Origin of the sequence: Ruminococcus sp. NATIVEDY161 (assembly GCF_045819895.1) — a bacterium.
Lineage (GTDB): Bacteria > Bacillota > Clostridia > Oscillospirales > Acutalibacteraceae > Ruminococcoides.
The window spans coordinates 576,462-691,804 of record NZ_CP162392.1 but is presented as its reverse complement, the minus strand read 5'-3'; the positions used below and the strand labels follow the sequence as shown (position 1 = coordinate 691,804).

The 115,343-nt window shown below is 47.1% G+C and carries 117 protein-coding genes and 1 pseudogene (2 of these 118 cut by a window edge); 92 read left to right on the top strand and 26 right to left on the bottom strand.

Translation table 11 applies throughout. The features are described 5' to 3' along the window. The 3 genes from AB1I50_RS03340 to AB1I50_RS03330 form a co-directional block, all read left to right on the top strand. Window positions 1–1,882, top strand: the 3' portion of a protein-coding gene (locus AB1I50_RS03340) for an ABC transporter permease (RefSeq protein ID WP_407724799.1). It extends 509 nt beyond the left edge of the window; only the last 1,882 of its 2,391 coding nucleotides appear in the window; its start codon lies off the left edge, out of view; the stop codon is at window positions 1,880–1,882. A 269-nt stretch (window positions 1,883–2,151) separates the two neighbouring features. Next, window positions 2,152–3,378 (top strand): nucleotidyltransferase family protein, encoded by a 1,227-nt coding sequence (locus AB1I50_RS03335; RefSeq protein ID WP_407724797.1) that lies wholly within the window; start codon window positions 2,152–2,154, stop codon window positions 3,376–3,378. Window positions 3,379–3,388: 10 nt separating this feature from the next. Then, window positions 3,389–3,913, top strand: a complete 525-nt coding sequence (locus AB1I50_RS03330) for a VanZ family protein (protein WP_407724795.1) — start codon at window positions 3,389–3,391, stop codon at window positions 3,911–3,913. A gap of 47 nt (window positions 3,914–3,960) precedes the next feature. Here the strand turns inward: AB1I50_RS03330 and AB1I50_RS03325 are convergent, their stop codons facing one another. From AB1I50_RS03325 to AB1I50_RS03310, 4 genes are read right to left on the bottom strand one after another with little or no spacing between them, the layout of a single operon-like run. After that, window positions 3,961–4,140 (bottom strand): FeoB-associated Cys-rich membrane protein, encoded by a 180-nt coding sequence (locus AB1I50_RS03325; RefSeq protein ID WP_407724794.1) that lies wholly within the window; start codon window positions 4,138–4,140, stop codon window positions 3,961–3,963. 26 nt (window positions 4,141–4,166) lie between these two features. Then, a complete protein-coding gene (feoB, locus tag AB1I50_RS03320) occupies window positions 4,167–6,644 on the bottom strand; it encodes a ferrous iron transport protein B (RefSeq protein ID WP_407724793.1) in 2,478 nt (825 codons plus the stop codon). A 55-nt stretch (window positions 6,645–6,699) separates the two neighbouring features. Further along, a complete protein-coding gene (locus AB1I50_RS03315) occupies window positions 6,700–6,921 on the bottom strand; it encodes a FeoA family protein (protein ID WP_407724792.1) in 222 nt (73 codons plus the stop codon). Between the two features lie 25 nt (window positions 6,922–6,946). Next, on the bottom strand, window positions 6,947–7,159 hold the full coding sequence (locus tag AB1I50_RS03310) for a FeoA family protein (RefSeq protein WP_407724790.1): 213 nt from the start codon (window positions 7,157–7,159) through the stop codon (window positions 6,947–6,949). A 195-nt stretch (window positions 7,160–7,354) separates the two neighbouring features. Between AB1I50_RS03310 and AB1I50_RS03305 the strand changes: the two genes are divergently transcribed. After that, complete coding sequence (locus AB1I50_RS03305; protein WP_407724788.1) at window positions 7,355–8,536, top strand: DUF2705 family protein; 1,182 nt, start codon at window positions 7,355–7,357, stop codon at window positions 8,534–8,536. A 79-nt stretch (window positions 8,537–8,615) separates the two neighbouring features. On the opposite strand, the gene AB1I50_RS03300 is transcribed toward AB1I50_RS03305, so the two are convergent. Continuing rightward, window positions 8,616–8,798 carry a hypothetical protein gene (locus tag AB1I50_RS03300; RefSeq protein ID WP_407724786.1) on the bottom strand — a complete coding sequence of 61 codons (183 nt, stop codon included), beginning with the start codon at window positions 8,796–8,798 and terminating at the stop codon, window positions 8,616–8,618. A 222-nt stretch (window positions 8,799–9,020) separates the two neighbouring features. Between AB1I50_RS03300 and AB1I50_RS03295 the strand changes: the two genes are divergently transcribed. The 18 genes from AB1I50_RS03295 to AB1I50_RS03210 all read left to right on the top strand — a co-directional run bounded on the left by AB1I50_RS03295 (window position 9,021) and on the right by AB1I50_RS03210 (window position 26,922). Beyond that, the gene (locus AB1I50_RS03295; protein WP_407724784.1) at window positions 9,021–10,106 is read left to right on the top strand and encodes a hypothetical protein; all 1,086 of its coding nucleotides are present in this window, start codon (window positions 9,021–9,023) and stop codon (window positions 10,104–10,106) included. Window positions 10,107–10,276: 170 nt separating this feature from the next. Further along, window positions 10,277–10,747, top strand: coding sequence for a DUF4358 domain-containing protein (locus tag AB1I50_RS03290; RefSeq protein WP_407724783.1), 471 nt, complete (start codon window positions 10,277–10,279; stop codon window positions 10,745–10,747). Between the two features lie 47 nt (window positions 10,748–10,794). After that, entirely contained in the window at window positions 10,795–11,997 is a 1,203-nt protein-coding gene (locus AB1I50_RS03285) for a DHHW family protein (RefSeq protein WP_407724782.1), read from the top strand. A 115-nt stretch (window positions 11,998–12,112) separates the two neighbouring features. Further along, window positions 12,113–12,967, top strand: a complete 855-nt coding sequence (locus AB1I50_RS03280) for a tRNA lysidine(34) synthetase (protein ID WP_407724781.1) — start codon at window positions 12,113–12,115, stop codon at window positions 12,965–12,967. Further along, complete coding sequence (locus tag AB1I50_RS03275) at window positions 12,960–13,673, top strand: tRNA threonylcarbamoyladenosine dehydratase (RefSeq protein ID WP_407724780.1); 714 nt, start codon at window positions 12,960–12,962, stop codon at window positions 13,671–13,673. The genes AB1I50_RS03280 and AB1I50_RS03275 overlap by 8 nt, the downstream gene beginning before the upstream one ends. A gap of 124 nt (window positions 13,674–13,797) precedes the next feature. Then, window positions 13,798–15,063 carry an EF-P 5-aminopentanol modification-associated protein YfmF gene (gene yfmF / locus AB1I50_RS03270; RefSeq protein WP_407724779.1) on the top strand — a complete coding sequence of 422 codons (1,266 nt, stop codon included), beginning with the start codon at window positions 13,798–13,800 and terminating at the stop codon, window positions 15,061–15,063. 11 nt (window positions 15,064–15,074) lie between these two features. Continuing rightward, window positions 15,075–16,352 (top strand): EF-P 5-aminopentanol modification-associated protein YfmH, encoded by a 1,278-nt coding sequence (yfmH, locus tag AB1I50_RS03265; protein ID WP_407724778.1) that lies wholly within the window; start codon window positions 15,075–15,077, stop codon window positions 16,350–16,352. Window position 16,353: 1 nt separating this feature from the next. Continuing rightward, window positions 16,354–17,229 (top strand): prolipoprotein diacylglyceryl transferase, encoded by an 876-nt coding sequence (gene lgt, locus AB1I50_RS03260; protein WP_407724777.1) that lies wholly within the window; start codon window positions 16,354–16,356, stop codon window positions 17,227–17,229. Next, a complete protein-coding gene (folD, locus tag AB1I50_RS03255; RefSeq protein WP_407724776.1) occupies window positions 17,171–18,025 on the top strand; it encodes a bifunctional methylenetetrahydrofolate dehydrogenase/methenyltetrahydrofolate cyclohydrolase FolD in 855 nt (284 codons plus the stop codon). The genes lgt and folD overlap by 59 nt, the downstream gene beginning before the upstream one ends. Before the next feature lie 250 nt (window positions 18,026–18,275). Then, window positions 18,276–18,584, top strand: coding sequence for a 50S ribosomal protein L21 (rplU, locus tag AB1I50_RS03250; protein ID WP_407724775.1), 309 nt, complete (start codon window positions 18,276–18,278; stop codon window positions 18,582–18,584). Further along, window positions 18,584–18,901 carry a ribosomal-processing cysteine protease Prp gene (locus AB1I50_RS03245; protein WP_407724774.1) on the top strand — a complete coding sequence of 106 codons (318 nt, stop codon included), beginning with the start codon at window positions 18,584–18,586 and terminating at the stop codon, window positions 18,899–18,901. Before rplU ends, AB1I50_RS03245 begins: the two co-directional genes overlap by 1 nt. A 4-nt stretch (window positions 18,902–18,905) precedes the next feature. Further along, a complete protein-coding gene (gene rpmA / locus AB1I50_RS03240) occupies window positions 18,906–19,190 on the top strand; it encodes a 50S ribosomal protein L27 (protein WP_407724773.1) in 285 nt (94 codons plus the stop codon). A 249-nt stretch (window positions 19,191–19,439) separates the two neighbouring features. Then, entirely contained in the window at window positions 19,440–20,711 is a 1,272-nt protein-coding gene (gene obgE, locus AB1I50_RS03235; protein ID WP_407724772.1) for a GTPase ObgE, read from the top strand. A 262-nt stretch (window positions 20,712–20,973) separates the two neighbouring features. Further along, window positions 20,974–21,372 (top strand): Mini-ribonuclease 3, encoded by a 399-nt coding sequence (locus AB1I50_RS03230; RefSeq protein ID WP_407724771.1) that lies wholly within the window; start codon window positions 20,974–20,976, stop codon window positions 21,370–21,372. Window positions 21,373–21,376: 4 nt separating this feature from the next. Then, a complete protein-coding gene (locus AB1I50_RS03225) occupies window positions 21,377–22,252 on the top strand; it encodes a YitT family protein (protein ID WP_407724770.1) in 876 nt (291 codons plus the stop codon). Window positions 22,253–22,355: 103 nt separating this feature from the next. Further along, window positions 22,356–24,362: an alpha-amylase family glycosyl hydrolase gene (locus AB1I50_RS03220; RefSeq protein ID WP_407724769.1), complete on the top strand. Its 2,007-nt coding sequence runs from the start codon at window positions 22,356–22,358 to the stop codon at window positions 24,360–24,362. Window positions 24,363–24,549: 187 nt separating this feature from the next. Next, a complete protein-coding gene (locus tag AB1I50_RS03215) occupies window positions 24,550–25,368 on the top strand; it encodes an enhanced serine sensitivity protein SseB (RefSeq protein ID WP_407724768.1) in 819 nt (272 codons plus the stop codon). A 507-nt stretch (window positions 25,369–25,875) separates the two neighbouring features. Further along, window positions 25,876–26,922 carry a tyrosine-type recombinase/integrase gene (locus tag AB1I50_RS03210; protein WP_407724767.1) on the top strand — a complete coding sequence of 349 codons (1,047 nt, stop codon included), beginning with the start codon at window positions 25,876–25,878 and terminating at the stop codon, window positions 26,920–26,922. Between the two features lie 10 nt (window positions 26,923–26,932). Here the strand turns inward: AB1I50_RS03210 and AB1I50_RS03205 are convergent, their stop codons facing one another. Further along, complete coding sequence (locus AB1I50_RS03205) at window positions 26,933–28,420, bottom strand: IS5 family transposase (RefSeq protein WP_407723075.1); 1,488 nt, start codon at window positions 28,418–28,420, stop codon at window positions 26,933–26,935. A gap of 127 nt (window positions 28,421–28,547) precedes the next feature. Here AB1I50_RS03205 and AB1I50_RS03200 point away from each other — a divergent pair, with 127 nt between their 5' ends. Then, on the top strand, window positions 28,548–28,727 hold the full coding sequence (locus AB1I50_RS03200; RefSeq protein WP_407724766.1) for a tyrosine-type recombinase/integrase: 180 nt from the start codon (window positions 28,548–28,550) through the stop codon (window positions 28,725–28,727). A 64-nt stretch (window positions 28,728–28,791) separates the two neighbouring features. Here AB1I50_RS03200 and AB1I50_RS03195 read toward each other — a convergent pair whose 3' ends face one another. Then, window positions 28,792–29,922: a helix-turn-helix transcriptional regulator gene (locus AB1I50_RS03195; protein ID WP_407724765.1), complete on the bottom strand. Its 1,131-nt coding sequence runs from the start codon at window positions 29,920–29,922 to the stop codon at window positions 28,792–28,794. A gap of 392 nt (window positions 29,923–30,314) precedes the next feature. On the opposite strand from AB1I50_RS03195, the gene AB1I50_RS03190 reads away from it, so the two are divergent. Continuing rightward, on the top strand, window positions 30,315–30,686 hold the full coding sequence (locus AB1I50_RS03190; RefSeq protein WP_407724764.1) for a hypothetical protein: 372 nt from the start codon (window positions 30,315–30,317) through the stop codon (window positions 30,684–30,686). Between the two features lie 40 nt (window positions 30,687–30,726). Here AB1I50_RS03190 and AB1I50_RS03185 read toward each other — a convergent pair whose 3' ends face one another. After that, a complete protein-coding gene (locus AB1I50_RS03185; RefSeq protein ID WP_407724763.1) occupies window positions 30,727–31,314 on the bottom strand; it encodes a recombinase family protein in 588 nt (195 codons plus the stop codon). Between the two features lie 57 nt (window positions 31,315–31,371). Continuing rightward, on the bottom strand, window positions 31,372–31,650 hold the full coding sequence (locus AB1I50_RS03180) for a hypothetical protein (protein ID WP_407724762.1): 279 nt from the start codon (window positions 31,648–31,650) through the stop codon (window positions 31,372–31,374). A 263-nt stretch (window positions 31,651–31,913) separates the two neighbouring features. Between AB1I50_RS03180 and AB1I50_RS03175 the strand changes: the two genes are divergently transcribed. After that, complete coding sequence (locus AB1I50_RS03175) at window positions 31,914–32,144, top strand: helix-turn-helix domain-containing protein (protein ID WP_407724761.1); 231 nt, start codon at window positions 31,914–31,916, stop codon at window positions 32,142–32,144. A 593-nt stretch (window positions 32,145–32,737) separates the two neighbouring features. On the opposite strand, the gene AB1I50_RS03170 is transcribed toward AB1I50_RS03175, so the two are convergent. The 6 genes from AB1I50_RS03170 to AB1I50_RS03145 form a co-directional block, all read right to left on the bottom strand. Further along, the gene (locus tag AB1I50_RS03170) at window positions 32,738–32,908 is read right to left on the bottom strand and encodes an HNH endonuclease (RefSeq protein ID WP_407724760.1); all 171 of its coding nucleotides are present in this window, start codon (window positions 32,906–32,908) and stop codon (window positions 32,738–32,740) included. Between the two features lie 27 nt (window positions 32,909–32,935). Then, entirely contained in the window at window positions 32,936–33,127 is a 192-nt protein-coding gene (locus AB1I50_RS03165) for an NUMOD4 domain-containing protein (RefSeq protein WP_407724759.1), read from the bottom strand. 190 nt (window positions 33,128–33,317) lie between these two features. After that, entirely contained in the window at window positions 33,318–33,896 is a 579-nt protein-coding gene (locus AB1I50_RS03160) for a winged helix DNA-binding protein (protein ID WP_407724758.1), read from the bottom strand. Beyond that, window positions 33,865–34,047: a hypothetical protein gene (locus tag AB1I50_RS03155; RefSeq protein WP_407724757.1), complete on the bottom strand. Its 183-nt coding sequence runs from the start codon at window positions 34,045–34,047 to the stop codon at window positions 33,865–33,867. Before AB1I50_RS03155 ends, AB1I50_RS03160 begins: the two co-directional genes overlap by 32 nt. A gap of 20 nt (window positions 34,048–34,067) precedes the next feature. Beyond that, a complete protein-coding gene (locus AB1I50_RS03150; protein ID WP_407724756.1) occupies window positions 34,068–34,442 on the bottom strand; it encodes a hypothetical protein in 375 nt (124 codons plus the stop codon). 35 nt (window positions 34,443–34,477) lie between these two features. After that, window positions 34,478–34,654, bottom strand: a complete 177-nt coding sequence (locus AB1I50_RS03145; protein WP_407724755.1) for a hypothetical protein — start codon at window positions 34,652–34,654, stop codon at window positions 34,478–34,480. A 150-nt stretch (window positions 34,655–34,804) separates the two neighbouring features. On the opposite strand from AB1I50_RS03145, the gene AB1I50_RS03140 reads away from it, so the two are divergent. Then, window positions 34,805–36,292 carry an IS5 family transposase gene (locus AB1I50_RS03140; protein WP_407723075.1) on the top strand — a complete coding sequence of 496 codons (1,488 nt, stop codon included), beginning with the start codon at window positions 34,805–34,807 and terminating at the stop codon, window positions 36,290–36,292. A 680-nt stretch (window positions 36,293–36,972) separates the two neighbouring features. On the opposite strand, the gene AB1I50_RS03135 is transcribed toward AB1I50_RS03140, so the two are convergent. Continuing rightward, window positions 36,973–37,524 carry an NADH peroxidase gene (locus AB1I50_RS03135; protein WP_407725314.1) on the bottom strand — a complete coding sequence of 184 codons (552 nt, stop codon included), beginning with the start codon at window positions 37,522–37,524 and terminating at the stop codon, window positions 36,973–36,975. A gap of 162 nt (window positions 37,525–37,686) precedes the next feature. On the opposite strand from AB1I50_RS03135, the gene AB1I50_RS03130 reads away from it, so the two are divergent. The 7 genes from AB1I50_RS03130 (at window position 37,687) to AB1I50_RS03100 (ending at window position 45,014) form a co-directional block, all read left to right on the top strand. Further along, complete coding sequence (locus AB1I50_RS03130; protein ID WP_407724754.1) at window positions 37,687–38,232, top strand: N-acetylmuramoyl-L-alanine amidase family protein; 546 nt, start codon at window positions 37,687–37,689, stop codon at window positions 38,230–38,232. A 64-nt stretch (window positions 38,233–38,296) separates the two neighbouring features. Then, window positions 38,297–38,959, top strand: coding sequence for a lactate utilization protein (locus AB1I50_RS03125; protein ID WP_407724753.1), 663 nt, complete (start codon window positions 38,297–38,299; stop codon window positions 38,957–38,959). A gap of 249 nt (window positions 38,960–39,208) precedes the next feature. Beyond that, window positions 39,209–40,528, top strand: coding sequence for an RsmB/NOP family class I SAM-dependent RNA methyltransferase (locus AB1I50_RS03120; protein WP_407724752.1), 1,320 nt, complete (start codon window positions 39,209–39,211; stop codon window positions 40,526–40,528). Continuing rightward, on the top strand, window positions 40,525–41,376 hold the full coding sequence (gene rsmA / locus AB1I50_RS03115; protein WP_407724751.1) for a 16S rRNA (adenine(1518)-N(6)/adenine(1519)-N(6))-dimethyltransferase RsmA: 852 nt from the start codon (window positions 40,525–40,527) through the stop codon (window positions 41,374–41,376). Before AB1I50_RS03120 ends, rsmA begins: the two co-directional genes overlap by 4 nt. Before the next feature lies 1 nt (window position 41,377). Continuing rightward, window positions 41,378–41,620: a hypothetical protein gene (locus AB1I50_RS03110; RefSeq protein ID WP_407724750.1), complete on the top strand. Its 243-nt coding sequence runs from the start codon at window positions 41,378–41,380 to the stop codon at window positions 41,618–41,620. 179 nt (window positions 41,621–41,799) lie between these two features. Further along, window positions 41,800–44,415 carry a cation-translocating P-type ATPase gene (locus tag AB1I50_RS03105; protein ID WP_407724749.1) on the top strand — a complete coding sequence of 872 codons (2,616 nt, stop codon included), beginning with the start codon at window positions 41,800–41,802 and terminating at the stop codon, window positions 44,413–44,415. Window positions 44,416–44,477: 62 nt separating this feature from the next. Next, window positions 44,478–45,014 (top strand): inorganic diphosphatase, encoded by a 537-nt coding sequence (locus AB1I50_RS03100; RefSeq protein ID WP_407724748.1) that lies wholly within the window; start codon window positions 44,478–44,480, stop codon window positions 45,012–45,014. Between the two features lie 127 nt (window positions 45,015–45,141). Here AB1I50_RS03100 and AB1I50_RS03095 read toward each other — a convergent pair whose 3' ends face one another. Further along, window positions 45,142–45,348, bottom strand: coding sequence for a hypothetical protein (locus tag AB1I50_RS03095; RefSeq protein WP_407724747.1), 207 nt, complete (start codon window positions 45,346–45,348; stop codon window positions 45,142–45,144). A 78-nt stretch (window positions 45,349–45,426) separates the two neighbouring features. Between AB1I50_RS03095 and pgeF the strand changes: the two genes are divergently transcribed. Beyond that, on the top strand, window positions 45,427–46,263 hold the full coding sequence (pgeF, locus tag AB1I50_RS03090; RefSeq protein WP_407724746.1) for a peptidoglycan editing factor PgeF: 837 nt from the start codon (window positions 45,427–45,429) through the stop codon (window positions 46,261–46,263). A gap of 45 nt (window positions 46,264–46,308) precedes the next feature. Here pgeF and AB1I50_RS03085 read toward each other — a convergent pair whose 3' ends face one another. Beyond that, complete coding sequence (locus tag AB1I50_RS03085; RefSeq protein ID WP_407724745.1) at window positions 46,309–47,250, bottom strand: RluA family pseudouridine synthase; 942 nt, start codon at window positions 47,248–47,250, stop codon at window positions 46,309–46,311. Between the two features lie 70 nt (window positions 47,251–47,320). On the opposite strand from AB1I50_RS03085, the gene AB1I50_RS03080 reads away from it, so the two are divergent. The 16 genes from AB1I50_RS03080 (at window position 47,321) to secF (ending at window position 62,497) form a co-directional block, all read left to right on the top strand. Beyond that, window positions 47,321–47,482, top strand: coding sequence for a hypothetical protein (locus tag AB1I50_RS03080; protein ID WP_407725352.1), 162 nt, complete (start codon window positions 47,321–47,323; stop codon window positions 47,480–47,482). Beyond that, window positions 47,419–47,565, top strand: a complete 147-nt coding sequence (spoVM, locus tag AB1I50_RS03075) for a stage V sporulation protein SpoVM (protein ID WP_407725313.1) — start codon at window positions 47,419–47,421, stop codon at window positions 47,563–47,565. Before AB1I50_RS03080 ends, spoVM begins: the two co-directional genes overlap by 64 nt. A gap of 227 nt (window positions 47,566–47,792) precedes the next feature. After that, on the top strand, window positions 47,793–48,023 hold the full coding sequence (locus AB1I50_RS03070) for a hypothetical protein (RefSeq protein ID WP_407724744.1): 231 nt from the start codon (window positions 47,793–47,795) through the stop codon (window positions 48,021–48,023). Window positions 48,024–48,062: 39 nt separating this feature from the next. Beyond that, the gene (locus AB1I50_RS03065) at window positions 48,063–49,520 is read left to right on the top strand and encodes a dockerin type I repeat-containing protein (protein ID WP_407724743.1); all 1,458 of its coding nucleotides are present in this window, start codon (window positions 48,063–48,065) and stop codon (window positions 49,518–49,520) included. 277 nt (window positions 49,521–49,797) lie between these two features. Next, complete coding sequence (locus tag AB1I50_RS03060) at window positions 49,798–50,277, top strand: RNA polymerase sigma factor (protein WP_407724742.1); 480 nt, start codon at window positions 49,798–49,800, stop codon at window positions 50,275–50,277. Window positions 50,278–50,279: 2 nt separating this feature from the next. Beyond that, window positions 50,280–51,116, top strand: coding sequence for a hypothetical protein (locus AB1I50_RS03055; protein ID WP_407724741.1), 837 nt, complete (start codon window positions 50,280–50,282; stop codon window positions 51,114–51,116). A gap of 7 nt (window positions 51,117–51,123) precedes the next feature. After that, the gene (locus tag AB1I50_RS03050; protein WP_407724740.1) at window positions 51,124–51,468 is read left to right on the top strand and encodes a hypothetical protein; all 345 of its coding nucleotides are present in this window, start codon (window positions 51,124–51,126) and stop codon (window positions 51,466–51,468) included. 86 nt (window positions 51,469–51,554) lie between these two features. Beyond that, window positions 51,555–53,084 (top strand): DUF3794 and LysM peptidoglycan-binding domain-containing protein, encoded by a 1,530-nt coding sequence (locus AB1I50_RS03045; protein WP_407724739.1) that lies wholly within the window; start codon window positions 51,555–51,557, stop codon window positions 53,082–53,084. Between the two features lie 11 nt (window positions 53,085–53,095). Next, entirely contained in the window at window positions 53,096–54,574 is a 1,479-nt protein-coding gene (spoIVA, locus tag AB1I50_RS03040; RefSeq protein WP_407724738.1) for a stage IV sporulation protein A, read from the top strand. A 155-nt stretch (window positions 54,575–54,729) separates the two neighbouring features. Continuing rightward, a complete protein-coding gene (locus tag AB1I50_RS03035) occupies window positions 54,730–55,167 on the top strand; it encodes an OadG family transporter subunit (protein WP_407724737.1) in 438 nt (145 codons plus the stop codon). A gap of 21 nt (window positions 55,168–55,188) precedes the next feature. Next, window positions 55,189–56,427 (top strand): sodium ion-translocating decarboxylase subunit beta, encoded by a 1,239-nt coding sequence (locus AB1I50_RS03030; RefSeq protein WP_407724736.1) that lies wholly within the window; start codon window positions 55,189–55,191, stop codon window positions 56,425–56,427. Window positions 56,428–56,594: 167 nt separating this feature from the next. Continuing rightward, entirely contained in the window at window positions 56,595–57,314 is a 720-nt protein-coding gene (locus AB1I50_RS03025; protein ID WP_407724735.1) for a YveK family protein, read from the top strand. Between the two features lie 15 nt (window positions 57,315–57,329). Further along, window positions 57,330–58,046 (top strand): CpsD/CapB family tyrosine-protein kinase, encoded by a 717-nt coding sequence (locus tag AB1I50_RS03020; RefSeq protein WP_407724734.1) that lies wholly within the window; start codon window positions 57,330–57,332, stop codon window positions 58,044–58,046. Window positions 58,047–58,215: 169 nt separating this feature from the next. After that, window positions 58,216–59,496, top strand: a complete 1,281-nt coding sequence (locus AB1I50_RS03015; RefSeq protein WP_407724733.1) for an aspartate aminotransferase type Ic — start codon at window positions 58,216–58,218, stop codon at window positions 59,494–59,496. A 603-nt stretch (window positions 59,497–60,099) separates the two neighbouring features. Continuing rightward, the gene (secD, locus tag AB1I50_RS03010; protein WP_407724732.1) at window positions 60,100–61,509 is read left to right on the top strand and encodes a protein translocase subunit SecD; all 1,410 of its coding nucleotides are present in this window, start codon (window positions 60,100–60,102) and stop codon (window positions 61,507–61,509) included. Next, window positions 61,499–62,497, top strand: a complete 999-nt coding sequence (gene secF / locus AB1I50_RS03005) for a protein translocase subunit SecF (protein ID WP_407724731.1) — start codon at window positions 61,499–61,501, stop codon at window positions 62,495–62,497. Before secD ends, secF begins: the two co-directional genes overlap by 11 nt. A 43-nt stretch (window positions 62,498–62,540) precedes the next feature. On the opposite strand, the gene AB1I50_RS03000 is transcribed toward secF, so the two are convergent. Together AB1I50_RS03000 and AB1I50_RS02995 are read right to left on the bottom strand one after the other, a co-directional pair. Next, complete coding sequence (locus AB1I50_RS03000) at window positions 62,541–62,921, bottom strand: DUF4363 family protein (protein WP_407724730.1); 381 nt, start codon at window positions 62,919–62,921, stop codon at window positions 62,541–62,543. Beyond that, window positions 62,918–63,592 (bottom strand): DUF421 domain-containing protein, encoded by a 675-nt coding sequence (locus AB1I50_RS02995; RefSeq protein WP_407724729.1) that lies wholly within the window; start codon window positions 63,590–63,592, stop codon window positions 62,918–62,920. The genes AB1I50_RS03000 and AB1I50_RS02995 overlap by 4 nt, the downstream gene beginning before the upstream one ends. Before the next feature lie 107 nt (window positions 63,593–63,699). Between AB1I50_RS02995 and AB1I50_RS02990 the strand changes: the two genes are divergently transcribed. From AB1I50_RS02990 to AB1I50_RS02820, 35 genes and pseudogenes are all read left to right on the top strand, one after another. Then, on the top strand, window positions 63,700–65,151 hold the full coding sequence (locus AB1I50_RS02990; RefSeq protein ID WP_407724728.1) for a spore germination protein: 1,452 nt from the start codon (window positions 63,700–63,702) through the stop codon (window positions 65,149–65,151). A 2-nt stretch (window positions 65,152–65,153) separates the two neighbouring features. After that, entirely contained in the window at window positions 65,154–66,236 is a 1,083-nt protein-coding gene (locus AB1I50_RS02985) for a GerAB/ArcD/ProY family transporter (protein WP_407724727.1), read from the top strand. After that, window positions 66,199–66,792 carry a Ger(x)C family spore germination protein gene (locus AB1I50_RS02980; protein WP_407724726.1) on the top strand — a complete coding sequence of 198 codons (594 nt, stop codon included), beginning with the start codon at window positions 66,199–66,201 and terminating at the stop codon, window positions 66,790–66,792. The genes AB1I50_RS02985 and AB1I50_RS02980 overlap by 38 nt, the downstream gene beginning before the upstream one ends. 91 nt (window positions 66,793–66,883) lie before the next feature. Beyond that, on the top strand, window positions 66,884–67,852 hold the full coding sequence (gene hprK / locus AB1I50_RS02975) for an HPr(Ser) kinase/phosphatase (RefSeq protein ID WP_407724725.1): 969 nt from the start codon (window positions 66,884–66,886) through the stop codon (window positions 67,850–67,852). A gap of 13 nt (window positions 67,853–67,865) precedes the next feature. After that, window positions 67,866–68,771, top strand: coding sequence for a UDP-N-acetylmuramate dehydrogenase (gene murB, locus AB1I50_RS02970; protein WP_407724724.1), 906 nt, complete (start codon window positions 67,866–67,868; stop codon window positions 68,769–68,771). 33 nt (window positions 68,772–68,804) lie between these two features. Beyond that, window positions 68,805–69,680 (top strand): annotated as a pseudogene (rapZ, locus tag AB1I50_RS02965) (RNase adapter RapZ). Between the two features lie 12 nt (window positions 69,681–69,692). Further along, a complete protein-coding gene (gene whiA, locus AB1I50_RS02960; RefSeq protein WP_407724723.1) occupies window positions 69,693–70,625 on the top strand; it encodes a DNA-binding protein WhiA in 933 nt (310 codons plus the stop codon). After that, window positions 70,618–70,878 (top strand): exodeoxyribonuclease VII small subunit, encoded by a 261-nt coding sequence (locus AB1I50_RS02955; RefSeq protein ID WP_407724722.1) that lies wholly within the window; start codon window positions 70,618–70,620, stop codon window positions 70,876–70,878. The genes whiA and AB1I50_RS02955 overlap by 8 nt, the downstream gene beginning before the upstream one ends. After that, the gene (locus AB1I50_RS02950) at window positions 70,868–71,743 is read left to right on the top strand and encodes a polyprenyl synthetase family protein (protein ID WP_407724721.1); all 876 of its coding nucleotides are present in this window, start codon (window positions 70,868–70,870) and stop codon (window positions 71,741–71,743) included. The genes AB1I50_RS02955 and AB1I50_RS02950 overlap by 11 nt, the downstream gene beginning before the upstream one ends. Before the next feature lie 29 nt (window positions 71,744–71,772). Then, the gene (gene dxs, locus AB1I50_RS02945; protein ID WP_407724720.1) at window positions 71,773–73,650 is read left to right on the top strand and encodes a 1-deoxy-D-xylulose-5-phosphate synthase; all 1,878 of its coding nucleotides are present in this window, start codon (window positions 71,773–71,775) and stop codon (window positions 73,648–73,650) included. Beyond that, window positions 73,634–74,437 (top strand): TlyA family RNA methyltransferase, encoded by an 804-nt coding sequence (locus AB1I50_RS02940; RefSeq protein ID WP_407724719.1) that lies wholly within the window; start codon window positions 73,634–73,636, stop codon window positions 74,435–74,437. Before dxs ends, AB1I50_RS02940 begins: the two co-directional genes overlap by 17 nt. A 9-nt stretch (window positions 74,438–74,446) precedes the next feature. Next, the gene (locus AB1I50_RS02935; RefSeq protein ID WP_407724718.1) at window positions 74,447–75,304 is read left to right on the top strand and encodes an NAD(+)/NADH kinase; all 858 of its coding nucleotides are present in this window, start codon (window positions 74,447–74,449) and stop codon (window positions 75,302–75,304) included. Next, entirely contained in the window at window positions 75,304–75,765 is a 462-nt protein-coding gene (argR, locus tag AB1I50_RS02930) for an arginine repressor (RefSeq protein WP_407724717.1), read from the top strand. The genes AB1I50_RS02935 and argR overlap by 1 nt, the downstream gene beginning before the upstream one ends. Before the next feature lies 1 nt (window position 75,766). Continuing rightward, window positions 75,767–77,434, top strand: coding sequence for a DNA repair protein RecN (recN, locus tag AB1I50_RS02925; protein WP_407724716.1), 1,668 nt, complete (start codon window positions 75,767–75,769; stop codon window positions 77,432–77,434). Between the two features lie 21 nt (window positions 77,435–77,455). Then, window positions 77,456–79,501, top strand: a complete 2,046-nt coding sequence (gene recJ / locus AB1I50_RS02920) for a single-stranded-DNA-specific exonuclease RecJ (protein WP_407724715.1) — start codon at window positions 77,456–77,458, stop codon at window positions 79,499–79,501. Next, on the top strand, window positions 79,498–81,693 hold the full coding sequence (locus AB1I50_RS02915; RefSeq protein WP_407724714.1) for a RelA/SpoT family protein: 2,196 nt from the start codon (window positions 79,498–79,500) through the stop codon (window positions 81,691–81,693). Before recJ ends, AB1I50_RS02915 begins: the two co-directional genes overlap by 4 nt. 1 nt (window position 81,694) lies before the next feature. Further along, a complete protein-coding gene (gene dtd / locus AB1I50_RS02910; protein ID WP_407724713.1) occupies window positions 81,695–82,147 on the top strand; it encodes a D-aminoacyl-tRNA deacylase in 453 nt (150 codons plus the stop codon). Next, window positions 82,144–82,770: an MBL fold metallo-hydrolase gene (locus AB1I50_RS02905; protein WP_407724712.1), complete on the top strand. Its 627-nt coding sequence runs from the start codon at window positions 82,144–82,146 to the stop codon at window positions 82,768–82,770. Before dtd ends, AB1I50_RS02905 begins: the two co-directional genes overlap by 4 nt. A 1-nt stretch (window position 82,771) precedes the next feature. Further along, a complete protein-coding gene (gene hemZ / locus AB1I50_RS02900) occupies window positions 82,772–84,220 on the top strand; it encodes a coproporphyrinogen dehydrogenase HemZ (RefSeq protein WP_407724711.1) in 1,449 nt (482 codons plus the stop codon). Between the two features lie 80 nt (window positions 84,221–84,300). Continuing rightward, window positions 84,301–84,819, top strand: coding sequence for a zinc-ribbon domain-containing protein (locus AB1I50_RS02895; protein ID WP_407724710.1), 519 nt, complete (start codon window positions 84,301–84,303; stop codon window positions 84,817–84,819). Between the two features lie 86 nt (window positions 84,820–84,905). Beyond that, window positions 84,906–86,717 (top strand): putative polysaccharide biosynthesis protein, encoded by a 1,812-nt coding sequence (locus tag AB1I50_RS02890; protein ID WP_407724709.1) that lies wholly within the window; start codon window positions 84,906–84,908, stop codon window positions 86,715–86,717. A 48-nt stretch (window positions 86,718–86,765) separates the two neighbouring features. Next, window positions 86,766–87,572: a nucleoside triphosphate pyrophosphohydrolase gene (gene mazG / locus AB1I50_RS02885; RefSeq protein WP_407724708.1), complete on the top strand. Its 807-nt coding sequence runs from the start codon at window positions 86,766–86,768 to the stop codon at window positions 87,570–87,572. Between the two features lies 1 nt (window position 87,573). Further along, window positions 87,574–87,849, top strand: coding sequence for an HU family DNA-binding protein (locus tag AB1I50_RS02880; RefSeq protein ID WP_407724707.1), 276 nt, complete (start codon window positions 87,574–87,576; stop codon window positions 87,847–87,849). Window positions 87,850–87,911: 62 nt separating this feature from the next. Next, the gene (locus AB1I50_RS02875) at window positions 87,912–88,154 is read left to right on the top strand and encodes an RNA-binding S4 domain-containing protein (RefSeq protein ID WP_407724706.1); all 243 of its coding nucleotides are present in this window, start codon (window positions 87,912–87,914) and stop codon (window positions 88,152–88,154) included. Between the two features lie 127 nt (window positions 88,155–88,281). After that, entirely contained in the window at window positions 88,282–88,551 is a 270-nt protein-coding gene (gene yabP, locus AB1I50_RS02870; RefSeq protein WP_407724705.1) for a sporulation protein YabP, read from the top strand. Between the two features lie 4 nt (window positions 88,552–88,555). Further along, window positions 88,556–89,068 carry a spore cortex biosynthesis protein YabQ gene (gene yabQ / locus AB1I50_RS02865; RefSeq protein WP_407724704.1) on the top strand — a complete coding sequence of 171 codons (513 nt, stop codon included), beginning with the start codon at window positions 88,556–88,558 and terminating at the stop codon, window positions 89,066–89,068. Next, the gene (locus AB1I50_RS02860) at window positions 89,025–89,414 is read left to right on the top strand and encodes an FtsB family cell division protein (RefSeq protein WP_407724703.1); all 390 of its coding nucleotides are present in this window, start codon (window positions 89,025–89,027) and stop codon (window positions 89,412–89,414) included. The genes yabQ and AB1I50_RS02860 overlap by 44 nt, the downstream gene beginning before the upstream one ends. A gap of 35 nt (window positions 89,415–89,449) precedes the next feature. Then, window positions 89,450–89,932, top strand: a complete 483-nt coding sequence (locus tag AB1I50_RS02855; protein WP_407724702.1) for a S1 RNA-binding domain-containing protein — start codon at window positions 89,450–89,452, stop codon at window positions 89,930–89,932. A 78-nt stretch (window positions 89,933–90,010) separates the two neighbouring features. Continuing rightward, window positions 90,011–90,547, top strand: coding sequence for a ribosome hibernation-promoting factor, HPF/YfiA family (gene hpf / locus AB1I50_RS02850; protein WP_407724701.1), 537 nt, complete (start codon window positions 90,011–90,013; stop codon window positions 90,545–90,547). 62 nt (window positions 90,548–90,609) lie between these two features. After that, window positions 90,610–91,725, top strand: coding sequence for a THUMP domain-containing class I SAM-dependent RNA methyltransferase (locus tag AB1I50_RS02845; RefSeq protein WP_407724700.1), 1,116 nt, complete (start codon window positions 90,610–90,612; stop codon window positions 91,723–91,725). Window positions 91,726–91,924: 199 nt separating this feature from the next. After that, the gene (locus AB1I50_RS02840) at window positions 91,925–93,430 is read left to right on the top strand and encodes an AMP-binding protein (RefSeq protein WP_407724699.1); all 1,506 of its coding nucleotides are present in this window, start codon (window positions 91,925–91,927) and stop codon (window positions 93,428–93,430) included. Window positions 93,431–93,452: 22 nt separating this feature from the next. Further along, window positions 93,453–93,680 (top strand): acyl carrier protein, encoded by a 228-nt coding sequence (locus AB1I50_RS02835; protein WP_407724698.1) that lies wholly within the window; start codon window positions 93,453–93,455, stop codon window positions 93,678–93,680. A gap of 1 nt (window position 93,681) precedes the next feature. Next, window positions 93,682–94,869, top strand: coding sequence for a type III PLP-dependent enzyme domain-containing protein (locus AB1I50_RS02830; protein ID WP_407724697.1), 1,188 nt, complete (start codon window positions 93,682–93,684; stop codon window positions 94,867–94,869). Window positions 94,870–94,919: 50 nt separating this feature from the next. After that, window positions 94,920–96,542: an MBOAT family O-acyltransferase gene (locus AB1I50_RS02825; protein WP_407724696.1), complete on the top strand. Its 1,623-nt coding sequence runs from the start codon at window positions 94,920–94,922 to the stop codon at window positions 96,540–96,542. A gap of 27 nt (window positions 96,543–96,569) precedes the next feature. Next, window positions 96,570–97,796 (top strand): hypothetical protein, encoded by a 1,227-nt coding sequence (locus tag AB1I50_RS02820; RefSeq protein WP_407724695.1) that lies wholly within the window; start codon window positions 96,570–96,572, stop codon window positions 97,794–97,796. A 48-nt stretch (window positions 97,797–97,844) separates the two neighbouring features. Here the strand turns inward: AB1I50_RS02820 and AB1I50_RS02815 are convergent, their stop codons facing one another. The 4 genes from AB1I50_RS02815 to AB1I50_RS02800 are packed head-to-tail and all read right to left on the bottom strand — an operon-like array spanning window position 97,845 to window position 103,852. Then, window positions 97,845–100,049, bottom strand: coding sequence for a ComEC/Rec2 family competence protein (locus tag AB1I50_RS02815; protein ID WP_407724694.1), 2,205 nt, complete (start codon window positions 100,047–100,049; stop codon window positions 97,845–97,847). Between the two features lie 10 nt (window positions 100,050–100,059). After that, the gene (locus AB1I50_RS02810) at window positions 100,060–100,695 is read right to left on the bottom strand and encodes a redox-sensing transcriptional repressor Rex (protein ID WP_407724693.1); all 636 of its coding nucleotides are present in this window, start codon (window positions 100,693–100,695) and stop codon (window positions 100,060–100,062) included. Window positions 100,696–100,712: 17 nt separating this feature from the next. After that, window positions 100,713–101,921 (bottom strand): NADP-dependent isocitrate dehydrogenase, encoded by a 1,209-nt coding sequence (locus tag AB1I50_RS02805; RefSeq protein WP_407724692.1) that lies wholly within the window; start codon window positions 101,919–101,921, stop codon window positions 100,713–100,715. Continuing rightward, the gene (locus tag AB1I50_RS02800) at window positions 101,921–103,852 is read right to left on the bottom strand and encodes an aconitate hydratase (RefSeq protein WP_407724691.1); all 1,932 of its coding nucleotides are present in this window, start codon (window positions 103,850–103,852) and stop codon (window positions 101,921–101,923) included. The genes AB1I50_RS02805 and AB1I50_RS02800 overlap by 1 nt, the downstream gene beginning before the upstream one ends. A 268-nt stretch (window positions 103,853–104,120) precedes the next feature. Here AB1I50_RS02800 and typA point away from each other — a divergent pair, with 268 nt between their 5' ends. The 4 genes from typA (at window position 104,121) to AB1I50_RS02780 (ending at window position 109,403) form a co-directional block, all read left to right on the top strand. After that, window positions 104,121–105,941 carry a translational GTPase TypA gene (gene typA / locus AB1I50_RS02795; protein WP_407724690.1) on the top strand — a complete coding sequence of 607 codons (1,821 nt, stop codon included), beginning with the start codon at window positions 104,121–104,123 and terminating at the stop codon, window positions 105,939–105,941. Then, complete coding sequence (locus AB1I50_RS02790; RefSeq protein ID WP_407724689.1) at window positions 105,938–106,822, top strand: 3'-5' exonuclease; 885 nt, start codon at window positions 105,938–105,940, stop codon at window positions 106,820–106,822. The genes typA and AB1I50_RS02790 overlap by 4 nt, the downstream gene beginning before the upstream one ends. 161 nt (window positions 106,823–106,983) lie before the next feature. Continuing rightward, entirely contained in the window at window positions 106,984–108,687 is a 1,704-nt protein-coding gene (locus AB1I50_RS02785; RefSeq protein WP_407724688.1) for a S1C family serine protease, read from the top strand. A gap of 158 nt (window positions 108,688–108,845) precedes the next feature. Continuing rightward, the gene (locus AB1I50_RS02780; RefSeq protein WP_407724687.1) at window positions 108,846–109,403 is read left to right on the top strand and encodes an HdeD family acid-resistance protein; all 558 of its coding nucleotides are present in this window, start codon (window positions 108,846–108,848) and stop codon (window positions 109,401–109,403) included. Between the two features lie 211 nt (window positions 109,404–109,614). Here the strand turns inward: AB1I50_RS02780 and rlmD are convergent, their stop codons facing one another. Continuing rightward, the gene (gene rlmD, locus AB1I50_RS02775; protein ID WP_407724686.1) at window positions 109,615–110,982 is read right to left on the bottom strand and encodes a 23S rRNA (uracil(1939)-C(5))-methyltransferase RlmD; all 1,368 of its coding nucleotides are present in this window, start codon (window positions 110,980–110,982) and stop codon (window positions 109,615–109,617) included. A 165-nt stretch (window positions 110,983–111,147) separates the two neighbouring features. Between rlmD and murC the strand changes: the two genes are divergently transcribed. Beyond that, window positions 111,148–112,533, top strand: coding sequence for a UDP-N-acetylmuramate--L-alanine ligase (gene murC, locus AB1I50_RS02770; protein ID WP_407724685.1), 1,386 nt, complete (start codon window positions 111,148–111,150; stop codon window positions 112,531–112,533). A 43-nt stretch (window positions 112,534–112,576) separates the two neighbouring features. Here the strand turns inward: murC and AB1I50_RS02765 are convergent, their stop codons facing one another. After that, complete coding sequence (locus AB1I50_RS02765; protein WP_407724684.1) at window positions 112,577–113,908, bottom strand: MATE family efflux transporter; 1,332 nt, start codon at window positions 113,906–113,908, stop codon at window positions 112,577–112,579. 175 nt (window positions 113,909–114,083) lie between these two features. Between AB1I50_RS02765 and AB1I50_RS02760 the strand changes: the two genes are divergently transcribed. Together AB1I50_RS02760 and AB1I50_RS02755 are read left to right on the top strand one after the other, a co-directional pair. Next, on the top strand, window positions 114,084–114,713 hold the full coding sequence (locus tag AB1I50_RS02760) for a class I SAM-dependent methyltransferase (RefSeq protein WP_407724683.1): 630 nt from the start codon (window positions 114,084–114,086) through the stop codon (window positions 114,711–114,713). A gap of 3 nt (window positions 114,714–114,716) precedes the next feature. Beyond that, window positions 114,717–115,343, top strand: partial view of an SDR family NAD(P)-dependent oxidoreductase gene (locus AB1I50_RS02755; RefSeq protein WP_407724682.1) — the 5' portion only. Its footprint extends 132 nt past the window's final position; the window shows 627 of its 759 coding nt (coding positions 1–627); it begins with the start codon at window positions 114,717–114,719; its stop codon lies off the right edge, out of view.

Sequence of the window (115,343 nt, the reverse complement as noted above, 5' to 3'; positions counted from 1 at the left end):
TTGCGTTGCCGATAAAAACCAGATGATGCCCGACTACAACACCTTCGGCTACGCCTATATCACGCCGAAAAAGCTTAAAAGCTTTGTCAGCGACAAGGCGAAAAGCTCTTTTAAGGACGAGCTGACAAAGTCGGGAGTTCCGTCTGAATTTGCCGACGACAGTCTTGTTAATATCTTTGTGACGGACGATACTTTGGAGAAGGCGGAAAACGCCGTGTTCGCACAGATTAATCTGATTTCGGATTTGGACAAGCAGAGCCTTGAAAGCGCGGTCAAGGACAAGCTCGGGCGGACGATTATGGTTACTCCCAAGGACGACCACGTTGTGTTCAAGGAATCTCAGGGCGAAGCCGAGGAAGGCAAGACAATGGGCTCGGTACTGCCCGTGCTCTTCCTCGCAATCGCGATACTCACGATGGTCACGACAATGCACCGCATAGCCACCAAGGAAAAGCTCCAAATCGGCACATTAAAGGCGCTTGGCTTTAAGAACCGCAGGATTTTGCTCCACTACACCTCTTATGGACTGTTTATCGGGCTGTTCGGCACGGCACTTGGAATAGCCCTCGGCTACGCCGTCTGCAAGCTGATAATGAGCGAAAACGGAACGATGGGCACTTTCTTTGATATGCCCGACTGGTCGGCAGTAATTCCGCCGTTTTGCTATCCCGTAATGGCAGGCACTATCGGCTTGCTCACGCTAATCAGCTACCTGTCGGTACGCAGTCAGCTAAAGGGCACGGCGGCTGACGCGCTCAGACCGTATTCGCCTAAGAAAATGCGCAAGGTTTTTCTCGAAAAATTCAGATTTTGGGATAAGCTTCGTTTCGGCACAAAGTGGAATATCCGTGATTTGAGCCGCCACAAAAGCCGTTCTGCGATGACCTTGTTCGGCATAGCAGGCTGTATGGTGCTTATGGTCGGCGGCTTGGGAATGCGCGACACAATGTCGGGCTTTCTCGACTTGCTTAACAACGATATTTCAAACTACACAACAAAGGTGAATTTAGTCGATAACGCCGACAAAAAGAAGGCTGTAAATTTAGCGAATGAGCTCGACGGCGACCGGGAGAGCTTAGAGGGCATAAGCCTTGACGGCGAGACAATCACTCTCGACGTCGTTCACAATCCGCACAATATGCTCAATGTGATTGACGAGGACAACAAGCGGATCAACCTCAGCGACGAGGGAGTTTACCTTTGTCTGAGGCTAAAGGACAAAGCCGAAATAGGCGATACAATCGAGTTTTCGCCATATGGCTCAAAGGATACCTACACCGCGAAGGTAATCGGCTACAACCGCGCTGTTATGACCGAAAGCGTCACGATGACAGATGCCTTAGCTGACAAGCTCGGTATTGACTATACCGTTTCGGCAATTTACACGGACGTTAATTCTGAGGATATTCCTTCCTCAGACCTTATCTCGGGCAAGCAGGACAAGGCTCAGCTTATGGATACCTTTGGCAGCTTTGTCGAGATTATGGACACAATGGTGATTGTCCTTGTAATCGCCGCGGTAATTCTCGGAGTTGTCGTGCTGTACAACCTCGGAATTATGAGCTACGTTGAACGCTCGCGCGAGCTTGCAACGCTAAAGGTGCTGGGGTTTAGAAACCGTGCGATTGCAAGGCTTCTGATTTCGCAGAATATTTGGCTGACGGTAATCGGAGTGATAATCGGTCTGCCGGCAGGCGTGGGTGTTCTCAACTGGCTTTTAACTGCGCTTGCAGGCGAGTATGAGATGAAGCTTATGCTCGGAGCTTTGACCTACAGCGTGTCAATTCTGTTGACCTTCGGCGTATCGCTGCTCGTGAGCCTTGCCGTGGCGCGTAAGAACAAAAAGATAGATATGGTTGAAGCGCTCAAAGGCGCTGACTGATAATAATTTACAATGGGCAGGCGTTAATACCTGCCCAATTTACTTGAAAAATCGGAGTTAATATGTTAATATGGTTAAGGCAACACCGCACAATTCAAGGCGCACGGCTTGCTTGAATATTATTCCGTCAGCTTGCCCAAAAAATCTCGGCAAGGCGTCAGCCTTACCTTGATTTATTTGTACAACCTGACGAAAAATCTTGCTGTGCAATCCGCACACCTGAATTATGCGGTATTGCCTTAAAACAAGATATGCAAACAAGAGGTAATATGACTGATATTCAAAAGCAGCTGCTGCAAATTTTGCGCTGTCAGCTGTTCGGCGGAGAACAGCCGGAGATTAATCCGAAATCATATCCGGCAATATTAAAAGAAGCTAAAGCTCAGACGGTTTTTACGACCGTCTTTTCGCTTTTGGGCAAGCAGATACTCGAAAATTCTCCCGAACTCTACCCGAAAAATCAGGAAGCCTTCTTTGCAAATATCACTGCCAATACAAATAACTTTATGCAGCACGGCGAGCTTCACGCGATTATGAGCGAAAACGGTATTCCGTACTGCGCAATCAAGGGTATTGCCTCGGCTTACTATTATCCCGAGGCGTCTCTGCGAGATATGGGCGACGTGGATTATCTTGTTGACGAAATTGACTTTTCACGCGCAAAGTCCGCGGTGATTAACGCAGGCTTTGAGTTCGACCACGGCGACGGCGACGACGATATCCACATGGCTTTTGCCAGAAAAGAGCCGTACGGAATTTGGGAGCAGCACCGCTCCGTAAACGGCGTTCCCGGCGGAGTGGCAGGTGTGCGGATAAAAAGAGAAATTAACAAAACAATAAGCACATCAAGGCTGATTACCCTCGACGGCGTTACCTGCCGTATTCCCGACGAATTCCGCCACGGGCTGATAATGCTGTTGCACGTGATTTCGCATATGACGAGCGAGGGTATAGGGCTGAGGCATTTGTGCGACTGGGCTGTGTTTGCGAACAGCTTTGAAAGCGCTGAGTTTTCGGCGGTTTTTGAGAGTAAGCTAAAGTCGTACGGAATGTGGAAATTCGCGCAAATTCTTACCCTGGTAAGCGAAAAATACCTCGGCATTTCGCGCAAGGAATGGGCGCATAGCGCAAATGTGACCGACGATTTGCTCGACGGTGTTATCGACGACATCATCAGCGGCGGTAACTTCGGCAAAAAGGATATGAACCGCTACCGCGAGATTAAGTACATCTCAAACCGCGGCGAGCGCACCGTCGACAACAAAGGCATTGTTTCACAGGCTTTTTCTACGCTTAACAAAAAGGTCTATGACGATTATAAATGGATAAGCCGCAAAAAGGTGTTTTTGCCGGTCGGCTGGGTTGCCGAGGGAGGCAAGTACGCCGCTTTGCTCCTCAGCGGAAAAAGGAAGAACAAGGATACGTCCGCTATGCTCAGGGAAGCCGGTAAGCGAAAGAGCATTTACGGTCAGATGGAGCTTTTTAAGACTAAATAAACCGGAGTGAATGATGTATATTTATCATTATTTTTACACTCAGCCGATGAATATGGTATATATAGAAACAGCCGTGATGTTCGTTGTCTGGGCGGTATTAATGCTAATATTGCCGAAAAAACCGCGGCGGATTTTTGCGATTACAGGCTTATGCCTGTCACTTTTGCTGATTTTGTCGCTGACAATTCTCAAAAGAAACAGCAACGGCTCTCATGATGTCAGCCTAATTCCGTTTGTATCGTTTACTTACGCGAAAACCCAGCCTGAGTTTTACCGCACAATGTATATGAATATTCTGCTTTTTGTTCCGCTCGGAATGAGTATGCCGTTTGCACTGCCGAAAAAGCTCAAGCTAAAGCCGTTAATAACAATCGGCACGGGATTTTTGCTGTCTGTGATTGTAGAAGCCTGCCAGTATATTTTTATTTTGGGCAGGTGCGAGACCGACGATGTGATAATGAACACAATAGGCGTTTCGGTAGGCGTGCTGTCGTACCTGATAGTCTATTTAATCAGAATAAGAAAAGAAAAATAAACCGCCGTCCCAAAAAGTTGGGAACGGCGGTTTTGTGATGGGATGGATTAATTTGTCTTGCTGTTTTTATGGCAGGAGCCGTGCATTGCGCAGTTGGCGCAGCCGCAGCCGCAGGACGGGGATTTGCCCTTCCTTTTGCTCCTGACAATCGAGAAAACGGCGGCTCCCACTACCAGTAAAAGTATAGCGACAACAATAATTGTACCGATATTTTCCGCAAACCACATATGCTTTGCTCCTTTCAAAACTAATCTTATTTAATCTTTACGTTCTTTGTAAGCTTGTTTGATTCCTTGTACGGCTTGAACAGCATAAAGAGCATAAATGCAATCAAAAGTATTGCGATAATCAGTCCGATTACATTCAGACTGCCCGTGAACGCGCCGCCGATTTGGTTAATCATAAAGGCGATTGCGTAGGCGAAAATGCACTGGTAAGCGATTGCGAAGAACGTCCATTTTGCTGAGTTCATCTCACGCTTAATTGCGCCCATTGCCGCAAAGCACGGTGCGCAGAGCAGGTTGAACACGAGGAACGAGAAGCCTGTAACGCCTGTGAATACCCTTGCAATCATAGCCCAGGTCGAGATTTCTCCGCCGCCGTAGAGCACGCCCATTGTGCCGACGATGTTCTCCTTGGCGATAAGACCTGTGATTGAAGCCACAGCCGCCTGCCAGTTGCCCCAGCCGAGCGGTGCGAAAAGCCATGCGATACCGTTACCGATTACAGCGAGAATACTGTTGCCGATTTCTTCCTCACCGAGCATTGTAAACGCGCCGTCAACAAAGCCGAAGCGGCTGAGGAACCAAAGAACGATTGTCGAGAGCAGGATGATTGTGCCTGCCTTTTTGATGAACGACCAGCCGCGCTCCCACATTGAACGCAGAACGTTGCCGAGTGTGGGGAGGTGGTAGGCAGGAAGCTCCATAACAAACGGAGCAGGCTCGCCTGAGAACGGCTTAGTCTTTTTAAGCATAATACCCGATACGATGATAGCCGCCATACCGATGAAGTAAGCCGAGGTCGATACCCACGGCGATCCGCCGAACAATGCGCCTGCCATCATAGCGATAAACGGAACCTTTGCTCCGCAGGGGATAAAGGTGGTTGTCATAATTGTCATACGGCGGTCGCGCTCATTTTCAATTGTACGCGAAGCCATAATACCGGGAATTCCGCAGCCCGTACCGATAAGAATCGGAATAAACGACTTGCCCGAAAGACCGAAACGGCGGAAAATTCTGTCGAGCACAAAGGCGATACGCGCCATATATCCGCACGCTTCCAAAAACGCGAGCAGGAAGAACAACACAAGCATTTGCGGTACAAATCCGAGAACCGCGCCTACGCCGGCGATGATACCGTCGAGTATAAGCGAACTCAGCCATTCGGGAGCCTTTGCGGCTTCAAGCCAGTTGCCGACTACTACCGGAATACCGGGAATCCATACGCCGAACTCGGCAGGATTGTCGGGCTTGCCTTCGTTCTTTTCAAACACCTTGGCGGCGTTCTTTACGTCCTCGCCCTTTGAGGTTTCCTTGGTGATTTCGAGGGTTTCCTCGTCCTCGACCTCGTAGGTGAATTCGTCGCTGTCCTTTACGCTTGCGGCGAAGCTGTTGACCGCTTTTACAGCGGCTTCGGGGCTGTATTCTTCGTTTTCAAAGTCGAGCGCCTTTAGCACAGCCTCGTTGCCTGCGGCTTCCGCTGAGCCTGTCAGAACGCCGATTGCCTCTGCGTGCTCCTCGTATTCGGAAGAGCCGATTGCGAACAGGTGGAAGCCGTCTCCGAATACGCCGTCGTTCATCCAGTCGGTCGCAAACTGTCCGACTGTAACCATCGAGATGTAGTAAACAAGGAACATCACGACGAGGAAAATCGGAAGTCCGAGCCAGCGGTTTGTAACAATCTTGTCGATTTTGTCCGAGGTGGACAGCTTGCCGCGGTTTTTCTTTGTGTAGCACGACTTGATTACCGTGGCTATGTATACGTAACGCTCGTTTGTGATGATTGACTCCGAATCGTCGTCAAGCTCCTTTTCGGCGGCTTTAATGTCGCCTTCAATGTGTGCAAACGTCTTTTCGTCGATGTTTAATTTGCTGATTACCTTTTCGTCGCGCTCAAAAACCTTGATTGCGTACCAGCGCTGCTGCTCCTCGGGCATATCGTGAACGCAGGCTTCCTCAATGTGGGCAAGCGCGTGTTCAACAACTCCCGAGAACGTGTGCTGGGGAACGGTCTTTGTATTGTTAGCGGCTTCAATTGCGGCGTTTGCGGCTTCGGTAATTCCTGTGCCCTTAAGCGCGGAAATCTCCACAACCTTGCAGCCGAGCTTTTCGGAGAGCTCCTTGATATCGATTTTATCGTCGTTCTTCCTGACAATATCCATCATATTTACCGCTACAACAACGGGAATTCCGAGCTCTGTAAGCTGGGTTGTCAGGTAAAGGTTTCTTTCAAGGTTTGTACCGTCGACGATATTCAGAATCGCGTCGGGATGTTCGTCAATAAGATAATTTCTCGCAACAACCTCCTCAAGCGTGTAGGGGGAGAGCGAGTAAATTCCCGGAAGGTCGGTGACGGTTACGTCGCTGTGCTTTTTGAGCTTGCCTTCCTTTTTTTCAACGGTAACGCCGGGCCAGTTGCCGACAAACTGGTTAGAGCCTGTTAAGGCGTTAAACAGCGTGGTTTTACCGCTGTTAGGGTTGCCCGCAAGGGCGATTGTTAAACTCATAGCTTTATTCCTTTCTGCGGTTAGGTTTAGCTAACCTTATGTTAAAAATAAATGGTTATTCAACCTCAATCATCTGAGCGTCGGCTTTTCTGAGCGAAAGCTCGTATCCGCGCACGGTGATTTCAATGGGATCTCCGAGCGGAGCAACCTTGCGAACGTAAACCTCTACGCCCTTGGTAATTCCCATATCCATAATTCTGCGCTTAACAGCGCCTTCGCCATGGAGCTTTTTTACGGTTACGGTTTCTCCGATGTTGACCTCTCTAAGAGTTTTCATTCTTTCCATCCTTTCTATTACAAAATCATACCATAATTTTTCTTGCCATTTCTTCGCTTATGGCAACTCTGGACTCCTTGACCTTCACAATAACATTGTTGCCGAGCGCGCTGATTACGGTAACATCGCCGCCGGCTACAAAGCCAAGGTTTTCAAGGTGTTTTTTCACTTCGGGACTGCCGCCGATTTTCTTGATTATATAAGTTTCGCCAACGTCCGCCATTGCCAGGGGGAACATTTTTACACCTCCGTTTTCAGGTTAGTTAAAGCTAACCAATCCTTATATCATTATAGTTATCATCGGCTAACTTGTCAAGAGGGAAATTGCAATTTTTACTCTTTAAATTTTGACGAATTTGCCTAAGGTGTTTTCTATTGACATAAATATGTCAGGGTGTTAAAATAGATATAATACCTTTGAAAGGATATTTCTATGAGAAATTTGAGGACAACATCTGAGGAGAAAAGGATTGCGCTGATCTGTAAAATTCTGACCTTCGCACTGTTTATCGGTTACGCAATCTTCTTTACAATTCTGTTTCACCGCCAATACTGGCTCGGCTCGCCGTATCAGTACAGTGCGGATTTGCACACGCATATCGCGTTTTCAAGACTCGGAAAAAATATGTACAGCCTGACCTATTACCTGCTCGGCTTTGCGGACAAGCTGGTTCACCGCGGCGGAGTAACCTGTATAATGCTGACGTCGTTTTTGCTGTTAGGTATAGTGGCTTCCAAGGTGCTTTTACAACACCTTATGCCAAAGGTTAACCGCTGGATTGTATGGGTTTTCGCGTTTTTGGCGAATATGTTCTTTACATTTAACCTCACCTACATTCCGCATATCGGCAGCCTTGACGTCAGGGGAATGCTCAACTTCAACGTTTACCACAACCCGACCTATATTATGATGAAGCCGTTCGCAATTTTTTCGGTTTGGTTCTTCTTGAGGCTGATGAACAAGTACACAGAGAAGGGAATAAAGGTTTCCGAGTGGTTCATTTTCTCGGGCTTAATGCTCCTTACAACGTTGTTTAAGCCGAACTTTATGATAGGCTTTTCGGTTTCAATGCTCTGCGTGTTGATTTTCGACTTCATCAGGCACAGGGGAAAAATCTTCCTGCGCTGTGTTGCCCTGGGAACAACGGTTTTCCCGAGCTTAGCGGTTATGCTATATCAGCAGATTACGCTGTTCGGAGCCGACACCGACTCGAAAATGCAAATCGGCTTTATGGTAGGCTTGCGTGCAATGGCGTATCACCCGGGCTTTAAGATTTTGCTTTCTATGGTCTTTCCGATTGTCATTCTCGCCTTTGTGTTCAAGGATTTGCTCAAGGACCGCAAATACACCTTCGGCTGGCTTCATATGATTATTAACCTCGGCATTACCTGCTTTGTATATGAAACAGGCCACCGCCTCAGCCACGGCAACTTTTTATGGTCGTCGTTCTTCGCAATCGGAATTCTTTTCATCGTATCGATCACAAAGTACGTGGAGATTGCAAGGGAAAGACGTATCGGCGCATTGGCGCTTTCGTCGGGAGTTCTCGGAGTTCACGTTTTCAGCTGGATGAACTACGTCGGCGTACTTATTCAGGGCGGACTGGGATATTGATTTTAGAAAAAGTTAAATAATATAAATTTGCCTGTTTTCAAGCGTTTGCTTGGAAGCAGGCGATTTTTTTGAATTGAGATTAATTCTTCATTGAATTAATCTCCATAACGAACTTCCACATATCCTTTTTATCCCTGATTGTGTTCGCCTTGTTGACAACCTCGGTCTTTTGGTCGTCGGTCATATTTCTGAAGCTTTCGGCTGACCTCGGCTGTTGGGCAAGCGCCATTGTAAAGCTTAAAGGCATATTGTAAATATACATAACCCACCTCGAAAAATAGTGCTATTATTAGTATGAGGCGGTGCGTATAAAATATGTATTGACATTCGTTTTGCGTGATGATAAAATTATAAATTGAGAGAATTTTGATATTTATAATTCTGTGAGGGAAATATAATGAACCATGCAAATCCTATAAAACAAAGGTCGAAGTACTCAAACACTTGCAGAGTGCTGACGATAATTTTCTTCGTGCTTCACTGTGTGATGTTTATCTTTCTGTTCCACCAGCAGTATTACCACGGAACTAACGGATTTATGTCCGATATGCTCATGCACATTGAGTTTTTCAAGACCGGCAAAAACCTATACAGTCTTACGTATGTATGCCTCGGTCTGCTCAATATGCTCCCAAATCCCGGCGACTGCATAGCGGTTTATCAGACGGCGCTTTTGCTGCTCGGAGTTTTTGCAACCAAAAAGCTTTTGCAGTTTTTAATGCCGCACAAGGACAAGTGGATTGTCTGGGTTTACGCCTGGATGTGCAATATGTTCTTCAAGATTATCATTCCGCTCATTCCGTTTGTCGGCACATTCCGCTACGAGGTTATCCTCAACTTTAACGTCTACCACAACCCAACCTATATCGCGATGAAGCCCTTTGCGATTTTGTCGGTTTACTACTTCCTGACGTTTATCAAGACCTACCACACCAAGCGTATCAGCGTTAAACAATGGCTGATTTTCACAGGGCTTATGCTCCTTACCACGGCGTTTAAGCCGAACTTTATCGTCGGCTTTTCACTCGCGGTACTATGTGTGCTGATAATTGATTTCTTCAGGCACAAAGGCAAAAATATCCTGAATTACATCATTGTCGGCACGGCGGTTTTGCCGAGTATCGGACTGACTTTGTTCCAGCAGAGCAAGGTTTTCGACGACTCCTCGCACCTGAGAATAGGCTTTATGACGGCGCTTAACGCGATGAACCAGTATTCGCTGATTACGATTTTCCTGTCTATGGTCTTTCCTCTCGCTATTTTGGCTTACTGCTTCAGGGACGTTGTAAAGGATAAGTTTTACGCCTTCGGAGTTTTGCAGATGGTCACAAACCTCGCGATTACCTTCTTTGTTTACGAGGACGGCTGGAGGCTTAACCACGGCAATTTCCTTTGGTCGTCGTACTTCGCGGTCGGAATTTTCTGCGCGGTTTCGATGTATAAGCACAACAAGCTCGTCGAAAAGAACAACAAGGGCGCGGTTATAATTACCTCGGCAATCCTCGGCGCTCACGTTATGGGATGGCTGAACTATGTGTTTGACCTGCTCAACGGAGGCAGACCGTTCTAAAACCCGAATAAAAGTGAAGCATATTCACAAAGGGTTCTCAAAATACAATACAATTTCCGAAAAATAAAAGTTTTATTATTTAAAATATAAAAATTTTGTCATTTATATATTATTATTGATTTTTCTGTGTTATAATGATATCGCAAAAAATATGTAAAGGGGATACCAATATGAAAAGAATTATTACAGCTACAATGGCAGCGATTATCCTTGTACTCGCTTTTGCGGGCTGCGGCGGAAGTTCTGTTGACCTCAAAAAGGTTATGACAGACGTTAACGCAAAGTACAGCGACGCTACAGGCGGACTCAAGGAGCTTAAAGAGGTTGCCGACCTCGATAAATACTACTCAATTGCCGAAAAGGACGTTAAGCAGTTCGCTGCCGAGATTAATCCCGACACCTCGTCCGCACCTGTTGAGATTGTACTTGTAGAGGCTGTTGACAAGACCGCTTCCGACAGCGTTAAAAAGGCGCTCGACGCAAGATACCAGTCAATTTACAGCACCTATTCTTCATACAGCGCAGACCAGGTTGAGCTTGTTAAAAAGTGCAAGGTTACCCAGAACGGCAACTTTGTAACACTGGTAGTTGCAAGCGACTACGACGGCATTATGGAGATTGTTAATAACGCGATTAAATAATCAAAAATAACGTGCTTGCACAATAATTTTATTTTAGGGTAAACACAGTGGATAAATACGATTTAGATAATTTTGATTACGACAGATACAAGCAAAGGGCGGTTCAGAGCAACCGTAACCGCAAAAACAGAAAGACTTACAGGAAAAGAACAAGGAACAGAATTATAATTGTTTCAGTCTTTATTCTTCTTGTAATTCTTGTTGTTGTGCTTATAACTTCGTGCACCAATATGCTCTGCGGCAGTAAGGACGACAAGGCTAAGGAAGCCGCGGCTATGCAGACTGCGACCGAAACTCAGGTTCCCACGACCGAGCCTGCGCGCGAGTTCACCTTTAACAAGCCTGCTATCAAGGATGACGGAAAGTCAACCGGTATGAACGACGGCGGATTGTATGTGTGGAACAAGCAGGCGTTTGAGCTGTTCTTCGGTACCGACGTTATGGCGCAGAGGTACGCCGAGCTTATGAATAAGGCGGCGGACGGTCTCGGAGCTTCGGTAAAGACCTATTCGCTTGTAGCTCCCAACCATACCGAGTTCGGACTTCCCGACAGGCTTAAAAACTCCGACGGCGGAGCAAATACCCAGCCCCAGGACGAGTATGTAAAGGCGGCTTACGACGCGATGAATAAAAACGTAATTCCCGTTAACGCTTACAACAAGCTCTCCGAGCACTGCAACGATTACGTTTATTTCAGCTCAGACCACCACTGGACGGGCTTGGGCGCTTATTACGCCTACACCGCGTTTGCCGAGCAGGCAAAGCTTCCGGTGCTCAATCTTTCAAGCTGTACCGAAACAAAAATCGAGGGCTTTAACGGCACTTTCTCAGGTATGGCTTCAACCGAGCTCAACAAGGATACCGTCTCTTACTGGAAACTGCCGTACGAGGTCAAGAATACAATCACTAACTCAAACGGCGAGGAGCTTGAGGTCGACAGCCCCTACTACGACGGCGCTGACGGCTACGGCGTATTTATCTACGGCGACAATCCGCTTGAAGTACTAAAAAGCAGCAGTCCCTCCGCCAACGGAGAAAAGATTGCTATTATCCACGAGAGCTACGGAAACGCGTTTGTTCCGTACCTAACCTACAATTTCAGCGAGGTTTACTCAATCGACTTCAGAAGCTGGAGCGGAAGCCTCAAAACCTTCTGCCAGCAAAAGGGAATTACAAATGTAATCTTCCTGAACGGAGTTATGAGCTCTGCAACTCAGGTTCAGCTCGACTCTATCGAGAGTATTCTTTAAGACAAAAGCCTTTTGACTATCCGGTCAGAAGGCTTTTTTAGTGATTTGCATTTAGTCCATTCCTTTTTTTAAGAAATTGTGCTATAATCATACCATCACCTAAACGGAGCTTAATATGAACGACGATTTAACCCTCTGCCAAAAAGCAGAGAGAAGCATTACAAAAAAATACCGCAAGCAGATTTGGAACAAGTTTATTATGGCGGTCAAGGAATACGAGCTGATTAAAGAGGGAGACAAAATTGCCGTCTGTATCTCGGGCGGAAAGGACTCTATGCTCCTTGCAAAGCTTATGCAGCTTTTGCTCAGGTACAGCGATTTTGACTTTGAGCTTGTTTACCTCGTAATGGATCCCGGCTACAGCGCCGAAAACCGCGCTCAAATTGAAAATAACGCAAGTCTGCTCGAAATCCCCGTGACGGTTTTTGAGACGGATATTTTCAGCGTTACGGATAAAGCCGACCGCTACCCCTGCTACCTCTGCGCAAAAATGCGCCGCGGTCATTTGTACAATAAGGCGAAGTCGCTCGGCTGTAATAAAATCGCGCTCGGGCACCACTTTTCCGACGTGATAGAAACCACAGTGATGGCTATGTTTTACGGCGCTCAGCTTCAGGCTATGCCGCCGAAGCTCCACAGTACAAACTTTGAGGGAATGGAGCTTATCCGCCCGATGTACTGCATACACGAGGATGATATAATTCGGTGGAAGAATTATAATGACCTAAAATTTTTGCAGTGCGCCTGCCGTATGACCGAGGGCTTGGACGGAACAGAGCACCTTTCAAGCGGAAAACGGCAGGAGGTAAAGGACTTGATTAAAAGCCTTAAAAAAGACAATCCGAATATCGAGAAAAATATTTTTAACAGCATACACCACCTGCATTTTGACACCTTCCCCGGGTACAAAACAAACGGCAAAATGCACAGCTTTTTGGAGCGTTACGACAGAAAGGAAAACAATGGATAACCGTTTTCAGAGAACAGAGCTTTTGCTCGGAGATAAAGCTATGGAAAAACTAAAATCCGCGCGAATTGCCGTGTTCGGCGTAGGCGGAGTCGGCGGTTACGCGGTTGAAGCGCTTGCGCGAAGCGGAGTAGGCGCTCTTGATTTGATAGACAGCGATAAGGTCGCGCTGTCGAACATCAACCGCCAAATTATCGCGACGTCCGACACCGTCGGAGAGTACAAGGTCGAGGTGGCAAAGTCGAGGGTTTTGAGCATAAATCCCGAATGTAAGGTCAATGTATATAAGATGTTCTACCTGCCCGAAACCGCTGACAGCTTTGATTTTACGCAGTACGATTATGTAATCGACGCGGTCGATACCGTCAAGGCGAAGCTAAGCCTGATTGAGAGCGCAAAGGCGGCAAATACGCCGATAATCTGCGCTATGGGCGCAGGAAATAAGCTCGACCCGACGATGTTCGAGGTCAGCGATATTTACAAAACCTCTGTTTGTCCGCTCGCGAGGGTAATGCGCACCGAATGCCGTAAGCGCGGAATAAAAAGCCTAAAGGTTGTCTATTCCAAGGAACCGCCCAAGCGCCCCGTCCGCCCTGTAGATCCCGATAACCCCAACCGCCGTGATACCCCTGCGTCGGTAGCCTTCGTCCCGTCGGTAGCAGGATTAATTATCGCAGGAGAGGTTGTTAAGGATTTTGTTGAGAGTTGAGAGTTTAGAGTTAAGAGTTTAATGAATATAGCCATAATAAGAATTTAATTCCGAAAAATATTTGTCTTTTAATATTTTGAAAAATGTGGTATACTAAACCATATATGTATTTGGAGATGATGTGATGAGCAATATTAACCGGCAATGCCTTGCCGAGAACGTCTATTTTAACAGCGTGCGCGACAGCCGCTTTAAGACTATGAAGCTTTCCGCGAATATTATCCTTCCGCTCAGCGCCGAGACCGCTTCGGCAAACGCGCTGCTTGCGGGCGTTTTGTCGCGTTCATGCAGGGAATATCCCGATTTTACCGTCCTCAGCAAAAAGCTGAGCGCCCTTTACGGTGCGGATTTGAATGTCAGCGTTGCAAAAAACGGCGACCGTCAGGTGATTTGCGTTTCAGCCTCGGGGCTTGACGACCGTTACGCGCTCGAAAACGAGAGCATTACTCAGGAGCTTTCAAGGCTTTTGTGCTCGGTTATTTTTGAGCCGAACGTTAAGGACGGCGCGTTTGTCGGCGGCGAGGTCGAGCAGGAGCGCAGACAGCTTTTGGAGGTTATCGACTCCGAGTTTAACGACAAGCGGATTTACGCGAATTCACAGCTTATTAAAAATATGTGCGCCGACGAGGTCTACGGAATTAAGCGCTACGGCACAGCCGAGCAGATTAACGCCGTAACCTCAAAATCGCTTTACAATACATGGCAAAACCTGCTCGAAACCGCAACCTTTGAGATTTTCTACGTTGGAGACAGCGAGCCCGATAAGGCGGCTGAGGTTTTCAAAAACGCCTTTGAAAAAATCAACCGTTCGCCCGTAGAGATAACAAATACCATTGTCCGCTCTGCGGATTCGGTCAAGCGCGTTTCAGAGGAAATGGAAGTTTCCCAGTCAAAGCTCGTTATGGGCTTTAGGACGGGTTCAGCCTCGGGAGACGACGACTGCACGGTGGTCAGCCTTATGTGCGCGGTTCTCGGCGGTACGGCGAGCTCAAAGCTTTTCTGCAACGTGCGCGAAAAGCAGAGCCTTTGCTACTACTGCTCCTCGCGCTACGACAGGCGCAAGGGCATTATGATTATCGACAGCGGCGTTGAGGGCGATAATGTCGAAAAAGCCGAGCAGGGAATTTTAAAAGAGATTGATGATATGAAAAACGGCGTAATCACCGATTTTGAAATTGACTCAGCGAAAATGGCGGTCATCAACGCCTTCTATACCTCAAACGACACCGTCGGCGGAATTGAGAACTGGTACAGCTCCCAGCTCTTTGAAAACGGCTTCAAGACGATCGAACAGCGCTCGGCTGAGATTAACGCCGTCACCAAGGACGAGATTATAGCGGCGGCTAACAAGCTGAGCTTAGATACAATTTACGTGTTAAAAAACAAGTGAGGGGTGAGCAGATGAATATTACAGAGATTAAATCCGAACGCGCTCACGACAGCTATTTTAAGCTAAAGCACAGCTCGGGACTTACAATTTACGTTTACCCCAAGGAGGGCTACCGCTCGGCATACGCCATTATCGGTACAAACTACGGCAGTGTTAACACCTGCTTTTCGGTTGACGGCGGAGAAAAAATCACCGTTCCCGACGGCATTGCGCACTACCTTGAGCACAAGCTTTTCGAGAGCGAGGAGGGCGACGCCTTCGCGCGTTACGCAAAAACAGGCGCTTCCGCAAACGCCTACACCAGCTTTGAAAAGACCTGCTATCTTTTCTCATGCACCGACAGGTTCGAAGAGAGCTTTGAGATTTTGCTCGACTTTGTTCAGGATCCGTACTTCACTGCGGAAACCGTGGCAAAGGAGCAGGGCATCATCGGTCAGGAAATCAAGATGTACGACGATTCTCCCGACTGGCGCGTGATGTTCAATATGCTTGAAAATATGTACCACAATCACCCGGTTAAAATTGACATCGCAGGTACGGTCGAGTCTATCGCGGAAATCACCGCCGAAAAGCTCTACGACTGCTACAACGCCTTTTATAATCTCAACAATATGGCTCTCTGCGTTGCAGGCAACGTGACCGTGGAGCAGGTGCTAAAAATCTGCGACAAAATGCTGAAGCCCTGCGAGGAGCATAAAATTACAAATTACTTTGAAGATGAACCGTCCGAGATTGTAAATCCCTACGTTGAGCAGAGCTTCCCTGTAATGGTGCCGCTGTTTAACCTCGGCTTTAAGGAGAGTCCTGAAAAAATTGACGAGAAAAAACTCGCTCAGACCGATATTTTGCTCTCAATGCTCGCGTCGCCCACGAGCAAGCTCTACAGAAAGCTTATGGACGAAAACCTGATTAACAGCTCCTTTACCTACGAGCTGTTCGAAGGTCCGGGCTATTGCTCGGTGATTTTCGGCGGAGAATCGCGCTCACCGAGACAGGCGGCTGAGATTATCAAGCAGTATATCGCGGACGTAAAGAAAAACGGACTCGAAAAAGAGGACTTTGAAATCGCCAAAAAATCCGTTTACGGCGACGTTATTTCCTCGCTCAACAACGTCGGCTCAATCGCGAATACCATTGAAGCCTACCACTTCAACGGCAACGAGCTTTTCAGCTATATCGACGCGGTTGCCGGGACGACCTTTGACGATATAACCGCAAGGCTTTCGGAAATGCTCGACGTTAACAACTGCACGCTGTCCGTTATCAAGCCCGAGGGCGCGGAGGTGTAATATGGATAATTTTCACGTAGTATTTCCGTACCTCGGCTGGCAGTTTGACATCAGCCGCGTGGCGTTTCAGATCGGAACCTTCAAAATATACTGGTACGGCGTAATCATTATGGTCGGCCTGTTTTTGGCGATTTTCTACGCCTACAAAAACGCCGCGAGGTACAACGTCAACTGGAACAAGCTCTTTAACTGCGTTTTGGTCGGCATTGTAACAGGCGTTATCGGCGCAAGGCTGTATTTCTGTGTTTTTCACTGGGAGGAGTACTTTGTTCCCGGCAAGTTTATTGATATTATTAAAATCAACGAGGGCGGCCTCGCCATCTACGGCGGAATAATCGGCGCTCTGCTCGGCGGCTTAATCGTCGCGAAAATCCAGAAGATGAAGATTATGCCCATTCTCGACGTCACGATGATATCGTTTTTAATCGGGCAGGGAATAGGCCGCTGGGGCAACTTTATGAACCAGGAGGCTTACGGCACTCCCACAGGTCTGCCGTGGGCGATGATGAGCGAGGGCACGAACAATATCGCGGTTCATCCGTGCTTTTTATACGAATCGCTCTGGTGTCTGCTCGGATTTTTCCTGCTCCACTTCTACGGAAAGTACCGCCAACGCTACGCAGGACAGATGTTTTATATGTACCTCGTGTGGTACGGCTTGGAGCGCACATTTGTTGAGGGCTTAAGGACGGACAGCCTGTATCTGCCTTTCCAAATCTTCGGAATGGACGTAAGAGTTTCACAGCTTTTGTCGGCAATTTTGGTAGTGGTCGGCTTAATCTGCTTAATTATTAATATTAAAAGGGAGGATCCTTTCTATGCAAATTATCGACGGAAAAAAGGTGTCGGCAAACGTAAAAGAAAGAGTAAGGCTTGAGTGCGAAAGGCTCGTTAAGGAGCACGGCGTAACACCCGGACTCGCGGTTGTAATCGTCGGTGACGATCCGGCTTCGCGCGTATACGTTAACAATAAAAAGAAAGCCTGTGAGCTTGTCGGCTTCAAAAGCGAGGAGTACGCGCTTCCTGCGGAAACCACTCAGGAAGAGCTTTTATCGCTCGTTGATACGCTCAACAATAAAGACGACATCAACGGGATTTTGGTTCAGTTACCCCTGCCGAAGCACCTCGACGACAAGTCGGTTATCGAGAGAATCAGCCCGAAAAAGGACGTTGACGCATTTCACGCCGTAAACGTCGGCAAAATTATGCTCGGCGAGTACGACTTTTTACCCTGCACACCGGCAGGAGTGATGGAAATGCTCCACCAGTACGAAATCCCCGTTGAGGGCAAACAGTGCGTGGTAATCGGAAGAAGCAACATTGTCGGCAAGCCGATGGGAATGCTGCTGCTCCACGAAAACGGCACGGTGACAATCTGCCACAGCAGGACAAAGAACCTCAAAGAGGTCTGCCAAAGAGCAGATATTCTTGTTGCCGCGGTTGGCAGAGCAAAGTTTGTCACAGCGGATATGGTAAAGGACGGCGCGGTTGTAATCGACGTGGGAATGAACCGCGACGAAAACGGCAAGCTCTGCGGCGACGTTGACTTTGAAAACGTCAAAGACAAGTGCTCATACATAACTCCCGTACCCGGCGGAGTAGGCCCGATGACAATCGCAACGCTGATGAAAAACACAATCAAGGCGTGCAAGATACAGAACGGTATTGAATAGAGTTTAGAGTTTAATGTTTAGAGTTTAGTGAATTTTAAGGATAACGCGAGTGTTAATTTAGGATTTGGTAAAGAACAAAATTAAACTCTTAACTCTAAAATCTAAACTCTAATAATAAACGCTTGACATTTAGCTTTGCTTATGTTATAGTATATAAGCCGCATATTGCGGGTTAGGGGGCAAGTGCGCTCTTAACCAAGTAACATAAGTTCACCCGCAGATAGCGAGCCCAATAAAAAGGATGGAGAATATGTACGCAGTTATTCAGACAGGCGGAAAGCAGTACAAGGTAACAAACGATGAAGTTATCTTTATTGAAAAGCTTGAAGCCGAAGCAAACGACACAGTAACCTTCGACGTTGTTGCACTCGGTACAGACGACGGCATCAAGGTTGGCACACCTCTCGTTGAGGGCGCTAAGGTTACAGCAGAAGTTATCAAGAACGGTAAAGGCAAGAAGATCAGAGTTGCTACCTACAAGCCTAAGAAGGGCGAGAAGAGAGTAAAAGGTCACAGACAGCCTTACACTAAGGTTAAGATTACATCAATCGAGGCGTAATGATTAACGCAATCTTTACGGTAAAGGGCGGTTATGTTCTCGGCTTTGAAATCAGCGGACATTCGGATTTTTCCGAACAAGGCTCCGACATTGTTTGTTCGGCAGTCTCATCCGCGGCTTATATGACCGCGAACACTATCACCGATGTTCAGCAGCTAAACGCTGAAATTACCGTGAACGACGGATTTATGAAGTTAAGTCTGTCAAAGCAGGACGCAAAAACCGCCGAGGTCATCCTGAACGGTTTTCTGCTCCACTTAAACGCTCTTAAAGAAGAGTACAAAGAATTTATTAAAGTAAAAATTTCGGAGGTGTAAGGTAATGCTTAAAATAAACATTCAGTTATTCGCTCATAAAAAAGGTATGGGTTCTACAAAGAACGGCCGTGACAGCGAGTCAAAGCGTCTCGGCGTTAAGCGTGCGGACGGACAGAAGGTTCTCGCAGGCAACATTCTCGTAAAGCAGAGAGGAACCCACATTCACCCCGGCAACAATGTCGGCAAGGGCTCTGACGATACATTATTCGCAAAGATTGACGGCGTTCTCAGATTTGAGCGCGTTGGCAAGGACAGAAAGCGCGCAAGCGTTTACCCTGTTGAGCAATAAGATTTTTTGAGGGTGGATATTTATCCGCCCTCTTTTTATAATGTAAAATTGATAATGGACAATTGATAATTTCGGTCGTGAATATAAGTTTGTATTGCCGAAACGTTTTGTGCCCGACTGAATTAATGTGGCGCGAATCTATCTTTTTCTAGCGCTCTGCACTACTTTAAATCGGGTACGGGCAGAGCCCGTCATTAATTATCCATTTTCCATTATCAATTATCAATTAACTACCCGGAGGGTATAGAAATGTTTGTAGATAAAGCCCATATAAAAATAAAAGCAGGTGACGGCGGCGACGGTGCCGTTGCGTTTCACCGTGAAAAATACGTTGCCGCAGGCGGTCCCGACGGCGGCGACGGCGGACGTGGCGGAAACATCGTCTTTGTAGCCGACACCAACCTGTCAACCCTCGCGGACTTTCGCTATAAGCGCAAATATATAGCCAAAAAAGGCGAAAACGGCAAGGGCGGACGCTGTCGCGGCAAAAACGCCGACGACTTGATTATCCGCGTGCCGATGGGTACGCTCATCAAAGAGGAGAGCTCAAACAGAATTCTCGCGGATATCTCCGACGACGAGCCCCATATCGTCGCGAAGGGCGGCAAGGGCGGCTGGGGAAATCCCCATTTTGCCACCCCCGTAAGGCAGGTTCCGAGGTTCGCAAAGCCCGGACTTCCCGGCGAGGAATTTGACGTTGTGCTTGAACTTAAATTGCTTGCCGATGTCGGACTTGTAGGCTTTCCGAATGTCGGCAAAAGCACGCTTATCTCGGTGGTTTCGCAGGCAAAGCCCGAAATTGCCAACTACCACTTCACCACCATCACACCCGTACTCGGCGTGGTATCAATGGGCGAGGGCTCGAGCTTTGTAATGGCTGATATCCCCGGACTAATCGAGGGCGCTTGGCAGGGAACAGGTCTCGGTCATCAGTTCCTCCGCCATATTGAGCGCTGCCGTATGCTCGTGCATATCGTAGATGTTTCGGGCAGTGAGGGCAGAGATCCTAAGGAGGACTTTGACGCGATTAATTCCGAGCTCGAAAAGTTCAATCCTGAGCTTGCCGAAAGACCGATGATTGTCGCAGGCAACAAGTGCGATATGGCTACCGACGAGCAGATTGAGGAGTTCAAGCAGTACGTGACGGAAAAGGGCTACGACTTTTTTCCGATTATGGCGGCTATCCGCTACGACGTCGACCCTCTGCTTAAAAAAATTCAGGAAATGCTCTCACAGCTTCCGCCGATTGCGCGGTATGAGGCAGAGCCTGCGCCTGTTTTGACCGTCGAGGACTTTGACGACCACAGCGTTACAATCAAGAATGTTAACGGAATTTACACTGTCGAAGCCGATTGGCTCTTGCAGGTTATGCGCGGAATCAACTTTGACGATTACGAGAGCTTAAATTACTTCCAAAGAGTCCTGACAAACGGCGGCGTAATCGAAGCGCTAAAGGAAAAAGGCTGTCAGGACGGCGACACCGTGTCGATTTACGACTTGGAATTTGAGTTTATCAGTTAAGAAATCATTTAAAGCCTCCCCCGTTACTTGTTACGGGAAATTCCCCTGTCAGGGGAAATGGGCGTAGCCCAAAAGGGTTGCCGTTTTCGCCAGAAAAAGGTGTCACGGCATTTTTGCCGTGACGGAGGGGGCAGACGTTGAGCTTTTGCCACGTTATGAATTGAAACGGAAAACTCGCGTTTAATCACACTAAGCCCCCTCAGTCGCTTCACGACAGCTCCCCCATAATAAATGATGGGGGAGCCTTTAAAAGGAGAATATTATGAACCAAACTACACATACTAAAGCAGACGGATATTCTCCGCTGACCCTTGCGTTTTTGGGCGACGGAGTTTACGATTTGCTCGTGCGCGAGGCGCTTGTGAACCGTGCCAACCGCCCGGCAGGCGAGCTCAACCGCCAAAAGGTGGCTATGGTAAATTGCAAGGCTCAGGCGCAGTTCAGCGAGCTTTTAATGCCGATGTTAAGTGAAAAGGAGCTTGCCGTGTATAAGCGCGGCCGTAACGCCGCTCCCAAATGCACGCCGAAAAACGGCTCGGTTGCCGATTATCACAGCGCGACCGGACTTGAATGCCTGTTCGGCTACCTCTATATCAACGGCGAAAAGGAGCGCATCGACGAGCTTTTTTCTGTCATTATACATACTACCGACAAGAAGTGATATAATGCACAGGCTCGACAGGCTTTTCAAAAACTCAATAACCGATTATATCATCATCGCCCTCGGCGCGTCGGTTTACGGCGCGTCAGTGGCGGTTTTTACTTCAAAAAACAACATCGCGCCCGGCGGACTTACAGGAATTGCCACAATGCTCAACTTCCTTTTCGGTCTGCCGATAGGCGCGATGATTTTTGTTATGAACATTCCGCTTTTTGTCTGGGCGTATTTTGACAACGGAAGGAATTTTCTGCTCAAAACCGTAATCGGTACTGCGCTTGTGTCGGTCTTTATCGACATTTTTCAAGCGGTTTTGCCGTACTACAGCGGCAGCGTAATGCTCGCCTCAATCTTCGGCGGAGCAGTCTCAGGCTTAGGTCTCGGGCTGATTTTCAGCAGGGGCGGCTCAACGGGCGGAACGGACATCATCGCGCTCAATATCAACAAACGCCTTCCGCACATCTCGACAGGCAGGCTGATTTTAATTGCCGACGCGGTTGTTTTGCTCCTTGCCGCCTTGGTTTACGGAAATATCGAGAGCGCTCTGTACGCAGGAATTACAATTTTCGTCAGCGTCAGGGTGATTGACGCCGTGACCTACGGCACATCGCGCGGAAACGGCAAGCTGATATTTATAATCTCGGACGAGTTTGAGCTGATAAGCCGTGAAATTCTTGACAAGCTCGGCAGGGGAGTGACCGTCCTCGACGGCTCAGGCGCGTACACGGGAAGTCAAAAGCGCGTTTTAATGTGCGCCGCACGTCCCAATCAGGTTGTAAAAATCACAAAGGGCGTTAAAATAATCGACAAAAACGCCTTTGTCGTGGTGACGACAGCCAATTCAATTATGGGTGAAGGTTTCTATAATTCTGAAAAAGAATAATAATTTCCTGTTCAAAAATTATAAAAAACTATTTTATTACGCCGCTATTTATGTTATAATAAATAAGATATAAAATAACTTAAAATGAAAGCGGTGATTTTAATTGCATAAAAGAATTATAGCTATTGCTTTATCGGGCTTAATGCTCAGCGGTTCAGTCGCGCTTGCAGGCTGTAACAACGCTCAAAACAGTGCTCAGTCAAAAGACAGCAGCGGCTTCAAAAACGCCGACAAGATTGAGGAAGGCGCGATTTTGCAGGCGTTCAGCTGGGACTTTAACACCATCAAAAAATCTCTGCCCGACATCGCGGCGGCAGGCTATACCTCGGTTCAGACCTCTCCGATTAACACTTGCTTAGAGGGCGACGACGGCGGAATGGAGCTTTACGGCGACGGCAAGTGGTACTACCACTACCAGCCCACCGACTTCAAAATCGGCAACTATCAGCTCGGTACGCGCGACGAGTTCAAGGCTCTTTGCGAGGAAGCCGACAAATACAACATTAAAATTCTTGTTGACGTTATCGCCAACCACACCACGCCAAAGCTTGATGCGATTTCTCCCGATTTAATCAAGGCGGGCGGCGGCAGCACCGACACCCTGTTCCACAAGGGCAGTGCCAACGATATCAAGAACTGGGGCGACAGGCTCGAGTGCACTACATACAAAATGGGCGGACTCCCCGACATCAACACCGAACGTCCGTCGTTCCAGGATTATTTCCTCGAATTTATCAACGACTGTATCGACTGCGGAGCGGACGGCTTCCGCTATGACACCGCAAAGCATATCGGACTTCCCGACGACCCCAAGGAGGACGACGGTTTTACAAACAACTTCTGGGAGCGAGTTACAAAGGACATTAAAAACGCCGATAAAATGTTCATCTACGGCGAGGTTCTTCAGGGCGATAAAGACCGCCTTACCGACTACATCAGCGCAATCGGCAGAACAACCTCAAGCTCCTACGGCGGAAAAATCCGCGGAGATTTAACGAGCAGTTTTGTGGATGTTTCAGGCGTTCAGGACTACTGGATAGGCGACGCTGAGCCCAAGGTTGTAACATGGGTTGAGTCGCACGACAACTACATTAATGATGGCACTTCAATGCAGCTCACAAACGACCAAATCGCTCTCGGCTGGGCGATTATCACCGCGCGCAAGGACGGCACTCCGCTGTTCTTTGCACGTCCGTATATGAGCAGCGCTGAAAACGAATGGGGAATGAACCGTATCGGCGCTCAGGGCGACGATATTTACAAGGACAACAGGGTAAAGGCTGTCAACTTCTTCCGCACCGCGATGATTGGCGAGGACGAGACTCTTGTTAACCCGAACGACGATTCATCTGCAATCATCATCGAGCGCGGCAAAAAGGGCGCGGTAATCGTAAACACCACAGGCGAGCTCAAAACAGATTTTGAGATTAACCTGCCCGACGGCACATACACCGACCGCGTGGACAACAAAACCGAGTACACCGTCAAGGGCGGCAAGCTCAGCAGTGAAAATGCAATTCCGGCAAATTCGGTAGTAGTACTCTACAACGACGGCTACACCGAGTACGCTCCGTGCGCGAACGTCGGCGTTGCGGACAATACTGTTTTTACGACCGACAAGACCTCGACCGAAATAACCTTGAAGCTCGAAAACGCCGAGACAGGTAAATATTCGGTAGACGGCGCCGAGGCAAAGGAATTCAAAAACGGCGACAAAATCACTGTCAATAAGCCCGAAAAAGGCAACGTTGCCAAAATTGAGCTGACAGCCGAAAACGAAAAGGGAACGCCCACCTACGAGCGTATCGAAATCACCTTCCGCGAGACCTATAAGGTGGCTAACGGCACAAAGATTTACTTTGAAAAGCCTGCCGAGTGGCGCGACGAAATTAACGTTTACGCCTACGACAAAAACGTTGTTGAGAACGCTCCGTGGCCGGGCAAGCCCATGACCAAGGAAGCCGACGGCAAATACAGCTACACCTTTGACAAGGATTGGGACAGTCCGCTGATTATCTTTAACGACGGCGAGCGAATCGACAGTGTTCAATATCCCGAGAGCAACGGACTTAAGGTTGAGCCTGATAAGGTATATAAAGTACAGTATTAAGGCAACACCGCACAATTCGCGGTGCACGCCTTGCTTGAATATTATTCCGCCAGACTGCCCAAAAAATCTCGGCAAGGCGTCAGCCTTACCTCAATTTATTTGAGCACTCTGACGAAAAATCTTAAATTGCAATCCGCACACCTGAATTGTGCGGTATTGCCCTAAGCACAAATCGGAGGAAAATAAAATGAGCGAATTACATAATATGAAGATGGAAAACAGCGAGGTACCTGCTGAGCAAATAAAAAACCCCGAGCTTCTCGAGGCGATTGAAAAAATGCAGGCGGACGGCAATCCCGAGAACATCAACGCGATGATTAACAAGGTTGTCAACGCAAAGTTTATCCTGCCTGCGATGATGAAGCAAATTCCGCAGGCTCGCACCGAAAACGGCAGAACCGTTATGAGCAACGCGACTCAGGTGCAGTTCAGACTTCTCGAGAACAACAAAAATGAGCGTTTCTTCGGAGCGTTTTCCGATACCGACGAGCTGTTTAAGTGGAACGGCAACGAAAAGGCGACAAAGGTTGTAACCGATTTTGACAGCCTTGCGGCTATGGTGATGGACCCCAAGGCGAACGTCCTCGGCTTTGTCATCAACCCCTTCGGCAAGAGCGTTACCTTCCCGAAAAATATGGTTAACTCAATCAAGCAGCAGCGCGACTATATGCGCCACGAGCAGAATATGCTCAAGGGCGGCGAGGTCAAGGTCGGTGAGCCCAAGGAGTACCCGATTGATTTGATGGCGGCGCTAATCAACCATTTTTCGACCGAGCCGAACGTAAACGCCGCTTACCTCAGACTTGTTGAGCAGGACGGCCAGCTCAGCTACTTTATCGTAGTTGATTTTTACGGCGATATGGAGCAGACATTCAAGGATATCTCCGACATCGCCCAGCCCTTTATCGACGAGCAGTTCCAGCTCTCGATGATGCCCTACTCAATGGAGTTTGCAAAGAACGCGGTCAAGGGAATTGAGCCGTTCTACAAAAAAGCGCAGGAGTAAATTAGAGTTAAGAGTTGAGAGTTGAGAGTTTAGAGTTTAATTAATTAACCGGAAACATTTGTTAGTAACCGTAGGGGCAAGGGCAAGCCTTGCCCCTACAATAAAACCAATAAGATACATCGTAGTGACAGCCCTTGCGGCTGTCTTTTTGCGTTTAAAAGTAAAAGGAGCAGGATTTCTCCTACTCCTTAAAAGCTCAGATTTTATGCGGCTTTTTACTTACCAAAATATCTCTTTAATAAGCCCTTAAAGCCTGCGCCGTGTCTTGCCTCGTCCTTAGCCATCTCGTACAAGTCGTTCGCTGCGCTCACTCCTTGTTGTAGGCTCGGAAACTAAAGAGATATTATCCTTTCTTTAGTGTTTATCTACATTATAAAGCCAAAAGAAAGCAAAGTCAATACGTCTTTTTAACATCTTTGGTACAATTCTGGTACAAGTCTTGTACATCTCAAAACATCTATTTAATAAGATTTGTACAGTTTTAGTACAAGAAAGTAGGTGCTAAAAATGGCAAAACTGAATGATGTGGGTGTAATCCAAAAGAGTAATGGGCTTTGGGAATATCGTTTTGTAATGGTTGTTGATGGCATTACTATCAATCGTAAAAAGTCCACTGACGCTTTCGGAAACAAGCTTAAAACAAAAAAGGACGCAATCAAAGCAAGAGAAGCCGCTATGACAGCGGCAAGGACAGAGCGACAGCGACAGCACAAGATTCTCAGAAGAACAGTCAAAGAGGTTTTCGAGGAATATCGGAAAGAGAGCTGCGCAGGCAAGGCGTACCAAACGCTTAAAAAACAGGATTCTCTTTGGAAAAACCATTTTTCCATAAAGTGGGGAAGTCGTTTTGTTGACGATATATCCGTAGCAGAAATAAACGATTATCTCTCCGAACTTTACTATGAACAGGAATATTCCTTCCGCTATGTAGAATCCTTTTTGAAAGTCTTTTATCTGATTTTCGGTCAAGCGTATTCGCGCAATTATCTTGATGTAGATACCTATAATAAGCTGTGCGTTAATAAGTCCACAAAAATACACATGCCAAATTTGCGTGTTGATGATGATACTGATATTATCACTTTCAGTCAGGTAGAGTTGGCGCTTTTGGATAAATATTTTGAGGGAACAAACGCCGAAACCGCTTATCTTCTCGGCAGATATTGCGGCTTGCGTATCAATGAAACCTTCGGCTTGAAATGGGCGAATGTCGATTTGGAGGCAGGAACGATTTATATTGACAGACAGCAGCAGTATCAAAACAGCCTTATAAAGCTGGTAAATCCGAAAACGCGCAATGCCAAAAGGACGATTTATCTTTGTGATAAGATTTTGGAGCACTTAAAAGCCAAAAGGCAAAAGGCACTGGAGGACGCTGAAAAGTTTGCCGCTGTAAGAGCGCAAAAACAGCGGTTTATTGAAGATTTGGATGGTTCTATGATTTCAAGCTGCGAATTGGTAAATTGTTTGCCTGACGGCACAATACAAACAGTCAATTCTTTCAAATATCCGTCGCGTGAAATCAAAAGCCGCTTGGGTATCAATTTTAAGTAGTCTCTGCTCATTAACCGCACGAAACGGATATGAGGTTATTTTTCAGCTTCAGCAGCATTGATATTACGTCGTACAGGAATCCCAAAAATCGGCGCAAAGAACCTCTTGCTAATTTTTCGAGGTTCAATACCAGTAGGGAAAGCGCAATGGAACAACGGGTCGTTGTATCGAGCTTCGTTCTGATGAGTCCCAAGCCGCAGCATCTCTTTGCGAGGCTGAAGCCTCGCTCGACTTCGATACGATCCGTGTTATCACTGTATGCAGTTTTGCGTTCCTCCGGCGTCGGTTCTTTTTTTGGACGCCCCAAAGCCGGACCGGATATACGGATACCCTTGCTCTTGCAGAAAGCTCTGTTGTTCCGATTGCGGTATATCTGATCGACCAGCACCCTTTCGGGATAGCGTCCGGTTCGCTTGCGGTATCTCTCTATTGCCGAGATGAGCACATCCGCTTCATTGTAAGCGTCAAAGGATAATCTCTCTAACCGTGCGAATCCGTTTTCATCAATGCTCATATCCAGCTTTGCACCGAATTCTACCGGAGCTTTTGCTTTGCCGCGCACGATGGGTCGGATATACGGCTGAGAAATACTGACGATGCGGTCTTTGACGCTGTGAACATTGTTGTCATACATGTACTTTTGCTGTTCATACAGCTCTTTGATGACCGTTAACCGCTTGGCTTGCTTTTCGGTAAGAACTACTCCGTTGGCTAATACAAACATATCGATATAGCCGAGGTCTCGACGAATATACTGAAGCTGCTGCTTGATCGCCTTGCGGATCTTTTTCTTGGTACGCTTTTTGCATTTCGCCAAATTCAGATAATCTTTTCTCGCGTTTTTGCGATACATCCTTGGCTTGTAAAAATTGTAGGTATAGCAGATATCGTCTATGATGGATTCAAGATTTTCTCTTGCCTCGTTCAGCAGATTGATGTCCTGCGGGTAAGAGATGTTCTGAGGAGCACAGGTAGCGTCAAGAATCAATGTGCCTTTGTTGTCTGCTTCGGATTTCTCATTCTCTTTGCTTTCAGCATCCTCGCCGCCATCGGAGTGACTGTTGTTATCCGAATCATCGTCTTCATTGTTTTCAGGCAGATTGAATTGGATCATCATTTCGTTGATGTCTTCAAGGATGTCATCTGTCAGACGTTTGCGAAACTCTACCAAAAGTGACGGCGCAAAAGGCGCTTCATAAGAATATCCCGGAAGTCCGATAAAGTATTGGTAGTAGGCATTCTCCTTGATTTGCTCGACAAGCTCACGGTCGGAATAATCATATTTCTTCTGGATCATCAGCGACCCGAGAGCTGTTTGTAAAGGTTTTGCCGGCATACCGGTCTCGCTCGGAAACAGCGCGGCATATTTTATCTCGATGTCGTACCACGGTATACTCGCAGCCTTCTTTACCCAGCGGTTCTCAGGATCCATCTGCATCCCTGCGGGCTGATTGAAATCTGTAAAACTCATTTGTTGATTTCTATGGAACTTATACATACTGTCCTCTAACTTAAGTGCAAGCTTTTTTATTGCTCTTGATTATTTTCTTGCACTTATTATAGCACATTTCGATGAAAAATGCACTGTTTATCGAGAATTTTACTGATTGCTTGTTTTGAAGGCAGTGACTAAGTATCATTATCTTAGGCATACTTACGGTACGCTTATGGCTGAACAGAACACGCCGACGCATTTGCTCTGTAATCAAATGGGGCATGGGAATATTCACATTACGCAGCTTTATTATTTAGCTGTGTCCGAAACTGGCGTAGATGTGCTAAAGCAAAATCTGAATAATCTTTAATTACCGCGACAGCGGCAAGCCAAAAGAACACAGCGGCAATTTGTTAAGGTTGCCGCTGCGTTATTTAATAGAGCTTTTTGATTTTTTCGATGTATTCTGTAAACTGTTCTTTAACTTTCAGTGGATCGATTATCTTTGCTTTGTTGCTAAAACCGCAAATCCATCCAAAAAACTGGTCGCTGATTTCAACATTAACCACAACATTAAAATGTTTATCGTCCGCTTTATAATACTTTACGCCGCTTGTGCCAAATCGGTCAATCACAGTGTCCAGAAGCGGATTGATAAAGCGAATTGTTATGCGCTCCTGCTTGCCGCTGTACATTGAAAAAACGCGCTGTGTGTATGATTTTATGTCAATTGCGCGAAAGGCTTCTGCGCCCTCTCTTGGCTGATTGGTAAAGCGTATATCTCGCATTCTGTCCACGCGATAGGTGCGGATTTTCTGTGATTTATCATCAAAAGCCAAAAGATAATAGTTGCCGTCATTCAGCAGCAGCGCATAAGGGCTGACAAAATACCTTGCGCCTTGTCTGCGCTCCGCTTGCTGCTTGATGTCGCTGATGGTATATTTCAGATATTTGAAGCTGATTTTTTCGGGATTGTGCTTCTCTCCGTCAATTATTCTGCTCATAGCGGCGTTGATGGTTGACACATTTCTAAAAGTGTATTCGTTATTGGTTTTTACTCTGTCGGTCAGAAGAACATCGTGCTTGATTTGCTTGGCTTGATGTTCGCTGACAAAACCACAAATCAAGTCAATAAGTGTGTCGGTTTCCCTTTGTGTCAGAAACTTTGAAGCATAAATGCTTTCAGCGGCAAGGCGGATTTCTTCAAGCTCAAAACGTCGTTCGCGCACATAATAGCCTTTCTTATTCGGATTGTAAATGATGTAGCGGCTTTCATCGCCGTATTGTTCCAATTCTTCAACTGCTTCTTCTATAAACAAATCTTTTTCTGCCATTAGCATTGTTATATTGATTTGCTCAATGTCGCTGTAAATGGAGCGCCGTTCAGCATAAATGCCGATTCCTTTAAGATATTGGATGATTTCAGAAACGCGAACAGCATGCGATTCATCTGATTTTTGTAAAAGATAACGCATGACAAGATATGGTTTCAGCTTTTGGTTATCTTTCTTTCCGCGACCTTCTTTAAGTATTACATTGCCGTTTTCGTCTGTTTTAAGTGCCATTAGTAAACGCTCCCCTCGCTTTTTTCATTATAGCATACCAAAAGACAGAAAAAAAGAGGGGATTTTTTGTATAAGGGATTGAAAAACAGATATTGCTATGATAAAATAATTATACCACACCTACTTCTTGAATATTGAATTACTATGACTTTTTTACCATAAGGCAAAGTCTGCGTTTTGCTATGTCAAAAACGCAGACGCTCCCTCTTGGTGGTCTTTGACTGTTGGTGAATAGTCAAGAAGTTTGTGTGGTAGCAAATGGGGCTATGCGTTTTGGGTGTGTAGTTCCGTTTGGGGCTACACATTTTTTATTTTAAAGGAGCATGAACAGAAGCAGAACAAATTTTTTAAATGAACTTTAGTTGTTTTGATTAAGAAAAGGAGATAATAATATGTTTAATAACCCTTCAAAAAAAATTAAAATTATTGCCATAATTTTATTTGTGATTAATGTTGTTTTATCTTTTATTATGGCGTTCTTGTTTGGAAAAGACCCAGAATGGTCATCATATCATTTTCATTTTGGGTTTTTCTTGTTAATACTACTTTTCAGTCTGTTTTTTGGATATGTGTTATCCCTACTTGTTTATGGATTCGGTCAATTAATTGAAAACACTGAGCCGAAAGATGTTTATAACACCGAAAATAATTCTCTTGAAAGCGAAGAAAGCGAGCCCTCTGATATTGAATGGAAATGTCCGAAATGCGGAAAAATTTATCATAAATATGTTGATGCTTGTAGTTGCGGTGAAAAAATGCCTTAAGAAAATGAAGTTTGAGCGTGGCATTTGTCATTCTCATTTTCTATCCCTCCAACAGCCCAATATACTTATAAACCGTTGTTCTGCTTAAAGCGCAAATTCTCGCCAGCTCTGACAAATTCATTTTGCCAGCCTTATATGCTGGGTAGTGTCGCAGGAAGGACGCTGGAATATCATCTGCGGTTATTTGCGGTCTGCCGATTTTACGCCCTTTTGCTCTGGCGTTTGCCATACCTGAACGCACTCTGTCGCGTATAATACGCAGTTCCAGTTCTGCGAATACGCCGCTGATTTGTATAAAAGCGTTTGTCATTGGGTCGATTTGTCCGCTTGAACAATCCACGCAAATACTGCCGACAATGGACAGCCGCAAGCACTTTTCTTTGACAGTATCAATGATGTCGCACAGTTGCTTGGTGCTTCTGGCAAGGCGTGAAACCTCCAGCGTGATGATGGTGTCGCCAGCCTTCGCTGTTTCCAACAGTGTAGATAACTGCTCTTTTATTGCGCTGTCGCCGTGCTCGTATTCAAGGAATATCTTTTGCGCTCCTGCGGCTTTGAGCTCTCTGGTCTGGCGCTGAATATCTTGTTTGCTCTCATTTGTGCTACATCTGGCATATCCGTAAATCATAATACTGTCCTTTCTCCCTCTGCGGATTTTAGATTGTCCGCAGAGGGCTTTTATATGTCAGCAACTTACTGTGAAGCGTCTGCTGTTGACAGGCTTTGTAAAGTCTTTGTAGAGGTCGGAATAAAGGCGTTTGAATGTGGTGCTGTCAAAGCGGTTAGAAATTACGCTGGTGTAGCGTATAATATACTGACCGCAAGTGAGTTCTTCCACGGCTTGCCGCTCCATTTCCTCTTTAATGCTGGTGCGGATTGCGTCCGCCTTTGCCTTGACCTTTGCGGCAAGTTCATCATAGTTGTTCATTGTTTCAATAAGGTTCATCATTTCGTTTCTTGTCATTGTTATAATCTCCTTGTAGTTCATTTAGTGAGCTGTCTGATTTCCGCTGTCTTATGCCCTTACAGCTTATCGCATTTACAGAATAACGAGCCGTTTGTTCGTGTGTCCGCTCTCACTTTCATTGTCTTTATTATACACTATATCTCGCCCATAGTCAATTGACATTCTGCACGAATGTTAGAGCATAATTTCATTCAATCTGTACACTTGTATTCGTGTAGGTGTGGTGCTATAATGATTACAGTGGGAAAGGAGGATTTATTTTGCCACTTGTATATAAAATTGATGTATTACGAACATTGAAACAAAAAGGATATACTACTTATAAGCTACGCACTGAAAAGTTATTGAGCGAATCAACAATCCAAAAGCTACGCAGAAAAAAAGGCGTGGCGTGGGATAATTTAGAAACGCTCTGCGAGCTTTTGGATTGCCAGCCAGCGGATTTGATTGCCTATGAAAAAGGGGAGGGTGTCAGCGAAAAGGCTGATTGATTTTCCTGAACGCTTTACATAGGTTTTTGGCGGTTTTCAGCGGAATATTTGCCGCTGAAAAGTTGCCGCCGAAAACAAATGTTTTTCTGAACAGCGGCAAGCCGCAAGGGTGGGGCTGTATTATGGGAAGAATAGTTTTTCGTTGCTCTACTGTGTTTTGGCGTGGCTCTTTCTCTTTTGGAATAGCGTTTTGATTTCAGAGAACGATTTTTGCGGCTGACAGCGGCAAGGCAAATTAAAAACCGTAAAACGAAAAAAACGGAGGAACACGAAATGCCGTGTTTCCTCCGTTTTTGTTATTTCCAGTCCTTTAATATATCGTCAAGGGCTTCATTTAGAGCCTGCTTCATACTCTTTTCCATCATTGAAAATATGAAACTCTCCAATTCGTTCTAACGCTTTTTCTTCTTTTTCTCTTTGTCGTCATTGGTCGTCTTTTTCATTATTTTTCACTCACATTCATATTGATATTTACTGTGTAATTTTCAGGCTGTTCATTGATTTGATTTCTGACGGTTCTGTGGAACGCTTCATAAATCTACCAAGGCTCGAAACCGTCCAAATACATAGTGTCGTAATACTCTGGAATATTATCATTTATTACCATTTTTCTGTCCTCGCTTTCTTTTAGAATATTCTTTCATATTATCCGCAAACGATAGCCAGCGTAAATTATCGGCGTGATTGTTTAGTGTGTTGCCGTCAATGTGGTCTACCGTGTTTGCGTTCTCTGGGTCTGAGTTTTCGCAAAAAGCCTCCGCCACTAACCTGCTGACTAAAAGATATTTAGGCTAACCGTCTTTACATAGTGCCACTCTTGAATAACCTTTGTTATTAGCAAAAGCGGTCAATAGTTTTGCGTTGCGGTGTTTAAGGCTCTTTATACGTCCTTTATTACTGACAAGATATTTGCCGCTGTAGCCTTTGATTTCTCGCCATTCCTCATTGGGAAGGTCTTTTATTTTATCTGTTATTTTATTCACCTTCTTTCTTATTGATAGCGGGAAAGGCTTTGCCTTTCCCGAAGAAGTGGACGCTTGCGTCCACTTTCCTTACAATATAGTTTGAAAAAACATAAAAAACGATTAATAGGATTTGACAAAAATAATAAAAGCGTTATTTTTGCCTAAACATAAGTATACAGTAAATACTGTTAGGAAAAAATAACGCTTTTTATTCAATGTCCCAAAAGGCTGACGCTCCTAAATTCTGCCCTTTGGCGTGTATCTCGCCGTTTGGCATTAGCTTTGAAATAACCTTCCTGTGAATACATCCAAACTCTTTTTCAAGAACATTTTTTGCGGAACATATCACGCCAGCAGAAAGGTTTGTGTCATATTCAATCATATCATTTGTGATGATTGTATCATAATCATTTTCCCAAATCCACAAATATACTTTTAAGACACATTCCCACGCCACAGATTCGCCGTCTGACGTTCTGCTACGCGTCCTGATACGCTCGTAGTGCTCACGCGCAATTATTATCTTCTCTGCTTTTGGAATTGCTGTCAGCGTGTATGTGCGTCCAGTGTGCTGGGTTGTAATATAACCGTTCTGCTCCAATGCGTTTATCTGCTCAACAAGGCTGTTTCTGTTTTTGGTCTGTGGGCTTACGAAAAAGTATCGGCACAGGTCAGAGAGATTTCCGCTGAATTTTCCTTTGTCCGCAAGCATAGCCATAATGCGGAACTCTCCTTTTTTCAGCGGAAGCCAATCTCTATAAAACACTAAATCCTTTTCTTTCAGCATTTTTCTGCTCCTTTAATATACAATAATAGGCGTTTTTCAGCGTTTGGTCATCCTGATGGTCAAGCCAAGTTTGACAATGTTCTTCTGAATATCCCTTGTTTCTATAATAGATGTGGCATACTCTTAACGCTTCTTGTCTGTCAAAATCCATATTCTCCTCCTTCTGGCTTCTTAAGCTACCCTGAAGTTTTCAATTTCAGGGTAGCGTTCGAGAAACCACTTTTTAATTACTGGGTAGCTTTTTCCCTTGTGGCACTCTCCAATCTCACGTAGCCTTCTGTATTCGGAAAGCGCTTCTTTAACTTCATCATCGTTGCCTGAGCCGAGAATGTATTTTTCCATATATGCGTAGGTTAAACCCTTGTATGTGTTTTTGTCTGGGTTGCGCTTAATGGTGCGTGTAATTACTGTGAAATCTGGGTAATCTTTGCGGACACTTTGGAGTTTGGCGTATTCTGTGCTGTTTGTGTCCTCGCTTAATTTAGCAAAGGTTCTGTCCATAATAATTAAGTTATTGCTGAAATCGACCTTCAATGTATTTTTCATTATCATCAAATCCTTTCTTTTTATCTATATGTTTTTTATGCTGCTGTTTTGCCGAGAATTTCATCAATGCTCTTGCGCTTAATGTTCAACTCAGGAAACTGCTTAAGAAACCACTTTTTAATTTCTCCGTAGGTAGCGGTTGCCGCAAATTCCTGTTCTTCTCCTTCTTCGGTCTTGCCGCAGAGAGTATAGAAGTCGGAAAGCAATTCCATATTGTGTTTCTTAATGTAGTCACTGCCTTCAAAACAAGCAATCAGTAAAATTCTCGATAAACAGTGCATTTTTCATCGAAATGTGCTATAATAAGTGCAAGAAAATAATCAAGAGCAATAAAAAAGCTTGCACTTAAGTTAGAGGACAGTATGTATAAGTTCCATAGAAATCAACAAATGAGTTTTACAGATTTCAATCAGCCCGCAGGGATGCAGATGGATCCTGAGAACCGCTGGGTAAAGAAGGCTGCGAGTATACCGTGGTACGACATCGAGATAAAATATGCCGCGCTGTTTCCGAGCGAGACCGGTATGCCGGCAAAACCTTTACAAACAGCTCTCGGGTCGCTGATGATCCAGAAGAAATATGATTATTCCGACCGTGAGCTTGTCGAGCAAATCAAGGAGAATGCCTACTACCAATACTTTATCGGACTTCCGGGATATTCTTATGAAGCGCCTTTTGCGCCGTCACTTTTGGTAGAGTTTCGCAAACGTCTGACAGATGACATCCTTGAAGACATCAACGAAATGATGATCCAATTCAATCTGCCTGAAAACAATGAAGACGATGATTCGGATAACAACAGTCACTCCGATGGCGGCGAGGATGCTGAAAGCAAAGAGAATGAGAAATCCGAAGCAGACAACAAAGGCACATTGATTCTTGACGCTACCTGTGCTCCTCAGAACATCTCTTACCCGCAGGACATCAATCTGCTGAACGAGGCAAGAGAAAATCTTGAATCCATCATAGACGATATCTGCTATACCTACAATTTTTACAAGCCAAGGATGTATCGCAAAAACGCGAGAAAAGATTATCTGAATTTGGCGAAATGCAAAAAGCGTACCAAGAAAAAGATCCGCAAGGCGATCAAGCAGCAGCTTCAGTATATTCGTCGAGACCTCGGCTATATCGATATGTTTGTATTAGCCAACGGAGTAGTTCTTACCGAAAAGCAAGCCAAGCGGTTAACGGTCATCAAAGAGCTGTATGAACAGCAAAAGTACATGTATGACAACAATGTTCACAGCGTCAAAGACCGCATCGTCAGTATTTCTCAGCCGTATATCCGACCCATCGTGCGCGGCAAAGCAAAAGCTCCGGTAGAATTCGGTGCAAAGCTGGATATGAGCATTGATGAAAACGGATTCGCACGGTTAGAGAGATTATCCTTTGACGCTTACAATGAAGCGGATGTGCTCATCTCGGCAATAGAGAGATACCGCAAGCGAACCGGACGCTATCCCGAAAGGGTGCTGGTCGATCAGATATACCGCAATCGGAACAACAGAGCTTTCTGCAAGAGCAAGGGTATCCGTATATCCGGTCCGGCTTTGGGGCGTCCAAAAAAAGAACCGACGCCGGAGGAACGCAAAACTGCATACAGTGATAACACGGATCGTATCGAAGTCGAGCGAGGCTTCAGCCTCGCAAAGAGATGCTGCGGCTTGGGACTCATCAGAACGAAGCTCGATACAACGACCCGTTGTTCCATTGCGCTTTCCCTACTGGTATTGAACCTCGAAAAATTAGCAAGAGGTTCTTTGCGCCGATTTTTGGGATTCCTGTACGACGTAATATCAATGCTGCTGAAGCTGAAAAATAACCTCATATCCGTTTCGTGCGGTTAATGAGCAGAGACTAATGTAGTTCTCCATATAGTTGAAGGTTAAGCCTTTGAAGTGGTCTGCTTTCCTCGCTGCGCTTCTAACCTTAACATAGTAGTTAGGATAATGGCTACGTGCTTTTTGGAGCTTTTTGTACTCTTGGCTTCCAAAAAACTTAGCGGCAGCGGCAAACTTTTTTGTCATTTCAATTGTTCCGTTCTTGTCATTAATTACGAGTGCATTTGTCATGGTAAAATTCCTTTCTTTCGAGGGTTGATATATTTTTTTGTTTTTATTTTTTGTTTCCCTCTCTTTGACAACTATATTATACCATATTTTGTTTTTAACTTGGCGTTATAATGGTACTGGTATGAATGTTTTGGAAATAAAAAATTACAGCGGTAAGAATAAGCTGCTGTAAAAAAAGATGTTATTGATTTGTTTTTGGGTTGTAATCAAGATAAAAAATAGATGTGATGATGTTCAATAAAAGATGATTTGGTCTTGTTTCGTTTACAAATCGTATGATATAATAAGCTCACGAAACAGTACAAGTTTTATAAAGTACAAGTTTTGAGGTGTTTTCTCACTTTTCTTTTTTGCTGTTGGTGGGGAAGTACAAGAAAAAGTACAAGGTTGTAAAAAACATAAAAAAGGAGCAGGATTTCTCCTACTCCTTAAAAATTTAGATTTTATGCGGTAAATTACTTACCAAAATATCTCTTTAATAAGCCCTTAAAGCCTGCGCCGTGTCTTGCCTCGTCCTTAGCCATCTCGTGAACGGTGTCGTGAATAGCGTCAAGACCTGCAGCCTTTGCTCTCTTTGCAAGGTCAAACTTGCCCTCGCAAGCGCCTGCCTCAGCGTCAGCGCGCATTTTAAGGTTTTTCTCGGTGCTGTCAGTGAGAACCTCGCCCAAAAGCTCGGCGAATCTTGAAGCGTGGTCGGCTTCCTCAAAAGCGTATCTCTTGAACGCCTCAGCTACCTCGGGATAACCCTCTCTGTCGGCAACTCTCGCCATGGCAAGATACATACCAACCTCGCTGCACTCGCCCTCAAAGTTTGCTCTGAGGTCAGCGATAATGTCCTCGCTTGTGTCGTGCATTTTGCCCTCGCCGAGCTTATGTACCGTAGCGTACTCAGCCTCGGCTTCCATTTTCTTAAACTTTTCCGCGGGCTGCTTACAAACAGGGCACTGAGCCGGCGGCTCGGGACCTTCATAAACATATCCGCATACTGTGCATACCCATTTCATAATTATTTCTCCTTTCAGAATTAACAAATTTGCAAAAGATTTTAATTATAATATCATACAATCTGTGAAAATTAATTGCATATAAGAATTATAACTGTCCTTTGTCAACCTTTTTTATTTTGACGCATACAATATATAAAAATTGTTTAGAAAGAGCTGATTTGTATGCCGAAAATCTTTTTAAGTCCCTCCGCGCAGGAGTTCAACCGCTATGTTGACGGCGGCACCGAGGAGTACTATATGAACCTTGTCGCCGATGCGATGGAGCCGTACCTTTACGCCAGCGGTATCGACTTTGACCGCAACGACCGCGGCAAAACTCTGTCGCAGATAATTAACGATGCCAATGCTCAGGACTACGATTTGCACCTCGCAATCCACAGCAACGCCTCTCCCGAGTCGAGCTTTGGGCAGAATACCGGCGTGCAGATTTACTACTACCCGACAAGCCAAAAGGGCAAGCGCTTTGCAAATATCATCTTCGGAAATTACTCGCCCATATACCGCGAGCCGGGCAATATCAAGCTCGTGCCGACGACCTCTCTCGCAGAGCTAAAGCGCACAAAAGCTCCTGCTGTGCTGATTGAGACCGCGTTCCACGACAATGTTGACGACGCGCGGTGGATTCGCGACAATATCGACAATATCGCAAGAGCGCTGTCAAAGTCCGTCGCTGATTATCTTGGAGTTGAATTCAAAGAGCCGCAATAACTCCTTGCCATACTCCGGATTTTGTATTATAATAGTCGTAATACAAGTTTTAGGGGTGTAAAAAATGACAGACGAGTTAAAAGCAAGAATTGATAAAACTATGGCGAACCTAAAGCGCAACAAAATGGAACCGTATTTTTGCGAGACAAGCGCACAGGCGCGCGAGCTTGTAAAAACCTTGATTAACAAGGGCGACACAATCTCCAGCGGCGGTTCGGTTACGCTAAAGCAGACCGGAATTTACGATATTATCACATCTTCCGACTACAACTACCTTGACCGCAGCCGCGAGGGCATTACACGCGAGGAGGTAGAGGAGGTTTACCGCAAGACCTTCTGCGCCGACGCTTTCTTCACCAGCACAAACGCCCTGACCGAGAACGGCGAGCTCTACAATGTTGACGGCAATTCAAACCGCGTCGCGGCGATTTTGTACGGCCCCAAGAGCGTTGTGGTAATCTGCGGAGTTAACAAGCTTGTCAAAAATATTGACGAGGCAATCCTCCGCGTAAAAACAAAAGCCGCTCCGCCCAACACCGTAAGACTCGGAATCGACACCTACTGCGCAAAAAAGGGGCAGTGCGTGTCGCTTAACAAGGAAAATCCCGAAATGTGCGAGGGCTGCCACGGAGACGGCAGAATCTGCTGTAACTATGTAGTTTGTGCCCAGCAAAGGCACGTTAACAGAATAAAAGTTGTTATCGTTAACGAGGAGCTGGGCTATTAAGAGCTAAATTGTTTCGCTGTGCTCAACAGCTAAATTGCGCTGACGCGCAGCTTGCTTTGCGAAAGCGATTCAGCGTGACAAAATCACATTAGCCCTTCTTGTTCTGACTGTTGCCGGACTTTTTGTTGTCGCAGTTCTGAGTGCCCTTTGTGTTTTTGTTCTGAGTGTTATTGTTATCCATAGATGAACACCTCCTTTGGTAATTATTGTTACCGGAATATTTGGTATTATTCGGATTCGGGAAAAATTATGCAGGAATTTTTAGATAGAATGAAAGCCCTGCTCGGTGGCGAGTATAATTCTTTCTTAGAATATTATGAGGGCGAAAATTTCAGAGGACTTAGGGTTAACACCCTGAAATGCTCTGTCGAAAAACTAAAAAGCATTATCGGATACGAGCTTAAACCAACGCCGTTTTGCGCTGAGGGCTTTTATATTCCAGGCGATGTTCAGTCGCCTGGCAACAGTCCGCTTCATCACTGCGGAGCGTTTTATGTTCAGGAGCCTTCCGCGACCTCGGCGGTTGAAATGCTCGGGGTAGAGGAAGGCGACCTTGTGCTCGACCTCTGCGCCGCTCCGGGCGGAAAGAGCACGCAAATCGGCGCGAAGCTCGGCAGAACAGGGCTTTTGTGGAGCAACGAGATTGTAAAAAGCCGCGCTAATATTCTTTTATCGAATATTGAACGGATGGGAATTAGTAATGCTGTTGTCTCAAACGCGCGTCCCGACGTACTCTGCCCAAGGCTTTCAGGCAAGTTTGACAAGGTGCTTGTTGACGCTCCGTGCAGCGGCGAGGGAATGTTTCGCAAGAACGGCTCGGCTCAGACCGAGTGGAGCGTAAGCCACGTCAAAAGCTGTGCCGAACGTCAGCTCAACATCCTGAACAGCGCAAAAACCGCGCTTAAAGACGGCGGAGTTATGGTCTACTCCACCTGCACCTTCTCGAACGAGGAGAACGAGGGCGTTATCACGCGGTTTTTAGAGGAAAACCCCGAATTTACCATTGAGGATTCGGGCGTGAGCTTCGGCAGACCTACCCTTGAATACGCGCGCAGGATTTTTCCGATGGACGGCGGCGAGGGACATTTTGCCGTCCGCCTGAGAAAAAGCGGAGAAGCTTATAAAACCGAGCCGCTCCCGAACAGACAAAATGCAGATAAAAAAATCCTCGACTTTTACGATTCACTGTTCAAGGACAGACCGTTCGGGGAGAATATCGAGGTAAAGAACAACAAGATTATTATTCTTCCGAAGAATTATGATATGGATATGAAAGGCTTGCCCATATTGCGCGCAGGCGTGGTTTTGGGCGAGATTATCAAAAACCGCATTGAGCCCCACCACAGCGCTTTTGCCTCGGCAAAAATCACAGACTGCGTTCAAAGTGTAGATTTTGATGTGAACAGCCCCGAGATAAAGGCGTACCTTCACGGCGAGGAAATTGACGTGCCGAACGATGTTAAAGGCTACTGCGCCGTGTGCGTAAACGGAATTACGCTGGGCTTCGGCAAGGCTTCAAACGGCAGGCTCAAAAATAAATATCCGAAAGGATTAAGGACGTTAAAATGAGAGGACTTTCCGACATCGGAACAATTAAAGATATTTTGCACCGCCACGGCTTTACCTTTTCAAAGGCGCTCGGTCAAAACTTCCTGATAAATCCTTCCGTTTGCCCCAGAATGGCGGAGCTTTCGGGAGCAGGCGAGGGAGTCGGCGTAATTGAAATCGGTCCGGGAATCGGCGTGCTTACAAACGAGCTTTGTCAGCTTGCGGACAAGGTTGTCGCGGTCGAGCTCGACAAACGGCTCATCCCCGTACTCGGTGAAACGCTTGCGGAGTATGACAATGTAAAAGTTATAAATGCCGACGTGCTCGAGCTTGATTTGAACAAATTAATTGAAGAAGATTTTTCGGGAATGGAGGTCGTAATCTGCGCCAATCTGCCGTATTACATCACCTCGCCCGTGATTATGAAGCTGCTCGAGGACAAGCTGCCGGTTACCGCAATCACGGTTATGGTTCAAAAGGAAGCCGCACAGCGGATTTGTGCGCCTGTCGGCTCGCGCGAGAGCGGAGCGGTTACGGTTTCGGTCAACTACTACGCCGAGCCGAGTTTACAATTTCACGTAAGCGCAGGCAGCTTTATGCCTGCTCCAAAGGTCGATTCCGCCGTAATCAGGCTCGATGTCAGGAAAGAACCGCCCGTTATAACCGACGAAGAAAAGTTTTTCAGGGTTGTCAAGGCGGCGTTCTCACAGCGCAGAAAGGTTATCTCAAATTCGCTTAGCTTAGGGCTTAAAATGAGTAAGGACGAGATTAACAAGGTTTTAGCCGCGGCAAATGTGCCGTCAAACGCGCGTGCGGAAAAACTCAGCTTAGATGACTTCGCGGCGATTGCCGGAAATTTGAGGGATTGATATGAAAACAAAAATGAACGCTTGTTTTAAAATCGGATTTATTTTCTTGCTTGTCTGCGCCGCACTTCTCGCAGGAGCGCTTATTTTCGGCTATGTTTTGTCGAACGAAAAGTTCTGTATGATTATGTCGATGGGCGGCGTCGTGCTCGCGTTTGCAGGGCTGATTTTGGTGCTTGTCAGCAAGCCGAAAAAGCAAAAGTACAAAAAATCAAAACCTATGGAAAATGTTGACAATGATTCTTAGGTGTGGTATAATTCTTAACGATAAAGGGGAGTAGTTCGCGGCAATAGCCGTGGTATATTTCGTCAATCTCATACCGCTTGCGGTATCGGATATACTCTAAAGAACGAGACTTTTATTGCATTCGGTATGAGCGCAATAAAGGTCTTTTTTATTTATTAACCCCCGAGAAGGAGTAATGTATGGAAAAATGGTATCAAAAAACAGGCTCTGAGGCGTTGGGCAGCTTTGGCGTGACAACCGACGGTCTCAGCTCGGAAAAAGCCGCGGAGCTGTTAAAGAAAAACGGAGAAAACAAGCTTGCCGAGGGCAAAAAGAAAACCATTCCGCAGGTGTTCCTCAGCCAGTTTGCGGATTTGCTCGTAATTATCCTTATAATCGCGGCGATTATCTCGATGTTCTCGGGCAATATCGAGAGCACAATCGTAATCTTCGCGGTAATTATCCTCAATGCCGTGCTCGGTACGGTTCAGCACGTTAAGGCTGAAAAATCGCTCGACAGCCTAAAGTCGCTCTCATCCCCGAGCGCAAAGGTTATCCGCGACGGAAAGAAGATTGAAATCGACTCCAAAAATGTAGTTGAGGGCGATATCATCGTGCTCGAGGCAGGCGACCTCGTCGTTGCCGACGGCAGAATTATCCACAATTACTCGCTCCAGGTCAACGAAAGCTCGCTTACCGGTGAATCGACAAACGTCGATAAAAGCGACGAAACCCTCGACGGCGAAGTTCCGCTTGCCGACCGTGTAAATATGGTGTTCTCGGGAAGTCTTGTAACCTACGGCAGAGCACTGGTGCTCGTCACTGCAACCGGAATGAATACCGAAATCGGCAAAATTGCCGACCTTATGAACTCCGCGAAGGAGAAAAAAACTCCGCTCCAGCAGAGCCTCGACAAGTTCTCGAGCACTCTCGCGATTATAATTATGGCAATCAGCGTGCTTGTGTTCGTGCTGTCAATGGCGCAGAAGGGCTGGCAGTGGTCGTTTGACAATATCATCGGCTCATTGATGTACGCAGTAGCCCTTGCCGTCGCGGCAATCCCCGAGGCGTTGGGCTCTATTGTCACAATCGTTCAGGCGATGGGCACTCAGAAAATGGCAAAGGAAAACGCCGTTATCAAGGATTTGAAGGCGGTAGAAAGTCTCGGCTGTGTATCGGTAATCTGCTCCGACAAGACAGGTACTCTCACCCAGAACAAGATGACGGTTCAAAAGATTTTCATCGCAGGCGAGAGCATCCGCGAGGAACAGCTTGACATCAAGTATCCCAGCCACCGCAGGCTGATTTATGATATGGTGCTCAACAACGATTCGAGCATTGTGGACGGAAAGGGAATAGGCGACCCGACCGAGTACGCGCTTATTGAAACCTCGCGTAACATCGGACTTGACGAGGGCGTTATTCGCGATACGCTCGACCGCGAGGAGGAAGTTCCGTTTGACTCCGACCGCAAGATGATGAGCACAAAGTACACTCTCCACGGCGTTCCGCACGTGCTGACAAAGGGCGCTTTGGACTCTATTCTCGACCGCTGTGTGAGCATAGCGGAGAAGGACACCGTCCGCCCGATTACGGATGAAGACAAAAGAATAATTCTCGAACAGAATAATAAATATTCGTCAGAAGGTCTGCGCGTACTCACCTTCGCGTATAAGGAGACAGGGGAGGAGCTCACCGAGGAAACCGAATACGGCTACACCTTCCTCGGCCTTGTCTCGATGATTGACCCTCCGCGCGAGGAGAGCAAGCAGGCGGTTGCCGACGCAATCAGGGCAGGTATTAAGCCGATTATGATTACCGGCGACCACAAAATTACCGCCTCGGCAATTGCAAAGCAAATCGGCATTATGCGCATAGGCGATATGGCTGTAACGGGTATGGAGCTCGACGCGATGGACGACAAGGAGCTTGACGAAAAGCTCGAGAAAATCTCAGTTTACGCCCGTGTATCGCCTGAAAATAAAATCAGAATAGTCGAGGCTTGGCAGAAAAAGGGCAACATCGTCTCAATGACAGGCGACGGCGTTAACGACGCGCCGGCGCTTAAGAAAGCCGACATCGGCGTTGCTATGGGTATCACCGGCACAGAGGTCTCAAAGGACGCCGCGTCGATGATTTTGCAGGACGACAACTTCGCCACAATCATCAAGGCTGTCGCGAACGGACGTAACGTTTACCGCAATATCAGCAACGCGATTTTGTTCCTGCTCTCAGGAAATATGGCGGCGATTATCACCGTTTTGTTCACCTCACTTTTGGCACTGCCCGTGCCGTTTGAGCCGGTTCACCTGCTGTTTATCAACCTTCTTACCGACTCACTTCCTGCAATCGCAATCGGAATGGAGCCGCCCGAGGACGGACTGCTCTCGCAAAAGCCGCGCGATCCCAAGCAGGGAATACTCACAAAGAAATTCACCTCGCTTATGTTCGGGCTCGGCGCTTTGATTTCGGTTTCGGTAATCATCGCGTTCTACCTCGGACTTCAGCAAAGCCCTGCCGTTGCAAGCACAATGGCATTCGCAACTCTCACGCTCGCAAGGCTTTTCCACGGCTTCAACTGCCGTTCCGACAGCTCGATTTTCAAAATCGGCTTTACATCAAACCTCGCGAGTATCGGTGCGTTTGTGCTCGGAGTACTGCTGCTTTCGCTCGTAATTTTCGTGCCGGGACTTCACTCGCTCTTTGCAGTTGCGGACATCGTAGCTCCGCAGGCAGGAATTGTCTTAGCACTTGCCGCGGCGCCGACAATCCTCATTCAGATTATTAAGGTAATCATCGAAAAAATAAAGAAATAAATCATTGACATTACCCTGTCTATTCTTTATAATTAAAGTATAAATTTAAGGGAGGCTTGCATATGAATATTTGGCATGACATTAACCCAAAAAGAATTACCGCAGGAAGATTTTACGCTGTAATCGAAATTTCAAAGGGCGGAAAAAATAAATATGAGATGGATAAGGAGACAGGTCTTTTGAAGCTCGACAGAGTTCTTTTTACCTCAACCCATTATCCTGCAAACTACGGCTTTATTCCGCGTACATACGCCAAGGACGGCGATCCCCTCGACGTTTTGGTCCTCTGCTCCGAGACCATTATGCCTATGACCTTGGTTGAGTGCAAGCCTATCGGCGTGCTTAAAATGATTGACGACAACAAGGACGACGAAAAGATTATCGCTGTTCCCGTAGGCGATCCGAACTACAGCGGCTACAACGATATCAAGGAGCTGCCCAAGCACCGTTTTGACGAAATCCTCCACTTCTTCCAGGTTTACAAAATGCTTGAAAAGGGCAAGGAAACCCAGATTAAGTCAATCAGCGGCGCTGAAAAAGCAAAGGAAGTTGTTCAGCTTTCAATCGAGAGCTACATTCTCGACTTCCAGCTCGCATAAAACTTTCAGTAAAAACAAAAGTAGGGTTCAGTCTTGACTGAACCGCGGCGTTAGCACATAAGTGTTGTTTTCGCGGTTCGGTCAAGACCGAACCCTACAGTGTATTATAATATTAAGTCTTTATCTTTTACAGCTTAAAATCCTCGGCGGTGTAGTTGCCGTAAAGCGAAACCTTGGTCGGCACTCTTAAAAGCGGATTGTAGTTAAAAGCCCTGCACTTGCTGTTTTGAATGTGTCTTGACTTTTTACAGCCGAAAATCCCGTTTTCAAAAAAAGCGTTGTCGCAGTAAACGCAATCGGGAACAATGTTTTTGCCGAAAAGCTTGTTTTTCATAGTGGTCACCCCGAAAATAAAATCTGTATACAGTATAACAGAACTTAAAGGTTCTTTCAAGTTATTTGGAGGTATAAATTGAATTTTAACTCAAAAGTTATGAAGCTCAACAATGCGGACACTGTGCCGTATTTAGCCTATAATTCTTTATCGGAAATAAAATTTATTAATCACGCCTTTTCAACCCGTCTCGGCGGAGTGTCCGAGGGTGAGTTTACCTCAATGAACCTCGCGTTCAACAGGGGAGATAACCCCGAGTGCGTGACGGAAAATTACAAAAGGCTCTGCAAAAGCGCAGGCTTTGATTTTGAGTCTTTAACCGCCTCGGCGCAGAATCACCACACCTTTGTACGCGCCGTTACAAAAGCCGACAGGGGAGTGGGAATTTACAAGCCGCGCGATATGGAGAGCGTTGACGCGATAATCACCAACGAAACAGGCGTTACGCTCGTTACATACTACGCCGACTGCACACCGCTTTATTTTGTCGATACCAAAAACAGGGCAATCGGACTTGCCCACGGCGGATGGCGCGGAACCGTCGGCAGAATTGCCGAAAAGACAATCAAAAAAATGACCGGGCTTTACGGCACAAACCCCGCGGATATCACCGCGGCTGTCGGCCCTGCAATCTCGGTCTGCTGTTACGAGGTCGATAAACCCTGCATTGACAACTTCTACGCGCTTGAGGATTTGGATAAGGAAAAATTCATATTCCCCAAGGTCGGCGGAAAATATATGCTCGATTTGCTTGAATGTAACAGGCAAATCCTTGTGTCGGCAGGCGTTAAGCCCGAAAACATCACCGTAAGCGACGTCTGCACCAACTGCAACAGCGAGCTGTTGTGGAGCCACCGCGCGACAAAGGGACATAGAGGTACAATGTGTGCGTTCATGTGTTTAATTGAAAATTGATAATGGACAATTGATAATTATGGGCGGACTCTGTCCGCACCTGATTTATTTAACAAACGGCACGTCCTTAACCTCAAACTCCTTACCGTTCAGGTAATCGAGAATACCTGCGTCGGTCGTAAAATTAAATCTCAGCTTGTAGCTGTACAGCGCCTGATACTTAAAACTATCGGGCGCTTTTTTGTTTTTGCCGTACTTTGTATCGCCCACAAGCGGATGACCGATATACGCCATATGCGCCCTGATTTGATGGGTTCTGCCGGTGAGCAGTTCAACCTCGGCAAGGCTGTACCTTCCGTCAAATTCAAGGATTTTGTATTTCGTCTTAATCTCCTTGCCGCCCTCGACGGGCTTTGGGTGAACCGTAACCTTGTTCTTGCTCTCGTTTTTGGTGATATAGCCTGTCAGTGTATCGCTGTCCTTCTTAGGCTTGCCGTGGAGCAGGCAGAGGTAGAATTTTTCGAGCTCGCGCGTTTTCATTTTTTGATTTAAAATCCGCAGGCTCTCGGCGTTCTTTGCGGCAATTACAATTCCGCCGGTGTTGCGGTCAATTCTGTTTACAAGCGCAGGGCAAAACGCCTGCTCCTGCTCGGGGTCGTACTCGCCCTTGTCGTAAAGGTAGTGCAAAACTCTGCTTATCAGCGAATCAAAGTGGTAGCTTTTGTCGGGGTGGACAATCACGCCCGGCTTTTTGTCAAGGAGCAGAATATTTTCGTCCTCATAAACGATGTTCAGCTTTTTAGGGGCTTTTAAAAACTCGTAGTGCTTTTCCTCGGCACCCTCAAAAAACTCGTCCTTTATGTAAAAGGTCAGCACGTCGCCTTCCTTGAGCATTTCGTCGCCCGATACCTTTTTGCCGTTTAGCTTAACGCACTTTTTGCGGATATACATATACATCATCGACTTTGGCATGGTTTTAAAATGCTTTTGCATAAATTTGTCAAGCCGCTGGTTTGAGTCGTTCTTTTTTATTTCAAGCGTTCTCATACAATCACCGTTTCTATATTATAATAAATCGCGGAAAAATTCAAGCACACAATGCTTGCCGCCGTGTATTATGGTAAAGGGTGATAACGTGAAGTGCCGCAAACAAAAGGTAAAATCCGCCGTCTGCTTCGGCGCAGGCTTGCTTGTCGCGTCGCTGTTGCCGCCAAAATGGGTGTTGGTTGTCGCGGCAGCCGCGCTTGTAATAGTCAGCTTAACTTGTATCAGGAGGTAACTATGAAGGTTATACTTATTGAAAATCCCAGGTTCATATCGGCAATTTTAAGGAAGATTTACGGTATAAAAAAGGTGAAGTGAGCTTGCCGTAAAACGCAAAGCCCGAATATATTTGCACAGGCGGACAAATGCGTCCGCCCTTTGCATTTTAAATATGAATAGTAATAATTGCTAAATAATCTATCTTCCAAATGTGCAAAGTGACAAAATGAAAATTCAACCGAAAAATATTATTGAGTTTTATCAAAAAAACAGATATAATAAAATTGGGAATATATGCGGAAACCAACCGCTAAAAAACAGGAGGATTGATTAACGATGAAAATGACAAAAAAGTTATCAGCGTATTCCTTGTTGCAGCAATGCTGATTGCCGTAGCCTCGGTATCATTCACAGCCTTTGCCTCAACAGGCACGCTCGCGCCGACCTACTATGCCACTAACCCCGGCGGCAAGGTAGGCGTTCAGAAAACAATTACAATCGACGGCAGCGCTGCCGACTGGGACGAGAGTATGCTCATCGCCCAGGGCGCGGCTTAGGACGTTGCAAACCAGTTTAAGGGCGGCCACGAGAACTGCGTGCTCGATACATACGCGCTTTTCGGAGCGTGGGACAGCACCAACCCCTACATCGGCTGGCAGATGGTTAACACCACCGACACATGGGCAAGAGAAGGCGACGGACCTCTGTCCGACGGCGGACGTGTTCTTGACGTTCCCCTTATTCTCGCTCTCAGCGTAGACCCATCAAGCACCTCGATGTCTAACAAGAACACCGACGGCAACTCAATCTGGGGACAGAAGATGGGCGTTCAGTTTGACACCCACGTTGACGACCTGCTCTATATGAGCGGCAAGCCCGGTCTCGGCACACCTGCTATGTTCACAGCGGTTGACGCAAACGGTAATACAAACTTCACCACAGGCTGCAAGGAATTCTCTAAAAACGGAATTGCCTATAAGATGGCAGAGACAAACATCTGCAGCCACATCTACGGCCTTAACGGTTCAAAGAAAACCTCCGACATCTACGATGATAACGCAGGTTGGGTAGATTATAAGACCTTCAAGAGTTCATCGGGAACTCATAAGACTACATATGACTCATTCTATGAGATTAAGATTCCGCTCTCAACCCTCGGAATCGACGCAAGCTATCTTAGCACAAACGGAATCGGCGCAATGCTCGTAGCTACACGCGGAGAGTCGGGACTAGACTGCATTCCTTACGACGACACAATGCTCAACAACGCAACAGGCTCATATTCATCCGACCCGAGCACCTCCAAGGAGAAAGAGGACGTGGACGTAATCACTTCCGACTTTGCGAGAATCGGCGCTCTCGGCGGCGGAGTAACACCTACTCCCACACCTACCCCTGCTCCCACAGAAAAGCTCACGCTTAACGCAAATTCAAACTTCTTCCCGGCAAAGACCTTTACAAACAGCAACGGCGAGCAGTTTGTTACCGTAAACTACAAGCTCAAGTCAACAGCTCCGCTCGTAAACGCTCAGTGGAATATGAGCTACGACACCACAAAGCTCAAATTCGTCTCTGCCGCAATGCCCAACGTTGAAGGCTTTGCGTGCGAGGAGAACACTCCCGGACTTGTCAAGGGCAACTTCTACACCCTCAGCTTTGCTAATTTCACCACCGAGAAGGACTTTGTTTCCGCGACCTTCAAGATTTTGGGCTCGGGCACAACCACGACCAACTTCAATCTTGAAATTCTCGGCGTAAGATACGCTAACTCAAACAAATATCCCGTTGACAACGGCACCGCTCAGACCGTTTCAGGCGTTACCGTTACAAAGAGCACCGAGATTAAGGGCTCAGACGTAATGCTAGGCGACGTTAACAGCGACGGCGTTGTATCGGTAGCCGACGCGACCTTGGTTCAGAGGCGCGCCGCAGAGATGATCACACTCACAGGCGACGCTCTCGCGGCAGCCGACACAAGCAAGGACGGCTTTATCACCGTTGCCGACGCAACTCTGATTCAGCAGTTCGCAGCAGAAATGATTGACCATTTCTAAGTCAATTAACAATTAAAGATTAACAATTAACAGTGAGCTGCTGACCGAAAGGATGGGAGCTCTTTGTTAGTTATGAGTTAAGAGTTATGAGTTAAATAACCAAAAACCTCCCCTGATACGCGAAGCGCTTTAGGGGAGGTGTCATTTTGCTCGCAAAATGACGGAGGGGTTGGCGTTTCCTGTAGCGCAAGTTTTCCATAACAGAAAAATAAAAATTTTTCAAAATAAATGAAACCAAAACGACTTTTAATGTATGTTATTAGTGAGGGGTGATAAAATGCCGGAAAAGCTGTTTGCAGGCTTGACGTATAATCAGACGGTGCAAAAATATTCTCATACCGTAGCAGGCGTGTGCGTAATGCGGCTGCAAAACTACGCCGACGCCGAGGACTGCTACCAAAATGTGTTTATGAAGCTCTTTGCACAGTCCCCTCAGTTTTCCAATGAAGATCACCTCAAAGCCTGGCTTATCCGCGTTGCCATCAACGAATGTAAGCTGCTTTTGCGCGATAACCGGCGTATGATCCCCCTCGACAGCTTAAAGGGCAGGGCGATACAGTTTTCTGAGGATTCCGGCGATATGTCGTGGGCACTTTTAAAAACCCCTCAAAAGTACCGCGACGTGCTCTACCTATACTACATCGAGCAGTACAGGGTAAAGGAGATTGCCGAAATCCTCAAACTTAACGAAAACACCGTAAAAACCAGACTTAAACGCGGCAGAGAAGCGTTAAAGAAAATTTACGGAGGTGATTAAGCTTGGATGAATTTAAATTTGACGAGTTAAAAAAATTCAGCGTTCCCGAAAGCTGGCTCAACAAAGCGCTCGAAATCCCCTCAAAAAAGCCCAAAGCCGCCCCAAAGTTTAAGTTTTATCGCTACGCGGCGGCAATAGCAGCGTGTGTGGTAATCGCCGCGGCGGTGACATTAACGGTAATGTTCGGCTTTAATAACGAAATCAACCTGACAAATCCCGAGCCTGAAAAACCTGAAAATATTTATAAGGCTGTTGAAACCACCGTTTCCGAAATGTCCGGAAATACGGAAGCGTTAACCGAAATATCCACTGAAAAATCATCCCTTGAAATCAGGCAGTCAACTACAAGCATTGAGCCTGCCGAAAATAAAGCAGATACTTTTGAAAACGGTAACAGTAAAAAACAAATTCCAAAAGCAACCGAACCAAAAGATAAATCCACGGAAAGCACGACGCAATCTGAAAACTCCGAAAAAACCGAACCTGTGACAGTGCCGTGTGTTGAAGGTTTAACTCAGACCTCGAGTGCTCCTCAGGGAGAGAAAAGGTGTTATGTCGAGACTTCCGTTACGCCTGAGCTTGCGGACGGTAATATCTACTGTCGTTTGGAGGACAGCGACGGAAATGTAATAGGGGACAGCGGCTTGTTCAGCGAAAGCAGACTTGCGAAAAAGCAAACGGGTAAAAACGGAATGGTTACCCTGTCGTATACCTTTGACAACGCAAAGGAGCTTGACGGAAAGACGCTTGCCGTAGTTTTCTATAACGCCAAAGGCGAGATAATAAAAAAGAGCATGTTTGTGCCGTTTTTTGAGAATTTATATTTTAAGTTTAAGTGATGTGATTATGAAAAAATTATTAATCGGCGTATATTTATTTTCTATAGCTCTGTTGTTTTCAGCCTGCACCGCCTTACCTGAAAGCGGCGGCGTAAGTTACATAAGCTCTCAAAGCTATGTTTCGGGAGATAAGTATTCTCTGTGCTTTGAAAACACAACGGAAAAATCGCTTGAATTCTGCGTTTACGGAGTTTTCCGCGACAATAACAGAGCGGCAGGCTTGGATGAAAACGGAAATATGAAAACTGCTGTTATCAACCGCTACAGCAAAACAAATATTGATTTTTATTTTAACGACACATCATCGCACATGGTTCCGTATGACGTAATAATAATCGGTGAATATAAGTAAGAACAGCCCGGAGAAAGCTCCGGGTTGTCATATTTTACCCATCTCCCAAATATACTTATTACATAAACCAAAAAGGAGAGATAAATATGGAGTTTAATTCGGATAGCCGATCCTTCTGCCTGCCCGTTACGGTGCTCGATACGGTTGCCGAACAGCTTGCCGATGTAGATTTGACCTTGCCCGATTATTGTCCGGATATCGAAAAAATCTTAAAGTGTACCCTCGTTCCTCAAATTCAGACAAAATCCCTTTCGGGCGGTCAGCTTCAAATCGAAGGCAGTTGTTCCGTAGGCGTGCTGTATGTCGAGAGCGAACACAAGACAATCCGCTGCTGCGAGCAAAGCGTTAATTTTTCCCAGAGCTTTTCCGTCCGTGACACCTCGGATAACTTCGCCGTAATTACCAAAACCAAGCCCGAGTACATAAACTGCCGCGCGCTCAGTCCGCGCAGGCTTGTTATACACGGCGCTTTTTCGCTGTATGTCAAGGTGCTGACTACTCAAAAAACAACGCTCTTTACGCCTGCCGACGGCTCGCTGGAGCTTTTGACAAAGAAAATGGACTTTGCCGATTTAACGGCGTTTTGTCAGGAGCAGTTCACCGTCAGCGAGGAGATTTCAGTTGCCGACAAGCCGCGCATTGAGGGAATATTATATTCAAAGGTCACCGCCGCCGTTACAGATGTAAAGGCTGTCACAGGCAAGCTGATGGTCAGCGGAGAGCTTAACCTTAAGCTTTTCTACCTGACCGACGTTGAGAGCGGCGAGACCGCCAAGCTCGATTATATTCTGCCGTTCAGCCGTATCGCAGACTGCGAGGGAATTGACGAGAACACGCGCAACCTTCTCGGCTGCGACGTGATGAGCTACGACATCCGCCTTAAAAACGATATGCTGTCCGACAAGCCTGCCGTTGCGCTTGACGCAAAGCTTTGCCTGACCGCCGAGGGCTATAATATCGAGAACAAGGAGCTTATCATCGACGCATACTCCACCGAATTCGCGTCCGTTCCGCAGTTCGAAAAGCTCAAAAGTATTGGCGAGGTAAACCCTGTCTCCGAAAGCTATATCGAAAAGCTGACCGCGAGCCTTGACGACGGAAAAATCTCTAAAATCCTCGATATTTATTCCGACAGCGTGACAACAGACTCCAAGCCGTCAAACGGCGCGGTAGAGGTCAGCGGCAAAATCAACCTCTGCATTGTCGCGCTTGATGACAAGAATTATCCCATATTTATCGAGCGCTCATGCGACTATTCGCACGTTCCCGACAGCACACAAGGCTGTAACGCAATGTACTTTTTACGCGCCGAACCGTCGGGAATCAGCTTCAGGTTATCCGACGACAGCTCGGCAGAAATCCGCTGTGAGCTGAAAATCACGGGTGGAGCGGTCAAAAACGAGGTAACAAAGGCGGTTTCGGGAGTAGAGGTGCTCGAGGATAAGCCCGTAAAGCCCGATAATTGCTCGCTTATGCTGTACTACGCCGCTCAGGGAGAAAATCTCTGGGAAATCGCCAAGGCTCACAACACCGCGCTTGATTCGCTGTTAAAAGAAAACCAGGTTGAAGAATTAACCCTCGACAGTCCGCAAATGCTGTTGATACCAAAGGCTTAGGAGGCAGGACAATGGAGGAAAGAAACGTTTATCAGGATATTTCGCGCCGTACCGACGGCGACGTCTATATCGGGGTGGTCGGCCCCGTCCGCACAGGAAAATCGACCTTTATCAAGCGGTTTATGGACTTGATTGTCCTGCCGAATATCCGCGACGAGAGCGTATACCGCAGAACCGTTGACGAGCTTCCGCAGTCGTCCGCAGGCAAGACGATTATGACGACCGAGCCGAAGTTTATTCCCGAGGAGTCTGCCGACGTTGATTTGGGCGGAAACGTCACCTTTAAGGTCAGGATGATTGACTGCGTGGGATATATCGTGGACAGCGCCCTCGGACACAGTGAGGAGGACGCTCCGCGGATGGTTAAAACCCCGTGGTCGGAGGACGAAATGCCCTTTGAGCAGGCGGCTGAGCTCGGCACGGAAAAGGTCATCACCGACCACTCGTCAATCGGGCTTGTAATCACGACCGACGGAAGCTTTAACGAAATTCCCAGAGAGGATTATCTTGACGCTGAGCGCAGGGTAATAAGCGAGCTAAAGGCGATTAACAAGCCGTTTATCGTACTACTCAACACCGAAAACCCCGACTCCGACAGCGCAAAAAGCCTTGCGGAGAGTATGGCAGGGGAGTATCAAGTCCCCGTTTTGCCTGTGAGCTGTATGGATCTGAGCGAAACCGAGATTAAGCGCATTCTCGCACAGCTCCTATTTGAGTTCCCTGTCAGGGAGATTAAGGTTGATATTCCGCGCTGGATTGTCGCTCTCGACAAGGAGCATCCGCTTAAATCCGCGCTCTTTAATTCAATCAGAGAGTCGGCGCAGGGGATAGAAAAAATCCGCGAAATTCAGCAAGCCGTGCAGGCGCTTGAAGAAAACGAATACGTCACGCAGGCTGAAATTCAGTCGCTCAACCTCGGTGAGGGTACGGCGACGGTCGGGATAAAAACCGACCCGGGCTTGTTCTACAAGGTGCTTTCAGAGCAAACCGGGCTTGACATCGGCGGAGAGCTCGATTTGATGAATACGCTAAGCAAGCTGTCCGCAAAGCAGGCGGAGTTCGATAAAATCGCCAAGGCTTATGAGCAGGTTGAGGAAACAGGCTATGGCATTGTAATGCCGACGATTGACCAGCTCACGCTCGACGAGCCGCAGATTATCAAGCAGAGCGGAAAATACGGAATTAAGCTCAGGGCAAGCGCTCCGTCAATCCATATGATGCGAATTGAAACCCAGACCGAGGTCACGCCGATTGTCGGCTCGGAGCAGCAGTCCGAGGAGCTTGTGTCGTATCTTCTCAAAGAGTTTGAGGAAAGTCCCGAAAAAATCTGGGAGAGCAATATCTTCGGCAAGTCGGTTCACGAGCTTGTAAACGAGGGCTTGCACAATAAGCTCTACCGTATGCCTGCCGACGCAAGGCGAAAGATAGGGGATACCATACAGAAAATTATTAACGACGGCTGCAACGGCCTGATTTGCATTATTTTGTAAATTTAAGAGATTATAAGAGAGTTGAGAGGTAATCTTTCGGCTCTCTTTTTGCTTGTGACACTTTAATATAACAAACAGCAAATTTTTAATATTGAAAAATCAAATAAAATAAAGTATAATATTTATGTATGTTTGATTTTTATGGAGGTGGGCATATGCAGTTATCAGCATTATTGCCAATGCTTAATGCGGTGGGCGAACTTACAATGGCTGAAAAGGGCATTTCCTCGGCAAAGGTAATCCTGACCGGCTTTGTAGTTGTTTTCGCGGTTTTGCTGCTGTTGATTATCATTATCAAAATCTACAGCGCGATTGTTAACAAAGCCCAGAGCACAGGCTTTAAGGCTAAGAAAAAGGTTGAGACTCCCGGCAAGCCCGAGGAAACCGTGACCAAAGCCGAGCCTGTTAAGGAACAACCCGTACAGACTCAGACCGACGGTATTCCCGAGGAGGTTATCGCGGTAATCTCAGCCGCAGTCGCGACAATGTACGGCGGTAAGGATAAAGTAAGAATAAAAAGCGTTAAAAAATCAGGCTCTAAGCGCTCCGCGTGGGCAAACGCCGGCGTGATAGAGAATACAAGACCTTTTTAGGCAGAGAGGAAGGATTAGATAATGGAAATATTAACAGGCTTTCTTGACGCTGTAAAGGGTATCTTTTACAGCTCGGGCTTGGTTAATCTTAACTGGCAAAACTACGCGATGATTGCGATTTCCTGCGTTTTGCTCTATTTGGCTATCAAAAAGCAGTACGAGCCCCTGCTTTTGCTGCCGATTGCCTTCGGTATGCTGCTTGTAAACCTGTATCCCGAGATTATGAGCCCTCCGTCCGTGGAACTGCTCACTCAGCAACAGGCGGACGCGGCAGGCTTTAACACCGCAGGGCACGCGGTTCAGATTATCGACGGCGTAAAATATTTTGAAAACCCCACCTACGGCGGCTTGCTGTACTATCTGTATCAGGGTGTTAAGCTGGGAATTTATCCTCCGCTTATCTTCCTCGGCATCGGCTGTATGACGGACTTCGGACCGCTTATCGCCAACCCCAAGAGCCTTATCTTGGGCGCGGCGGCTCAGATTGGTATTTTTATCACCTTTACCGGCGCGATTTTCCTCGGCTTTACCGAGGCAGAGGCAGGCGCTATCGGTATTATCGGCGGTGCGGACGGCCCTACGGCGATTTACGTTACCACAAAGCTCGCGCCTCATCTGCTCGGTTCAATCGCAATCGCGGCTTACTCGTACATGGCGCTTGTGCCAATTATTCAGCCGCCGATTATGAAGCTCCTCACAACCAAAAAGGAGCGTTCGGTTGTTATGGAGCAGCTCAGACCTGTTTCTAAGCTCGAAAAGATTTTGTTCCCGATTATCGTTGTAATCCTTATCGCGATTTTCCTGCCGGACGCCGCTCCTCTTGTAGGTATGCTGATGCTCGGCAACCTGTTTAAGGAGTCGGGAGTTGTAGACCGTATCGCAAAGGCGGCTCAAAACGAGCTGATGAATATCATCACGATTTTCCTCGGTACAACCGTCGGCGCTACGGCTTCGGGTACTAACTTTCTTAAGTTCGACACCATCAAAATTATTGTGCTCGGACTTATCGCGTTCTGTATGGGCACGGCGTTTGGCGTGCTGTTCGGAAAGCTTATGTATAAGTTTACCGGCGGAAAAATCAATCCGCTCATCGGTTCGGCAGGCGTATCGGCTGTTCCTATGGCGGCGCGTGTTTCGCAGAAGGTAGGCCAGCAGGAGAACCCCGGCAACTTCCTGCTTATGCACGCTATGGGCCCGAACGTGGCAGGCGTTATCGGCTCGGCGGTAGCCGCGGGCGTACTGCTGAATGTAGTCGGATAATTCCGTAAATTTTTAACTATAACAAAGGGAGCTGCGGCTCCCTTTGTTTTTTTGTGGGATTAATGCTCTTAATTCTATTTTAGAATTAAAAACGCACACAGTTATAATATAATATATTTTGAATATTAATGTGTTGATATTTTTATATAACGCAAAGGAGATTCAAAATGGCAGGAAATATCACAATTCAAAAAATTCTTGCAATATTATTGCACAGAATCGGATTTATACTTGCCGCAACTGCTGTTATGGCGCTGCTGTTCTTTATGTATACAAGCATTGTCATCACTCCCAGATACAGCACTTCGGCAATGATTTTTATTCAAAACTACGATAAGGCAAAAGCTAAAACCGACGATCCGGATTCTACCTCTCCGTCTCAGCCGGCAAATTCAAGCAGCAATTCAAGCAACAACCAGCAGGCTAAAAAGATTTTCAGCTCTGATATCAGCGGTTCAAGCTCTCTTGCAAATATTTGCGTTACGCTTTTCCAGAATACCGACGAAATCACACAGCTTTACGACGGCTGCTCCGTAAATATGGAGGTTAACGAAAATACCTTCTATGTCACTATTACGGTTGACGGAACCGATCCCATACAATGCGCTAACGTTGCAAATCAAATCAGCGAGCAGTGCATAAACGTTTATCCGAAGTATTTCGACTACGGTCAGATTGGTATAATCAGAACAGCCAAAGAGCCCTCGGCGCCGTATTCTCCGGATAAACTCAAGAACACCTTAATCGGCGCGGCTATCGGCTTGGTACTCGCCTGCGTAATTTCAATCCTTCTTGAGCTTATCGACACCACAATCAAGCCCGACGAGGATCTTTCCGAGATTTACAAGGTTCCGGTATTTGCCGAAATCCCCGACTTTGAGACTTAAGGCAGGTGACGGAATATGAAAATTAAAATCGGTAAGAAAATCAAAAACAATAATGCGGAAATGCGCACGGAGACAATCTCCGATAAGAGTAAATTCGCGATTGTCGAGTCCTACAAGTCCGCAAGGTCGAACATTATGTTCTCGCTTTCAGCCGACGACGACAAGCTTTTTGCCGTAACGAGCTACTCAAAGGGCGAGGGAAAAAGTACCGTTTCCGCAAACCTCGCAATCTCCTTCTCAAAGATGGAGAAGAAGGTTCTCCTTGTTGACTGCGACCTTCGCCGCCCGAACATCCACAATATTTTCAAGATTGAAAATCAGGCAGGTCTTTCAAACGTAATCGGTAAGATGGTGGAGTTTGAGGAGGTTATCCACAGAAACGTTCTCCCGAACCTCGATATTCTCCCCTCGGGTACAATCCCTCCGAACCCCTCCGAGCTTTTGTGCTCACCCAAGTTCACAAATCTTGTTAAGAAGTTGTACGAGGAATATGACTATATCATCTTTGATACTCCGCCTATCGGCGTAGTTGCCGACGCACTGCTGCTCAAGGATTTGCTCGCAGGCTTTGTTGTTGTTCTTCGCGAACGCTCGACAACCCACGGCGACGTACAGAATATTATGGACAGTATGAAGCTTGCGGACGCGAAAATTCTCGGCTTTGTAAAGGTAGGCTGTACTTCAAACAAAAAGCGCAGCCGCCGCGGCTACTACTACTACCAGTACTATTAATACTGAATTTATTTCAACAAAAATTGCAACAGGCTCACTAAGTTTTTGCGTAGTGAGCCTGTTTTCTTTCTGCCAAAACGCCGAAAATGCAGGATTTTCAAAAAAGACTTGCATTTTTCTGCCGGTTGTTATAGAATATATAAGGTCATTTTTTATTAAGGAGAGCATTATGAACTACTTAAATTGCAGCGCTGAAGAGCTTGAGCGCGAGTATCAGAGCTTAAAGAACAAATATGACGAAGAAAAAGCAAAGGGATTGAACCTCAATATGGCGAGAGGCAAGCCCGGCAAGGAACAGCTTGACCTGTCAAACGGCATTTTAGATGTATTTACAAGCGAGTCCAATTTTATCGGAGACGACGGTGTGGATATCCGCAACTACGGCATCCTCGACGGAATTTACGAGTGCCGTAAGATGTTCGGCAAGGTTTTGGGCGTTGACAGCGAAAACGTAATGATCGGCGGCAACTCCAGTCTCAATATGATGTTCGACACAATCAGCTGTATGATGACAAAGCCGATTGTCGAGGGCTGCGACGCTTGGTATAAGATAGAAAACAGAAAGTTCCTCTGTCCGTCACCCGGATACGACCGTCATTTTGGAATTACCGGCTACTACGGCTTTGAGATGATTCCGATTCCCATGACCGAGAACGGCCCCGATATGGATATGATTGAGGAGCTCGTTGCAAACGACGACAGCATCAAGGGAATTTGGTGTGTACCTAAGTACTCAAACCCCCAGGGAATTACCTACAGCGACGAGACTGTAAGAAGATTTGCAAATCTCAAGCCTGCCGCAAAGGACTTCAGAATTATCTGGGACAACGCATATTGTATTCACGACGTTACCGATACACCCGACACACTTCTTAATATTTATGACGAGTGCAAAAAGGCAGGTAACGAGGATTTGCCGATTTTGTTCTGCTCAACCTCAAAGATTACCTTCCCGGGCGCAGGCGTAGCGGCAATGGCAGCTTCAAAGAACAATATGAAGGTGTTCAAGGAGCGCTATAATTATCAGATTATCAGCTACGACAAGATGAATATGCTCCGTCATGTTCAGTATTTCGGAGATTACAACGGAATGCTCGAGCATATGAAAAAGCACAAGGCAGTCTTAAAGCCGAAGTTTGACATCGTGCTTAACGCTCTCGCAAGTGAGCTTGAGCCCGTAGGAATAGGCGAGTGGACAAAGCCGAACGGCGGTTATTTTGTAAGCATTGATGTTCTTGAGGGTACCGCAAAGCGCGTGGTACAGCTCTGCAAAGAGGCAGGCGTAGTGCTCACAGGAGCAGGCGCGACATATCCCTACGGCAAGGATCCGAAGGATTCAAATATCCGTCTTGCCCCGACCTTCCCGCCCAATGACGAGCTTGTAACCGCAATGGAAATCTTCTGCATTTGCGCAAAGCTCGCCGCATGCGAGAAGCTCCTGCAAAAATAATAATCAAATCTCACTCCTCCGGCAAACACACCGGGGGAGTTTTTTATTTAAAGCCTCCACCGATTGCGGGGGAGGTGGCACGCAGCCAAAGCGGCGTGACGGAGGGGGCAGACAGTAGTAATGAATAATGAATGATGAATAATGAATAATGAATAATTGTAGGGGCGGACTTGTGTGTCCGCCCGAGAGCATATGTTTGTTCACGTCCAACGGTATGATTAAGTATATAACTTATACTGACCAACCTCGGGCGCACATTTTAGTGTGCCCCTACCGCGTTGATTAAAGGTTTTGTTGCAATTTGAAATGTGGCACAATAGGAATGACCGCACATCTCCAAAAGCTTAAGCGTTGGAGAGGGCTTTAAACGGTTGGGTAATACATTCCACTCACTCCAACCGCAAAGATTTTATGTATATTTTTACGTCTTTTTATTGTGCAAATTTGATAAAGATAAAGTTTTATTTATCAAATTTTTACTTATCCATTGACAATTTAGCGAAAAAATCATATAATAATTCTGTTACGTCTGTAAGTATGCGCTAATGACAGAGTTGTTTTTTTGCATACCGAGGACAATTATAGTATGGAGGTTTTAAAGGCATGAAAAGAGTTCCAAAGCCTGTGTTCTTCATTGTTGCTTTGCTGATACTTGCCTTTTCGTTTACTGCGATTTTCGGAGTATCCTATTATACGGGCGACAACAAAAATACAGTATTAAAAGGCATTGGCGATATTCGATGGGGAATTGACATCAGGGGCGGCGTTGAGGCTACATTTAAGCCGGCTGACAATTACGACGCTTCCGATGCGGATCTTGAAGCCGCTAAGTCCATTATTGAACTTAGAATGGTATCTCAGGGCATTACTGATTACGAGCTGTACGCTGACAGAAACAGCGACAGAATTATCGTTCGTTTCCCCTGGAAGTCAGATGAAAAAGATTTTAACGCGGTAGAGGCTATCGAAGAGATTTCGTCAACCGCAAAGCTTACATTCAGACCCGGCAATTCTCACGAGTCAACCGACGTAGGCTCCGACGGAGAATACGTTTACAAAACCCCGACAGGCGAAACTGCCACCGAGCTTATGGACGGCTCAATGGTAGATAAGGCTGAGGCGGGTTATATCAATGAAAACAACGGCGAGCCCAAGTACATCGTAAGCCTTACTCTTAACGATCAGGGCGCAAAGAAGTTCGCTGAGATTACTCAGGAGTACCTCAACAAGACAGTATCAATCTGGATGGATGATATTATGCTTTCTGCTCCTACCGTTCAGGCTGTTATTTCCGATGGTAAGGCTCAGATTTCGGGTAACTTCACAGCTCAGGAGGCTAACAAGCTTGCCGAGAAAATCAACGCAGGTGCGCTTCCGTTCCAGCTCGAGACCGCTAACTATGGTAACATCAGCCCGACTCTGGGTGAGAACTCACTCACTGCAATGGCGTACGCAGGCATTATCGCGTTTATCGTAATCGCGCTGATTATGCTTATCTTCTACCGTCTGCCCGGATTTATCGCGATTATCGCGCTTACAGGTCAGATGGGACTTTCAATCGCGGCGGTATCAGGTTACTTCAACGCGATTCCTTCATTCACAATGACATTACCCGGTATCGCAGGTCTTATCCTTTCAATCGGTATGGGCGTTGACTGTAACGTTATTACCGCAGAGCGTATTAAGGAGGAAATGAACTCCGGACGTACAATCGACAGCGCTCTTGAGAGAGGTACAAAGAACTCGTTGACCGCTATTATCGACGGTAATATGACCGTAATTATCGTATCAATCATCTTGATGCTCGTATTCGGTCCGTCAAATATCCTTTCGTTCATCTTCGGTGAGTCTACCACAGGTACAATCTACTCCTTCGGTTTCACACTCCTCGTTGGTGTAATTTCAAACTTCATCATGGGCGTACTGTTCTCAAGACTTATGCTCAGAAGTATTGCGGGCTTCAAAGTCTTCCGCAAAAAATGGTTGTTTGGAGGTGCTAAGGATGGCAAATAAGATTAATGCAAAAGCACAGACTCCTATGACCGAGCAGGAAGTCAGCGAGAAGTTCAACGGCGGCAAAAAGATTATTGATTTTGTCGGCAAGAAAAAGATTTTCTTCGGAATTTCAATCGGTATTATCGTACTCGGTATTATCTTTAACTTTATCTTCGGCACAAGGCTCGACATTCAGTTCTCGGGCGGTGCAACGCTTACATTCAGCTACACAGGCGAGGTTGACCAGAACTCTCTGTATGATTTTATTCAGGAAAAGACAACCGATAAAATCACAACATCCTTCTCTCAGGATTTGATGGGCAACACCGGCAACAACGTTTCGGTTCAGTTCTCGGGTAACAACTCAATCGAGACTGAAATTCAGAAGAACCTGGAGTCCGACCTTCAGGCTCAGTATCCCGATAACAACTTTGTATGCTTGGAGGCAAGTTCGGTTGACGCTTCAATGGGCTTTATGTTCCTGCTCAAGTGTCTCGCGGCTGTTGCGCTGGCAAGTATTTTGATGGTTATTTACGTAACTATCAGATTTAAGAAAATCGGCGGTTTGTCGGCAGGCGTTATGGCTCTTGTAGCCCTTTTCCACGACGTCGCAATGATTTACTTTATGTATGTAATCTTCCAGATGCCGATTGACTCAAACTTCATCGCGGTAGTTCTTATGATTATCGGTTACTCACTGAACGATACAATCGTTATTTACGACCGTGTTCGTGAGCAGAGAAGGCTTATGGGCAGAAGTACCGATATCGGCACTATCTTCAATGTCAGCTGCACAAAGACTATCAAGAGAACGATTATGACCTCGGTAACAACCTTCGCGGCAATTTTGATTGTTTACATTGTTGCTACCGTATTCAACATCGCTTCGGTTAAGGGCTTTGCTCTCCCGATGATGATCGGTGTAATTTCAGGTTGTTATTCTTCAATCTGTATCGCAGGTCCTCTCTGGGTTATGTGGCAGAACCACAAGGAATCAAAGAAATAATTCCACTTATAAAGGCGTTGCTCAGGCAGCGCCTTTTTGTGTTTTAAAGGATGTTTTCGGGGAGAAAATACTCGCTGTCTCTGACGGATTCGAGCGACTTTTTCGCCGTCTCGCTGCACGAGTAGTACATATCCGTATTGCCGCTCTGCGCGTAGGACTTCATCTGCGCGAGAGCAATGCTGATTTCGTCAACATAGTCGTGAATAAGAACCGCGTCAATCGTCCTCAGCGTTTCGCTCCAGCTTTTTTCGAGTTGCGAACATTTTTCGGCGGCGTTCTTAAAATCATTTTTGACAACATAGCCGTCAATGCTTTTTATCTCTCCGAGGTAGCTGTTTATGCTGTTTGCAACGCAGAGCACCTCGGTAAGCGCTCCGGCGGCGCATAATACGAAGATAATCAGCGAAATAAAAATCCGTTTCATCCTTGCTCCTTTTCTATCAGCTTGTAATTGCCGAGACCGTCAAGCGTCATAATAAAAATATCCGGGATTGATTTATTATTCTCTTTTAGAATATTATCAATCTCGGTTTTATTATGTCCGCAAAGCGTCAGTGCGTTGTCAACCAGCTCGCCGTCGCTGATAACGACCGCCTCAATTCCATTGTCCTCGCCTTTAATGCCGAGCTGTTCAAGGGTGGGATTTCGCTTTTCGGGCTTTTCAAGCACGCTGACCGTGCCGTTTGTCTCGACAATGCAGTACTGCACGTCCTCGATTGAAAAAATATCCTGCTGCCTGAGCTGCGCGAACAAGTCCTCTGTCGTAAGGCGTAGGCGCTTCATCTCCGACTGCAAAAGCTTGCCGTCCTTGATTATCACAACAGCGCTGCCGCAAATCAGCTTGCGGAATTTCCGGCTTTTCATCATCACAACGCTTGTCGCAATTTCGAGCGAAACCAAAATCAGCACAGGGATAATTCCGCTCAAAAGCGGCTGCGAGGTGTTCTGCATTGGCAGCGAGGCGATGTCCGAGATTACCATTGTCACAACAAGCTCGCTCGGCTGCATATCGCTTATCTGCCGTTTGCCCATCAGGCGTATTGCGAGCATTATGAAAAAGTAGAGAATAAGAGTTCTGAAAATTGAAATCAGCATTTAATCACCTGTTTTATTTTTCTCAACAAGTTAATTTATATTCCGATAAAGAATAAAAAATCTTATTCCGCAAATCATATGCGTATAAATAGTCAATGGAGAAATGTATGAATAATTCTTTAGCAGAAATATTATCGGAGCTGAAAGCGGATTTTTCAGACTCCGCAGACCTTACAATCCGCAACTTAACACTAAAATCAGAGCGGCAAATAAAGGCGGCAATCGTCACAATAGAAGGGCTTTGCGACAAGGAGCAGCTCTCCCAGTCGGTGATTAATCCGCTATTGCCATACGACTTCAAGTCAATGAAGGGAGCAGAAGCGGCGGATATAATCCTAAACTCAGTAATGGCTTCGTCTGATGTGGTTGTAATTTACACCAAGGCGGAGATTATCAGCTTTATCACCTCGGGCTTTGCCGTTATCATTGTTGACGGAGCACAGCAGATGTTCGCCGTCGGCGTTCAGGGCTACTCGTTCCGCGGAGTTAACGAGCCCGAGAGCGAGGTAGTGCAGAGGGGCTCGCGAGAGGGCTTTTCCGAACCGCTGAGGGTTAATATGTCGCTTATCCGCAGGCGAATGAAAAATCCCGATTTGGTCTTTGAGCAAATGACCGTCGGCAGCGAGTCAAAAACCCAGCTTATGCTGTGCTATATTAAAAGCAGGGTATCGGCAAAGCTGCTCGGCAAGCTTAAAAAACGCCTTAATAAATGCAATCTCGACTCCGTTTTGGCTTCGGGCTATTTGTCAGAATATTTAGAGGACGAAAAATCGAGCAGGCTGTTTTCGGGCGTGGGAATTTCCGAACGTCCCGATACGGTCTGTGGAAAGCTGACCGAGGGAAGAATAGCTGTAATTGTGGACGGCACGCCTGCCGTGCTGATTGTCCCGAGATTGTTCGTCGAGGAATTTCAGGGCGTTGATGATTACTCAAACCGCACCTACTACGCGGCTTTTATCCGCCTGACAAAGTACCTTTCGTTTTTTGCGGCGCTGTTTTTGCCGGGCTTGTATGTCGCTCTCGCGCAGTTTCACCCCGAATATTTCCCGACAGGAATTTTGATTAAAACCTCGGAATCGCTGGCGCAAACGCCTTTGCCTGTCACGCTCGAAACGCTCGCAATCACCTTTATTTATGAGATTATGAAGGAGGCAGGGCTGAGAATACCGAAATCCCTCGGTCACGCCGTCGGTATTGTCGGCGCACTCGTAATCGGAGAAAGCGCGGTTAACGCAGGCATTATCAGCTCGTCAACGCTGATGGTCGTCGCGACTGCGGCGATTTGCAGCTATGTCACCTCGCCGCTTTATCCGCCCGTCACAATGCTGCGGTTCATTTTTATCATAATCGGCGGACTTTGCGGACTGTGGGGAATTGTCATCGCCACTGCCGTGATGATAATCAGTATGTGCTCAAAAACCTCTCTCGGCGTGCCGTATATGTCATCGCTCGCGCCGTTTTCGCTCAGGACAATGCGCGACGTTTTTGTCCGCGCGGACTGGAAAAGCCTGTCAAAGCACATCATCAAGGTTCAGCGGTTTAAGGAAACGGAGGTGTAGTTTTGAGCAAGGTAAGATTTTCCTCAAAGCGGCTGCTGCTCACATTAATGCTCTGTGCCTGCTCAGTAATTCTTTTACAGAATTATGATATCTCGCAAAACTCCTCGTTTGTCTTTAATCTGCTCTGTATGCTGTGCGGCTTGGCGGTCTGCTTTGCGCTGTTTGTTCCGTCGATTATCATCAAAAAGCGCACTAACCTCGACTTTCTGACCGTCGCGCACACCGTAACGCCGAAGCTCAAAATCCCGATAGCCGTACTTTACTCGCTCTATTTTGTATGGGCGGCGGAGTTTTTCCTTCTGCCGTACACCGATATGTTCAGCAAAAAATACTATTCGGATGTAACGCCGTGCTTGATTGCGCTTATACTGCTCTCCGCCTGTGTTTACGCCGCGTTAAAGGGCGTTAACGTAATCACGCGGTTCGGAATTTTCCTCTTTGTTTTCGCACTGCTCACCAATATTTTGATGTTCGGCGGAAGTACCGGCACTCTCGATTTTGAGCTGTACGGCTTTGAGATAAGCGGAAACTTGAATGATTTTATCCAAAATACTGTTTATTTTATTATCCCTGCCTTTATCGTCACGCTTTTTGCCTGCCTGTCGGGAAAGACGAAAAATTTCAGGCTCAGACAGCCCTTATTCGCCTTGCTTGTGACCGGCGTAAAGTACGGACTGATTATGTTCTTTATATGGTTTTCGCTCGGTGATTATGCCTCAAAGCAGGAGTACCAAACCTTCATCCTTGCGCGTGCGGCGAGAATCGGGTTTTTCGGCGGTATCGAGAGCCTTTACCTCGCTCTCGCCACAATGTCTGTGTTTATGATAATTTCGCTGGTACTCTGCGCTGTCACCAAGAGCGCCGGCAGGGAATCGGACATTAAGTACGTCGTGATTTTCGCGGTCATAATCTTTGCCGCTCATATGTGCGGAAGCTATCTTAATTCTGTAAAAGAAATATTTACGAATAATTATATTTTCGCGGTTTTCACCGTAATAACCGCCGCAGTTATACCGTCGATGTATATTTTTGCAGGGAGGAAGTCAAATGCTTGCAAGGCTTTGCATAGTATTAATATGTCTTAGTGCGGTTCTTTTTTCTGGCTGTCAAAGCTCGAGGAAGATTGAAACCGCACAGATAATCGAAAACGTCACAATTTCAGAAAAAGACGGTCAAACGCTCTACACCTTTTATATCCTTTCAAGCGCCGATACGCCGTTAAAAACGGAAATTCCTGCCGATTCCTTTGAGCAGGCGTGCGAGCTTGCCCAAAATCAGTATATCCCGAACATCACGCTGTCAAAGCTCGAGCTTTTGATGATAGAGGAGAGCTTGATTGACAGGGTACTAAAAACCGATATTGAATATATATCCACTCAGCCGTCGTTTTCACCGTCGGCGTTCGTGACGCTCTGCGACAGAAAAACACTTGAAAAATTTGCGGAAAGCACTCGTGAGCAGGATATAATCGAGGAGCAATTAATTCTGTTAAAGAAAAATAACCCTGCCGTAAACATCAATTATCTCAGCGTTTTCAATCATTTTGAAACGAAAAAAACAAGCGAGTTCCTTGTTGGAACAGTAAGCTTTGACGGTGAGCTGAAAATTGGCGAAAAGAAAGTTATAAAAAATGAAAAATAATTCATTAAAGGCTTTATTTTAAGCCGAATTTGTAGTATAATATAAGCTACCTATAGTATGTAAATATATATTTTGTAAAGGCGGTGGCTTTATGTCTGAATTTTCAGTACCGTTATCGGAAATTGTCGATAGACTTGGTCTTGAAAAGGTTTATGTTTCGGAAAACTACGAGGATACTAAAATCTCTACCGTAGAGATTAACCGTCCCGGCCTTGAGCTGACAGGTTACTTTGAGTTTTTTGACAACAAGCGTATTCAGGTGCTCGGTAATACGGAGTTTGCCTACCTCGGACGTTTCGGCTCCGAGGCGCAGAGAATGGTAATCGAGTCCATCTTCAGCTTCGGACCTCCTGCGGTTATTATCTGCCGCGAGATTGAGCCTTCCAATGTAATTTTGGAGAGTGCAAAGCTCCACAAGGTTTCTGTCTTTGCCACGGATGAAAACACATCGGACTTGACTGCGCGCCTTGTACAGTATCTTAACCGCGAGCTCGCTCCGAGAATCACACGCCACGGCGTTTTGGTTGAGGTATACGGCGAAGGTTGTCTTTTGACAGGCGACAGCGGCGTGGGTAAGAGCGAGACCGCAATCGAGCTTATCAAGCGCGGACATCGCCTTGTTGCGGACGACGCGGTTGAAATTCTCAGAACCAACGTCAGCACGCTTATCGGCCGTTCGCCGCAGAACATCCGCCATTTTATCGAGCTCAGGGGTATCGGAATTATCAACGCCCGTCAGCTTTTCGGTATGGGCGCTGTCAAGATGAGCGAAAAGATTGACATGGTAGTTAACCTTGAGCTGTGGGACAACACAAAGGTTTACGACAGAATGGGACTTGAAAACCAGTATATGGATATTTTGGGCGTAGAGGTTCCTGCGCTTACAATCCCCGTTAAGCCCGGACGTAACTTGGCGGTTATCATCGAGGTTGCCGCCATGAACAACCGTCAAAAGAAGATGGGCTACAATGCTGCGAAGGATCTGCTTGTAAGTCTCGGTATGGACTTAGCCGCCATGCCCGAGGCTCAGGAAAAAACCATCGTAGGCAAGTGGGAGTAATTTAGGAGAGATTATGGACAGAACAGAAATTATATACAGCCTTGCTCAGGTGCTCAACTGCGATGTGCGCAGAAATGAGCCTATGAACAAGCATACCTCATTCAAAATCGGCGGCACTGCCGATGTATACATAAAGGTTGACGATTTAACAACGCTTGCAAATATCGTCAAGGAGTGCGTGGATTCCGACGTGGATTATCTTATCCTCGGCAACGGCAGTAACGTGCTCGTCAGCGACGACGGCTACCGAGGCGTGGTAATCAGGCTCGACGGAGAATTCCGCAAGATTTCCCTGATTGACGAAACAACAATTTACTGCGGAGCAGGCGCTTCGCTTGCTTCTCTGTGCAAGTTCGCGCTCAACAGCGGACTGAGCGGACTTGAATTTGCCTGGGGAATTCCCGGTACGGTAGGCGGAGCGGTGTTTATGAACGCCGGCGCTTACGACGGCGAGATGAAAAATGTCGTTCATTCCGTATCGCACCTCGCGTCCGACGGCGGAATCGGCAGGTGCGAAAAGGACGATTTACAAATGGGCTACCGCACCAGCGTTTACCGCTCGAACAAGTGCATTATCACGGGCGTAACGCTTAAGCTTAAAAAGGCTGACCCCGAGGATGTTCGCGCCAAGATGGATGACTTTATGAACCGCCGCAGCTCAAAACAACCGCTTGAATTTCCGAGCGCAGGCAGCGTATTCAAACGTCCCGAGGGAGCGTATGCAGGCGCGTTGATTGAGCAGTGCGGACTTAAGGGCAAGTGCCACGGCGGAGCTCAGGTCAGCGAAAAGCACGCCGGCTTTATCATCAACAAATCAAACGCAACCGCAAACGACGTAAAATCGCTTATCCGCGAGGTTCAGACAAAGGTTTATGACGAAACCGGCTACGACCTCGAATGTGAGCTTATAATTCTGTAAAAGAAAATTACAACATTTCTTTAAGGAGAATATATGGAATTTATAATTATCTCTGGACTTTCGGGCGCAGGCAAAACCTCGGCGCTTCACGTGCTTGAGGATATCGGTTATTACTGCGTGGATAATATTCCGGCTTCTCTGCTCTCAACGCTATACACGCTCTGTCTTAATTCAACCAACGAGTCGATGAAGCGCGCGGCGGTTGTTGTGGACGTCCGCTGAAACGACAACTACGAGCAGATGAACAACCAGATTGAGGACTTCAAAAAGTCGCACAGCGACGTAAAAATCCTCTTTATCGACGCGCGCTCGGACATTGTAATTATGAGATATAAGGAGACGCGCCGCAAGCATCCGCTTTCAGACCGTCTCCGCGACGGCACTGTTACCGAGGCTGTAGAGTTTGAAAAAGCTCTGCTCACTCCCGTAAAACGCGCCGCAGACTACCACATCAACACCACTCATATGTCTAAAAAACAGATGCGCGAACGCGTAATCAGCCTGTTTATGGAGGACGTCACCAAGAGCCTGACATTAACCTTTATGTCGTTCGGCTTTAAGTTCGGAATTCCTCTTGAAGCGGACGTCGTGTTTGATGTGCGCTGTCTGCCGAACCCGTTTTATATTCCCAAGCTCAAAATGCTCACGGGACTTGACAGCTCCGTTCGCAATTACGTGCTTTGCAGTAACGACACCCAGCAGTTCTTAAAGCGCACTCTCGATTTGCTCGATTTCTCTGTACCGCTTTACTATAAAGAGGGCAAAAGCGAGCTTGTTGTCGGTGTGGGCTGTACGGGCGGCAAGCACCGCAGCGTTACCGTCGCAAGAGCGCTTCAGGAGCATTTCCAGAGCCTCGGCTACAAAAGCGTGGTTTCGCACAGAGATATCGAAAAACCGACGACAGACTGATAGGAGTACAAAGTGTCTTTTTCTTCCGACATAAAAAAAGAGCTGTGCACGGCGGAAGCGTATGAACGCGATTTGCTAAAGGCTGAGCTTTACGGAATGTTGATTTTCGGCAAGACCTTCCGCGAGGACGAGATTGTCTTTACCACCGAGAGCGTCGACGCCGTCAGAAGAATAACAATGCTTCTGCAAAACCTCTATATGCCGATTATCGAAAAGCAGGCGGCTCTCCGCGCAAAATCAGGTCAGAGCCATCTTTTCAAAATCTCGGTGATAGACGGGGGCGAGTGCAAGAGGATTTTTGACGACTTCGGACATTCCGCGGCTCAGGTAACGCTCAGGGTCAACCGCGCCAACATCTACAGCGAGGAGCTTGCCCGGGCGTTCTTAAGGGGAGTGTTCCTCAGTTGCGGCTCGGCTTCCGACCCGATGAAAAGCTATCACGCGGAATTTTGCGTTTCATACAAAAACTTAGCGGCGGATTTGTGCAAAATACTCGGTGAAGTTACCGAGTGCAGTTTTTTGCCAAAGACCGTTCTGCGCAGCGGAAATTATATCGTTTATTTTAAGGGCAGCGAGCAAATCTGCGACCTGCTGACATACATAGGCGCTCCCATAAGCGCCATGGAAATTATGGGCACAAAGGCGGTTAAGCAGGTGCGCAACAACATCAACCGCCGCATTAACGGCGAGATGGCGAATATCGGCAAGGTCGCCTCGGCTTCGGCAAGGCAGATTGAGGCGATTAAGCTTATCAAACAAAAGCAGGGGCTTGATACCCTGCCAAGCGATTTACGTGAGATTGCGTATCTCCGCCTTGAAAATCCCGAGATGTCGCTCAGAGACCTCGGCCAAAACCTAAATCCGCCGATAAGCAGGAGCGGAGCAAATCACAGAATTCAGCGCCTGCTTGAGTATGCTGGTATGGAGGACAGTAAAAATGGATAAAAAGAACCTAACCGTTGAACAGGCAGGCGAGCTCATCGAGCAGTATGTTTCAAAGCTCGAAAGCGAGGCGCTTCCCCTAAAGGAATCAATGGAATTATATACAAAAATCTGCGAGCTGATTGAATTTTCGATGACCGAGCTTAACGGCTATCAGGGCAAAATCACCGAGGTTAACGAGCGGCTCGCACAGCTCGGAGCAGAAAACTGGAAGGACGCTGCCGAGCTTGAAGGAGCGGATTTTTATGAAGAATAATTATATTGAATTAACCGAAAAGGCGCTGTTTGATTTTCTGCCGGACTTAAACTGCAGAGAGTCAAAGCTGATTGAGTCGATGAAATACAGCCTTGAAGCAGGCGGAAAGCGCGTCCGTCCGAGGCTTGTTTTTGAGTTTAACGCGCTGTGCGGCGGCAATCCCGAGGCGGCTGTTCCGGGCGCCTGCGCGGTTGAGATGATTCACACCTACTCGCTTATTCACGACGATTTGCCCTGTATGGACGACGACGACCTTCGCCGCGGCAAGCCTTCAAACCACAAGGTTTTCGGTGAGGATATCGCGCTTTTGGCAGGCGACGCGCTGCAGACGACCGCTTTTGAAATCCTTTCATCCGACAAGGCGGCTGAGCTGATGGGCGACAAAGCCTGCCGCAAATCCGCAAACGCGCTTGCGCGTTACGTAGGCTCTACGGGTATGGTCGGCGGACAGGTGATTGACCTTATGAGCGAGAATACCAACGCCCCGATTGAGGTTTTGCAGGAGATGGATTACAAAAAAACCGCCTGCTTAATCAAGGCGGCTTGCGAGCTTGGCTGTATCAGCGCAGGGGCAAGCGAGGCTCAGCTTAAGGCGGCTTCCGATTACGCCGAGAAAATCGGAATAGCGTTCCAAATTCAGGACGATATTCTCGACCAAACATCCTCTGACGAGGAGCTCGGAAAGCCCGTTGGCAGCGACGATGAAAACAGCAAGTCAACCTATGTTTCGCTGTTGGGAATTGACAAATGCCGTCAGCTCGTGGACGAGCTTACACAGGGCGCGATTGACGCGCTCGACGCGTTTGAAAACAACTCCGATTCGCTCAGGGAATTCGCCCTTGAGCTTGCAAAGAGAAAGAATTAAACTTCTTTATTAGAAATAAGGAAAACACAATGGGTGAGTATAAGCTACTTTCTACAATTAAATCACCTGAGGACGTCAAAAAGATAAAGAGCGAGGACGTGCCCTCGCTTTGCACCGAAATCCGCGAAAAGCTCGTTGAGGTTGTCTCGGTAAACGGCGGCCATCTTTCGCCAAACCTTGGTGTTGTCGAGCTGACCGTCGCAATGCACCGCAGTTTTGATTTTCCGAAGGACAGCCTTGTCTGGGACGTCGGCCATCAGAGCTACACTCATAAGCTCCTGACAGGCAGATTTTCAAAGTTTGATACGCTCAGGCAGAAGGACGGAATCTCAGGCTTTCCGAAAAGAGCCGAGAGCATTTACGACGACTTCAACACCGGCCACAGCAGCACCTCAATCTCCGCGGCGTTCGGTATTGCCAATGCAAAGCTGCTCAGCGGCGACCAAAGCCACACCATCGCGGTAATCGGAGACGGCTCGTTTACCGGAGGCTTGGCTTTTGAGGCGATGAACAACGCCGGACGTTTTAACAAGAACTTCATCGTGGTTCTCAACGACAATAAAATGTCAATTTCAAAGAACGTCGGCGCAATCCCCAGATACCTCACGACCGTGCGTATTCAGCCTTGGTATATCCGCGTTAAGCGAGGAACGGAGAAAATCCTCACCAAAATTCCGGTTATCGGCTGGGGAATAAAGGGCGTGCTCAGGCGCAGTAAATCAAAAATTAAAAACCTTGTTTATAAAAATACTCTGTTCGACTGCTTCGGATTTACATATCTCGGCCCGATTGACGGCCACAACGTAGAGGAGCTTGAAAACGCCTTTACCGCTGCCAAAAAGTCAAGAACTCCTGTGCTCGTTCACGTGGTTACAAAAAAGGGCAAGGGCTATCAGCCTGCCGAGGATAACCCCGGCGAATTCCACGGTATCGGTCAGTTTGACATTGACTCGGGCGAGCCGATTTCGAGCCACAAGGGCTTTTCCGCCGAATTCGGCAAGACTATGTGCGAGTTCGCACAGACCGATGACAAGCTTTGCGCGATCACGGCGGCTATGACAGGCGGCACAGGTCTTAACGAATTCTCCAAGCAGTACAAGAACAGATTTTTTGACGTCGGAATTGCTGAGGAGCACGCCGTTACCTTCGGCTGCGGACTCGCTTCAAAGGGAATGAGGCCTGTTTTTGCGGTGTACTCTACGTTTTTGCAGCGAGCCTACGACCAGCTTATTCATGACGCGGCATTGGGAGATTTGCACCTTGTTCTCGCGGTTGACCGCGCCGGAATCGTAGGCGCCGACGGCGAAACCCACCAGGGTGTGTTCGACGTCTCAATGCTTAATTCAATCCCGAATACCACGGTTTTCTCTCCGACATACTTTGACGGACTAAGGATGTCGATGTATGAAGCTCTGTATAATCAGGAAGGTCTCGCGGTTGTGCGCTATCCGCGCGGAGGTGAGCTGTATAAGCCCGAGGGATTTGGAGAGGAAAGCACCGATTATAATATTTACGGCGACACAAACGCTGACTACCTCATCGTCACCTACGGCAGAATGTTTTCATACGCCGCAAGGGCTTACGGGCTGTTGAAGGAGCAGGGAGTTAACGTCTGCCTGCTAAAGCTATGCAAAATCAAACCGATTAACTCCGAAACCGTTGAGTACGCAAAGGGCTTTAAGAGTGTTTGGTTCTTTGAGGAGGGCATCAAAAACGGCGGAATCGCGCGTACCTTCTCGGATATGCTCACCCACGTGGGCTTTACAGGCAATTATCACCTTAAGGCGATTCACGACAAGTTTGTAAAGCAGATGTCGGTTAACGAGGCGCTTAAAATGCTTAAGCTCGACAGCGAGGGTATGACAGAGGTAGTAATTAAGGACTTGGCTAATGAAAAAAAGACTTGATGTTTTGGTATATGAAAAGGGCTTTGCCGAAAGCAGAGAAAAGGCAAAAGCCATTATAATGGCAGGTCAGGTGTATGTCGATAATCAAAAGGCGGACAAGTGCGGTACTTCGTATGATGAAAATGTAAGTATCGAGGTTCGCGGCGCGACGCTTAAATACGTCAGCCGCGGCGGTTTGAAGCTCGAAAAGGCAATCGACAATTTCGACCTCGATCTGAAGGATAAAACTACGATGGATATCGGCGCTTCAACGGGCGGCTTTACCGACTGTATGCTCCAAAACGGAGCAAAAAAGGTCTACTCAATTGACGTAGGCTACGGTCAGCTCGCGTGGAAGCTTCGAACCGACGACCGCGTTGTCAACCTCGAACGCACCAATATGCGCAAGGTTACTCGCGAGCAGGTTCCCGATGATATCGACTTTTTCTCGGTAGACGTTTCGTTTATCTCACTCAGGCTGATTTTGCCTGTAGCTCGTCAGCTTATGGCGGAAAACGCCGAGGCGGTCTGCCTGATTAAACCCCAGTTTGAGGCAGGCAGGGAAAAGGTCGGTAAGAAAGGCGTTGTGCGCGATCCTGCCGTACACGCCGAGGTGGTTCAGGGCATTTACGACTTTGTTCTGCAAAACGGCTTTGATGTGCTCAACCTCGACTTTTCACCGATAAAAGGCCCCGAGGGCAACATTGAGTACCTTATCCACCTCAGAAAATCCGACGATCCCAAATCTTATACAACCGTAACTCCCGAGGAGCTTGTTAAGCGCTCTCACGAACAACTCGACAAATAGGTATTTGCTATGAAAATCGCGATTATTGTTAACCTTTCAAAACCAAAGGCGGTCGCCTGCGCCGAATCTATCTGCAATTTGCTGTATGATAACGGCGCGCGGCTCTGCGCGTTGAAGGAATGCGAGGATTATCTTGAATTTGAGCACGTTGAGTTTTTTGATAATATCGACGCACTTTTCGGCTGCTGCGATATCGCCGTAACCGTCGGCGGAGACGGAACAATAATTCACGCCGCCAAGCACGCCGCCTGCGCTGACAAGCCGCTTATCGGCGTAAATGTAGGCAGGCTCGGCTTTGCCGCAGATTTGGAGGTTGAGGATATCGGGGCGTTAAAACGGCTTTTGAGCGGAGATTACGTCACCGAAAACCGCATTTTACTCGATATCGAGGTTCAGAGCAAGGGACCGTCAAAGCATTACCTCGCGGTTAATGACGCGGTAGTTGCTCACGGTCAGCTCTCAAAAATTGTCGATTTATCGCTCTGTCTGAACGGCGAGGAAATCTCAAAATACCGCGCCGACGGCATACTTTTCTCAACGCCGACAGGCTCAACCGCGTACTCGCTTTCGGCAGGCGGCCCGATAATCTCTCCGCAGATGGACTGCATTTTGATGACACCGGTATGTCCGCACTCACTGTTTTCGCGTTCAGTGCTCTTTGACGGCGAGTCAACGCTCTCTGTATCCGCAAAAATCCCTGAGGGCTGCAGCTGCCTTTTGACCGTCGATGGCGAGGTTAACATCAACATTGCCGAGGGTGACAGGGTAATCGTCAGAAAATCGGGTCGCAGCCTAAAGCTAATCTCGATAAACAAGCTCAATTTTTACCGCAAGCTCAACCAAAAGCTCAGAGAAAGGGAAATATAATGAAAAGCAGCAGACATTCAAAAATTCTCGAAATCATCAGCGAGCACCCAATCGAAACGCAGGACGAGCTTTTGTCGCGCCTTAAAACCGAGGGCTACAAGGTAACTCAGGCTACAATCTCGCGCGATATCAAGGATTTAAGGCTTGTAAAAACCCTCGGAAGCGACGGAAAATACCGCTACACCGAGGCTCAGGCGAGTTCATCCGAAATCCGCTCAAACTTCGACCAGCTCTTTTTGTCGTCGGTAGTTTCAATGGATTTGGCGCAGAACATTGTGGTAATAAAAACCCTAAGCGGTATGGCTAACGCCGTTTGCGCGGCTCTCGATTCCACAGGAAACAGCGCGATTGTCGGCACAATAGCCGGCGACGACACTATCTTTGTGGCATGCCGCACGGACGAACACGCGCGTTCGCTTGTATCAACGCTAAAGCAGTTCAGATTAAGTAAGGACAGATAAAATGATTTCAACCTTATACATTGAGAACATTGCAGTAATTGAAAAATGCTCAATCGACTTTAACACCGGGCTTAACGTCCTAACGGGCGAGACCGGCGCCGGTAAAAGTATAATTATAGACGCGATTAACGCGATTATGGGGCAGCGCACCTCAAAGGATATTATCCGCACAGGCGCGTCATCGGCGTTTGTCAGCGCGTCGTTTGACGAAATTAACGATGTTATTAAGCAAAAGCTCCAAGACTTAGGCTTTGACGACGAGGACGGAACGCTGATTTTACAGCGTACACTAAACGCCTCGGGCAAAAACACCTGCAAAATCAACGGCAAGCCCGCAACGCTTTCAATGCTCCGCGAGCTTTCCGTTAACCTGATTAACATTCACGGTCAGCACGAGAGCTACGAGCTTTTTTCGCCCGAAACACACATTGATTACATCGACAGCTACGGCGGCTGCGCGCCGCTTTTAGAGGATTATAAAGAAAAATTCTCACAATATAAAATTCTTCAAAAGAAATTAGATGAAGCGAATTCCGACGAAAGCGAACGCCTTCGCGAGATTGATTTGCTCTCCTTCCAGACAACCGAGCTTTACGACGCTGATATTCAGCAAGGCGAGGAGGAACAGCTTGATTCCGAGCGCGGCGCGCTTATGAATTTTGAAAAGATTTTCTCCCTGCTTAACAAGGCAAAATCCGCGCTCTCGGGCGAGGAATCGGGCGGACTTGAAGCCGTCGATATCGCTTCATCCGCGCTGAGAACCGCCTCAAACTTCAATCCCGATTACGAGGAAATCAGCGCGAATCTCACTGATATTTACTATAATTTGCAGGACGTTTCCGAGTCGGTATCCGATATGATTGACAGTCTCGAGAGCGACCCTGCGCGGCTTGAGGAAATTGAGGAGCGCCTTGATTTAATCAACCGCCTTTGCAGAAAGTACAACTGCACAAGCGACGAGCTGCCGGGTCTCGCGGACGAAATGCAGGCAAGGCTTGACGAGCTTGTAAATTACGATAAAAACCGCGACGAGCTGATTGCCGCCTGCGCAAACGCCAAAAGCCTTGCACTTGAAGCGGCTGAAAAGCTCAGCAAAACGAGAAAATCCGCCGCGGCAGACTTTGCGGAAAAGGTCAGGGACGAAATGCGTTTTCTGAATATGCCGAACGTCGAGCTTGTTCCGGTGTTTGAAACGGTCGAATTATTCCCGAAGGGTATCGACAAGGCGGAGCTTTTAATCTCCGCAAATCCCGGCGAAAAACCACGTCCCGTCGCAAAAATCGCCTCGGGCGGCGAGCTGTCGCGAATGATGCTCGCGATTAAGACCGTCCTCGCTTCAACCGACACCGTTGACACCCTGATTTTTGACGAGGTTGACACGGGAATTTCAGGCTCAGCGGCAGAAAAGGTCGGCTTAAAGCTTAAGGAAGTTTCAAACTCACGTCAGGTGCTCTGCGTAACCCACCAGGCGCAGATTGCGGCTCTGGCGGATTCGCACTACCTCATAGAAAAGCAGTTTGAAAACGACAGAACCTTCACCGAGGTTTCACTTCTCGACCACGAAGGCAGAGTAAACGAACTCGCGCGAATTATCGGCGGAGTTAACATCACTCAGGCGGCACTGAGCCACGCTGAGGAAATGATAAATAATTCTAAATATGAAATATAGCAACAGAAAGGACGCGACATAATGAAGCTTTGGAACATTGCCGGGCTGAACCGCGCCGAAGCAGGCGCAATACAAAGTGAATATGGATTGCCGGCAATTATCGCTATGTTGCTCCAGACAAGAAATATAAAATCGGCTGAGGAAATTGACGATTTTCTTAATAACGAAAGCTTCATATCCTCTCCGTTTGAGATTAAGGATATGGACAAGGCGGCTAAGCGCGTTCAGCAGGCGATAGACAGCGGCGAGCTAATCTGCGTTTACGGCGACTACGACGCCGACGGCGTAACCTCGACCGCTTTACTATATTCATACCTCGAAACTGTCGGCGCAAACGTGATTTATTACATACCCTCGCGCGAAAACGAGGGCTACGGAATGAACACCGGCGCGGTTGATACGCTTGCCGAAAAGGGCGTTAATCTTATTGTCACGGTTGATAACGGAATTGCCGCGGCTAAGGAGATTGACCACGCAAGAACGCTTGGTATCGACACCGTGGTAACCGACCACCATATGCCTCTCGATGAGCTACCTAACGCCTGCGCGGTTGTAGACTTGCACCGCACTGACTGCCCGAGCAAATTTAAGCAGCTTTCGGGCGTAGGCGTGGCGTTCAAGCTCATAATGGCTCTTGAGGGCGAGTTTTGCGATACCGATATGCTACTCGATAATTACGCCGACCTGCTCGCTCTCGGCACAATCGGCGACATCGTAGAGCTCAGGGTAGAGAACCGCGTTTTTGTAAAGCGCGGACTTCAAAGTATGCAGAACTCCGACCGTCCGGGAATTGCCGCGTTGATTGAAAATTCAGGCCTTAGCGGAAAACCGCTAACCGCAGGCAAGGTGTCGTTCACCTTAGTGCCGAGAATTAACGCCGTCGGAAGGCTGGGGCTTTCGGGCAAATCTGTTGAGCTCCTGCTCACCGAGGACTATGACGAGGCACGGCAGATTGCCGCCGCGATGGGCGAGGACAACACCGAAAGACGGCAAATAGAAACAGAAATCCTGCAAAAAATAGATTTGAAAATTCAGCAAAATCCTTCGCTGATTTTTGACCGTGTAATTGTAATTGACGGCGAAAATTGGCACCAGGGCGTAATCGGAATCGTCGCCTCGCGCGTTAAGGAAACCTACGGCAAGCCCGCGATTATCATTTCCCGCGACGGCGAAAACGCCAAGGCTTCGGGCAGAAGCGTAGAGGGCTTTGCGCTTTGCGACGCGGTTGCCGAATGTTCGGATTTGCTTACTCACTACGGCGGACACCCTATGGCGGTCGGTCTGTCGCTTAAGTCGGATAATATAGAATTATTCCGTAAAAGAATTAACGAGTACGCGAATTCGGTCGATTCAATGCCGTTTGACGCGCTGAAAATCGACTGCAAGCTAAATCCTGCCGGTATTTCTCTTGACATCGCAGAGGATTTAACCCATATGCAGCCCTTCGGAGCAGGTAATCCAACTCCCATTTTCGGGCTGTACAATATGAAAATCAACAGTATAATTCCTTTATCGAATAATAAGCACCTTAAATTAATCGTATCAAGGGGAAATTCAACGCTCAGCGCAATGCTTTTCTTCACTACAACCGAGGAGTTCCCCTACCAAAAGGGCGACGCGGTTGACTTGGCGGTTACCCTTGACATTAACGAATACAACGGCAACAAAAGCGTATCTATAATAATAAAGGACATTAAGGCCGCTGCAGATAACACAGAGGAAATGCTGAAAAGTCAGCGGATTTTTGAGGGCTTCTGCCGTTCAAATATGCTTGACCGCGAGCAGCTCAAAAGCATTTTGCCGTCAAGGGATGACTTTGCGGTGTTATACCGCTTTTTAAGGGCAAACGGCGGCTACAGCTTTAGCTTTGATACTCTCGTTTATAAGCTCGGCAACAAGCTCTCGCTTGGCAAAATCCGCGTCGCGTTAGAGGCGATGAACGAGCTCGGGCTTATCACGATAAGCGAGGGTATGAGCATCAGCAAAATTACGGTAAATCAGGTCAGCGCAAAGGTGAACCTTGAATCAGCGGCAATTATCAAAGGACTTACAGAGGTGACACGATGAGCAAATATTCAAACGTCGCGCATTATCAGGATTTTTCCGAGCTGGAGAAGATTATCTCGGGCTCGAACAACGAATATGATACTGAAAAAATCCGCTCGGCTTACGAATTTGCGGAAAAATCTCACGGAGACCAGCGCAGAGTGTCCGGGATTCCGTACATTCTTCACCCGACCTCGGTTGCGTGTATTGTAGCTGAGCTCGGAATGGACGAGGACTCAATCTGTGCCGCTCTGCTCCACGACGTAGTCGAGGACACCGATGTATCTCTGCCCGAAATTACAAAAATGTTCGGCGCCGACGTTGCAAAGCTCTGCGACGGCGTAACAAAGATTTCAAAAATCCCGTACTCCACCAAAGAGGAACAGCAGGCGGAGAACATCCGCAAAATGCTGATTGCTATGGCGGACGACATCCGCGTAATCATCATCAAGCTTGCCGACAGGCTCCACAATATGCGCACAATGGACGTTATGCCCGAGCAAAAGCGCAGGGATAAGTCCGTTGAAAATATGCAGGTTTTCGCGCCAATCGCTCACCGCCTCGGTATCAAAACCATCAAGGAGGAGCTCGAGGACCGTTCTTTGCAGTACCTCGATCCCATCGGCTACGAGGAAATTGAGCAGGCGATTATGCTTAAGGAAGGCGAGCGCGAGAGATTTATCGAGGACATAAAATCCCAAATTCTCGACCGCACAAAGGACACGATTAAGAACGTCTATATCAGCGGCAGGGTCAAGAGCATCAACAGCATTTACCGCAAGACCTTTATGCGAAACCAGAATATCGACCAGATTTTTGACGTGTTCGCAGTCAGGGTAATTGTTGACACTGTGCCCGACTGCTACAATGTTCTCGGCGTTGTGCACGACGTATTCAAGCCAATCCCGAACCGCTTTAAGGACTATATTTCAATGCCCAAGCCGAATATGTACCAGAGCCTGCACACCACCGTGCTCGACAAAAACGCAATTCCGTTTGAGGTTCAAATCCGCACCTGGGATATGCACTACACCGCCGAATACGGAATCGCGGCTCACTGGAAGTACAAGCTCGGAATGGGCTCAAACAGCAAGGCGGGCAAGAGCGTCAGCGAGAATATCGAAAAGCTCAAGAGTATGATTCTCGACCAGCTCGAGGAAGAGGACGCAACGGATATTGCGCGAAACATCCGCAACGACTTTGCGGAAAACGACGTTTATGTTTTCACCCCGAAGGGCGACGTTATGAGCCTTCCGAGGGGCTCGACGCCGATTGACCTCGCGTATCTCATCCATACCCAGGTCGGCCACCGCATGGTAGGCGCAAAAATCAACAACAAAATCGTTCCGATTGACTATATCCTCAAAACAGGCGATATTTGCGAGATTATCACCCACAAAGAGGAACACCCCAACCGCGCTTGGATTGATATCTGCAAGACCGCTTCGGCAAAGTCGAAAATCCGCCAGTGGTTCAAGCATGAAAAGCGCGACGAAAATATCGTCGAGGGCAAGGCGATGATTGAACGTGAGTTCAAGCGCCAGGGAATGAACCTCACCGAGGACGAATACCCCGAATTCTTCAAGAGCATTTCTATCAAAAAGCAGTACAATACGCTCGATGACTTCTACGCCGCGGTAGGCTACGGCGGAATTCAGCTCTGGAAAATCATGCCCAGACTAAAGGAAGAATATCAAAAGACCTACGCCAAGGATATCGAGAATATCACCGTTCCGCAGGCTCCCGTTAAGCGCACAAAGGCGAGCTCGGGAGTTGTAATTGAGGGCAACGACGACGTGCTCGTCAAGTTCTCTAACTGCTGTAACCCTCTGCCCGGCGATGAGATTATCGGCTACATTACGCGCGGCTACGGCGTTTCTATCCACAAGCGCAACTGCACCAACGTGCCCAAGGACGTTTCAAGGTGCGAGGAGCCCGAACGCTGGATTAACTGCTACTGGGAGGACGAGGTTGGCGAAGCGTTCAGAAGTACGCTTCAAATCACCGCCGCCGACCGCACAGGTCTGCTTGCAGACGTTACAATTAAGCTGTCGACAATGCACATCTTCATTCACAGTCTTAATTCGCGCGAGTTAAAAACAGGCAGGGCGGTTGTCACCGTCACCATCGACGTAATGGGCAAAAACCACCTCAGGGGAGTAATTTCAAAGCTCTCCGACATCAACGGAATCGAAGAGATAAAGAGGCTTTAATATGAAAGCAATAATTCAAAGGGTAAAATCCGCTCAGGTGGATATTGAGGGCAAGACCGTCGGCAAAATCGGCAACGGATTTCTGATTTTGCTCGGTGTCCGGCAGGGCGACGACGAACGCCATGCCAAGGTGCTTGCTGATAAAATTTCGGTGCTCAGAATTTTCACCGATGAAAACGACAAAATGAACCTCTCGCTTAAGGATATCGGAGGTTCGGCGCTGATAATTTCAAACTTCACGCTGTACGCCGACTGCTCGCACGGCAGACGTCCCAGCTTTATCGCCGCGGCTCGTCCCGAAACCGCCGAACCGCTCTACGAGTATTTTTGCGGCGTGGTCAGCGGAAATGATATTCACGTTGAAAAGGGCGTTTTCGGCGCGGATATGCAGGTGTCGCTCATAAACGACGGCCCTGTTACAATAGATATTGATACTAAGGATTTAAAAATATGATTGATATTAAGGTTTATCACGTTTCCGAGATTATGACAAACTGCTCGTATCTCGTCGACAAGGCTACAGGCAAGTCCGCAGTGGTCGACCCGGGTGGAAAATCGCAAAAGCTTATCGAGCAGATTAAGTCAGACGGCGGAAAGCTTGAATATGTTATGCTCACCCACGGCCACTACGACCACATTCTTTTCGCAAAGGAGCTTGCAGATATGTTCGGCGCGAGGATTGTGACAGGCAAGCATAACGGCGAATTTTTGAGCAATCCGTCGCTCAATCTCACCGCCAAGCACTTTTTGGATATGACGCCTTTTTCGGCGGATATATTGCTCGACGACGGCGAAAAGTTTATGCTCGGTGAGACTGAAATAACATATCTCTACACCCCCGGCCACACAAGCGGCTGCGGAGTGTTCATATTTGACGACGTTATGATTTGCGGAGATGTGCTTTTCTGCGAATCCTGCGGCAGGACAGACCTGCCTACGGGCGACGATTATACTATCACGCAGTCGCTTAAAAGATTAAAGAATTTGGAGGGCGACTACACCGTTATCCCCGGCCACGGCCCGTTCACCACGCTGGAGCACGAGCGCAGGTTCAACCCATATATGAGGGGCTTGTAAAATGAATCTGTACGTAAAAAACAACCGCTTTTGGTTTGAGCTCGAAAACCTCACAAGGCTGTTTTTCCCGAACGAAAAGATAAACGTTTACAAGGAGTTTTCCGAGGTAAAGCCGCCTTACGTTTTTTCGGAGCTGTCGGATAAAATCACGGTAAAAGTGCAGATTAACGACTTTTTCGCAGAGGACGAGGCTGAAATTAAAAACGACGATACGCTCGATGAATTGTCAACGGTTTCTATGCTGTACAAAATGCTCCGTGACTACAGCCAAATCTCTCAGCCGTGGGGACTTCTCACAGGCGTAAGACCTGTAAAGCTGCTGAGGAAAATCAGCGAGGAAAGCGATATCGACAGCGCGGTGTCGCGGTTTACAAACGACTTTTTCGTAAGCGAACAAAAGGCTGAGCTCGCGCGGATTACCGAGCAGAACGAGCGGAAGATTTTGAGCCTTTCAAAGCCCGAATCGTTTAGCCTGTACGTCGGAATTCCGTTTTGCCCGTCAAGGTGCAGCTACTGCTCGTTTGTAATGGCTTCAATTGAACGCGCAAAAAAGCTGATTGAGCCGTACGTTGATTTGCTTTGCGAGGAGCTTAAGGCGACTGCAAAGGCGGCAAAAGACCTCGGACTCAGGCTCGAGAGCGTGTATTTCGGCGGAGGAACGCCCACAACGCTCAGCGCCGAACAATTAAGTCGCGTGCTGTCGGTCGTAAATTCCGAATTTGATATGAGTACCTGCCGCGAGTTTACGGTTGAAGCAGGCAGACCTGACACAATCACGAGAGATAAACTTATTTCTCTAAAAGAAAATAACGTCGGCAGAATCAGCATTAATCCCCAGAGTGTAAACGACGAAGTTCTTAAGGCTATCGGCAGAAAGCACAAGGCAGAGCAGTTTTATCAGGCGTTTGATTTGGCGCGGAAATGCGGTTTTGACAATATCAACACCGACCTTATCGCAGGACTTCCGTCCGATACCGTAGAGAGCTTTCAAACCTCGCTTGATTCAATGATAGACTTGAACGCCGAGTGTATTACGGTTCACACGCTATGTATGAAGCGAGCCTCAAACCTCACGCAGGACGGCAAAATTATTGACAGGGAAGAGGCGCTTAGAGCTCAAAAAATGCTCGAATACGCCCAAAGCAGGCTTATCTCCGAGAGTTATATTCCGTACTATCTATACCGCCAGACGCGAATGGTCGGCAATCTCGAAAATGTTGGCTGGTCAAAGCGCGGTTACGAGAGCTTGTACAACGTCTATGTTATGGACGAAACCCACACAATACTCGCCTGCGGCTCGGGCGGAGTGACAAAACTCAAAAACAGCAGTACCGATTACCTCAAAAGAGTGTTCAATTTTAAGTTCCCCTACGAGTACATCGACAGATTTGACGAAATACTCAAAAGGAAAGAGGAAATTTACGCTTTTTATACGCAAAATTTGAGTTGATTATTGTATTCAATAGTGTTATACTATGAAATAACAAAATAAAATCAGGGAGAAATCCCCAAAATGAAAGGTTGATAATCATGGGAAAATTTGACGATTTTTTTGACGACGTTGTTGTTAACGCAAAAACCGCCGCTGAGGCTGTTTCCAAGAAAGCAGCGCAGGTATACGACGCTTCAAGACATAAGTTCACCGCTGCCGAAATCAGAGGCGACATCAATAACAAGCTCAAGGATCTCGGTAAGTTCACTTACAAAGAGAGAGTTCACGGCGTTGATATGAGCGCAGAGATTAACGCTGCAATCGCTGAGATTAAGGAGCTCAAGGAAAACCTTGAAATCATCAACAACCACCTTGACGATCTTATGGAGCAGAAGAAGTGTCCCCAGTGCGAGGCTAAGGTTCCGAAGAACTCACTGTTCTGCAACATCTGCGGCGCAAAAATCGACGAGGATAAGGTTGAGGAAGCCGTTCAGGAGGACGAGACAATCGCTGCCGCAGCCGAAGAAGCTGCCGAGGAAGTTATTGATTCCGCCGAGGAAGCTGTAGCAGCTGTCGAGGAAAACGCAGAGGAAAAGGCTGAGGAAGCCGCAGAATAATTATTATTGATATTTATGCGTGACAGCGCTGTTTTTAACAGCGCTGATTCGCGCGTTTTTAACTATTTTTAATTAGGTGATTTAATTTGTCTAAAAAATACAACGCGGTGGCAAATGCCGAGCAAAGCGTTTCTTCAACCTTTGTAAAGGGCGCCGCCATACTTACCGTCAGTATGATTATTGTCAAGGTTTTCGGACTTTTGGACAAGGTCATTTTAGCGGATATCTATTCAATGTTCGGCGACAGTCTTGCGTCAATGGGCGTGGGCATTTACAACAATGCCTACGAGGTTTTTGTCGTAATCTTCACCGTAGCGACAGGCGGACTGCCTATTGTAATTTCAAGGCTTATTTCCGAGAATATGACGCAAAAGCGTTACAAAGACGTCAAGCTGGTTCACAGAATTTCAATTCCGCTTTTTGCTATTGTCGGACTTGTATGTATGCTCGCCATGGTGGCGGTAAGCTTTCCCTACGCGTTCTATTTCATAAAATCCCCGTACGCTATCTACGCTATGATTGCGTTGGCGCCGGTAATTCTTTTCGGCTGCCTCACTTCAATCTACCGCGGATATTACGAGGGACAGCGAAATATGTTCCCGACCGCCGTTTCGGAGGTTATCGAGGCTGTTGTAAAGCTCGTTTTGGGAGCATTGTTCGCCTTTTTAATAATGAAGTACGGTATGGAGCACTACCGCGCCACCGGCAGTTTTTTGTTCATCAACTTTGGCAACAACCATATTGACGCGGAAAACACCATTCTGGCGTTTTCCGTAGCAGGCAATATCTGCGGTATTTCAATCGCGAGCTTTTGTTCGTTCCTTTATCTTGTGTTAAAGTACAAAATCGGCGGCGACGGAATTCCCGCGGAATACCTTGAAAACTCCGTTGACGCGAGGCAAAAGCGCGAGACCTTTGCGATTATCGTAAAAACCGCCCTGCCTATCGTGGGCGGAGCGCTCGTAATGAGTATTGGTTCGCTGATTGACGCGGTAATTATTCAGAACGTGCTCTTTAACCTCGCCGGTACAAACGCCAAGGCGTTGTTTGAGCAGTATAAGGCGTATTATCCGCCCGAGGTGTTCTTCGGCGGCAAGGGCAATGGGTTTACTATTCACACCCGTTTGTGGGGCTGCTACGGCGCGTCACTCACCTTAATGCAGCTTGTAACCGCTGTAACGCAGGTGTTTGGTTCAAGCGCGATGCCGAATGTTACAAGCGCTTATACAAAGGGCAATAAGGCGGAGCTTAAAACCTCGATTGAAACCGTGCTTAAAATGACAATGATGTTTACTCTGCCGATGGCGCTCGGACTAAGCGTGCTGGCGCATCCGGTTATGAATTTTATTTACGCAAGCCCCGATTTGGTAAATATCGGCGGCAACGTGCTCACCCTAATGGGAATCACAACTATTTTTACGGGAATCATCACCCCGATTTGCAGTATGCTCAACGGTATCGGCAGGGTAAAGCTGCCAATGATTCTGTACACCATCTGTATGCTCGTAAAAATAGGAACCTCTTGGATTTTTGTAAGTATGCCCGAGGTCAACATTCAGGGCGCGACGGCAGGCTCGCTGATCTCTTATGCTCTTATCTGCGTGGTTGGAATGTTCCTGCTCGTCAAGTACTCGGGAATCGTTCCTAACTTCTTTTCAACCACCATCAAACCGCTTATCGGAGCGGTCGGAAGCTCGGCAGTTGCCTTTTTTGTCAACAAGCTTTGCGAAGGTCATATGAACCACAGGCTCTCAACCATCATCGCAATCGTTGCAGCAGCGGTAATTTATATTGCAATTTTACTAATATTACGCACATTTTCTGCCCAAGAGGTGAGGATTTTACCAAAAGGCGAAAAAATCGCAAAAACACTTGAAAAATTGCACTTAATTGGGTAGAATATATAACTGTGGATTGCATTTTTCCACGGCTTCGGAGATGTATATATGGACTTTAAGGAAAAACCGAATTACAATTTTGACGACCTGATTGAGATTGTCAAAATCCTGCGCGCCCCCGGCGGATGTCCGTGGGACAGGGCGCAGACGCACAAGTCCATCCGTTCAAACTTTATCGAAGAAACCTACGAGGCTGTTGAGGCTATCGACACCGACGACAAGGAGCTTCTTAAGGAAGAGCTCGGAGACGTTCTTCTTCAGGTAGCGCTTCACGCTGAGATGGAGCGTGAGATAAACAGCTTTGATATCAATGATATCTGCGACGGTATCTGCAAAAAGCTGATTATCCGCCATCCTCACGTGTTCGGTGACAAAAGCGCAGGGAACGCCGACCAGGCATTAAAGAACTGGGACGCGGTAAAAATGCAGACCAAGTCGCAGACAACCCAGACTCAGGCAATGCAGAGCGTGTCAAAGGCTTTGCCGTCGCTGATGAGAGCCGAAAAGGTTCAGAAAAAGGCGGCTAAGGTAGGCTTTGACTGGGATAAAGTCGACGGCGCTCTTGAAAGCTTAACTCAGGAGTGCGGCGAGCTTAAAGAGGCTATCGCCAAAAACGACGTCGATAATCAGTATGAGGAGCTCGGTGACGTGCTGTTCTCAGCGGTAAACGTTGCGCGTTTCCTTAAAATCGACAGCGAAAAGGCGTTGTACGACGCCTGCGACAAATTCATAGGCCGTTTTTCAAAGGTAGAAGCCCTCGCAAATGAAAGAGGGATTGATATGAAAACGGCGTCACTTGAGCAACTTAATTCCCTTTGGGATGAAGTTAAATATAATAAAATGGAGGAAAATTAAGATGAAAAAAACAGAACTCATCGCCGCTGTTGCTGAGCAGAGCGGTCTTTCAAAGAAAGACGCCGAGAAGGCTCTTTCCGCTACAATTGATACTATCGTAAAGGCAGTTGCTGAGGGAGACAAGATTCAGCTCACAGGCTTTGGTACATTCGAGCAGCGCCAGAGAAATGCAAGAACAGGCGTAGATCCCAGAACAGGTAACTCAATCGAGATCGCCGCTTCTAAGGTTCCCGCTTTCAAGGCAGGCAAGGCGTTCAAGGATGCTGTAAATAAGTAATTTAATTTATATCTTCGGCTGTCTCTTTCGGGGCAGCCGATATTTTTTGGAAGGTAATTTTTATGAGACTCGATAAGTATTTAAAAGTTTCGCGCTTAATCAAGCGCAGAACCGTTGCAAATGAGGCTTGCGACGCAGGTAAGGTCGTAGTAAACGGCAAGCAGGCACGCGCTTCGTACGACGTTAAAGAGGGCGATATCATCGAGATTACCCTCGGTGCGCGTACCGTTAATGTAAGGGTGACAGCCGTAAAAGAGGTTGTCCGCAAGGAGGACGCCGCGACAATGTACGAGGCCGTCGTCTGAAAAATAATGCAATACCTCGCAATTCACGTCGCACGCCTGAATTATGCGGTATGCTTTGAATATTTAAGCGAACACTTCCGTATATTTTATAAAGGTTATCCCTAAAAAATATACGGAGGTTTTATTTATGGCGGAAATCACAAAGACAAAGCCGCATACGCTTATGCTCGACAACAGAAAAAAGCTGGTAATCACCGGCGCCGAGGATGTAAACGGCTTTAACGAGGACGCGGTGTCGGTAAAAACAACGGACGGCTCGCTGATTATAAAGGGCAGCGGACTGCACATTGACAAGCTCAACCTCGACTCGGGCGACGTTTCTATCGAGGGCAGGGTGGACGCTATGCAGTATATCGGCAACGGCTCAAAATCAAAGCTATCAAAGCTTTTTAGGTAAGCGTATGGAGCAAAGCTTTGCCGTCCAGTCGACGGCGTTTTTATATTCTTTACCGCTCGGCGCGGTGTTGGGGATTATTTACGGAGTTCTCGCGCTGCTAAGGCACACCCTGAGTCTTAAAAAATCGGCGGTTATCGCACTCGATATCACCTTTATGCTCCTTTGCGCGGTTAGTATATTCTACTTTTCACTCGGCTTTCTCGACGGCTATATAAGAGTATATGTAATTTTCGGCGCCGGTTTGGGATTTTTTATATACAGACTGACAATAGGCAGACTTTTGCAGAGAATTCTTAACCCGATAATATCGTGGATAAAAAGAATTATTGTGGCAATTTTTACAAAAATTAAAAATATTGCAAAAAAGCTATTGAAAATTGGTTATCATATATTGTATAATGTAGGTGGTAGAATAGTATTTTTCATAAGTAATAATTTGAGTATAAATAAACGTAATAATAAAAGGACACGATATGGCAAAAAAAGTAAAAGAAAAAGATCCGTGGGATCAGGCTGAAGAGCCGAAGGTTGTTCTTAACGCCGACGGTCCAAAGGAAGTCAAGCCTGTTAAAAAAAGGCGCAAGAAAAGGTATATCCTGCTTTATCTCGCCGCAATAGGCTTTGCGTTTTACGCTGTTATTACAATCATCAACCAAAGCGTAAAAATCGCTGAAAAAAAGGCTGAGCTAAGCGAGCTCCAGCAGGAAATCAATGTGGTTGAAATTCAGTCTCAATATCTGGAAAAGGTGCGCGGTTATACCGGTCAGCAGCGTTCGGATTATATAGAGAAAATCGCCAAGGAGGATTTTGGCTACGTCGGTGAGGGCGAGAGAATTTTTATCAACGTCGCAGGCGAACAATAGGGCAGAAAGGTTAAATCAAGGGGTACAAATTCTATATGGCACTTGAAGTCGGAATGATTTTGGAAGGCAAGGTTTCGGGAATTACAAAGTTCGGCGCGTTCGTCGATTTACCCGATTCAAAAACAGGTATGGTACATATTTCGGAGGTAGCGCCTACGTTTATCAACGAAATATCAGATTATGTTCAGGTGGGGCAGACCGTCAAGGTCAAGGTTCTCGCGATTGATAACGGCAAAATTAAGCTGTCAATCAAGCAGGCGCTCCCCAAGGAACAGCAGAGCAGACCTAAACCGCCGTTTAAAAAAAGCGAAAGACCGAACAGACAGCCTTACAAGCCCGCTCCGCCCGTAAAATCTCCCGGAGATTTTGAGTGGCAGAGCAGCCGCAAGAGCGCTCCTACCTCGTTTGAGGATATGATGTCGAGCTTTAAAAAGACAAGCGAGGACAAGATGTCCGACCTTAAGCGCGGAGAGAGCCGCGGTTACAGCCGCCGCGGAAACGGCAACGGCAGAAGGTAACCGCATTATTACCAAAGCATAAACGCTTACCGTATTACGGTAAGTTGAATTTAAAACTTAATAAGGGAGGCAATTTTTATGAAAATCACCTACACAGCAAGAAAAGTTAACCTCAGAGATAATTTCAAGGAAAGAGTTGAAAAAAAGCTTTCTAAATTCAACAAGCTCTTTTCGGAGGACGCTACCGCAAATGTTGTTGTCACCCTTGAAAAGAACCGCCAGACAGTTGAGATTACAATTCGTGACCATTCGATGGTGTACCGCGCCGAGAGCACAATGCCCGAGATGAACGACGCGCTCGACCGCGATATTGAAATTCTCAAGCGCCAAATTCGCAAGAATAAGACTAAGCTCGAAAAGCGCATTAAGTCCGGCAATATAGAGACAATCATCGCTGATCTTCCTGTGGACGACGAGCCCGTGGAGGACGAGTACAAGGTTGTGCGCAAAAAGCAGGTGCTTGTTAAGCCCGTAACCGTTGACGAGGCAATCCTCGAGATGAATATGATTAACCACGATTTTTATATGTTCATCAACGCCGATACCTCTGAGGTAAACGTTGTTTACAAACGCGCTGACGGCGACTACGGCTTGCTTGAGCCCACAAACGACTAAATATTATAATCATTAGGGGCGGACTGCTGTCCGCCCTCTTTTTGCGAAACAGAGGATTTATTATGAACCTAACATTTACAGCGCCGTGTATTTTCGGGCTCGAGGGCTTTTGCGCCAACGAGCTTAAGTTTTTGGGAATAAAGAATGTCCGCGCCGAAAACGGCAGAGTTATTTTTGAGGGCGATTTTTCCACCCTTGCAAGGGCGAATATCAACTCGCGCTACGCCGAGAGAATTCAGATTTTACTTGCGGAGTTCAAAGCCGAGAGCTTTGACGAGCTTTTTGACGGTGTAAAGAATATCGAGTGGGAAAGCTTCATCGGAATGTCCGACGCCTTTCCCGTAAAGGGAAGCTGCCTTAGCTCAAAGCTCAAAAGCGTGCCCGACTGCCAAAAAATAATCAAAAAAGCTGTTGCCGAGCGGCTTTCAAAGCGCTATATGCTCTCTTGGTTTGAGGAGACCGGCCCTGTTCACCAAATTCAGTTTTTGATACTAAAGGACAAGGTCAGCATTACGCTCGACACCTCGGGCGCAGGGCTTCACAAAAGAGGCTACCGCGCCGACTCAAACGACGCGCCGATTAAGGAGACCTTGGCGGCGGCAATGGCGGAGCTCGCCTTTGTACGTCCGAATCACTTTGTTATCGACCCGATGTGCGGCAGCGGCACAATTTTGATTGAAGCAGCGCAAAAGGCGCTCAAAATCGCGCCCGGCGTAAACCGCTACTTTGCCTGCGAAAAATGGAGCTGTATTCCCGACGGAGTTTTTGAAGCCGAGCGCGAGCTTGCGCGTTCAAGGGAAAACCGCGATTGCGAATTCCGCGCGGAAGGCTACGACATTGACAGCTTAGCACTCGAAACCGCAAAGAAAAACGCCGAAATCGCAGGGGTAGGGGACAGAATTACCTTCGCTGCCCGCGACATCAACGACTATGTACAGCCCGAGGGCTACGCAACGGTTATCACCAATCCGCCATACGGCGAAAGACTGCTCGACATAAAGTCCGCCGAGGGGCTTTACAAGATTATGGGAGAGCGCTTCGTCCGCGAGAAGGGAAAAAGCTATACCGTAATTACTCCCGACGACGATTTTGAAAAGATTTTCGGCAGAAAAGCCGACAAACGCCGCAAGGTTTACAACGGCACTTTGAAGTGTCAGATATACCACTATTTTAAGTGATTATCAGCATTATACGTTCAGTCCGAAATTTGATGGATTGGGCGTTTTATCTATTAAAGCACAATAAGCTCATAAAGGTTTAATAATAATGTCAATTTTTCACTTAATTACGAAAAACTGCTTGACTTTGGGCGTATTTTAATTATAATTAAAATGGTTAATTATATTGGACATATTATGTACTCTTACAGGAGAAGCTATGGAAAAATCAGTTTTATGCAGATTAAACGCTGCAGCAGAAAAATATTCTACAAAAACAGCTTTCAAAGATCCCGAAAACAGCCTGACCTTCGGTGAGTTTAACGACCTCACAAAGTCAATCGGCACATACCTTGCAGGTATCACACAGCCGGGTGACCCTGTTGTTGTAATGTCGGGCAGACACGTGTTCACCCCGGCATGCTTCCTCGGAGCGGTAAGAGCAGGCTGCTTTTACGCGCCTATGGACGGCGATATGCCCGTTACAAGGCTCAACCAGATTTTAAGCGTTATCAAGTCGGACATTATGCTTGTTGACAAGGCTCATCTTGAGATTGCTCAGAGCCTTAACTTTGACGGCAAGATGGTCGTTATGGAGGACATTATGTCAACTCCTGCCGACGAGGAGCTGCTTAAGAGCAGGGAGGAGGGCATTGTCTGCACCTCGCCTCTGTACGTAATCTTCACCTCGGGCTCAACAGGCGTGCCCAAGGGTGTAATCACCTCGCACCAGTCGCTGATGACCTATATTGATTCTGTCGGCAAGGTGCTCTCGATTGACGACACCGACGTTCTCGGCAACCAGTCTCCGCTTGACTATATCGCCGCAATCCGCGATATTTACCTGCCGATTACCTTCGGAGCGCAGACCTTTATCATCCCCAAGAACGAATTTGCTGTTCCCACACAGCTTTTCGATACTCTGAATAACGAAAAAATCACGGCTCTCTGCTGGAGCGTAGCAGGCGTTGAGCTTCCCGCAAAGCTCGGAGCCTTCGACGTAAGCAAGCCCGAATACCTCAAAAAGCTCTGCTTCTCGGGTTCGGTAATGCCGTGCAAGTACCTCAAAATCTGGCAAGAGAACCTGCCCGACGTACTCTACGTCAACCAGTACGGTCCCACAGAGGCTACCGCTTCATGCACCTACTACGTTGTAAATGAAAAGGTTGACGACGACACGGTTCTGCCGATAGGCAAGCCCTATGACAACTACCGTGTGTTCCTGCTCAACGAGGACAACACCCCCACCGAGCAGGGCAAAACAGGCGAAATCTGCGTAACAGGACCTATTCTCGCTCTCGGCTACTACGGTAACGCCGAGTATACCGAAAAGTCCTTTATCCAGAATCCGCTCAACAATAACTACCGTGAGCTTATCTACAAAACAGGCGACCTCGGAAGCTTCGATTCCGACGGACTGTTGCAGTTTCACGGCAGAAAGGACAGACAGATTAAGCACCTCGGCCACCGCATTGAGCTTGGCGAAATTGAGGAAACCGCCAAGAAGATTGACGGCGTAACCGACTGCTGTTCGCTCTACAATAAGCCTAAGGAGCACCTCTACCTGTTCTATACAGGCGAGGCTACCTCAAAGGACATTGTTCTCTACTTCAGAAAAAATATGCCTGCGTTTATGGTACCGCGCAAGCTTGTCAACCTCGACAAGCTGCCGACTTTGCCCAATGGCAAGCTTGATATGCAGACATTAAAAACATATTTCAAATAATTTATTAAAGGAGATATTTATTATGGACAAATTAATGGAAATCCTGCAGGAACTCAGACCTGACGTAGACTTTGAAAATGAAACCGCTCTTATCACAGACGGTATCCTCGATTCTTTCGACATCGTTGCTCTTGTAGGCGAGCTCAACGACGAGTTTGACATCGAGATTAAGCCCAACAACCTCGTTCCCGAGAACTTCAACTCGGCTAAGGCTATGTACGCTCTTATCGAGAAGCTTCAGGACGAATAATATGAACGAACAAAAGTTAAGGGAACTTCTCCCGGAGGTGTCCACGCCTTCGTATATTTTCGACCTCGATTTGTTCAACAAACGCGCCGAGCTTGTTCACAAGTATTTCGGAGAAAAGGTCGGAATGTGTTTTTCGATTAAGGCAAATCCCTTCCTGCTCGGCAAACTGCCCGATTGCTTTAGCAAAATCGAGGTTTGCAGCCCGGGCGAATTGACAATTTGCGAAAAAACCGGCGTGGATATGAAAAAAATCATATTCTCAGGCGTTAATAAAACTTATGACGACGTTGAACGCGCCGCGGACGACGGCGTCGGCACATTTACAGCCGAAAGCCGCCTGCACGTTGATTTAATCAACGACGCAGCAATTAGACGCGGTAAGGTTTTCCCCGTGCTTGTACGTGTAACCGACGTAAAGGGCGGCAGCCAGTTCGGTATGGACGAGGCTGATGTGCTCGATATCATCGAGAACCGCGCCGATTATAAGGGAATTGAAATCGTCGGAATTCACTACTTTACCGGTACTCAAAAGCGTAAGGCAAAGCCGATTATCCGCGAGCTTGACTACATCGCTGACCTGCTCAAAAGGCTAAAGGACGACTACGGCTTCACCGCCGAGCGCGTCGAGTACGGCACAGGTTTAGCGGTTGATTACTTTGCGGACAACGCCGACGAGCTTGAGGAAGAACGCCTTTCCGAAATTTCTGAGAAAATCCACGAGACTGCCGAGCTCTGCGAACTCACCGTGGAGATGGGCAGGTTCTTTGCCGCGCCCTGCGGATATTACCTGACAAAGGTAATGGACGTTAAGACTAACCAGGGCATCAACTACGCAGTTGTTGACGGCGGTATGAACCAGCTTAAGTACGACGGTCAGCTTCAGGGTATGCAGATACCTAAAATAATTCAGTTAAAGAAAAATAACACACCTGATGACGTTCAGCCGTGGACTCTCTGCGGAAGCCTTTGCACCACTGCGGACGTGCTCACGCGCGGCGTAGAGCTTAATTCGCTCGAAATCGGCGATGTTCTGGTATTTTGCAGAACCGGCGCGTACTCCTCAATGGAGGGTATGGCGGTATTCCTCAGCAGAGAAATGCCCGTTATCTCGGAATACTCCGAAAAGGACGGACTTACCATTCTGCGTGATAAGCTCTATACCGACGTGTTCAACACACCTAAAAGATAAGGGCAACTCTTAAAATATTTCTTTATTAGCATTATAATGGGGATGTAATTTTGACCTATACCTCAATAAACTTTATATTTTTTGTACTGGTAACGGCGCTGTTGTACTTCGCCTTACCTCTGAAAAAACATAAGTGGATTGTACTTTTGGCGGCGAGTATTTTCTTTTACCTCGTCGCAGGCTACAAGTACGCGATGTTCATTTTGTTTACCGCGGTAAGCACCTATTTGATTGGTCTGTGGATAGACAAAATCTCCAAAAACTCCAAGGCGCTTCTCAAAAAGAACAAAGCCGAGTGGGACAGGGAGACTAAAAAGAAGTACAAGAACAAAGTCAAGGTGCAAAAGCGCCTTGTTATGGCATTCGCTCTCGTTCTCAACTTCGGAATTTTGGCGTTCTTAAAGTACTTCAACTTCTTCGCAGGCAGCCTCAACGACATTTTGGGCAACTTCGGGATTAACTTTTCAATCCCGACCTTGGCTCTGTTTTTGCCGCTCGGTATTTCGTTCTACACCTTCCAGTCGATGGGCTACATTGTAGACGTGTACCGCGAAAAAACCGCCGCGGAGAAAAATCCGCTCAAATTTATGCTGTTCGTATCGTTCTTCCCTCAGATTGTGCAGGGACCTATCAGCATTTACGACCAGCTTGCTCACCAGCTTTATGAGCCTCACAGCTTTGACTTCACGCGCTTTAAGCACGGAATGATGCTGATTTTATGGGGCTTCTTTAAAAAGCTTATCATCGCTGACCGCGCGGTTATCGCGATTAACACTGTTACCGATTCATACAACAGCTATGGCGGTTCAACGCTGCTGTTCACAATTTTGCTGTATTCCGTTCAGCTTTACGCCGACTTCTCGGGCGGTATCGACATTTCCCGAGGCGTAGCGCAGATATTCGGAATTGATATGATTGATAACTTTAAGCGCCCGTACTTCTCAAAGTCAATCAACGAATACTGGCGCAGATGGCATATTTCGCTCGGTGCGTGGCTGAAAAACTACCTCTTCTATCCCGTCGCGATGTCAAACGTGTTCATCAACGCGAGCAAGAAGATGAAGGGTACAAGGTTCGGCAAGACCGCCGCAGGCGCTCATATCGCCAAGGTACTGCCTACAAGCGTCGCTTCGCTTATCGTGTTCCTCGTAGTGGGAATTTGGCACGGCGCGGACTGGAAGTATGTCGGCTTCGGTCTTTGGAACGGACTTATCATTATGGTAAGTATTCTGCTCCAGCCGGTATTTGACTTTATCCTTGAAAAACTGCACATCAATCCCAAGGCTGCTTGGTACTCGGTATTCCAAATGCTGCGTACCTTCATCATAGTGCTTGTCGGATATGTTTTCGACGTAGCGCCCGGTATTAACGAGTCAATGAACACCTTTAAGCTGATTCTCACAAACCAGAGCTTTGCTCAGGCGCGTGCTCAAATCAGCGAGCTCGGACTCGGCAAAAAAGATTTCATCGTAATTCTCGTCGGAATTATCGTTATCTTTATTGTCAGCGTTATCCAGGAACGTCATCCGTCAACAACTATCCGCGAAATGCTCGACAAAAAGCCGTTTATCCTCAGATTTGCCTTAATCTTTATCGGAATTATGGCGGTAATCGTTTACGGCATTTACGGCTCGGGCTACAACCCTGCGGACTTTGTTTATATGCAGTTTTAGCAACGTGACGAGGCGATTTATTAAATTATGAAGAAAAAACTATACATTACAAGGGCAATCAAAATCACTGCCCTGCTGCTCATTGTGGTGCTGTTTTCGTTGGTATTGCAGAGCTATGTGCTTGTGCATTACGACGGCAACAGAATGAGGCTTGACGGCTATTACCTTGAGGAGAAGAATTCTCTCGACGTAGTATTCATCGGCGCGAGCGATATTTACGCAAGCTTTGCGCCCGGCTTGGCGTATGAAAAGTTCGGATTTACCAGCTATTCGTACGCAACCGCTTCAAGCACGGCAGGCGCGGCAAAAACAATGCTCAAAGAGGTTTTGCGCACGCAGAACCCTCAAAAGATTGTGATTGAGGTCAACGCTTTTCTTTACGGCTTCGACAACGACAGTAGGATTTCGAGCGTCCGCAATTACATCGACAATGTGCCCTTAAATGAAAATAAAATTGAATATCTCCAAAGCGGAGCAATTCCCGAGGGCGAGGAAGAGATTGAGTATTATCTGCCGCTTATAAAGTACCACAGCACGTGGAACGACTATCCCGAGCCTTCGGGCAAGTATTTAAGCCAGATTATCACTCAGCATATGGACGGCTCAACCAAGCTTAAGGGCTACCGTACGCAAACTGCATTTTGTAAGACTGCACCGGGTTATCCCTGCATTAACAATACTCTCGCAAGGAACGATAAAACCTTGTCGCTGCTTCCCGAATATGAGGCAAAGCTCCGCGATTTGCTCGAATACTGCAAGGAGCAGGAGCTTGACGTGCTGTTTATCCGCACACCGCATATGGTTGACAAGTCTACCTACGGGCGTTTCAAACGTGCGAACGCCGTAGGAAAGATAATCAGGGAATACGGCTTTGACTATGTGAATTTTGAGCGCGATTCCACAACACTGGCTTATACAGAATCGGACTATTACAATATTGACCACCTCAATTTTTACGGCTCAGCGAAATTTACCGAATACCTCGGCTCTATTCTGACCGAAAAATACGGCGTTAAAAAGTCCGAATTGTCCGAAAAGCAAAAGAAAAACTGGGATACCGCAGCCGAGTACTATCACAAGCTCTATGACTACGCCGACAAGTACACCAATACCGAGTACAAGGAGACCGGTCATATTCAGACGCTTGAGGAAAATAAAACCGTAATGGGATATATCGACAATTTCGCCGAAAAGGGAGAAATCCCGAAGGCTAAGGTAACCCCCACTAACCCGAGCGAAGAACCGGAGATATAAAATAATTCTATACAAGAAAAAAGCGAGGATGTTTAGTCCTCGCTTTTTTTATCTGACTTCAAGCTTGTTGTTTTTCATAATTAACAGTTCGGGATATATTTCCTTTAGCTCCAACAGCTTTTCCTTGTAAAAGCTGTTTATGCTGCCTGCGTAAATCAGTTTATCGCAGCTCAGCAGGTCGTAATTTTTCGGAATACCCTCAATCACAATATATTCCGCCGTTCTGAATTTTTCAGGCAGCTTTTCGATATCGCTGTTGACTGGGACGATTAATATCCCCTTGTCGTTAATTTGCAGGTACTGGTAAATAATTCCCTTAACGTCAATCAGCGTAACCTTGCTATCGGAGTTGAGGTTGATTGTCTGAACGGTGTTGTTCTGAATAATATATTGCACGTCGTTAAAAATATACCGCATATCTTCCTCGGATTCAGAGCCTGTAATGATATTGTTTATATTAAAATTCTCGGAAATATCCTGAAGCAGCTCTGCGTTTTTATTCGAATTTGGAATTATAAGAAAATCAATCTGACTGTCGGCGCTGTAAATATCCGCACTAATTTCCTTGTATGACTTATTGTTGCCGCCTGCATTCAACAGCGAGATATTGTTTTCCTTCTTAACCTCTGCGCAAAAGCCGTTTCCCGATTTGTAAAGCGTGGCAGTGCAGTCCCTGTCGGCTGTGAAGAAAGAAACTACGCTCATAGCAATTATCAGCGCAAACGAAATGTTCGCCGCGATTACGATATAATTTTTCTTTGCTTTGATGAGATAACCGATAACCACGAGCAAAACGCTCACCGCAAGCCAGATGTAAACTTCAATTGTATCGGCTTTAATTGATGATATGTGAAACCCGGCGAAAAAGCCGTTGATACCGAGCAAAAGCTTGCAAAGCAGGGTGTTAACAGCCGCCGCAAGATAAGTGATAACCGGTGCGATTGGGAAGAGGTACAGCGCCGAGCATAACAGTGACAGTCCGAGAATTGCCGAGGCTATCGGCTCGGTAATCAATGAAATTATCGTCGTCAACGGCGATATAGTACCGAACGCGATAACGGTTATAGGAATAATCCAGATTGAAGCTGAGAGCGATACCGCAAACAGATTAGCGAGAAAATGCAAAGTTCTCTTAATTCCAAGTTGAAATCTTTCTTTATAAGGTAGTTTCTCAAAATGGAGTTTCTTAATTATATATTCATTTATTTTACGGTTCCAAAGTATAATACCTAAGGTCGCGCTGAACGACATCAATAGTCCCAAATCTCCCACGGCGTATGGGTTGGGGATGGTAATCACAAGCGCCGCAAAGCCGAGCGAGTTGAGCGGATCGCTGTTGCGCAGGAAAATCCGCCCGATTTGGTAAATTATCATCGAAATTCCTGCCCTGATAACCGAGTAGTTAAAGCCTGTCAGCGCCGCAAAGCAGATAACCGCGGCAATCGCGCCGATGCTCAGCAGAACTCTCCTTTTTGTAAACCGCCTCATTATAAGCATTGCGACGGCGACTGCAATCGAAAGGTGCAGTCCCGAGACGACGATTAAAAACGACGTTCCCGTCTGCCTGAAATCTCTCAGGTCATTATCGTCAAGAGCGTATTTGTCACCGAGCAAAACCGCCCTGCTCAGCCCTGCACAATCCCTCGGCAAAAGCTTATTAAGCGCTTCTCTGATGTTTTTGCGCATATCAACGGCGTATTTGTAGATCGTAAAGCGGCTTTCACCCGTCGGAGTAAGGCAGTACGGACTTGTCTCGTACGCTTTCAGCAAAATTCGGTGTCCGATATTCTGCTCGTTATTTTCGGTATACGCCTTAACGTGAAGCTTAACGCAGTCAAATTCCCGAACGTCATTTTCGGAATAACCGGTGTACCTGATTTTGGTATTCACCGGATTTGAATCAACCGCCGTCGTCTGAATTAAGTACTCGGCGGATTTATCCTTGTACGTGATTTCCTCACATACATAGCCTTCAACATATATTTCTTTATCAGAATAATTATCCTGTATAGGATTGACGTAATAATTCTGATAAAGAAATATACTTAGCGCAGCAAGCACAATCGTCACAGCCGCGGTAAGATACGTTGCGAACATATATTTTTTGTTTTGAACACGCCGCAAAACCGCAAGGCAAATCAGCAAAACTACCGTCAAGCCCAGCACGGTAAACAGTATCAGAGATTTAAAATAGAAAACGGCTGTCAGGGTTGCAAGGTATAAAACACCGGATAATCCAAACAGCCGTTTCATTTTTATTCTCCTATTTTGAATTGTTCATACGGTAGCACAGCGTCATCAGGCTGTCGCTCAGATGAACATTCTCCACAACGACGTCGCTGTATTTTGAGCTTAAATCGTAGTGGCTAAAATTCCAATAGCACTTAATTCCCAAGCCGTACAGCTTGTCGAGGATTGATTCTACGCTTTCCTTCGGAATACACAGAAAAGCCGCTTCAATCTCATTTTCCTTGCAAAAGCTGTAGAGCAGGGAGTCGTCCATAATCGTCAGTCCGCCGAGCTGTTTGCCGAGCTTTTCCTTATCGCAGTCAAAGCAGCCTGCAAGCTCAAAGCCGAGCTTGTTAAAAACAAGGTAATTTACAATCGCCGCGCCGTAATTACCGGCGCCAATCATAACAGCCTTGTAGCCCTTATTAAGTCCCAAGATTTTTTTAATCTCGTCCCTGAGCCCCTTAACGGTATAGCCGTAGCCCTGCTGACCGAAGCCGCCGAAGCAGTTTAGATCCTGCCTGACCTGCGAGGCGGTGGAGTTCATTATCTTAGAAAGCTCGGTGGAAGAAATCCTCTCAACTGAGCGGTCGTCAAGCTCGCACAAAAAGCGGTAGTACCTCGGCAAACGCCTGATGACCGACATTGAGATACTGTCATTTTTAGACATTTAGAAATTGCACCTTCTTAAAACGAGGCAGCAAGACGCTCGTTAACCGCGTCAAGAAATGCCTCGGTGTTAACCTTTTTCTTGTTCTCAAGTGTAGAGATAAGGTAAAGGTCGCCGGTCATAATTCCGTCCTCAATAGTCCTGATTGTAGCCGTCTCAAGCTTGTCCGCAAAGCTCATAAGCTCAGGCAGCTTGTCGAGCTCGCCGCGTTTTCTGAGAGCGCCCGTCCAAGCAAAGAGGGTAGCAACCGAGTTTGTAGAGGTTTCCTCGCCCTTAAGGTGCTTGTAGTAGTGGCGCTGAACAGTGCCGTGAGCAGCCTCATACTCGTAAACTCCGTCGGGAGATACCAGCACGCTGGTCATCATAGCGAGCGAGCCGAACGCGGTAGCAATCATATCGCTCATAACGTCGCCGTCGTAGTTCTTGCAAGCCCACATATAGCCGCCTTCGCTGCGGATAACGCGCGCAACGGCGTCGTCGATAAGGGTGTAGAAGTACTCAATGCCTGCGGCGTCAAACTTCTCTTTATACTCGTTTTCAAAAATCTCCGCAAAAATATCCTTAAAGCGGTGGTCGTAGGTCTTGCTGATTGTGTCCTTTGTGGCAAACCATACGTCAAGTTTCTGGTCAAGCGCGTAGTTAAAGCAGCTGCGTGCAAAGGACGAAATACTCTTGTCAAGGTTGTGCATACCCTGAATTACGCCGTCGGTCTTAAAGTCGAAGATAGTCGACCTTTTCTCAGTTCCGTCGGGCTTTGTAACGCAGAGCTCAGCCTTGCTGCCTGCCTCAACGCGCATTTCGGTATTCTTGTAAACATCTCCGTAAGCGTGACGCGCAATGCAAATCGGCTTTTTCCAGGTCGGAATATACGGAACAATGCCCTTTACGAGAATAGGGCTGCGGAATACCGTACCGTCGAGGATTGCCCTGATAGTGCCGTTCGGAGATTTCCACATACTCTTTAGGTCGTACTCTGTCATTCTCGCGGCGTTCGGGGTGATGGTCGCGCACTTAACCGCAACACCGTACTTCTTTGTGGCGTTAGCGGAGTCAACGGTAACCTGGTCGTCGGTTTCGTTTCTGTGCTTAAGTCCGAGGTCGTAGTACTCGGTCTTTAAGTCGATGTAGGGAAGGAGCAGCTTGTCCTTAATCATCTGCCAGATGATTCTTGTCATCTCGTCGCCGTCCATCTCAACGATGGGGGTAGTCATTTTAATCTTGTCCATTAGCTGTTCTCCTTTGTGTAGTCAAGCAGTCCGCCTGCAATAATAATTGCTCTTGTGCGGTCTGAAAGCTCGCAATCCGCCTTAATAGTCTCGCCTGTTGTCTTGTTGACAACGGTGATGTCGGAAGCGTTTGTAATTTCTTCCTTGATATTCGGAAGCTCAAGCATATCACCGAGCTTAATTTTGTCGTAATCAGCATTATCCTTAAAGGTGAGTGGGAGGATACCTGCGTTAATCAGGTTGCTCTTGTGAATTCTCGCAAAGCTCTTAACCAAAACCGCCTTTACACCGAGGTAAAGCGGAGCGAGAGCTGCGTGCTCACGCGATGAGCCCTGACCGTAGTTTTCTCCGCCGACAATAATGCTCTTGCCCAAGGTCTTTGCGCGTTCGGGGAAGTCCTTGTCGCAAACGGTGAAGCAGTGCTGCGAAATTTTCGGAATATTTGAACGCAGCGGAAGAATTTTAGCTCCTGCTGGCATAATGTGGTCGGTTGTGATGTTGTCGCCTACCTTGAGCGAACACGAAGCCTCAATGCTGTCTGTCAGCGGACTTGTCTTGGGATATTCCTTGATGTTCGGACCTCTGAGAATTTCAACGCTGTCCATCTCCTCTACGGGAGCAGGGTCGATAACCATATTGTCGTTGATGAGGAACTTCTCGGGAAGCTCAATCTCAGCCGCTTCTCCGAGACATCTCGGGTCGGTAAATACGCCCTTGATTGCCGAAACGGCGGCGGTTTCGGGAGATACAAGGTAAATCTGACCGTCGGCTGTGCCGCTTCTGCCCTCAAAGTTACGGTTGAAGGTTCTCAGCGAAATACCCTTGCTGTTGGGTGACTGTCCCATGCCGATGCAGGGACCGCAAGCGCTTTCAAGAATTCTCGCTCCGGCCGCGATTAAATCGCCGAGTGCGCCGTTGAGCGCGAGCATATTAAATACCTGCTTACTGCCGGGGGCGATTGCGAGCGAAACATTGTCGGCAACCTTTTTGCCCTTTAAGATGTAAGCAACTCTCATAAGGTCAAGGTAGCTGGAGTTTGTGCATGAGCCGATACATACCTGATCAACCTGCTGACCTTCAAGCTCCTTGATTGTCTTGATGTTGTCGGGGGAGTGGGGGCAAGCCGCCAAAGGCTCAAGCTCTGAGAGGTTAATCTCGATAACCTCGTCATAAACCGCGTCGGCGTCTGCCGAAAGCTCTGTGTAGTCTTCCTCTCTGCCTTGAGCCTTAAGGAATTCTCTTGTTGTCTCGTCTGAGGGGAATACAGATGTTGTAGCGCCGAGCTCAGCGCCCATATTGGTGATTGTAGCTCTCTCGGGAACAGTCAGGGTTTTAACGCCCTCGCCGCCGTACTCAACAATCTTGCCAACGCCGCCCTTAACACTCATAACCTTAAGAACCGCGAGGATAATATCCTTTGCCGATACCCACGGGCTGAGCTTGCCTGTAAGGTTAACTCTAACCATCTTGGGCATTGTGATGTAGTAAGCGCCGCCGCCCATAGCAACCGCAACGTCAAGTCCGCCTGCGCCGATTGCGAGCATACCGATACCGCCGCCTGTGGGAGTATGGCTGTCAGAACCGATTAAGGTCTTGCCGGGCTTGCCGAAGCGCTCAAGGTGAACCTGATGGCAAATTCCGTTGCCGGGACGTGAAAAGTAAATGCCGTGCTTTTTGCAAACGGACTGAATAAATCTGTGGTCGTCCGCGTTCTCAAAGCCTGTCTGTAAGGTATTGTGGTCGATGTACGCCACGCTTTTTTCTGTTTTAACACGGGGAATTCCCATAGCCTCATACTCGATGTAAGCCATAGTTCCCGTAGCGTCCTGAGTAAGCGTCTGGTCAATCTTAAGACCGATGTCTGTGCCGACAACCATCTCGCCGCTCACAAGGTGCTCTTTAATAATCTTCTGTGCTATTGTATAGCCCATAATATTACCTCCGTTTATAAATTTCCCCTGCAAATAGTACAAGGGGCATTTATGTTAATTATATAACAATCCTTAGTAGTTGTAAAGCGTATTTCGACACGAAAAACACAAAATATTGAAAATTTTATTGTAAAAAGCAATGTCTATTGGGAAAATGTTTCAAAATACCACGCGATATAAGCCGAAAGGTGATTAAAAATACAAGTTGAAATTACCGCACGGCAGTGATATAATTATAATGTAATATTATGTTTTATGGAGTATGATTATGGACGTAAGAGAAGATTTAAGAAACATCGCGATTATCGCGCACGTTGACCACGGCAAAACTACGCTTGTGGATCAGCTTTTGAAGCAGAGCGGTATTTTCAGAGCAAATGAAAATGTCGAGGAAAGGGTAATGGACTCAAACGACCTCGAAAGGGAAAGAGGAATTACAATTCTCTCAAAGCCCACCGCCGTGCTTTACAACGGAATTAAAATCAACATCGTGGACACCCCCGGACACGCCGATTTCGGCGGCGAGGTTGAGCGTATTTTGCAGATGGTAGACGGCGTTGTTCTGCTCGTAGACGCTTTTGAGGGCTGTATGCCCCAGACGAGATTCGTGCTCAAAAAGGCTCTCGGCCTCGGCAAAAAGCCGCTGGTTGTGCTCAACAAAATCGACCGTCCCGGCGCGCGTCCCGAGGAAGTAGTCGACGAGGTTCTCGACCTCTTTATCGAGCTCGGCGCCGACGAGGATCAGCTTGAATTCCCGGTAATTTACGCTTCCGCGCGCGACGGCTACGCAACCGAGGATTACAACGAAGCAGGCACTGATATGAAGCCGCTGTTCGACGCTATTATCCGCGAAATTCCCGCTCCCAAGGGAGAGCTTGACGGCGGACTTCAAATTCTCATCTCAAATATCGACGCCGACAACTTTGTCGGCAGAATCGGCGTGGGCAGGGTAGAGAGAGGTCATGTTAAAAACGGCCAGTCCGTAACCCTCTGCCATACCGACGGCACTACAAAGAATGTGCGTATCGGCAAGCTGTACCAGTTTGAGGGACTTAAAAGAATCGAGTGCGACGAGGCAAGCCTGGGCGACCTCGTATGCATCAGCGGTATTCAGGACATCAATATAGGCGAAACGCTCTGCTCAACCGACTGCGTAGAGCCGCTTCCCTTTGTAAAAATCGACGAGCCCACCGTTACAATGAACTTTATTGTAAACAACTCTCCCTTTGCAGGCAGAGAGGGCAAGTACGTTACCTCGAGAAATATCCGCGACAGGCTCTTTAAGGAGACCGAGACAAACATCGCGTTAAGGGTTGAGGAGACCGACAGCGCCGACACATTCAAGGTTTCGGGCAGAGGCGAGCTCCACCTTTCAATCCTTATCGAAACAATGCGCAGACAGAATTATGAGTTCCAGGTTTCGCGCCCCGAGGTTATCACAAAGACAATCGACGGCAAGCTTCACGAGCCTATGGAGTTCCTCATTGTCGAGGTTCCCGACAGCTACGTCGGCGCTGTTATGGAAAAGCTCGGCTCGCGTAAGGCAGAGCTTGTAAATATGGGAACGCGCGACGGCGGAGTTACACATATTGAGTTCAGAATTCCGGCGCGCGGACTTATGGGCTACCGCCCCGAGTTCCTTACCGACACCAACGGCAACGGTATTATGAACCATGTTTTTGACGGCTATGAGCCGTGGAAGGGCGAGATTGTAACCCGTCACCAGGGCTCGCTCATCGCCTTTGAAACAGGTGACACCGTAACCTACGGATTGTATGCCGCTCAGGAAAGAGGCAGACTGTTTATCGGCGCAGGCGTTCCCGTTTACGAGGGAATGATTGTCGGCGCAAGTCCCAAGTCTGAGGACATTACCGTTAACGTCTGCAAGAAAAAGCACATCACCAATACCCGTGCCTCGGGTTCAGACGACGCATTAAAGCTCACACCGCCCACGGTTATGTCGCTCGAGCAGTGCCTTGAGTTTATCGCGGACGACGAGCTTGTTGAGGTTACACCCGAAAATATCAGAATGAGAAAGCGTATACTGTCCAAGGAACAGCGTATGAAGCAGGCTTTTCGTAAAAAATGAGTTACGTAATTCTTGATTTGGAGTGGAACGGCGCTTTCAGCAAGTCCGCTCAGAAGTTTGTCAATGAAATAATCGAGTTCGGTGCGGTAAAGCTCGACAAAAAGCTGAATGTTGTCGATACCTTCTCGTCGCTTATCTCGCCCAAAATCGGCAAAAGGCTCTCGGGCAAGGTCAAGCAGCTCACAAAGATAAACTTTGAGGAGCTTGTTGACGGCGGAGTTGATTTTTTCACCGCGGCGGACAGCTTTGCAAAGTTTCTCGGTGACAGCACGCTGATGACCTGGGGAACCTCAGACATTCACGCGCTGATTGAAAACTATCTTTTCTACACAAAGGATTATCACATTCCGTTCTTAAAAAGCTACTGCGACTTGCAGGAGTACTGCCAACGCGCCCTTGACCGCTACGACGCGGCAAATCAAATGGGGCTCGGCGTGTGCGCGGAGCTTTTGGGGATTGAGTTTTCCGAGGACGAGCAGCACAGGGCAGAGGCAGACGCGCTTTTAAGCCGCGAATGTCTTGTTAAGCTGATTGACAAATACCCTGTTTCAAGCTGCGTATTAAAGGCTGACTGCGAGGAATTTTACCGCAGGATGATGTTCAAAAATTACTTCGTTACCGATTTGAACACCCCCGGCATTGATAAGGAAAACTTAAAATTCAACTGCGACCTCTGCGGAAAAAGAGCACGGCGCGTTAAAAAGTGGAAGCTCCACAACAAAAACTTCACCTCGGACTTCTACTGCAAAAGCTGCGACCATAAATTTACCGCGAGGGTGTCGTTTAAGCGCAGGTACGACGGAATAAAGGTCAACCGCCGTATTATAGAGAAAAAGAAAGAACAGCCGGAAGTAGAAAACAAGGCGGCTGTTCAGCAATAAAAGCATAAACCCGGGTTTTACTCGGGTTTTTCTTTAAAAACTCAAAAAACACAAAAATATTTCAAGGTTATTTCATACAGTTTTCACTTTGGGGAATTATTATAATTACAACATCAAAAGACAAGACCGCAACAGCGGCTGCCATAAACGGAGGTAATATCATGACAGATTATAACAACGACAAATTTGACGGTATGAACGAAGTTCAGTCAGAGGAAACTCCTATTACTAATGAAACCCCGTCAGAGGAAAACTTAAATTCAACCGACGTTTCGAGCAACGATATTTACAGTTCGTCGTCGCACGAAGAGCCCGAGGCTCAGGATGAGGGCTCGTACGAGTGGAACGCCGAACCAAAGGAAGAAACAACCGAGTATCATTACTCATATATAAACGGCAACAACAAGGACGCCGAGCATAACCCGAATAATTATAACGACAATTATTCTTCATACGGAACCTCGAACACCTCGCAGTCATATCAGTCCGATTCCTACTCGGACAACGCGAATACTCAGACTGCAAATCAGCAGGCAAATCCGTATTCCTATAACTACTCAAACACTTATAATAATTATTCCTCAGCTCCGAATTACAACAGGCAGCATACTCAAAGCTACAATCAGCCGCCTACAAAAAAGGAGAAGAAGAAAAAGGAAAAGAAGCCCGTTTCACGCGGATTTATCGCGGCAATGCTTGTTATTACGGTGCTCTGTTCAGCGGCACTCGGCTTCGGCGGAGGAATGCTCGCCAAAAATATGAACACCACCACGAACGGTAACGTAACAATCAATCAGGTAAATTCCTCGGGAGTTAAAAACGCAGGCACAACCACCGCCGCAAGCACTTCCGAAATTGTTAAGAAAACCGCCGACAGCGTTGTAGAAATCGCGACCGAGGGCGTTGTAACAGGCAACTTTGCACAGCAGTACGTTACCAAGGGCGCAGGCTCTGGCGTAATTATCTCGGCTGACGGTTATATCGTTACAAACCACCACGTTATCGACAACGCAAAGACCATCAAGGTTACGCTCCGCGACGGTCAGACCACATACGACGCTACCCTTATAGGCAGCGACGAGGACAACGACATCGCGCTTCTTAAGGTAAACGCGGAGGGACTTACCCCGGCAACCTTTGGCGACAGCGCTTCCCTCGCGGTAGGCGACTATGTTGTAGCAATCGGCAATCCGCTCGGAACTCTCGGCGGAACAGTAACCGACGGTATCGTATCAGCTCTTGCAAGAGAAGTTACAATTGAGAACAAGAATATGACCTTGCTCCAGACTAACGCTCAAATCAGCCCCGGCAACTCGGGCGGCGGACTTTTTAACGCAAACGGCGAGCTCGTCGGCATCGTAAACGCCAAGGACAGTGCGACCGAGGTTGAGGGTATCGCATTCGCAATCCCCGTAAACAACGTTATCGACATCATCAAGGACTTGCAGAACTACGGCTACGTTACAGGTAAAATCGACCTCGGAATGGAGTTTGTCGATATCAATTCAAACGACACCGCGTTCTATTACGGAGTTAATCAGCTCGGCTGTTACGTTCTTTCCGTAACAAGCGGCTCTAACGCCGAAAAGGCAGGCTTTAAGCGCGGCGACCTTATCACCGCTGTAAACGGCACTGAAATTTCCCAGTCGTCCGAAATCAGCAAGGCGCTTGAAAATAACAAGGTCGGTGACAAAGTAACCCTGACGGTTTCACGTTCAGGCAGAACAACCGATATTGAGCTTGAGCTCGAGGAGTACGTTCCCTCGGCAAAGCTGAATTCCGACAACAGCCAGAGTCAGCAGCAACAGCAGCAACAAATGCCTCAGGGCGGCTCAGACCTCTGGGATCAGATTTTCGGCTGGTAACCGACCGGTTAAACCAATAATAAGAGATTTACTAATCATTGTTTATTCTCCTTGTTTTTGCGGAGCTGTGTAAAAACAGCTCCGTTTTTTGTTTTATAGGTTGACTTATAATTCTTTTATGGTAAAATAAAAGTATAAAAATGTTTAGGAGGTTTTGTATGGCGGACGAAAAAACAAGAAAAAGCTCATTTTTCAGCAGCAATATTTTTGAGGGATTACTATTTATCCTTTTGGGTGTAGCAATCCTGGTATGGCCTAATCATGCGCTTAAAACGCTCTGCGTTATCGCAGGTATCGCGGTCGGTTTAATGGGAGTACTAAAATTTATATTCTTCATTAAAACCCCGAAAGAGGAACGAAAAATCGGGATGATAATTGTCGGCGTTATCCAGCTCGCCTTCGGAATAGCGCTGATAGCGGCTTCCGAGTTCTTCATCAATCTGTTCTTTGTTATAACGGGACTTATGCTCGTTTACGGAGCGTTTTTGATGTTTTTCAGAGCTGTACAGCTCAGGCGCGTAAAGGGCGTGATGTTTGCGCTCTCGATTATTTTCGGAATAATCTACACAATTTTAGCGGTGATTATTTTTATGAACCCCGAGGGCTTCGCGCAGTTTATAACCCGAATTCAGGGAGTTGCCCTGATTTTTGAGGGCTTAGGCTTGATAATAGTGCTCAGAAATCTAAAGATTTCCTTTGAAATGACAAAAGAGTAGAATGACGGATTCTTCCGTGCAGTAAAAAACGGACTGATTATTCAGTCCGTTTTTGGTTAGTTATTTATACTATTCTCAGATAAAAGACTTTAAAACATATGTCGATGGAAAATTTTGCAGAACAAGGCGGAGGACGCCGCAAGGCTGACGCCTTGCAAGGACGACAACGCAGTTATGCGGAATTTTACACGGCAGATGTTAAAGGATTTTATTAGAGAATAGTATTAATTGTCAACAGCGCCACGCTCTCTACATGCGCTGTTTTTGGGAACATATCCACAGGGGTGACTTCTACGGTTTTGTAGCCGAGGGCGTCAAAGTATTTCAAATCTCTCGCCAAGGTCGCAGGGTCGCAGGAGACGTAAACCACCCTATCGGGCTTCATCTCTGCTATAGTGTTCACAAGCTCCTCGCCGCAGCCCTTGCGCGGAGGATCGACGATAATCACATCGGGTTTAAGTCCGTTTTGTTCAAGCTCTTTAGCGGCATTTGCCGCGTCCGAACAAATAAACTCGGCGTTGGTAATTCCGTTGTTTACGGCGTTTTCACGCGCGTCCTTAACCGCGTCGTCAATAATTTCAACGCCAATCAGCTTTTTGCAGTCCTTCGCCATCGTCAGCCCGATTGTGCCTGTTCCGCAGTAGAGGTCGAGCAAAACCTCGTTTCCGCTGAGATTTGCATACTCCCTTGCCTTGCCGTAGAGCCTTTCAGCCTGTGAGCGGTTGACCTGCCAGAACGAAAACGGCGAAATCTTAAACTTCAAACCGCATAGCTCGTCGGTGATGTAACCGTTGCCGTAGGCTGTGCGGTTTTTCGCGCCTAAGACGACATTTGTATTTTCTCTATTAGAATTAAAAATCACAGTTTTGAGGTTAGAAATTCTCTCCCTGAGCATTTTAACAAGAATATCCTCGCCCTTAATTCCGTTGCCGTTCACAACATAGCAGACTATAAGCTCGTCAGTTTTTTCGCCTATTCGGATGTACAAGTGCCTTAGCCTGCCCTTACCCGTCTGCTCGTCATAAACCGAGGCGTTTGTAAGCTCGATAAACTCCCTTGTAACCTCGATGACTTCGCTGAATATTTTAGGTTGTAGGGAGCAGTCGGAGCAGTTTACAATCCTGTGGCTGTGAAAGGCGTAAAAGCCAATCAGCAAATTGCCGTCTTTGTCCCTGCCGACGGGGAACTGAGCCTTGTTGCGGTAACGCTCCGTCTGGTCGCAGGCGATAATCGGCTTAATATCAGTATTAATTCCGCCGATTCGCCTTACCGCGTCAGCCACCTTCTGGCTTTTTATATCACATTCGGCGGAGTATTTAATGTGTCTCCATACACAGCCGCCGCATTTTGAAAAGCACTCGCAGTCGGGCTCGGTTCTGTCCTTTGACGGAGTTATAATCTCCTCAATCTTGCCGAAGGCGTAGGTCTTTTTGACCTTCAAAATTTTAACCCTCAGAAAATCCCCGACGGCTGAAAGCGGCACAAATACCGCGATACCCTCATCGGTTTTTCCCACACCGCTGCCGTCGGCGGTGGCAGAGGTGATATTCAGTTCTATAATATCGTTTTTCTTCAACATAATATCCCTGCAAACTTAATAAACTTATAATATTATCTTACCATTTTTACGCTTATTTGGCAACATTTTAAGAAAATTGTATTTAGGTATTTATTTTTTCTGAAAAATAGCTTATAATTAAAGTTAATGTAAATAGCACAAAACATTCTGAACGGAGTTGTACTTATGGATTACGATAAATTACTTAATGAGATAAAGCGAATTCATTTTATCGGTATCGGCGGCAGCGGAATGTGCCCGATTGCCGAGATTATGATGAGCGAGGGCTTTGAGATTTCGGGTTCTGATATGAACGAGGGCGAAACGTTTGACAAAATGAAGGGCTATGGAATTCCCGTTTATATGGGACACGCGGCGGAGAATATCAAGGGCGCGGAGCTTGTTGTATATTCCGCGGCGGTTAAAGAGACCAACCCCGAGCGCAAGGCGGCTGTGGAGCAGGGAATTCCCTGCATTGAGCGCAGCGTAATGCTCGGAGTTGTGTGCAGAAGATACAAGCGTTCAATCGCCGTTTCGGGCACTCACGGCAAGACCTCAACCACCGCTATGCTCTCGCAAATTTTAATCGGCAGCGGCTTTGACCCGTCCGCGATTATCGGCGGAAAGCTTCCGTTCATCGGCGGCAACAGCTACGTAGGTCAGAGCGACATCATCGTCTGCGAGGCGTGCGAGTACGTTGACACCTTCCTGCAGCTAAATCCGTTTATCTCTATTATCCTCAATATCGACGCGGATCACCTCGACTATTTTAAGAACCTCGACAACATCAAAAAGTCGTTCAACCAGTTCTCCAAGCAGACAACAGGTCTGCTCGTTATCAACGGCGACGACCAAAACACCCTCGACGCGGTTAAGGACGTTGACATAGAAAAAATCACCTTCGGCTTCGGCGAGAATTGCGATTACCGCGCGGTTAACATAAGCGCCGACAAGGGCGTTCACGAGCAGTACGACCTGCTCTATAAGGGCGAAAAGCTCACGAGCGTAAAGCTGATTGTGCCCGGCAGACACAATATTTATAATTCCCTCGCGGCGGCGGCGACGGCTCATTATCTCGGCGCAACCCCGAACGAAATTTCCGAAAATCTGCACAAGTTCGGCGGAGTTCACAGACGTTTCGAAATTCTCGGAACTCCCTGCGGAATCACCGTTGCGGACGACTTTGCTCACCATCCCACCGAGCTCACGGCAACGCTCAACGCCGCAATGCAGATGGGCTTTAACAAGGTTTGGGCGGTGTTCCAGCCGCATACCTTCTCAAGAACCGCAATGCTCCTTGACGACTTTGCCGAGGCGCTCAAAATCCCCGACGTTGCAATTGTGTCCGAGATTTTGCCGGTAAGAGAGACCAACACATATAACATCTACGCCACAGACCTGACGGCGAAAATCCCCGGCAGCGTTTACCGCAAGACCTTTGAGGAGATTACCGACTACGTGTGCCAAAACGCCAAGGAGGGCGACCTTATCCTCACAATGGGCGGCGGCAACGTCTATATGTGCGCGAATATGATTAATAAACAGCTAAAGTTTATGGAAGAAAATAACTGATAAAAACGGTTCTAATCTCAACTGAGGTTAGAACCGTAACTTTTTATTCCTTAACAACTCTTTTTGTTTTCCACTTTCCGCTTTTCCAGCGCAAAATCATCATAACGCCGCGGATACATTCGTCGGCGGCAAGGGCAATCCACAAGCCGTAAATTCCCATACCGAACACAACCGCTAAAAGGTACGAGCCCAAAACGCTTATCAGCCAGTTTGAGAAAATCGCGCAGAAGGTGGGGAAGTACACGTCCCCCGAGCCTCGCAGACAGGCAATCAAAACAATGTTTGTCGTCCTGCCGAACTCCAGTACGGTGTTAATCAAAAGAATATTCGCGCCCATCGTTATAACCGCCTCGTCCGCGGTGAAAATCCCCATTAGCTGAGATCTTAAAATCACGCCGATTACGCAAATTCCTGCCGCAATCGCGAGCGCGAAGGAGTACGAGCGAAAGCCCTGACGGTATGCTTCTTCCGTTTTTTTCGCGCCGACCAAATGCCCTGTGATAATCTGAGAAGCCTGGGCAATCGCCACCGCGAAAAGATAGAAAAACATGGTTATATTTTGAACGTAGGTTTTTGTGATAAGCTCAGCTTCCGTCAGGAAGTTGAGCACCAGCGACGTAATCACAAGCTGCGAGAGGTTGTACAAAAAAGTCTCCAGCGCCGACGGTATGCCGATTTTGAAAATGTCCTTCAAATCGCCCTTGGGGAACGGCTTTAACAGCTTGAAAATCGAGGGCTTTTCAACCTTGGTAAAAAGTACAATGCCGAGCACAATCATTCCGGCAATACGGCTGAATGTCGTGGCAATCGCAACGCCCGTAACGCCGAGCTTCGGAAATCCCAGCAGCCCGAGTACAAACAGCACGTCAAGTCCGGTGTTGACGATGTTCATTCCAACCGTGACGTACATCGTGATTTTTGTCAGTCCGTGGTTGCGGATAATAACGGAAGCGTTGCTCAGCACCGCCTGCAAAAATATAAATCCGCCGACGATTGAAAGGTACTGCCCCGAAAGCTCAAGCAATTGTCCCTTAGCGCCGATAAAGCTTAGAATTTGCCTGTTGAACAGCACAAGCCCAAGGCTTATCACAATTCCGAATATAAAGTTAATTGTAAGCGAGAGTGCCGCAATCCGCGAGGCGTTCTCGCGTTTTTCAGCGCCCAAATACTGCGAAATCAGCACCGCGCTCGCGCCTGAGATAACCGTAAAAACTATCGTTACAATCGACACCGCCTGATTAGCCGTGCCAACTGCCGAAGCCGCCAAGTCGTCGTAACGGCTCAGCACAAAAACATCGACAAAGCCAAGCAGCATAAACAGCGCGGTTTCGATAAATATAGGCCATGCAAGGTTAAACAGCTTTAACTGATTCATAAAATCACCTGCCTTAGTTCATTATACAAAAAGAATTTGCAGAATTCAATTTATAAAAGCAATTTTATGTTCGTGAATGTCGATAATTTGATATTTATTTAACTTGACTGCACACCCTTTGGAGTTATATAATATATTCGTATAGATATATCTTGTGATTTATGGAAGTGATAAAATGAAGTATCATAAGCTGGTAGAAAACGCCGTAAAGCCCGAGGGCTTTTGGGGCAAGTTGATGATTCGTTCAATGAACAAGGGGCACTCCGACCTTACCGACTGGGCGTTGTGCCATATTGATATTAAATCCGGAGATTACGTGTGTGATATTGGCTGCGGCGGCGGAAAAACCGTCGGTAAGCTTGCGAATATGGTAGGCTCAGGCAAGGTTTACGGCATTGATTACTCGGATTTATGCATAAAAAAGGCAGAAAAGCTAAATCATAAAAATGTGCTCTGCGGCAAGGTTAAGTTCTCGCAGGCATCTGTTTCGGCACTGCCGTTTGAGGACAGCAAGTTTGATTACGTAACCGCCGTAGAAACCTACTATTTTTGGCCTGACAAGCTAAACGACCTAAAGGAGGTTTTCAGGGTTCTCAAGCCCGGCGGAAAGCTCTTGCTCGTCTTTGAAATGTTAAAGGACGAAAAAGATCCCGATAAGTGGAAAAAGGTCGAGGAGAGGCTCGGTATTGAAGCAGTATCGCGCGAGGGCATTTACGAAATGCTCGACAGAGCAGGATATCTCAATATCCGCACCTATGTAAAATCCGGCACGACGTGGCTTTGCGCCGTTGCCGAAAAGGAGTAATTGATGAAAGCTTTAATAACAGGAGCAAGCTCGGGAATAGGCAGGGAATTTGCCCTGTATCTCGCTGAGCTCGGCTACGATTTGATAATCTGCTCGCGCAGTACCGACAAGCTTAACGCCCTTAAGGACGAGATTAAAAACGTCAGCGTGCGAGTAATTACAATTGACCTTTCGCGCGAATCCGACGCTTTTGATTTGTACGAGCACCTAAAGGAAGAAGATATCGACGTGCTCATCAACAACGCAGGCTTCGGAGCGTTCGGCAAGTTCCTCAACGTTCCGCTCGAGCGCGAGGTCGAGCTTATCCACACCAACGTAAGCTCGGTTCATATCCTCACAAAGTGCTTTTTGAAGGATATGCAGAGCAAAAACAGCGGACTTATCCTAAACGTCGGCTCAATGGCAGGCTTTTCCGCAGGGCCGAAGCTGTCGAGCTACTACGCGTCCAAAAACTACGTTGTCCGCCTTACCCAGGCAATCAACGAGGAGCTCAGGCGCGACGGCAGTAAGGTGAAAATTTCCGTACTCTGTCCCGGACCGGTCGAGACGAACTTCAACAACGTCGCGAACGTCCGCTTTACCACCAAGGGGCTAAACGCGCGTGACGTTGCGCGTTATGCCTTTGACAAG

Bases quoted from the DNA above. Each gene is read 5' to 3' on its own strand.
- rpmA (WP_407724773.1), top strand. From the start codon at position 18,906: ATGCTTAAAATAAACATTCAGTTATTCGCTCATAAAAAAGGTATGGGT.
- AB1I50_RS02835 (WP_407724698.1), top strand. From the start codon at position 93,453: ATGGACAAATTAATGGAAATCCTGCAGGAACTCAGACCTGACGTAGAC.
- AB1I50_RS03290 (WP_407724783.1), top strand. From the start codon at position 10,277: ATGAAAAGAATTATTACAGCTACAATGGCAGCGATTATCCTTGTACTC.
- AB1I50_RS02810 (WP_407724693.1), bottom strand. From the start codon at position 100,695: ATGTCTAAAAATGACAGTATCTCAATGTCGGTCATCAGGCGTTTGCCG.
- AB1I50_RS02845 (WP_407724700.1), top strand. From the start codon at position 90,610: ATGAACCTAACATTTACAGCGCCGTGTATTTTCGGGCTCGAGGGCTTT.
- spoVM (WP_407725313.1), top strand. From the start codon at position 47,419: ATGGGTGTTGGTTGTCGCGGCAGCCGCGCTTGTAATAGTCAGCTTAAC.
- spoIVA (WP_407724738.1), top strand. From the start codon at position 53,096: ATGGAGGAAAGAAACGTTTATCAGGATATTTCGCGCCGTACCGACGGC.
- rlmD (WP_407724686.1), bottom strand. From the start codon at position 110,982: ATGTTGAAGAAAAACGATATTATAGAACTGAATATCACCTCTGCCACC.
- AB1I50_RS03085 (WP_407724745.1), bottom strand. From the start codon at position 47,250: ATGAGAACGCTTGAAATAAAAAAGAACGACTCAAACCAGCGGCTTGAC.
- feoB (WP_407724793.1), bottom strand. From the start codon at position 6,644: ATGAGTTTAACAATCGCCCTTGCGGGCAACCCTAACAGCGGTAAAACC.
- AB1I50_RS03330 (WP_407724795.1), top strand. From the start codon at position 3,389: ATGATGTATATTTATCATTATTTTTACACTCAGCCGATGAATATGGTA.
- AB1I50_RS02855 (WP_407724702.1), top strand. From the start codon at position 89,450: ATGGCACTTGAAGTCGGAATGATTTTGGAAGGCAAGGTTTCGGGAATT.
- folD (WP_407724776.1), top strand. From the start codon at position 17,171: ATGCAAATTATCGACGGAAAAAAGGTGTCGGCAAACGTAAAAGAAAGA.
- hprK (WP_407724725.1), top strand. From the start codon at position 66,884: ATGTCTGAATTTTCAGTACCGTTATCGGAAATTGTCGATAGACTTGGT.
- lgt (WP_407724777.1), top strand. From the start codon at position 16,354: ATGGATAATTTTCACGTAGTATTTCCGTACCTCGGCTGGCAGTTTGAC.
- murC (WP_407724685.1), top strand. From the start codon at position 111,148: ATGGATTACGATAAATTACTTAATGAGATAAAGCGAATTCATTTTATC.
- AB1I50_RS02990 (WP_407724728.1), top strand. From the start codon at position 63,700: ATGAATAATTCTTTAGCAGAAATATTATCGGAGCTGAAAGCGGATTTT.
- yabQ (WP_407724704.1), top strand. From the start codon at position 88,556: ATGGAGCAAAGCTTTGCCGTCCAGTCGACGGCGTTTTTATATTCTTTA.
- AB1I50_RS03120 (WP_407724752.1), top strand. From the start codon at position 39,209: ATGCAGGAATTTTTAGATAGAATGAAAGCCCTGCTCGGTGGCGAGTAT.
- AB1I50_RS02980 (WP_407724726.1), top strand. From the start codon at position 66,199: ATGCTTGCAAGGCTTTGCATAGTATTAATATGTCTTAGTGCGGTTCTT.
- AB1I50_RS03035 (WP_407724737.1), top strand. From the start codon at position 54,730: ATGCAGTTATCAGCATTATTGCCAATGCTTAATGCGGTGGGCGAACTT.
- AB1I50_RS02935 (WP_407724718.1), top strand. From the start codon at position 74,447: ATGAAAATCGCGATTATTGTTAACCTTTCAAAACCAAAGGCGGTCGCC.
- AB1I50_RS03125 (WP_407724753.1), top strand. From the start codon at position 38,297: ATGACAGACGAGTTAAAAGCAAGAATTGATAAAACTATGGCGAACCTA.
- AB1I50_RS02840 (WP_407724699.1), top strand. From the start codon at position 91,925: ATGGAAAAATCAGTTTTATGCAGATTAAACGCTGCAGCAGAAAAATAT.
- AB1I50_RS03130 (WP_407724754.1), top strand. From the start codon at position 37,687: ATGCCGAAAATCTTTTTAAGTCCCTCCGCGCAGGAGTTCAACCGCTAT.
- AB1I50_RS03190 (WP_407724764.1), top strand. From the start codon at position 30,315: ATGTTTAATAACCCTTCAAAAAAAATTAAAATTATTGCCATAATTTTA.
- typA (WP_407724690.1), top strand. From the start codon at position 104,121: ATGGACGTAAGAGAAGATTTAAGAAACATCGCGATTATCGCGCACGTT.
- secF (WP_407724731.1), top strand. From the start codon at position 61,499: ATGGCAAATAAGATTAATGCAAAAGCACAGACTCCTATGACCGAGCAG.
- recN (WP_407724716.1), top strand. From the start codon at position 75,767: ATGATTTCAACCTTATACATTGAGAACATTGCAGTAATTGAAAAATGC.
- AB1I50_RS02880 (WP_407724707.1), top strand. From the start codon at position 87,574: ATGAAAAAAACAGAACTCATCGCCGCTGTTGCTGAGCAGAGCGGTCTT.
- AB1I50_RS02785 (WP_407724688.1), top strand. From the start codon at position 106,984: ATGACAGATTATAACAACGACAAATTTGACGGTATGAACGAAGTTCAG.
- AB1I50_RS03215 (WP_407724768.1), top strand. From the start codon at position 24,550: ATGAGCGAATTACATAATATGAAGATGGAAAACAGCGAGGTACCTGCT.
- AB1I50_RS03100 (WP_407724748.1), top strand. From the start codon at position 44,478: ATGAATATTTGGCATGACATTAACCCAAAAAGAATTACCGCAGGAAGA.
- AB1I50_RS02905 (WP_407724712.1), top strand. From the start codon at position 82,144: ATGATTGATATTAAGGTTTATCACGTTTCCGAGATTATGACAAACTGC.
- AB1I50_RS03230 (WP_407724771.1), top strand. From the start codon at position 20,974: ATGAACCAAACTACACATACTAAAGCAGACGGATATTCTCCGCTGACC.
- AB1I50_RS02760 (WP_407724683.1), top strand. From the start codon at position 114,084: ATGAAGTATCATAAGCTGGTAGAAAACGCCGTAAAGCCCGAGGGCTTT.
- AB1I50_RS03185 (WP_407724763.1), bottom strand. From the start codon at position 31,314: ATGATTTACGGATATGCCAGATGTAGCACAAATGAGAGCAAACAAGAT.
- AB1I50_RS02875 (WP_407724706.1), top strand. From the start codon at position 87,912: ATGAGACTCGATAAGTATTTAAAAGTTTCGCGCTTAATCAAGCGCAGA.
- AB1I50_RS02815 (WP_407724694.1), bottom strand. From the start codon at position 100,049: ATGAAACGGCTGTTTGGATTATCCGGTGTTTTATACCTTGCAACCCTG.
- AB1I50_RS02915 (WP_407724714.1), top strand. From the start codon at position 79,498: ATGAGCAAATATTCAAACGTCGCGCATTATCAGGATTTTTCCGAGCTG.
- dtd (WP_407724713.1), top strand. From the start codon at position 81,695: ATGAAAGCAATAATTCAAAGGGTAAAATCCGCTCAGGTGGATATTGAG.
- AB1I50_RS03210 (WP_407724767.1), top strand. From the start codon at position 25,876: ATGGCAAAACTGAATGATGTGGGTGTAATCCAAAAGAGTAATGGGCTT.
- AB1I50_RS03180 (WP_407724762.1), bottom strand. From the start codon at position 31,650: ATGACAAGAAACGAAATGATGAACCTTATTGAAACAATGAACAACTAT.
- AB1I50_RS03105 (WP_407724749.1), top strand. From the start codon at position 41,800: ATGGAAAAATGGTATCAAAAAACAGGCTCTGAGGCGTTGGGCAGCTTT.
- rplU (WP_407724775.1), top strand. From the start codon at position 18,276: ATGTACGCAGTTATTCAGACAGGCGGAAAGCAGTACAAGGTAACAAAC.
- mazG (WP_407724708.1), top strand. From the start codon at position 86,766: ATGGACTTTAAGGAAAAACCGAATTACAATTTTGACGACCTGATTGAG.
- AB1I50_RS02780 (WP_407724687.1), top strand. From the start codon at position 108,846: ATGGCGGACGAAAAAACAAGAAAAAGCTCATTTTTCAGCAGCAATATT.
- AB1I50_RS03160 (WP_407724758.1), bottom strand. From the start codon at position 33,896: ATGCTGAAAGAAAAGGATTTAGTGTTTTATAGAGATTGGCTTCCGCTG.
- AB1I50_RS03110 (WP_407724750.1), top strand. From the start codon at position 41,378: ATGAAAACAAAAATGAACGCTTGTTTTAAAATCGGATTTATTTTCTTG.
- AB1I50_RS03205 (WP_407723075.1), bottom strand. From the start codon at position 28,420: ATGTATAAGTTCCATAGAAATCAACAAATGAGTTTTACAGATTTCAAT.
- AB1I50_RS03050 (WP_407724740.1), top strand. From the start codon at position 51,124: ATGAAAAAATTATTAATCGGCGTATATTTATTTTCTATAGCTCTGTTG.
- AB1I50_RS02830 (WP_407724697.1), top strand. From the start codon at position 93,682: ATGAACGAACAAAAGTTAAGGGAACTTCTCCCGGAGGTGTCCACGCCT.
- AB1I50_RS03060 (WP_407724742.1), top strand. From the start codon at position 49,798: ATGCCGGAAAAGCTGTTTGCAGGCTTGACGTATAATCAGACGGTGCAA.
- AB1I50_RS03305 (WP_407724788.1), top strand. From the start codon at position 7,355: ATGAGAAATTTGAGGACAACATCTGAGGAGAAAAGGATTGCGCTGATC.
- hpf (WP_407724701.1), top strand. From the start codon at position 90,011: ATGAAAATCACCTACACAGCAAGAAAAGTTAACCTCAGAGATAATTTC.
- murB (WP_407724724.1), top strand. From the start codon at position 67,866: ATGGACAGAACAGAAATTATATACAGCCTTGCTCAGGTGCTCAACTGC.
- AB1I50_RS03020 (WP_407724734.1), top strand. From the start codon at position 57,330: ATGAAAATTAAAATCGGTAAGAAAATCAAAAACAATAATGCGGAAATG.
- AB1I50_RS03015 (WP_407724733.1), top strand. From the start codon at position 58,216: ATGAACTACTTAAATTGCAGCGCTGAAGAGCTTGAGCGCGAGTATCAG.
- AB1I50_RS02805 (WP_407724692.1), bottom strand. From the start codon at position 101,921: ATGGACAAGATTAAAATGACTACCCCCATCGTTGAGATGGACGGCGAC.
- AB1I50_RS03335 (WP_407724797.1), top strand. From the start codon at position 2,152: ATGACTGATATTCAAAAGCAGCTGCTGCAAATTTTGCGCTGTCAGCTG.
- AB1I50_RS02950 (WP_407724721.1), top strand. From the start codon at position 70,868: ATGAAGAATAATTATATTGAATTAACCGAAAAGGCGCTGTTTGATTTT.
- AB1I50_RS03000 (WP_407724730.1), bottom strand. From the start codon at position 62,921: ATGAAACGGATTTTTATTTCGCTGATTATCTTCGTATTATGCGCCGCC.
- AB1I50_RS02895 (WP_407724710.1), top strand. From the start codon at position 84,301: ATGGGAAAATTTGACGATTTTTTTGACGACGTTGTTGTTAACGCAAAA.
- AB1I50_RS02995 (WP_407724729.1), bottom strand. From the start codon at position 63,592: ATGCTGATTTCAATTTTCAGAACTCTTATTCTCTACTTTTTCATAATG.
- AB1I50_RS02800 (WP_407724691.1), bottom strand. From the start codon at position 103,852: ATGGGCTATACAATAGCACAGAAGATTATTAAAGAGCACCTTGTGAGC.
- AB1I50_RS02765 (WP_407724684.1), bottom strand. From the start codon at position 113,908: ATGAATCAGTTAAAGCTGTTTAACCTTGCATGGCCTATATTTATCGAA.
- AB1I50_RS03280 (WP_407724781.1), top strand. From the start codon at position 12,113: ATGAACGACGATTTAACCCTCTGCCAAAAAGCAGAGAGAAGCATTACA.
- AB1I50_RS02820 (WP_407724695.1), top strand. From the start codon at position 96,570: ATGAAGAAAAAACTATACATTACAAGGGCAATCAAAATCACTGCCCTG.
- AB1I50_RS03155 (WP_407724757.1), bottom strand. From the start codon at position 34,047: ATGGATTTTGACAGACAAGAAGCGTTAAGAGTATGCCACATCTATTAT.
- AB1I50_RS03080 (WP_407725352.1), top strand. From the start codon at position 47,321: ATGGTAAAGGGTGATAACGTGAAGTGCCGCAAACAAAAGGTAAAATCC.
- secD (WP_407724732.1), top strand. From the start codon at position 60,100: ATGAAAAGAGTTCCAAAGCCTGTGTTCTTCATTGTTGCTTTGCTGATA.
- rsmA (WP_407724751.1), top strand. From the start codon at position 40,525: ATGAGAGGACTTTCCGACATCGGAACAATTAAAGATATTTTGCACCGC.
- obgE (WP_407724772.1), top strand. From the start codon at position 19,440: ATGTTTGTAGATAAAGCCCATATAAAAATAAAAGCAGGTGACGGCGGC.
- AB1I50_RS02955 (WP_407724722.1), top strand. From the start codon at position 70,618: ATGGATAAAAAGAACCTAACCGTTGAACAGGCAGGCGAGCTCATCGAG.
- AB1I50_RS03150 (WP_407724756.1), bottom strand. From the start codon at position 34,442: ATGAAAAATACATTGAAGGTCGATTTCAGCAATAACTTAATTATTATG.
- argR (WP_407724717.1), top strand. From the start codon at position 75,304: ATGAAAAGCAGCAGACATTCAAAAATTCTCGAAATCATCAGCGAGCAC.
- AB1I50_RS02790 (WP_407724689.1), top strand. From the start codon at position 105,938: ATGAGTTACGTAATTCTTGATTTGGAGTGGAACGGCGCTTTCAGCAAG.
- AB1I50_RS03145 (WP_407724755.1), bottom strand. From the start codon at position 34,654: ATGGAATTGCTTTCCGACTTCTATACTCTCTGCGGCAAGACCGAAGAA.
- yabP (WP_407724705.1), top strand. From the start codon at position 88,282: ATGGCGGAAATCACAAAGACAAAGCCGCATACGCTTATGCTCGACAAC.
- AB1I50_RS03030 (WP_407724736.1), top strand. From the start codon at position 55,189: ATGGAAATATTAACAGGCTTTCTTGACGCTGTAAAGGGTATCTTTTAC.
- AB1I50_RS03275 (WP_407724780.1), top strand. From the start codon at position 12,960: ATGGATAACCGTTTTCAGAGAACAGAGCTTTTGCTCGGAGATAAAGCT.
- AB1I50_RS03045 (WP_407724739.1), top strand. From the start codon at position 51,555: ATGGAGTTTAATTCGGATAGCCGATCCTTCTGCCTGCCCGTTACGGTG.
- AB1I50_RS02860 (WP_407724703.1), top strand. From the start codon at position 89,025: ATGGCAAAAAAAGTAAAAGAAAAAGATCCGTGGGATCAGGCTGAAGAG.
- AB1I50_RS03325 (WP_407724794.1), bottom strand. From the start codon at position 4,140: ATGTGGTTTGCGGAAAATATCGGTACAATTATTGTTGTCGCTATACTT.
- AB1I50_RS03245 (WP_407724774.1), top strand. From the start codon at position 18,584: ATGATTAACGCAATCTTTACGGTAAAGGGCGGTTATGTTCTCGGCTTT.
- AB1I50_RS03095 (WP_407724747.1), bottom strand. From the start codon at position 45,348: ATGAAAAACAAGCTTTTCGGCAAAAACATTGTTCCCGATTGCGTTTAC.
- AB1I50_RS02940 (WP_407724719.1), top strand. From the start codon at position 73,634: ATGAAAAAAAGACTTGATGTTTTGGTATATGAAAAGGGCTTTGCCGAA.
- dxs (WP_407724720.1), top strand. From the start codon at position 71,773: ATGGGTGAGTATAAGCTACTTTCTACAATTAAATCACCTGAGGACGTC.
- hemZ (WP_407724711.1), top strand. From the start codon at position 82,772: ATGAATCTGTACGTAAAAAACAACCGCTTTTGGTTTGAGCTCGAAAAC.
- recJ (WP_407724715.1), top strand. From the start codon at position 77,456: ATGAAGCTTTGGAACATTGCCGGGCTGAACCGCGCCGAAGCAGGCGCA.
- AB1I50_RS03195 (WP_407724765.1), bottom strand. From the start codon at position 29,922: ATGGCACTTAAAACAGACGAAAACGGCAATGTAATACTTAAAGAAGGT.
- yfmH (WP_407724778.1), top strand. From the start codon at position 15,075: ATGAATATTACAGAGATTAAATCCGAACGCGCTCACGACAGCTATTTT.
- AB1I50_RS03300 (WP_407724786.1), bottom strand. From the start codon at position 8,798: ATGTATATTTACAATATGCCTTTAAGCTTTACAATGGCGCTTGCCCAA.
- AB1I50_RS03315 (WP_407724792.1), bottom strand. From the start codon at position 6,921: ATGAAAACTCTTAGAGAGGTCAACATCGGAGAAACCGTAACCGTAAAA.
- AB1I50_RS03140 (WP_407723075.1), top strand. From the start codon at position 34,805: ATGTATAAGTTCCATAGAAATCAACAAATGAGTTTTACAGATTTCAAT.
- yfmF (WP_407724779.1), top strand. From the start codon at position 13,798: ATGAGCAATATTAACCGGCAATGCCTTGCCGAGAACGTCTATTTTAAC.
- AB1I50_RS03025 (WP_407724735.1), top strand. From the start codon at position 56,595: ATGGCAGGAAATATCACAATTCAAAAAATTCTTGCAATATTATTGCAC.
- AB1I50_RS03225 (WP_407724770.1), top strand. From the start codon at position 21,377: ATGCACAGGCTCGACAGGCTTTTCAAAAACTCAATAACCGATTATATC.
- AB1I50_RS03310 (WP_407724790.1), bottom strand. From the start codon at position 7,159: ATGTTCCCCCTGGCAATGGCGGACGTTGGCGAAACTTATATAATCAAG.